Source organism: Chitinophaga chungangae, from assembly GCF_017742215.1.
Classification (GTDB): Bacteria; Bacteroidota; Bacteroidia; order Chitinophagales; family Chitinophagaceae; genus Chitinophaga; species Chitinophaga chungangae.
On record NZ_JAGHKP010000002.1, the window covers coordinates 57,672 to 173,014 of the forward strand.

At 53.6% G+C, this 115,343-nt stretch carries 86 protein-coding genes, 1 tRNA gene and 1 pseudogene (2 of these 88 cut by a window edge); 36 read left to right on the forward strand and 52 right to left on the reverse strand.

The genetic code is table 11. From position 1 onward, the window contains the following. The 5 genes in view from J7I43_RS08330 to J7I43_RS08350 are tightly spaced (at most 33 nt apart) and all read right to left on the reverse strand, a layout consistent with a single transcriptional unit that may run on beyond the window. Positions 1–24: the 5' end (the start) of a hypothetical protein gene (locus J7I43_RS08330; RefSeq protein ID WP_209145199.1), read on the reverse strand. Its footprint begins 381 nt before the window's first position; the window shows 24 of its 405 coding nt (coding positions 1–24); it begins with the start codon at positions 22–24; the stop codon falls past the left edge of the window. 18 nt (positions 25–42) lie between these two features. Beyond that, positions 43–1,893, reverse strand: a complete 1,851-nt coding sequence (locus tag J7I43_RS08335; protein ID WP_209145201.1) for a RagB/SusD family nutrient uptake outer membrane protein — start codon at positions 1,891–1,893, stop codon at positions 43–45. Between the two features lie 18 nt (positions 1,894–1,911). After that, on the reverse strand, positions 1,912–5,001 hold the full coding sequence (locus tag J7I43_RS08340; RefSeq protein ID WP_209145203.1) for a SusC/RagA family TonB-linked outer membrane protein: 3,090 nt from the start codon (positions 4,999–5,001) through the stop codon (positions 1,912–1,914). A 33-nt stretch (positions 5,002–5,034) separates the two neighbouring features. Continuing rightward, positions 5,035–6,831, reverse strand: a complete 1,797-nt coding sequence (locus J7I43_RS08345; protein WP_209145205.1) for a RagB/SusD family nutrient uptake outer membrane protein — start codon at positions 6,829–6,831, stop codon at positions 5,035–5,037. A gap of 24 nt (positions 6,832–6,855) precedes the next feature. Continuing rightward, the gene (locus J7I43_RS08350) at positions 6,856–9,783 is read right to left on the reverse strand and encodes a SusC/RagA family TonB-linked outer membrane protein (protein WP_209145207.1); all 2,928 of its coding nucleotides are present in this window, start codon (positions 9,781–9,783) and stop codon (positions 6,856–6,858) included. 393 nt (positions 9,784–10,176) lie between these two features. Here J7I43_RS08350 and J7I43_RS08355 point away from each other — a divergent pair, with 393 nt between their 5' ends. The 4 genes and pseudogenes from J7I43_RS08355 (at position 10,177) to J7I43_RS08365 (ending at position 12,999) form a co-directional block, all read left to right on the forward strand. After that, positions 10,177–11,193: a LacI family DNA-binding transcriptional regulator gene (locus J7I43_RS08355; protein WP_209145209.1), complete on the forward strand. Its 1,017-nt coding sequence runs from the start codon at positions 10,177–10,179 to the stop codon at positions 11,191–11,193. 52 nt (positions 11,194–11,245) lie between these two features. Then, positions 11,246–11,485 (forward strand): annotated as a pseudogene (locus J7I43_RS25000) (phospholipase domain-containing protein); the annotation flags it as partial. 118 nt (positions 11,486–11,603) lie between these two features. Beyond that, a complete protein-coding gene (locus J7I43_RS08360; protein ID WP_209145211.1) occupies positions 11,604–12,335 on the forward strand; it encodes a DNA-formamidopyrimidine glycosylase family protein in 732 nt (243 codons plus the stop codon). A gap of 190 nt (positions 12,336–12,525) precedes the next feature. Then, entirely contained in the window at positions 12,526–12,999 is a 474-nt protein-coding gene (locus J7I43_RS08365; RefSeq protein ID WP_209145213.1) for a hypothetical protein, read from the forward strand. A gap of 73 nt (positions 13,000–13,072) precedes the next feature. Here the strand turns inward: J7I43_RS08365 and J7I43_RS08370 are convergent, their stop codons facing one another. From J7I43_RS08370 to J7I43_RS08395, 6 genes are all read right to left on the reverse strand, one after another. Beyond that, complete coding sequence (locus J7I43_RS08370; protein WP_209145215.1) at positions 13,073–14,749, reverse strand: arylsulfatase; 1,677 nt, start codon at positions 14,747–14,749, stop codon at positions 13,073–13,075. Positions 14,750–14,811: 62 nt separating this feature from the next. Continuing rightward, positions 14,812–15,225 (reverse strand): DUF1801 domain-containing protein, encoded by a 414-nt coding sequence (locus J7I43_RS08375; protein WP_209145216.1) that lies wholly within the window; start codon positions 15,223–15,225, stop codon positions 14,812–14,814. 35 nt (positions 15,226–15,260) lie between these two features. Further along, entirely contained in the window at positions 15,261–15,725 is a 465-nt protein-coding gene (locus J7I43_RS08380; protein WP_209145218.1) for a DUF6644 family protein, read from the reverse strand. Beyond that, positions 15,725–16,078, reverse strand: a complete 354-nt coding sequence (locus J7I43_RS08385; protein WP_209145220.1) for a DUF6152 family protein — start codon at positions 16,076–16,078, stop codon at positions 15,725–15,727. Before J7I43_RS08385 ends, J7I43_RS08380 begins: the two co-directional genes overlap by 1 nt. A gap of 97 nt (positions 16,079–16,175) precedes the next feature. Continuing rightward, positions 16,176–16,502, reverse strand: a complete 327-nt coding sequence (locus J7I43_RS08390) for an ArsR/SmtB family transcription factor (protein WP_209145221.1) — start codon at positions 16,500–16,502, stop codon at positions 16,176–16,178. Then, positions 16,483–16,935 carry an SRPBCC family protein gene (locus J7I43_RS08395; RefSeq protein ID WP_209145223.1) on the reverse strand — a complete coding sequence of 151 codons (453 nt, stop codon included), beginning with the start codon at positions 16,933–16,935 and terminating at the stop codon, positions 16,483–16,485. Before J7I43_RS08395 ends, J7I43_RS08390 begins: the two co-directional genes overlap by 20 nt. A 116-nt stretch (positions 16,936–17,051) precedes the next feature. Here J7I43_RS08395 and J7I43_RS08400 point away from each other — a divergent pair, with 116 nt between their 5' ends. Continuing rightward, entirely contained in the window at positions 17,052–17,948 is an 897-nt protein-coding gene (locus J7I43_RS08400; RefSeq protein WP_209145225.1) for a hypothetical protein, read from the forward strand. 69 nt (positions 17,949–18,017) lie between these two features. Here the strand turns inward: J7I43_RS08400 and J7I43_RS08405 are convergent, their stop codons facing one another. Together J7I43_RS08405 and J7I43_RS08410 are read right to left on the reverse strand one after the other, a co-directional pair. Further along, positions 18,018–20,363, reverse strand: a complete 2,346-nt coding sequence (locus tag J7I43_RS08405; protein WP_209145227.1) for a TonB-dependent receptor — start codon at positions 20,361–20,363, stop codon at positions 18,018–18,020. 182 nt (positions 20,364–20,545) lie between these two features. Further along, positions 20,546–21,442, reverse strand: coding sequence for a class I SAM-dependent methyltransferase (locus J7I43_RS08410; protein ID WP_209145228.1), 897 nt, complete (start codon positions 21,440–21,442; stop codon positions 20,546–20,548). A 187-nt stretch (positions 21,443–21,629) separates the two neighbouring features. Between J7I43_RS08410 and J7I43_RS08415 the strand changes: the two genes are divergently transcribed. Together J7I43_RS08415 and J7I43_RS08420 are read left to right on the forward strand one after the other, a co-directional pair. Further along, entirely contained in the window at positions 21,630–23,129 is a 1,500-nt protein-coding gene (locus J7I43_RS08415; RefSeq protein ID WP_209145229.1) for a flavin-containing monooxygenase, read from the forward strand. 3 nt (positions 23,130–23,132) lie between these two features. Further along, positions 23,133–25,385 (forward strand): ATP-binding protein, encoded by a 2,253-nt coding sequence (locus J7I43_RS08420; protein WP_209145230.1) that lies wholly within the window; start codon positions 23,133–23,135, stop codon positions 25,383–25,385. Here J7I43_RS08420 and J7I43_RS08425 read toward each other — a convergent pair. The 3 genes from J7I43_RS08425 to J7I43_RS08435 all read right to left on the reverse strand — a co-directional run bounded on the left by J7I43_RS08425 (position 25,354) and on the right by J7I43_RS08435 (position 29,630). Continuing rightward, positions 25,354–26,115 carry a LytR/AlgR family response regulator transcription factor gene (locus J7I43_RS08425; RefSeq protein WP_209145231.1) on the reverse strand — a complete coding sequence of 254 codons (762 nt, stop codon included), beginning with the start codon at positions 26,113–26,115 and terminating at the stop codon, positions 25,354–25,356. The two genes, J7I43_RS08420 and J7I43_RS08425, sit on opposite strands and share 32 nt — an antisense overlap. A gap of 39 nt (positions 26,116–26,154) precedes the next feature. After that, a complete protein-coding gene (locus J7I43_RS08430; RefSeq protein WP_209145232.1) occupies positions 26,155–26,910 on the reverse strand; it encodes a histidine kinase in 756 nt (251 codons plus the stop codon). Positions 26,911–27,035: 125 nt separating this feature from the next. Beyond that, positions 27,036–29,630 (reverse strand): cation-translocating P-type ATPase, encoded by a 2,595-nt coding sequence (locus J7I43_RS08435; RefSeq protein ID WP_209145233.1) that lies wholly within the window; start codon positions 29,628–29,630, stop codon positions 27,036–27,038. A 116-nt stretch (positions 29,631–29,746) separates the two neighbouring features. On the opposite strand from J7I43_RS08435, the gene J7I43_RS08440 reads away from it, so the two are divergent. From J7I43_RS08440 to J7I43_RS08460, 5 genes are read left to right on the forward strand one after another with little or no spacing between them, the layout of a single operon-like run. Next, the gene (locus J7I43_RS08440) at positions 29,747–30,376 is read left to right on the forward strand and encodes a hypothetical protein (RefSeq protein ID WP_209145234.1); all 630 of its coding nucleotides are present in this window, start codon (positions 29,747–29,749) and stop codon (positions 30,374–30,376) included. Then, a complete protein-coding gene (locus J7I43_RS08445) occupies positions 30,322–31,074 on the forward strand; it encodes an Fpg/Nei family DNA glycosylase (protein WP_209145235.1) in 753 nt (250 codons plus the stop codon). The genes J7I43_RS08440 and J7I43_RS08445 overlap by 55 nt, the downstream gene beginning before the upstream one ends. Before the next feature lie 17 nt (positions 31,075–31,091). Beyond that, positions 31,092–31,298 (forward strand): hypothetical protein, encoded by a 207-nt coding sequence (locus J7I43_RS08450; RefSeq protein ID WP_209145236.1) that lies wholly within the window; start codon positions 31,092–31,094, stop codon positions 31,296–31,298. A 52-nt stretch (positions 31,299–31,350) separates the two neighbouring features. After that, positions 31,351–31,659 (forward strand): GNAT family N-acetyltransferase, encoded by a 309-nt coding sequence (locus J7I43_RS08455; RefSeq protein ID WP_209145237.1) that lies wholly within the window; start codon positions 31,351–31,353, stop codon positions 31,657–31,659. Positions 31,660–31,668: 9 nt separating this feature from the next. Continuing rightward, entirely contained in the window at positions 31,669–31,974 is a 306-nt protein-coding gene (locus tag J7I43_RS08460; RefSeq protein WP_209145238.1) for a GNAT family N-acetyltransferase, read from the forward strand. A gap of 69 nt (positions 31,975–32,043) precedes the next feature. Here the strand turns inward: J7I43_RS08460 and J7I43_RS08465 are convergent, their stop codons facing one another. The 5 genes from J7I43_RS08465 to J7I43_RS08485 form a co-directional block, all read right to left on the reverse strand. Beyond that, the gene (locus tag J7I43_RS08465; protein ID WP_209145239.1) at positions 32,044–33,678 is read right to left on the reverse strand and encodes a SusD/RagB family nutrient-binding outer membrane lipoprotein; all 1,635 of its coding nucleotides are present in this window, start codon (positions 33,676–33,678) and stop codon (positions 32,044–32,046) included. Between the two features lie 18 nt (positions 33,679–33,696). Further along, positions 33,697–37,479 carry a SusC/RagA family TonB-linked outer membrane protein gene (locus tag J7I43_RS08470; RefSeq protein ID WP_209145240.1) on the reverse strand — a complete coding sequence of 1,261 codons (3,783 nt, stop codon included), beginning with the start codon at positions 37,477–37,479 and terminating at the stop codon, positions 33,697–33,699. 119 nt (positions 37,480–37,598) lie between these two features. After that, a complete protein-coding gene (locus tag J7I43_RS08475) occupies positions 37,599–38,660 on the reverse strand; it encodes a FecR family protein (RefSeq protein WP_209145241.1) in 1,062 nt (353 codons plus the stop codon). Between the two features lie 71 nt (positions 38,661–38,731). Then, positions 38,732–39,295, reverse strand: a complete 564-nt coding sequence (locus J7I43_RS08480; protein WP_262898668.1) for an RNA polymerase sigma factor — start codon at positions 39,293–39,295, stop codon at positions 38,732–38,734. A gap of 79 nt (positions 39,296–39,374) precedes the next feature. After that, entirely contained in the window at positions 39,375–40,022 is a 648-nt protein-coding gene (locus J7I43_RS08485) for a class I SAM-dependent methyltransferase (RefSeq protein ID WP_209145243.1), read from the reverse strand. Positions 40,023–40,160: 138 nt separating this feature from the next. Here J7I43_RS08485 and J7I43_RS08490 point away from each other — a divergent pair, with 138 nt between their 5' ends. Next, positions 40,161–42,566: an ABC transporter permease gene (locus J7I43_RS08490; RefSeq protein WP_209145244.1), complete on the forward strand. Its 2,406-nt coding sequence runs from the start codon at positions 40,161–40,163 to the stop codon at positions 42,564–42,566. An 88-nt stretch (positions 42,567–42,654) separates the two neighbouring features. Here the strand turns inward: J7I43_RS08490 and J7I43_RS08495 are convergent, their stop codons facing one another. The 5 genes from J7I43_RS08495 to J7I43_RS08515 form a co-directional block, all read right to left on the reverse strand. Beyond that, positions 42,655–44,445 carry a redoxin family protein gene (locus tag J7I43_RS08495; RefSeq protein WP_209145245.1) on the reverse strand — a complete coding sequence of 597 codons (1,791 nt, stop codon included), beginning with the start codon at positions 44,443–44,445 and terminating at the stop codon, positions 42,655–42,657. Next, entirely contained in the window at positions 44,429–45,817 is a 1,389-nt protein-coding gene (locus J7I43_RS08500; protein ID WP_209145246.1) for a RagB/SusD family nutrient uptake outer membrane protein, read from the reverse strand. The genes J7I43_RS08495 and J7I43_RS08500 overlap by 17 nt, the downstream gene beginning before the upstream one ends. A 20-nt stretch (positions 45,818–45,837) precedes the next feature. Beyond that, positions 45,838–49,038, reverse strand: coding sequence for a SusC/RagA family TonB-linked outer membrane protein (locus J7I43_RS08505; RefSeq protein ID WP_209145247.1), 3,201 nt, complete (start codon positions 49,036–49,038; stop codon positions 45,838–45,840). Positions 49,039–49,202: 164 nt separating this feature from the next. Next, positions 49,203–50,393 carry a FecR family protein gene (locus tag J7I43_RS08510; RefSeq protein ID WP_209145248.1) on the reverse strand — a complete coding sequence of 397 codons (1,191 nt, stop codon included), beginning with the start codon at positions 50,391–50,393 and terminating at the stop codon, positions 49,203–49,205. A 106-nt stretch (positions 50,394–50,499) separates the two neighbouring features. After that, the gene (locus J7I43_RS08515; RefSeq protein ID WP_209145249.1) at positions 50,500–51,102 is read right to left on the reverse strand and encodes an RNA polymerase sigma-70 factor; all 603 of its coding nucleotides are present in this window, start codon (positions 51,100–51,102) and stop codon (positions 50,500–50,502) included. Positions 51,103–51,449: 347 nt separating this feature from the next. On the opposite strand from J7I43_RS08515, the gene J7I43_RS08520 reads away from it, so the two are divergent. The 3 genes from J7I43_RS08520 (at position 51,450) to J7I43_RS08530 (ending at position 53,284) form a co-directional block, all read left to right on the forward strand. Beyond that, the gene (locus J7I43_RS08520; RefSeq protein WP_209145250.1) at positions 51,450–51,884 is read left to right on the forward strand and encodes a hypothetical protein; all 435 of its coding nucleotides are present in this window, start codon (positions 51,450–51,452) and stop codon (positions 51,882–51,884) included. A 208-nt stretch (positions 51,885–52,092) separates the two neighbouring features. After that, the gene (locus tag J7I43_RS08525) at positions 52,093–52,524 is read left to right on the forward strand and encodes a hypothetical protein (RefSeq protein ID WP_209145251.1); all 432 of its coding nucleotides are present in this window, start codon (positions 52,093–52,095) and stop codon (positions 52,522–52,524) included. A 79-nt stretch (positions 52,525–52,603) separates the two neighbouring features. Further along, entirely contained in the window at positions 52,604–53,284 is a 681-nt protein-coding gene (locus J7I43_RS08530; RefSeq protein WP_209145252.1) for a DUF1345 domain-containing protein, read from the forward strand. A 53-nt stretch (positions 53,285–53,337) separates the two neighbouring features. On the opposite strand, the gene J7I43_RS08535 is transcribed toward J7I43_RS08530, so the two are convergent. Then, the gene (locus J7I43_RS08535; protein ID WP_209145253.1) at positions 53,338–55,185 is read right to left on the reverse strand and encodes a M1 family metallopeptidase; all 1,848 of its coding nucleotides are present in this window, start codon (positions 55,183–55,185) and stop codon (positions 53,338–53,340) included. A 128-nt stretch (positions 55,186–55,313) separates the two neighbouring features. Further along, positions 55,314–56,888, reverse strand: a complete 1,575-nt coding sequence (locus J7I43_RS08540) for a beta-N-acetylhexosaminidase (RefSeq protein WP_209145254.1) — start codon at positions 56,886–56,888, stop codon at positions 55,314–55,316. 72 nt (positions 56,889–56,960) lie between these two features. Here J7I43_RS08540 and J7I43_RS08545 point away from each other — a divergent pair, with 72 nt between their 5' ends. Next, positions 56,961–58,001, forward strand: coding sequence for an aminotransferase class I/II-fold pyridoxal phosphate-dependent enzyme (locus J7I43_RS08545; protein ID WP_209145255.1), 1,041 nt, complete (start codon positions 56,961–56,963; stop codon positions 57,999–58,001). Between the two features lies 1 nt (position 58,002). Here the strand turns inward: J7I43_RS08545 and J7I43_RS08550 are convergent, their stop codons facing one another. The 3 genes from J7I43_RS08550 to J7I43_RS08560 all read right to left on the reverse strand — a co-directional run bounded on the left by J7I43_RS08550 (position 58,003) and on the right by J7I43_RS08560 (position 61,084). Beyond that, the gene (locus J7I43_RS08550) at positions 58,003–58,827 is read right to left on the reverse strand and encodes an RteC domain-containing protein (protein WP_209145256.1); all 825 of its coding nucleotides are present in this window, start codon (positions 58,825–58,827) and stop codon (positions 58,003–58,005) included. 35 nt (positions 58,828–58,862) lie between these two features. Further along, positions 58,863–60,062, reverse strand: coding sequence for a hypothetical protein (locus J7I43_RS08555; protein WP_209145257.1), 1,200 nt, complete (start codon positions 60,060–60,062; stop codon positions 58,863–58,865). Positions 60,063–60,235: 173 nt separating this feature from the next. Continuing rightward, positions 60,236–61,084 carry a hypothetical protein gene (locus J7I43_RS08560; protein ID WP_209145258.1) on the reverse strand — a complete coding sequence of 283 codons (849 nt, stop codon included), beginning with the start codon at positions 61,082–61,084 and terminating at the stop codon, positions 60,236–60,238. 339 nt (positions 61,085–61,423) lie between these two features. On the opposite strand from J7I43_RS08560, the gene J7I43_RS08565 reads away from it, so the two are divergent. After that, a complete protein-coding gene (locus J7I43_RS08565; protein ID WP_209145259.1) occupies positions 61,424–62,551 on the forward strand; it encodes a FecR family protein in 1,128 nt (375 codons plus the stop codon). A gap of 178 nt (positions 62,552–62,729) precedes the next feature. Here the strand turns inward: J7I43_RS08565 and J7I43_RS08570 are convergent, their stop codons facing one another. Both J7I43_RS08570 and J7I43_RS08575 read right to left on the reverse strand, forming a co-directional pair. Further along, on the reverse strand, positions 62,730–63,824 hold the full coding sequence (locus J7I43_RS08570) for a fatty acid desaturase family protein (RefSeq protein ID WP_209145260.1): 1,095 nt from the start codon (positions 63,822–63,824) through the stop codon (positions 62,730–62,732). Positions 63,825–63,957: 133 nt separating this feature from the next. Further along, the gene (locus J7I43_RS08575) at positions 63,958–64,698 is read right to left on the reverse strand and encodes an SDR family NAD(P)-dependent oxidoreductase (RefSeq protein ID WP_209145261.1); all 741 of its coding nucleotides are present in this window, start codon (positions 64,696–64,698) and stop codon (positions 63,958–63,960) included. 74 nt (positions 64,699–64,772) lie between these two features. On the opposite strand from J7I43_RS08575, the gene J7I43_RS08580 reads away from it, so the two are divergent. Beyond that, complete coding sequence (locus tag J7I43_RS08580; protein ID WP_236023341.1) at positions 64,773–65,141, forward strand: winged helix-turn-helix transcriptional regulator; 369 nt, start codon at positions 64,773–64,775, stop codon at positions 65,139–65,141. A 68-nt stretch (positions 65,142–65,209) separates the two neighbouring features. Then, positions 65,210–65,281, forward strand: a tRNA-Glu gene (locus J7I43_RS08585). A 111-nt stretch (positions 65,282–65,392) separates the two neighbouring features. Here the strand turns inward: J7I43_RS08585 and J7I43_RS08590 are convergent. The 5 genes from J7I43_RS08590 to J7I43_RS08610 form a co-directional block, all read right to left on the reverse strand. After that, complete coding sequence (locus J7I43_RS08590; RefSeq protein ID WP_209145262.1) at positions 65,393–67,534, reverse strand: hypothetical protein; 2,142 nt, start codon at positions 67,532–67,534, stop codon at positions 65,393–65,395. 201 nt (positions 67,535–67,735) lie between these two features. After that, positions 67,736–69,478 carry a RagB/SusD family nutrient uptake outer membrane protein gene (locus J7I43_RS08595; protein WP_209145263.1) on the reverse strand — a complete coding sequence of 581 codons (1,743 nt, stop codon included), beginning with the start codon at positions 69,476–69,478 and terminating at the stop codon, positions 67,736–67,738. Positions 69,479–69,533: 55 nt separating this feature from the next. After that, positions 69,534–72,644, reverse strand: coding sequence for a SusC/RagA family TonB-linked outer membrane protein (locus tag J7I43_RS08600; RefSeq protein ID WP_209145264.1), 3,111 nt, complete (start codon positions 72,642–72,644; stop codon positions 69,534–69,536). Positions 72,645–72,895: 251 nt separating this feature from the next. Next, positions 72,896–73,393 carry a DUF4199 domain-containing protein gene (locus tag J7I43_RS08605; RefSeq protein ID WP_209145265.1) on the reverse strand — a complete coding sequence of 166 codons (498 nt, stop codon included), beginning with the start codon at positions 73,391–73,393 and terminating at the stop codon, positions 72,896–72,898. Positions 73,394–73,468: 75 nt separating this feature from the next. Continuing rightward, positions 73,469–74,044 carry a Crp/Fnr family transcriptional regulator gene (locus tag J7I43_RS08610; RefSeq protein WP_209145266.1) on the reverse strand — a complete coding sequence of 192 codons (576 nt, stop codon included), beginning with the start codon at positions 74,042–74,044 and terminating at the stop codon, positions 73,469–73,471. Between the two features lie 629 nt (positions 74,045–74,673). On the opposite strand from J7I43_RS08610, the gene J7I43_RS08615 reads away from it, so the two are divergent. The 9 genes from J7I43_RS08615 (at position 74,674) to J7I43_RS08655 (ending at position 89,601) form a co-directional block, all read left to right on the forward strand. Further along, positions 74,674–77,838, forward strand: coding sequence for a SusC/RagA family TonB-linked outer membrane protein (locus J7I43_RS08615; RefSeq protein ID WP_209145267.1), 3,165 nt, complete (start codon positions 74,674–74,676; stop codon positions 77,836–77,838). A gap of 12 nt (positions 77,839–77,850) precedes the next feature. After that, positions 77,851–79,431: a RagB/SusD family nutrient uptake outer membrane protein gene (locus J7I43_RS08620; protein WP_209145268.1), complete on the forward strand. Its 1,581-nt coding sequence runs from the start codon at positions 77,851–77,853 to the stop codon at positions 79,429–79,431. Positions 79,432–79,459: 28 nt separating this feature from the next. Further along, on the forward strand, positions 79,460–80,158 hold the full coding sequence (locus J7I43_RS08625; RefSeq protein WP_209145269.1) for a fasciclin domain-containing protein: 699 nt from the start codon (positions 79,460–79,462) through the stop codon (positions 80,156–80,158). Positions 80,159–80,166: 8 nt separating this feature from the next. Then, positions 80,167–81,261: a hypothetical protein gene (locus J7I43_RS08630; protein ID WP_209145270.1), complete on the forward strand. Its 1,095-nt coding sequence runs from the start codon at positions 80,167–80,169 to the stop codon at positions 81,259–81,261. A gap of 158 nt (positions 81,262–81,419) precedes the next feature. Further along, complete coding sequence (locus J7I43_RS08635) at positions 81,420–82,016, forward strand: RNA polymerase sigma factor (RefSeq protein ID WP_209145271.1); 597 nt, start codon at positions 81,420–81,422, stop codon at positions 82,014–82,016. A gap of 54 nt (positions 82,017–82,070) precedes the next feature. Continuing rightward, positions 82,071–83,207, forward strand: a complete 1,137-nt coding sequence (locus J7I43_RS08640) for a FecR family protein (RefSeq protein WP_209145272.1) — start codon at positions 82,071–82,073, stop codon at positions 83,205–83,207. A gap of 225 nt (positions 83,208–83,432) precedes the next feature. Next, positions 83,433–86,918 (forward strand): SusC/RagA family TonB-linked outer membrane protein, encoded by a 3,486-nt coding sequence (locus J7I43_RS08645; protein ID WP_209145273.1) that lies wholly within the window; start codon positions 83,433–83,435, stop codon positions 86,916–86,918. Between the two features lie 12 nt (positions 86,919–86,930). After that, on the forward strand, positions 86,931–88,460 hold the full coding sequence (locus J7I43_RS08650) for a RagB/SusD family nutrient uptake outer membrane protein (RefSeq protein ID WP_209145274.1): 1,530 nt from the start codon (positions 86,931–86,933) through the stop codon (positions 88,458–88,460). Between the two features lie 22 nt (positions 88,461–88,482). Then, the gene (locus J7I43_RS08655) at positions 88,483–89,601 is read left to right on the forward strand and encodes a TlpA disulfide reductase family protein (protein WP_209145275.1); all 1,119 of its coding nucleotides are present in this window, start codon (positions 88,483–88,485) and stop codon (positions 89,599–89,601) included. A gap of 94 nt (positions 89,602–89,695) precedes the next feature. On the opposite strand, the gene J7I43_RS08660 is transcribed toward J7I43_RS08655, so the two are convergent. Together J7I43_RS08660 and J7I43_RS08665 are read right to left on the reverse strand one after the other, a co-directional pair. Continuing rightward, positions 89,696–90,187, reverse strand: a complete 492-nt coding sequence (locus J7I43_RS08660; RefSeq protein WP_209145276.1) for a hypothetical protein — start codon at positions 90,185–90,187, stop codon at positions 89,696–89,698. Between the two features lie 11 nt (positions 90,188–90,198). Next, entirely contained in the window at positions 90,199–90,663 is a 465-nt protein-coding gene (locus tag J7I43_RS08665; protein WP_209145277.1) for a MarR family winged helix-turn-helix transcriptional regulator, read from the reverse strand. Between the two features lie 117 nt (positions 90,664–90,780). On the opposite strand from J7I43_RS08665, the gene J7I43_RS08670 reads away from it, so the two are divergent. From J7I43_RS08670 to J7I43_RS08690, 5 genes are all read left to right on the forward strand, one after another. Beyond that, positions 90,781–91,926: an NAD(P)/FAD-dependent oxidoreductase gene (locus J7I43_RS08670; RefSeq protein WP_209145278.1), complete on the forward strand. Its 1,146-nt coding sequence runs from the start codon at positions 90,781–90,783 to the stop codon at positions 91,924–91,926. 83 nt (positions 91,927–92,009) lie between these two features. Continuing rightward, the gene (locus J7I43_RS08675) at positions 92,010–92,588 is read left to right on the forward strand and encodes a TetR/AcrR family transcriptional regulator (RefSeq protein ID WP_209145279.1); all 579 of its coding nucleotides are present in this window, start codon (positions 92,010–92,012) and stop codon (positions 92,586–92,588) included. A 51-nt stretch (positions 92,589–92,639) separates the two neighbouring features. Beyond that, complete coding sequence (locus J7I43_RS08680) at positions 92,640–93,869, forward strand: MFS transporter (protein WP_209145280.1); 1,230 nt, start codon at positions 92,640–92,642, stop codon at positions 93,867–93,869. Between the two features lie 50 nt (positions 93,870–93,919). Then, positions 93,920–94,249, forward strand: a complete 330-nt coding sequence (locus tag J7I43_RS08685) for a hypothetical protein (RefSeq protein WP_209145281.1) — start codon at positions 93,920–93,922, stop codon at positions 94,247–94,249. 61 nt (positions 94,250–94,310) lie between these two features. Then, positions 94,311–95,207, forward strand: a complete 897-nt coding sequence (locus tag J7I43_RS08690; RefSeq protein ID WP_209145282.1) for a DMT family transporter — start codon at positions 94,311–94,313, stop codon at positions 95,205–95,207. Here J7I43_RS08690 and J7I43_RS08695 read toward each other — a convergent pair. After that, a complete protein-coding gene (locus J7I43_RS08695; RefSeq protein ID WP_209145283.1) occupies positions 95,197–96,786 on the reverse strand; it encodes an ArnT family glycosyltransferase in 1,590 nt (529 codons plus the stop codon). The two genes, J7I43_RS08690 and J7I43_RS08695, sit on opposite strands and share 11 nt — an antisense overlap. Before the next feature lie 4 nt (positions 96,787–96,790). After that, a complete protein-coding gene (locus J7I43_RS08700) occupies positions 96,791–97,402 on the reverse strand; it encodes a phosphatase PAP2 family protein (protein ID WP_209145284.1) in 612 nt (203 codons plus the stop codon). Between the two features lie 229 nt (positions 97,403–97,631). Here J7I43_RS08700 and J7I43_RS08705 point away from each other — a divergent pair, with 229 nt between their 5' ends. Next, complete coding sequence (locus tag J7I43_RS08705) at positions 97,632–100,019, forward strand: ABC transporter permease (protein ID WP_209145285.1); 2,388 nt, start codon at positions 97,632–97,634, stop codon at positions 100,017–100,019. Positions 100,020–100,070: 51 nt separating this feature from the next. On the opposite strand, the gene J7I43_RS08710 is transcribed toward J7I43_RS08705, so the two are convergent. The 4 genes from J7I43_RS08710 to J7I43_RS08725 all read right to left on the reverse strand — a co-directional run bounded on the left by J7I43_RS08710 (position 100,071) and on the right by J7I43_RS08725 (position 104,478). Next, the gene (locus J7I43_RS08710; protein WP_209145286.1) at positions 100,071–100,646 is read right to left on the reverse strand and encodes a YdeI/OmpD-associated family protein; all 576 of its coding nucleotides are present in this window, start codon (positions 100,644–100,646) and stop codon (positions 100,071–100,073) included. Positions 100,647–100,702: 56 nt separating this feature from the next. Next, a complete protein-coding gene (locus J7I43_RS08715) occupies positions 100,703–101,779 on the reverse strand; it encodes a glycoside hydrolase family 10 protein (RefSeq protein ID WP_209145287.1) in 1,077 nt (358 codons plus the stop codon). Further along, entirely contained in the window at positions 101,772–102,851 is a 1,080-nt protein-coding gene (locus J7I43_RS08720; protein ID WP_209145288.1) for a carbohydrate-binding family 9-like protein, read from the reverse strand. The genes J7I43_RS08715 and J7I43_RS08720 overlap by 8 nt, the downstream gene beginning before the upstream one ends. A gap of 103 nt (positions 102,852–102,954) precedes the next feature. Next, a complete protein-coding gene (locus J7I43_RS08725) occupies positions 102,955–104,478 on the reverse strand; it encodes a hypothetical protein (protein ID WP_209145289.1) in 1,524 nt (507 codons plus the stop codon). A 124-nt stretch (positions 104,479–104,602) separates the two neighbouring features. Here J7I43_RS08725 and J7I43_RS08730 point away from each other — a divergent pair, with 124 nt between their 5' ends. Beyond that, positions 104,603–106,669, forward strand: a complete 2,067-nt coding sequence (locus tag J7I43_RS08730; protein ID WP_209145290.1) for a glucosidase family protein — start codon at positions 104,603–104,605, stop codon at positions 106,667–106,669. 65 nt (positions 106,670–106,734) lie between these two features. Here J7I43_RS08730 and J7I43_RS08735 read toward each other — a convergent pair whose 3' ends face one another. The 6 genes from J7I43_RS08735 to J7I43_RS08760 all read right to left on the reverse strand — a co-directional run. After that, positions 106,735–108,333, reverse strand: a complete 1,599-nt coding sequence (locus tag J7I43_RS08735) for a RagB/SusD family nutrient uptake outer membrane protein (protein ID WP_209145291.1) — start codon at positions 108,331–108,333, stop codon at positions 106,735–106,737. 130 nt (positions 108,334–108,463) lie between these two features. Further along, entirely contained in the window at positions 108,464–111,781 is a 3,318-nt protein-coding gene (locus tag J7I43_RS08740) for a TonB-dependent receptor (protein ID WP_209145292.1), read from the reverse strand. A 189-nt stretch (positions 111,782–111,970) separates the two neighbouring features. Continuing rightward, positions 111,971–113,137: a FecR family protein gene (locus tag J7I43_RS08745; RefSeq protein ID WP_209145293.1), complete on the reverse strand. Its 1,167-nt coding sequence runs from the start codon at positions 113,135–113,137 to the stop codon at positions 111,971–111,973. A 92-nt stretch (positions 113,138–113,229) separates the two neighbouring features. Continuing rightward, on the reverse strand, positions 113,230–113,826 hold the full coding sequence (locus tag J7I43_RS08750) for an RNA polymerase sigma factor (RefSeq protein ID WP_209145294.1): 597 nt from the start codon (positions 113,824–113,826) through the stop codon (positions 113,230–113,232). Positions 113,827–113,931: 105 nt separating this feature from the next. Then, a complete protein-coding gene (locus J7I43_RS08755) occupies positions 113,932–115,053 on the reverse strand; it encodes a hypothetical protein (RefSeq protein WP_209145295.1) in 1,122 nt (373 codons plus the stop codon). Further along, a protein-coding gene (locus tag J7I43_RS08760; RefSeq protein WP_209145296.1) for an ABC transporter ATP-binding protein crosses the window boundary here: on the reverse strand, positions 115,050–115,343 show its final stretch. 345 nt of this gene lie beyond the right edge of the window; 294 of the gene's 639 nt are visible here — the last part of the coding sequence; its start codon lies beyond the right edge, outside the window; the stop codon is at positions 115,050–115,052. Before J7I43_RS08760 ends, J7I43_RS08755 begins: the two co-directional genes overlap by 4 nt.

Sequence of the window (115,343 nt, forward strand, 5' to 3'; positions counted from 1 at the left end):
CAGTAAAACCAGTATTTTTTTCATGTCAGTTCTTTTTTAATGTTACCAACCCGGGTTTTGCACCATGTTCGGGTTATTGTTCACTTCAGACTGCGGGATCGGCAGCAGGTTGTGTTTCGATTGAAACACTCTTCTCTCCCACACTTTAATGCTGTAGGTAAACGAACCGTCCGGGTTTTTCAGCACGTCGTGCTCGTAGACCACTTTCTGCGTCTGCTCCCCTATCAGCCAGCGGCGGATGTCAAAAAAGCGGTGCTCTTCGAATGCCAGCTCGATCCTGCGTTCGTTGCGGATGAATTTGCGCATGTCCTGCTGGCTGGCGATGTTCCAGCCGTTCTGGCCAAACGTGGTGGCTACGTCCGGCATGTCCGCACGCAGCCTGATGAGGTCCAGCATTTGTATCACTTCGGTGCGCGCCGCGCCGTCCGGCAGAAATTCGTTCATCGCTTCGGCATAGCCCAGCAGGAATTCCACGTAACGGTAAAGCGGGAAGCTGTGATTCGTTTGCCCCGTTACGCCGTTGTTCAGCGAAACGTTTTTAGGGTCCATGAACTTGCGGAGGAAAAGACCGGTGTGAGCGTAGCCGTTCAGGTATTCCTGGCCCATGGAACCGTCTGCCGCACGCCAGGTGTTAAACGTAGTGCCGCCGAACTTGGAGCCGTTGTACCAGAGGGAATGATAAAACCGGGAATCGCGGTTGTCGTACGGATGCTGCGGATCGAAGCCGGACGCGGGGTTTACGACGAACTCGCCGTTGTTCATCAGCGGCACGCCGTATTCGTCTGTCTGGTAAACCGGGTAACCGTCTTTCGTCTCGAAACAGGCGGCGTAATTGTAAGTGGGCAATGTATAAGAAGCGTCTCCCGCTTTCTGCATCGCGCCGGGCAGCTGCCATTTGTCTATTTCGTTGGTCAGGCCTTTTTTCCCGTAGCCGAGGATCATTTCGGTATTCACGCGGGTGATGAACACATCGTACCAGCCGATCGCTTTTAAAGAACCGGGATAGGTCACCTTGCTGCCGAAGAAGTTGTTGGCGCCGGTTTTTTGCACGAGCTGATACACCGGGGCGCCATTCTCGTCCTGGTGATCGATAACGGCTTTCGCCGCATCGGCCGCATCTTTCCAGCGGTTGGCGTCGTAACCTCCCCAGGACCATGGGCTGGCCGGGCCGGACGTTGCGCCGTTCAGCAAGGGGCTCGCCAGGTGCAGCAACAGGCGCGCTTTTATGGACTTAGCCACGCCGCTGGTCACACGCATATAATCCACACCGGTTTGCCGCGCGGGAAGATGCGCCGCCGCCATATCGCAATCCGCCACGATAAAGTCCTTCATTTCCTGGAGGCTGGCGCGGGATGCCATCAGTTCGGGATCGTCGCGCTCCAGCACTTTGGTAATGATGGGCACGCCACCGTACCAGCGCACCAGCTCCGTGTAATACAACGCTCTCAGGCAAAGCGCTTCATATTTCATGCGCTCCCTGATCTCTTCCGTGGACATATATTGTTCGGGGTCCAGCGGCACATTGTCGATCTTGCTCAGGAAAAGATTACAGGCGCGGATAGCCGCATAATAATTCGCCCAGCGTTTGAATTTATCGGGCAGGCTGGTGGGATTGTACGCGCCCACGTGAATGGTATTCACCCAACCCCACCAGGGACGGGCCTCGCCGTCGTCGGTGGCAGCGTCGAGGTAAACGTTGTCGTCCCAGCCGTAAGGAATACGGCGGTAGATGTCCGTGAGGAATTCTTTGGTGTATTTCGCGCTGGAAAATACCCTTTCCTCGTTCAGCTCGCCGGATTCCGCCTTATCCAGCAGCCCCGCCCCGTCTTTTGTGCAGGACGCGAGCGTTGCGCAGGCGGCAAATATGAACAGTATATATTTTAGTCGTTTCATGTTATGATCTTTTAAAACTTACAGGGTTACTCTTACGCCAAAGTTCCAGGTTCTCAGCTGGGGATAGGAATTGCCGGTTTCACTGGCGGATTCCGGGTCCCAGTTCAGCATTTTATCCCAGGTGATGAGGTTCGTGCCGTTGACGAATACCCTTACGCTCTGGATCTTCACCCTGGACAATAATGCTTTGGACATATTGTAACCGACTTCCAGGTTCTTCAGGCGGACGTAGTTCCGGGAATACAGCCAGTAAGTGGATTTACGGTGATTGTTGGTATTTTCCGTGGGGTGCAGCCTCGGGTAGGTGGCATTTTCCCAGGACGAAGGATCGTCCGGGTTGTAACGGCCGAGGTGATGTTTCATCACTTTGCCCAGCTGGTTGAATTCCCACACCGCGTCCTGCTGGAAATACATGTCCGCGCCGCCTGCGCCCTGGAACAGCACGTTGATGTCGAAGCTCCGGTAGCTGGCGCCAACCGTGATGCCGTAGATGTATTCGGGCACGCGGCCTTTGCCGATCGCTCCTACGTCGTAGCTGTCGATCAGGCCGTCTCCGTTGAGGTCTTTGTAACGGATATCGCCGGGGTATACCACGCCGAAAGACGGGATGGGCACTTCTTTGCGCAACACGGGGAAACCGCCTTCCAGCAACAGGTCGCCGTTGCCGTCTTTTTCGAAATCGTTGTTGGAATAAAGGCCTACGGCGGTAAGACCGAAATGCTGCCCGATCTGTTTGCCTTCGATTTTCTGCCAGTCGTACCGTTTGCCTTCTTCGTCTATTTTTTCGATAACGTTGCGCGCAAAGGTGAAGTTGCCTTTGATGAAGTATTTCACCGCACCGATCTTGTCGTTGTAACCCAATTCCATATCGATCCCTTTATTCGTCACCTGGCCGATGTTTTCAGGCGGAAGGCCCTGTCCGTCGTCGCGCTCTGTTCCCTGCGGGTTGTTCATGCCGAAAAGCAGCGGCACGGAATAAGGAATGGCAAGAATATCGCGGCGTTTTTCATAGAACACGTCTACCGTTGCGTTGATCTTGTTTTTCCACATCCGCGCATCGAATCCGATGTTGGATTTCTGCGCCCTTTCCCAGGTTACCAGCAGGTTGCCCGGCTGCCCTTCGATGATGCCTCTTTCCGCGGAAGGGTTTTCGCCCCACACGTACCGCCAGCCGTCTTCGTTTCTCGCATAGAGGTAACGCTGTTCGTAGAGGTAGTTGAAGTCGCCGATCTTGTCGTTGCCGATCTCGCCGTAAGAGCCTCTTATTTTCAGGTAATCCACAAACCCGATGTTGTCTTTCCAGAAACGTTCTTCGGAAGGCACCCAGCCGGCGGACATTGCCGGGAAAAATCCGTATCTCCTGCTCGCCTCGAATTGTTTGGAACCGTTGTATCCCGCGTTCACTTCAAACAGGTATTTGTTCCTGTAAGCGTACGTGGCGCGGCCCACCCAGCCGAGGTAACCCGTGGGAATGGAGGCCTGGTCGTAATACTGGCTTTGCTGGTAGAGCACCATCGCGGTCACCGCATGATCGCCGTCGCCGAAGGTGCGGGTATAATTCAATGCGCCTTCGAAAGATTCCCTGCGCCTGCCCGGGCCTTTGCCGGTGGAGATGGATATTTCAGTGGGGCTTTTATTCAGGCTGTACATGCCGAAGCGGTTATATTCGTACAGCTCCGGTTTCTCCACGATATCGCGGCGGGATTCGTAGCTGCTGTTGAAACCGATCAGCGTTCTGAACGAAAGGCCCGGCAATATTTTACCAAGGTCCTGGTTGAGTTTGAAAGCGCCTTCCAGCACGTTCGTATTGCGCTCCCGGTTCCCGAACTGCGACAATAACGCATAAGGGGAAAGCCTGGTTTCGTCGGAACGGCCGCCGATCGTGCCATCCGGGTTGATGTAAGACTGCCAGTTGGGCGGGAGCCTTCTCAGTTTGTCGTACAGGTCGTCGCCGAAGTTCGGCTGTTTTCTCACCTCGAATCTTCCTGTAAGGTCTACGCCCACTTTCAGGGACGGGTTCACGGTGAAGTCCAGGTTGGAGCGGAAACTATAACGCTCGAAATTCGAGTTGGTTTCGTATTCCGCGTTCGGGAATTCCCGGTACAGGCCTTCCTGGTGGAGGTGGTTGGCGGAAATAAAATAACCCAGCACGTCGTTGCCGCCTCTTACGTTGATATTGCTCATCTGCTGCCACGAGGCGTCGCGCACGAAGTCGTTGTAATAATCATTGTCCGGGTGCGTGTAAGGTGAATTTTTCAGGCGGTAATGCTCCAGGTCGCTGGCGGTATATTCGGCAGGCTTGCCTTCATTTTTCAACGCTTCGTTCGTCAGCACCGCAAAGTCGTACGACCCGAGGTATTCCGGTTTGCGGATGGATTGCTGCACGGCGCCCTGCGTGGCGATGCTCAGCACCGGCCTTCCTTTAACGCCGCGTTTGGTGGTGATCAGGATCACGCCGTTCGCGCCGCGCACGCCATAAGCCGCGGTGGCGGAGGCGTCTTTTAACACGGAGAACGTTTCGATGTCCACCGGGTCTATCTGCCGCCATTCCCTTTCGATACCGTCTACCAGCACCAGCGGGGCGGTGGAGTTGGTGGTGGCCATGCCGCGCACGTATATCTCCGCATTGTCTGCGCCAGGTTTGCCCGCGCCCATGATGGTCACCACACCGGAAACCCTGCCCGCGATGGCGTTGGTAAGGTTGGGGGTGGAAGATTGCTGCAGCTCTTCGGCTTTTACCTGCGAAATAGCGCCCACCACGCTGGCTTTCTTTTGCGTGCCGTAACCTACGATCACGGTTTCGCCGAGTTTCGTGGCGTCGGAGGTAAGGGTAAGGCGGAGGATGGACTGGTTTTTCACTGCCACCTCCAGCGGGTTATACCCGATAAAAGATACCAGCAGCACGGCGTTGGGGCCGGCCACATTCATTTTAAATTCCCCCTTGGGGTCTGTGATGGCGCGGTTGGTGCCGCCCTTTTCGATAATGGTGGCGCCGATGAGCACTTCCCCGTCGCTGTCCGTCACCTTCCCGGTGATGGGCCGCACCTGCGCATACAATTGCGGCAGCGACAAGAGGAGGATTATAAGAACTGATAATATTTTTTTCATCCTGTTGGATTTAGATTGTAAGCATTGAACAGTTTACCATTGCGGGTTCTGCTTCATATTGGGGTTCCGGTTCACCTCCGTTTGCGGGATGGGGAAGAAATAATGTTTGGTCTCAAATACTTTGTTCTCCACCTGCACGTCCGGGTCGTAACTGAACGTGCCGTCGGGATTTTTGGTGATCACGCAGCCGCGGATAAACTTCGGCAGCTGTTCTATGATCATCCAGCGGCGCACATCGTAATACCGGTGATCTTCAAAGGCCAGTTCCACGCGGCGTTCGTTGCGGATGAACTCGCGCAGGTTATCCTGGTTCAGCGGTATGCCCCTTCTCGAAAAAGTGGTGGCTACATCCGGCATCCCGGCGCGGTCGCGCACCAGGTCGAGGGCGGCCACGGCGCTGAGCGGATTGCCGGCGCCAGGCGCGGTATAGGCCGGCCCGCCTGCTTCGTTGGCGGCTTCGGCCAGGTTCAGCAGCACTTCCGCATACCGGAAATAATGCCAGTTGTGGTAAGCCGTGCCAGTGCCCTGCGCGGGGTTTACGTTGGTATAATCCATGAACTTGTACAGGTAATAGGATGTTTCGGTTTTGGCGTTGCCCGTGGCATTGTCGCCGCCTGTATAGGTCTGGAAGGTGTAGTTGCTCTTGTTGGCGAACTTCGCATACTTCGCGCCGTTGTAAATGATGCTGGCGTAGAAGCGCGGGTCTCTTTTCAGATACGGGTCTTTCGCCTGATCGGGATTGGCCCAGCTGAAAACGGTGCCGTCTTCCATTTCATACGCATCCACCATATCCTGCGACGGACAGGTGCCGCCTTTGGCGTTCGTAAACCCTGCGGGGAAGTTGTCGTTTTCCGTATCGCGGTTGGGCCCTCTCAAACGGCCGAAGATAAATTCGCGGTTGGTGGTGCCTGCGCCCCATGCGTTGAAAAATTCCTTGTAGTTACGCTGACCGTTGGTGGAGGGCTTGTACAGCGCATACCAGTTGAGGTCCACTACGTCCTGTGCGGCTTTGGCCGCCAGCGCCCAACGGTTGGGGTCCGCGTTCATCATCGACGTGAGGGAATCGGTACCGGCCCTGTTGTAAAGCGGGCTGGCGGCGTATAACAGTACTTTCGCCTTCAGCGCCATACATGCGCCACGGTCCGCACGGCCTACTTCCGTGGGCTCCGTGTAAGGCTCTTCCGGTAGCAGCGCAATGGCTTCGTCGCATTGCTGCACGATGAAATTCACCACCGACTGCACGGAATTGCGCGGCAGCAGCACGTTGTCGCTGGCTTCGAAAGACCTGTCCACGATCGGTATCCCGCCCCATTTCTGGAAAAGGAACCAGTGCTGAAGGGCGCGGATGAAAAGCGCTTCGCCGCGCATTCTTTTCCTGAACCTTTCGCTGGAAGTGGTGGGCAGTTTATGAAGATTGGTCAGCGCGGTATTGGCTTTCCTGTTGCCGTGATAACCGCCCCATTTCAGCCAGGAGCCTATTTCCCCGGCGCCGTCGCTGGCGCGGTAATAACGCATGTTGGATGGGTTCCAGTTGCCCGCGCTCATGCGCTGGGCGGCGGAAGGAGACGTTTTATTGGTAGACACGTGAGTGGCTTCGTCCGATGCGGAAGCGAGCATGGCGTTCCCGTCCAGCCAGTTGTAACTGCTCGAAACGTCCGCCGGGAGGTCGGTGTAGGCGTTGTTGATGAAGAGCTCCGCGCGCGCGGAATCCGTAAACACGTCGTCCGCAGACTTGAACTCCACCGGCACTACGTTCAACGGCTTCATACAGCCGGCTATCGCGCCCGCGGCAAGGGCCGCCATGATATATTTTGAAGTAGATCTTTTCATGATTTGTGGTTTCAGTTGACAGGATTAAAAAGTAACGCTGAGGCCGGCGTTGAGTATCCGCTGGATAGGATACAGCACGTAATGCGTCGATCTCGCTTCCAGGTCCATCAGGTCTGAGCTGGACCAGGTGAAGAGGTTATAACCGTTCACGTACACCCTTACTTTTTCCATCCTGATCTTTTTACTGAGATGCCCGGGCAGCGTATATCCCAGTTCCATCGTCTTCAGCCTTACCATGGCCGCGTCTTTGAGCCAGTAGGTGGAAGTGCGCTGGTTGTTGGCTTTGTTGGAAAGAGACAGGCGGGGATAGGTGGCATTGTTCCAGCTGCCGGGATCGTTCGGGTTGTAACGGCCCAGGTGATGCTCGCGCACGGTGCCGTTGTCGTGGAACTCGTACATCGCTTCGCCGTTCATGAGTTGTTGGGTACCAGACTGGCCGGTGAACAATACGTTGAGGTCAAAACCGCTGTAACGCAGGCCCAGCCCCGCTCCGTACTGGATGGAAGGAAAATTGCCCTGGCCGAGATACACCTCGTCATAAGCGTCTATCACATCGTCGCCGTTCTGGTCTTTATATTTGATGTCGCCGGGGTTCACCACGCCGAAAGATTGCCGGGGGCTTGCGTCGATCTCGTCCTGGTCGCGGAACAGGCCCAGCGCTTCCAGGCCAAAGATGGCGTCCAGCGAGCGGCCGGTGCGGGCCTGGTATTCGAAACGCTGTTTTTCCTCACCCCTGTCCAGCACTTTATTTTTTGCGTGGGTAACGGTGCCGCTAAGCGTCAGTTCCACTTTGCCGATCTGCTGGGTGTAAGCGAGCGCCGCGTCAAAACCTTTGTTCTCTATCACGCCGATCGGGAAGTCCGGGAAGCGGATGCCCATGATGTTTGGAAGCGCGGGCTGTATCATGATGTCTGTGTTCTTTTCATAGAACCAGTCGAAACTGAAGCGCAGCTTATTGTTCAGCACCACCGCGTCGATGCCTACGTCGGTCTTTCTCACTTTTTCCCAGGTCACGTTGTTCAGCGCGAACGCGGATTCGTTCCAGCCGTTATAACCGAGGGAAGTATAACCGAAGTTCACGCCGCCGGAAGTCGCGTATTTCTGGTACCATACAAAGTATCCGCCGATATCGTCGTTGCCCGTCAGCCCGTGGGATGCGCGCAGCTTGAGGAAGTTGACCCATTTATTGTCCTTCAGGAAATTCTCTTCGGAAGCCACCCACGCCACAGACGCAGCGGGGAAAAACCCGAACTTATTTCCCGGGAGAAACTGCTCGGAGCCCTGGTAACCGAAGTTGAACTCGGCGATGTACCGTTTGTTGTACACGTAAGTCGCCTTGCCGTAAGCCCCGAGGTAAGCGCGGGGAATATTGCCGTTGTTTTCGTTGGAAATGATCCGCTGCGCCATGCCTGCATAAGCCGATACGGCGTGGCGGCCGAACTCACGGTCGTAATTGAGGGACGCGTCTGTGTTGAAGATCCTTTGCGTGGTAGGATATTCCACGCCGGTAGACATCTGTGTATTCGAACCCGTCTCCACGTATCTGATGCTGCCGTCGGGCTTATATTCCACGTCGCCGTTAGCCTGGCGCAGGTCAAACACTTTAAAGCTTTTGCTGCGGTTGGTGATCATGTCGTACCAGCTGTCGAACGCCACGTTGGCTTTGATGGAAAGACCTTTGGTGATAAAATCCAGCTCATGTTTCGCGCGGAAGGTGGCGAACATGCTGCGAACGTAATACAGGGAATAACCCTGGTTGTTCAGCAAACCGTAAGGATTGCCCGTGAAGTCTTTGGTGCCGCCCAGCGTGCCGTCCGGCGTAAATACCGGGAAGGCGTTGGGCGGTGTTTTATACAGCGAACGGAACACGCGCAGCGAAGCGTCTGTACGCGAACCGGGCGTGGTACTTTGTTCCTGCCGGCCGGCAATGTCCAGCGTCATGGAAAAACGTTTGTTCACCTGGATGTCTACGTTCGAACGCAGCGTGAACATGCTGAAATCCGCGTTCGTGTTGTAGGTGTTCGCGTTTTTGTCCACTTTGTACAGGCCGCTGTTGCGGGTGTAACCGGCAGATACGAAATACCTGGCCACTTTGTTACCCCCGTCGATGTTCACGCTGTAACGCTGCTGCCAGGTGGATTTGTTGACATACTGATCGTACCAGTTGATGTTCGGGTAAAGGTAACGGTCGAGTTCGCTTTCATAAATGCCGCGGGACGCCTTTTCGTATTTGTCCAGCTCTTCGTCGCTGTACTTCGGCGCGTTGCCGTCGTTGGTGAGGGCCTCGTTGTACAGCGTGGCATACTGGTAAGAGTTCAGCAGCTTCGGCGTGGTGGTGGGCGTTTTTACGCCGGTGCGCGCGTTGAAGGTGATGCGGATGCGGCCTTCCTGCCCTCTTTTGGTGGTAACGAGAATGATGCCGTTCCCGCCGCGGAGGCCGTATTGGGCTGTAGCCGCCGCGTCTTTCAGCACGGTGATGGATTCGATCTCGTTGGGGTCGAGAAAGTCCATGCTTCTTTCGTAACCGTCTACCAAAATCATCGGGCCGTTGGAGCGAAAGGTCCTTTTACCGCGCATCAGCACGCCGGCGGATTCATCTCCCGGCTCTCCATTGTCCTGCATGATAAATACACCCGGCAGCAGGCCCTGCATTTTGTTCAGGTTGTTGATCACCGGAACATTTTCCACGGCGGCGCCGTACATGGTAGAAAATGCGCCGCTGGCGTTGTGCCGCGGCTGAAAATGATTGTAGACCTGCGGCACGGGGTCTTTTTTGGTTTCGGGCACACTGTCTGCCCGTTGCGCCTGGTAAGGCGGCGGGACTGCTGCGGCGCTTGTGCCGGACAGTAAAAGGCACAGGCAGCAGAACACTCCGGCGGCGCCCTTCAGGTATGGCTGGTACCTGCGGCCGCGCGCGGAATGAAGCGGTTTTCTGGTTCGTGTTTTCTTCATAGCGTAGATTTCAGTAAATAAATAGTAACGGGTTGGATCAGGCACAAACACGCCCGCTCTGCGCGGCATGCACAAAGTTTTGCGGAACCCCACAGGCATAGTTTTGCCTTATCCTTCTCCGGAAAGGACGTACGGGTGGTTCCCTGACCCTGTCGACGATTTAAAAAGCAGAGCGACTATACGATTGGCTGTACTTTTGGTTTCATAATTGGTTGTTTTTTTAGACCTGGGAAAACTAAACGTGGAAACTGTGGGCCGTTAACTTATAAAAAGAATACGGGTTTTCTGCATAAATGCGCTGATATTTACGGAAACGTTTCCGTGAATTTGGGAAACAGTAGTTGTTTTTATGATCTAATAATCCTAATATTAGCAGGTGACTGGGAGAGTTTTATGAACAAGATAGACATCAAATACCTGGCTAAAGAGCTGAATCTTGCCATTTCTACAGTATCACGCGCATTAAGGGATAGTCATGAAATAAGTGCCGCAACCAAAGCTAAAGTGTTCGCCCTGGCAGAACAGTTAAATTATGAACCTAACCCCAATGCCAGTGGCCTTCGCGGACAAAAAACCAAGATGATCGCAGTAGTGATACCTGATATGGTGAATGACTTTTTTTCCCTTGTCATCAGCGGCATCGAAAAAATCACCCAAAGCAAAGGCTATCACATCCTGCTTTATTTTACCCACGGCGATCACGAGCTGGAGGTTTCTTTCATTAAAACGCTTGCCAGCGGCCGGGTAGACGGCGTATTATTGTCTATGTCCAGCGAAAACAATAACCGCCATTACCTGGGAGAGCTGGAAAAAAAAGGCATCCCCCTCGTAATGTTCGACCGGGTGTGCGATACGCTGCAACACGGGGTAAAGGTCACTTCCGATAATTATGAAAGCGCCATCATCGCCACGCGGCACCTGGTCGATGCAGGTTGCAAAAAGATCGCTTACCTGCAGGTGCCAAAAAATATTTCGGTCGGTAAAGTCCGCATGCAGGGTTATCTCGATGCGCTAAAGAAACATTCCTTCCAAACCGCGCCGCTCGTACTGGAATCCACCAATGATAACGAAGAAACTTTCGAAGCCCTGAAACAAATGCTGCTCAGGGAAAAACCGGACGGCATTTTTGCATCCATCGAAAAACTCGCCGTGATCTGTTACCGCGTATGCGAAAAGATCCGGCTGAAGATCCCGGAAGACATCAAAGTGATCAGTTTCTCCAACCTCCAGACCGCTTCCCTGCTCAACCCTTCCCTCACCACCATTACCCAGCCCGCGTTCGACATCGGCGAAACCGCCGCCAACGAGCTGTTCAATCTCATCAACAAAAAAGATAAATCCCTGGCGGTGGAAAGGAACGTGGTGCTGAAATCGAGGCTCGTTAAGGGGCGCTCCACCGCGCGGTATTGAAGAATTTTCATTTTGATAATAAATCCATTTCCATAAGTTCAACGGCAACATCCTGCAGCAGGAGCCCCAAACCGCGGTCACATTCGATCATAAAAAAAGCGCCATCGCCGTTCAACTCGAAAATCCCGGCGACAGCCCGTTACAGTTGAAAACATCTTCCAACGCCTACGGCTATGCGGAACAAACCGTTGACCTCGCACCCGGGAAAAAAACGAAGAAAACCTGGGAGCTGGCCGGCAGCGGCAACTGGCACGACTTCTCCGTTACCGCGGGAAACGTTTACCTGCACCGGTTTGCGGGCCGTGTGGAACCGGGAAACACGGCATCAGCGATCCCGCCATGGCTGCTGAAACCGGTGCATAACCCCGGTGCGGTTCTTGCTCCTTTAAAGGAAACAACACCGCAGGATCATGCCAGAAGGCCCCTCACTCGTTATATTAAAAGAAGCGCTTGCCCCTTTTACGGGCAAAAAAGTAACAGGCGTGGAAGGCAATACACGCGTTCCGCTCCCGGCCATCAAAGGCAAAAAAATAACGGCCATTAAAACCTGGGGAAAAGAATTGTTGATCTGTTTCCCGGAATTCACCATCCGCGTACATTTCCTGCTGTTCGGCACTTACCGCATCAACGAAAGGAAAGACATGGCGCCGCGGTTGCGGCTCTCGTTCGGGAAACAGGAAATAAACTTCTACACCAGCGCCATCCGCATTCTCTACGAACCGCTGAACGAAATATACGACTGGAGCGCCGATGTAATGAGCCCCGATTGGTCGCACCGGAAAGCGATGGCAAAGCTCCGCAACATCCCCGGCACGCTGGTTTGCGACGCCATTCTCGACCAGCGCATTTTCGCGGGCGCGGGAAACATCATCAAAAACGAAGTATTGTTCCGCATCCGCGTGCATCCCGCCACGCCCGTCGGCAAGCTGCCCGCCAGGAAAAGAAGCCAGCTGGTGAAAGACGTGGTGGATTACAGCTTCCTGTTCCTGGAATGGAAAAAAGCATACGTATTAAAAAAACACTGGCTCATCCATACCAAAAAGATCTGCCCCCGCTGCAATATCCCCGCCCACAAAGCGTACCTCGGCAAAACGAACCGCCGCACTTTTTTTTGCGATAACTGCCAGGTGTTTTACGATTGATATACAACAACTTAGTCCTTACAAGACAAGTTAATTCGACAAAAAGTAAAGCATACTTTACATTTTGGAATATTTGTTTTACATTTATCCCATCAAAAAGCCCCCCGTGACTGCGGGAGGCTTTGCCGGCCCGCGTATCAGTTTGCAGATAAACAGACCTCAATTTTCAAATCAAATTAAACTCAAAAAAATGACACACGAAAATTCGAAAATATGGCGGAAATGGCTTCCCGGTCCGGCCTTCATCGTTCTGACGGCCATATTCCTTTTTGCCTGTAAAAAAAATAACGACACGCCCGCTTCCGGTACAGATCCGAACATCGCCGCGGCAATCAAAGCGGTTTACGGGAATGTATTGAAGGGAAAGGTTACGGTTACGTCCGATGCGGAAGGGCTCTGGCTCTCCGTAGATCGTCACACGATATTGGTTTCGCAATTGCCGGGCTTTGACCTGGACGCTTTGTCAGACATCTCAAGCGCAACGGTCGTGACCTCGCAGCACGGCCTGATCCTGAAAGACCTGGATACCGGGAAAATTTATCTCCTGGTAAACGCCGACCCGGAAAGCGCCCGGCGATTCGACCAGGTGGCCGCGCTTTTTCCGCAAGGCGCCTGGAAAAATCTAGTATACGGCATCACGGTCGTACGACCGGCTGACAGTTAACATCACCCCTCTGCAAACTGATCGCGCGGCCTTTCCCGGGCCGTTTTTTTATTCCGCAATTGCGGGGTACGCGTTACCGCTTCGGCAGCACCCTGTTTTCCGCCGCCCATTGGCGCCACCTGGCCTGCAGGTCTTTCACCACTTCGGGATATTGCGCGGCCAGGTCGTTCAGTTCCGTTTCGTCTTCCGTGATGCGGTACAACCGCCAGGTAGTATCTTTCGTGAGCGAAACCAGCTTCCACTCGCGGGAGCGGGCATAACGCGCGTTGAAATGTTCGTTGAAAAGATATTCGTGCCCGCCGGATTTTCCGCCTTTGAACGCCGTCACAAGACTTCTCCCCTGCTGCGGTAATATTTTGTTCCCGTTGTATTCAGCAGGATATGTCGCGCCCGCAAGCTCGATGAAAGTCGCCATAAAGTCCATTACATGGCCGGTTTGCTGCGCGATCTTCCCTTTGTTTTTGATACCGGCCGGCCAATACGCGATCATCGGCGTGCGCACGCCGCCTTCGTAAGATTCCATCTTGGCGTATTGATACGGCGTGTTGGCAACGTTGGCCCATCGCTCGCCGATGGAAGCGAATGTGGTCTGCGGGCCGGGCATTGTTTTTTTATCTTTCGGGTATACGATCTCTTTGCCGTCGCGCGTTTCGCCGGGGCGGTCGAAACCTTTGCCGTAGCGGGAACAATCTTCAGGGCTGGCGCCGTTGTCGCTGAGGAAAACGATCAGCGTATTATCCAGCTCCCCGGTTTCTTTCAGCGCAGCCACGATCCTGCCGATGCCCTGGTCCATACAGTCCACCATGGCGGCATGCACGGCCATTGCGCGGGCGTCCCATGCTTTGTCCGGGTTATTTTCCCATGAAAGATCGTTTTTCACGCGCGGGGAAAGCGGCGCTTTTTTCGGATCGATGAGGCCGTATTGAACAAGTTTCGCGTACCGCGCTTCCCGGATCGCATCCCAGCCTTGTGTGTACGTATTTTTATATTTTTCAATGTCCGCCGGTTTTGCCTGAAGCGGCCAGTGCGGGGCGTTCTGGGCTACATAGATGAAAAACGGCTGCTTCCCTTTGCTGAATTCCCGCACATATTTCGCGGCGGTATCGTTGATGGCGTCTGTATGATAATATCCGTCCGGTACCTGTTTCACCGGCTCGGTTCCGCTCACCAGGCTGAAAGGATCAAAAAAATCGACCACGCCCCAGATCGTGCCGAAATATTTTTCAAAACCGCGGTTCAACGGGTATTGATCAATAGGTGAGAACAGCGGCCGGTCGGTTTTATGGTTCAGCCAGTCCAGCTGCGCCTGCGGCGTGGGCTCTTCGATCGTGTTGGACACATGCCATTTGCCGGACATGGCCGTGCGATACCCGGCTTCTTTCAGCACTTCGGCGATCGTTACCACATCGCGCCCCAATGCGCCGCGGTAGCCCGGGCGATGGCGGTCGGTCGTCATTTCGCCGATGCCCGCGTTGTGATTGTATTGACCGGTGAGCAAAGCCGCCCTGGTGGGGCAACAACGCGAAGTGTTGTAAAACCTGCTGAAACGCAGGCCGCCCGCAGCCAGTTTGTCCAGGTTCGGCGTCCTGATCTCCCCGCCGTAACAACCAATGTCCGAATAACCGAGATCGTCCGCCATGATGAGAATAATATTGGGCCGGGCGGAGGAAGTCCGGGTTTGGGAAAATGCTGCGGAGCAAACGAGCAGCAATCCGCCCAAAAAGACGTGGATCAGTATGGATCTGTGCATAACAGGGTCTTGGGTTCGTGAACAAACTCCAATATAATCAAATGCCGTTGAAAATATAAACGCTACTTCTCCACCTGCCGCAGCCACGCCTGCAACACGGATTGCAGATCTTTTTCTTTCTCTTTTACTTCTCCAATCGAAGAAAATTTCGCCATCCTTCTTCCGTCCGGGTAATTGCCTTCGAGGAGGCCGGCAGTATCGTTTATGGCCGCCCCGGTGGGGAAAACGAGCAGCACGTATTCTTGTTTATTGAGGTTAAACACCACGATGTCGCGTTTATATTCCTTCGCGTCGAATGTTTTCATTTCGCCGTTGTAATAAAACGCCGCGGACTTCCATTTCACCTGTTCGGCAATTTCAGGACTGGCGGCCAGCACCACTTTCCGCAGCGCTTCTACGACATTTTTCAGGGGATGATCAAGTTGAGCGAGATATTCTGCGACCTGCGCTTCCGGGGACAATTTACTTTTTGCCATTGAACAAGGTTGTTCCGACAAAATAAGCAACAATTTTAATATGCCAGCAAACGCCCGCAGGCAATGATGGCCGTCCATAATACGATTGAAAATATTGCGATGAGTTTTGTAACCGCCGGAAAGGCCGTGCCGTCTTTTCCCCGCTTCATCAACACCCGGAACCACAATGCGTTTGCTGCCGCGAGCGCCAGGAGGCTCATTTTTGTCCAGAAAACCGGGTCATAGCCGAGCGTGCCGGCATTCGTGACAAAAAGCAATATGCCCGAAGGGATCACGAGCCATAAACCTCTCACGGACCAGGTGAGCAAATGACTTCCCAGGCCCGCTACAGGCAGGTGTTTTGAAGATCCCAGCAAACGAAGGTCAAACATCAGCGCGGGCCCCACCAGCAAAACGATTCCCGTAATGTGAACGATCTCGAGGACCGGGTACAGCCACAGCGACTGCCGGATAAACGCCGCAACAGCGGAATGTTCCAGGAACTGCAGCCATTCTGCCATCAACGCAGCTCATATTTTTTCCCGTCGATGAAGATGCGTTCGGCACGCATTTCATCTTTCACTTCTTTATGCGGGTAACCCACCACGCGCAGCGAAGCGCCTTTTTTGATCATCTCGGCGGAAACGCCACGGGCCTGCATCCTGCTCATGGGCGCGAGTATCACCGTCCAGTTTTTTTTATCCTGGTTGATTTTAATGACGGAATGCGGGTTTTCGTAAACAGACGATTGAACGGTGCCCGTGTAATCGAGCGTTTTGGTCTGGTCGTAATTGGCCCAGCCATGATGGAAAGGCGCGAAGGAAACGCAGGCGAAGAAGAGCAGGAGGGCGAAGATGTTTTTTAGCAAAGTCATACATGGAAGTATTAAAGGTTACTAATCAATTCCCGTCTTCCTGAAGATACGACATTTTACGCCGCGAAACCCGCCGCCACTGCTGTTTTACAGCGTTTTATTTTTTCGGCTCCCTGCTGTCGAGCAAGGCTTCGAGTTTTTTCAGCTTCGACGCCCAGAAGCTGTCGAAATAACCGATCCATTGCTGGAGGTCGTTGAACCCCTCCTGCCGGAGCATACAATACCGCTCGCGCCCGATGTTGCGGATGGAAATAAAACCGCCGTCGTTCAGTATTTTAACGTGTTTCGACACCGCGGGCCGGCTCATGTCGAAGTTTTCGGCGAGCGAGCTGATCGTAAGGCTGTTTTTCGTCAGCAGCTGCAGGATCTGCCGCCGGCTGGGGTCCGCGATCACCTGGAACACGTCAAGCGCCGGTTGGGACATGAGCGGATTGATTTAAGTTCTTCAAAAAACGTTTTGCAATTTTCAGCCAGCCCTGGTTCATAATGATGTAGGACATGAAGTTTCTGAACCCTTTAAACCCGCTGTGCACCAGCTGCAGCTCCGTGCCGCCGTTTTTGGCCGCGAGCGTCCAGGTTACGAGGGAATCGAGGGAGACCTCCCCTTTGCCGTTGCCGCCTTTCCAGCTGTACACCAGCTTTTTATTCGGCTCCAGTTCCAGCACCTGGCAGTAAATGTTCCCGTCGAAGTTGAACTTCACGATGGGTTTTGTGTGAAACTGGAACCGGTGACCCACTTCCGGCCGGAAATTACTTTCCATCAGCCATTGCGCCAGCAGCTCGGGTTTGGTGAGGTACTCCCACACCCTTTCGGGCGAATGCGGGAAAAACCAGGTATGCCTGATCGCTCTTTCCATAATACGTAACTTTTAAGTTACACAAACTTAACGCGTAACTTTTAAGTTACCTAATTTTTAAAAAAGAAATTGAGCCGGATTGATTACATTTGTTTTAATACAATATATAAATACCTATGAAATACTTTATCCGTGTTAGTTATTTCCTCCTGCCGATTTTGCTGCTAGTCATGCACACGCAGGCCTCCGCTTATTACGACCGGCTGGAAACCGTCAAAAAAAGAACGCTGCTTATCCTGCTGCCCGACCGGGAAGAAGCCTTTATCGAAGATTACCAAAAACTGGTGCCCGAAGCCTGGACGCTCACGCCCGTTAAAGTCATCAGCGCCCGCGCCCTTCCCGATTACAGTTCAGACACCGCGCAGAAATACGCCTACCTCACCGTAGGCGGAGAAAGGTATGAACGCGTCGACTTCAGCACCGGTCAGCGAAAACAAAGCAACACACATCTTTACCTCGGCCTGTTCATGGAAGTGACCAAAAAAGGCCAGCCCGTGCGCGACCTGTTCAGGATAGAACTGTACCCGGACATGGAAACCCTCTGGGACATGGGCCGCGACCAGGCTTCCGCCAATTACCGGAACTTCAGGCTGCCTCACATCATGGCCTATCTCCGCTGGATGCAGAAAAACCTGGAAGAAGATAAACGCCCTAAACTATACGACGAAATAACCGACACGAAAATGCTGAGCCAGCTGCGGAAAGAAACGCTGTTCGTACCGGACAGCATGATCTATACCCGCAATAAATTCACCGGGAAAGAAAAACTCGTGGAAAAGGAATTTTTCAAAGCCTACAAAGGCAAACACCAATACGCCACCAACGCAGAAATGATCGAAATGCTGAAAACCCGCGACAGGTCGAAACCTTTTTTTATTTTCGAATACGTACTCAGCAGCACCAATAAATTCGTGACCGTGCTGGAATTGAACTCCGGCACGATCGCCTACCGTCGCTACCAGGCGATGAGCTACAATCTCAAATCAAAAGACGTGGAACGTTTGCTGGACTAACGTTCTCCCATAAACGAATCCGGCCCGCTCATGATTGAACAGGCCGGATTTTTTTTATCGGAAACCATGCTAAAAACGGAAGGTAACGGAGCCCGTCAGCCTGCGGGGCATCTGCGGCGTGCCGTAAATGTTCCAGTAACGTTTGTCGGTGATGTTGTCCATGCTCAGGGCTATCCTGCATTTGGGCAGGTTGTAGAACAAATTAGCGTTGAATACCGCGAAACCGGGGATCACGATGTCGTTGTCGTCCGTTCCGAAATACTCGTCGCTGTACACCGCGCCCGCACCAATGCCCAGGCCTTTTACAGCGGATTGTTGTACGGTGTAGCTCACCCAGATATTGCCTGAATTGAGCGGCGTACCGTAGGGGCGTTTGCCTTCCTTGCCTGCCGCGTCTTTCTTGAATTTGCTGTCGTTGTAAGCGTAACCCGCCACGATGTTCAGCCCTGCAACGGGGCTGGCGATGATGTCTACGTCTACGCCCTTGCTTTCCTGTGTGCCGTCCTGCACGGAAATGTTCGGATTGCCGGGGCTGGGGCGTACTTTATCCCTTACTTCGATGTCGTAATAACTGATGGTGGAGCTGAGCTTGCCGCTAATAAGGTCGATCTTTACGCCGCCTTCCAGCTGGCTGGCCCTCTCGGGTTTGAATACGTTGCCCATCAGGTCGGGCGCAACGTATTTGATGCCTTGCATGTAGTTGGCGAAAAGCGTCATTTTATCTTTCAGCACCTGGTAGGCAACGCCCAGTTTCGGCGCAAAAGCCCCGTCGCTAGGGCCGGTAGGGCCGGCCGGCGCGCCGCGGTATTGATAACCGCCGTCTTCATAACGGTCGTACCGCAGGCTCAGCAGCAGGTTCAGGCGGCCGGTAAAACTGATCACGTCTGAAATGTACGCTGCGTATGCCTTCTGTTTGAAGTCCGCTTCGTAATATACATCGCTGTACGCCTGCGATGCGCGAACGGTTTTCACCGGGAACAGCGGGTCGGAATCGGTGAAGTTGAATTTGTCCACCCCGCCAAGGTAATAACCGGTGGCCACGGTTTTGATGTTCTGGTAATCCAAACCCGCCAGCACCCTGTTTTTTACGCTGCCGATATGGAATTCGCCGGTAAGATTGGGCTGTATCTCGAAGCTGCTGTAATCCCAGTAAAAATCATACAGGTCGCGCACGAGCGTGTCCGGCGCGGCGAATGCCAGCCCGATAGTGCCGCTGTTGAACCCGAAATCCGCGTAAGCGATATTGGTGCTGAGCGTCCAGTTTTTGCCGAGCTTGTAGTTGAGCTGGCCGAAAACGTTGGCGGTAATGCTGGGCGGATAGTCGGCGCGGTTGGTGCCGTATGATTTGAAATAATCCAGCGGAATTTTGTCGTACCGGTCGTAACCCATGGCCGACGCGCCATACACGGGGTACGACGTCAGCGCGGGGCGGTTGATGCTGCTCACTTCAACGTCCAGCAGGATCTCGAAGCGGTCGTTTGCCTGGTAGCTGAGACTGGGCGCCAGCATGAAGGAACGGAGAAAACCCGCGTCCTGGAAACTGCCCTGGCGGCTGGCCGCGGCGTTTACGCGCAGCAATGCGCTCTGGTCTTCATTCAAAGGTGTGTTCACATCGGCCGTGAGCCTGCTGAAAGCGTATGAGCCGATGCTCAGCCCAACTTCTCCCATATGGCGTTTGAGCGGTTTTTTGGTCACTTTGTTGACCAGCCCGCCGTAGCTCACGCCCTGCGAGCCGTACAACGTGCCTGCGGGGCCTTTCACGGCTTCCAGGCGCTCCACGTTCACCGGGTCGGCGGATATGAGGTTCATAAAATAAATTCCATTACGGATGTAAGGAGTGGAAGTGAACCCGCGCATGGTTACTTCCGCGATGCCCTGGTAACTTTCCGTGCTCAGCGCGATGCCGGGGATGGAACGAACGGCGGTCTGGTAGTCCTGCACGTTTTTCTCCAGCAGCAATTCCTTGGTAGCCACGGAGTACGACTGCGGGTTTTCCAGGTTTTCCAGGTCCATGCGCGCCACATAAGCGGAGTTTTTATCGGCGATGCGGTTACGCTGGCCCAGCACGATCACTTCTTTCAGCTGTGTTTGCGACACTTCCAGCTGTATGTTCACGGTGGCGGTGGCGCCGTCTTCCACGGTCACTTCGCGGATCACGGTTTCGTATCCCAGCAGGGAAATACGCACGCGGCGGGGGCCGGATGGAACGTTTTTGATGAGGAAGTGGCCTTTGTCGTTGGAGATCGCGTTTTTCCGAAGCCCTTCCACTTCAACGGCCACGGATACGGCCGGCTGCCCGTCTGACGTGGTGATGACGCCGGAAATGACGCCTGTGCCCGCGCTGCCGTCTTCGGCTACTACAGCCATGTTCAGCATGCCCAGCAGGCAAACCAGGAGTATAAAATGTTTTTTCATATAGGTGAGTTTAGCGAACCGCGGCCTGAAAAAGGCTTTATTTCGGAGCGCTAAATTCGGGAACAATACAGGCGGGCATTTACGGAAGCGGGAAAAATATTTACGCGATGCGGAAAAACCAGCTCACACAAAAAAGGTTGCGGGCATTACCCCGCAACCTCCGCCATTCACACGATCTCCCCTCAGGCCCGCACATGCAAAAACAGGTTCACGCCTTCCTCTTCCTGCCTCACGGTTATTGCTTCGCGGCGGGCGCCGGCTTCAAGGGCCATGGTCGTAAGTTCTTCAGCCGAACGGTGGTGCAGGTACCAGTCGCCGATCAGCTCCATATAATTGCGGGTGGGATTATGATCTCCGAAATTCCCGATGATCACTTCCCCGCCGGGCTTCGTCCAGCCCAGGAACTTTTGCAGCAGGCGGATGAACACCTTGTCTTCGAAATAATCGAACAATCCCGCGCTCCATACCATATCGAACTGTTCGTCCGTATTAAAACGGAAAATATTCTTATGTACAAAACTGATCTGTGCGGCATGGCGCTCGTTCAGCTCTTTCGCGTAATTGATGGCATGTCCGTCTGCCTCCACGCATACCGTTTGCAGCAGCGAAGGTTCGATGCAGGCGTACGCCTCGGCAAGGTCCCTCGCGGGGCCGCTGGCCACGTTCAGCAGGCGCACCGGCGTTTTGCGCTTCAGCATTTCACGGATGGTGCGGATAAAATAACTTTTGCGGTTGCGCACGGCTTTGCAGGCCGGCTGTTCGTGCCAGAACTGGTCCCATTTCTCAAAACGCTCGTCTGCCGTTACCTGCTGGCGGTATATTTTATCGATGATAAGAAAATCGCCGGCGTAACCGAACGGTTTGCTGCGGCTGTGGCCGAGAATGGTTTTCATGCTGCCGTCTTCTTCGCAGAAGCCCGACTGCAGCACGGCGAGCTCTTCGCCACTGAGGCTGCCGGACCTGTAAGCGGTGGTAATGTCTTCGAATACCTGGTGAAGCGTTTCGTACTGGCGCGTTTCAGGGCCGCCGGCGGCGATCACTTCCTGTAAAAATGCGATGGGCGCTTTACTGCGTGTCATTGGGGTTATGTTTTTAATTGTTCGCGGAATTGTGTTTTGACGATGTAAAGTTGCGGCGGAAAGCGGGTGCGGGGAATACGCAATTAACGGAAACCGGAATTGGGTTAACCAAAATGCCGCATACATTAATTCAGCATGCGGAGGCGTGGGCCGGGGAAGTAATTTCACGGCATAAACCCCACCCACTATGAAACATGTAGGTATCATCGGCGCGGGCCTGAGCGGCCTGGCCACGGCGAAAGCCTTTATCCGTGAAGGATTTCACGTTACCGTGATCGAAAAGGCCGCTTCGGTAGGCGGCGTCTGGGAAAAAAGCAGGAGCTATCATGGCGTGGCCACACAAACCACCCGGGACGAATACGCTTTTTCCGATTTCCCCATGCCTTCGCATTATCCTTTATGGCCTTCGGGCGAACAGGTACAGCAATACCTGGAAGACTATGCGCGGCATTTCGGCATCCTGTCTGTCATCCGTTTTAACACCGCCGTTACCGGGCTGCGTTATGAAAACAATAACTGGGAAATGGACATTTACGATGCCGGCGAAGATTATACAGACACGCTGCGGTTCCATTTCGTAGCCATTTGCACCGGTACTTTCCACAAACCGCACATCCCTGCGTTCAAAGGCATGGAAACGTTCACCGGCCAGGTGTTGCACACCAGCCAGGTAGCCGATGCCAGCCTGCTGAAAAACAAATCGGTGGCCGTTGTAGGTTTCGCCAAATCCGCGACGGACATTGCCACGCTTGCGGCAGACACTGCGAAAGAATGCCAGCTGCTTTTCCGCAAAGCGCAATGGAAAGTGCCGCGTTATTTCGGCAATCTCATCAATATGCGTTACCTGCTGTTCTCCCGTTTTTCCGAAGCGTTTTTTAACGCGCCTTATAAAACCGGTTTCCAGAAATTCCTGCACAGCGCGGGCAAACCGATGGTATGGGCGCAATGGCGCGGCCTGGAGCTGCTGCTGAAAAAACAGTTCAACCTGAAAGCCTGCGGCATGGTGCCGCAACACCGCATCGAAGACCAGATCAGCTGCAGCCTCGGCGTGGCCCCGGAAGGTTTTTACGAAAAAGTACGCTCCGGCGCCATCAGGGCGAGGCAAACAGAGATCAGCCATTTTGAGGGCGAAAAAGTTTTCCTGCAAAACGGCACGGTGATCACGCCGGAGGTGGTGGTGTGCGGCACGGGCTTCACCCAGTCCATGCCTTTCCTCGAAGAGCCGTATAAAAGCAAAATTGTAGGGGAAGATGGCGGTTTCCGGCTGTTCCGCAACATCGTAAATCCCGATGTGCCGCAGCTGGGCTTTGTCGGTTTTAATTCCAGCCTTTTCACCACCCTTACTTCCGAAATTGCCGCGAACTGGCTGGTGAAATACGCGCAGGGAACCCTGCAATTGCCAGCAAAAGAAACGATTCAAAAAGATGTCGATTATATGGCCCAATGGCGCAAAACCGCCCGGCCTATCTCGTCCGAGTTCAGCGGCACCTGCATCGCGCCGTTTAATTTTATGCATCTCGATATGCTGATGAAGGACATGGGGTTGAAAACGAAGGCCACCCGCTGGCTGCCGTATGAATTTTTCAAGCCCATTAACCCGAAAGATTATCGTATTTTGCTGAATGCCTCCATCCGGAAGGCACCCCAACCGATGCCGGTATATCAACCGGCGGAAATCATCCAGTAACCAATGAAACAACCAAAAAAACCGGCAGCATCCGTCACTCAGAAGCCTTCCGTAAAAGTGCCCCGTGAAATGGAAAGCCTTTTTATGAAGGCGGAGGAAAACGTCCGCGAATATTTTTCAAACATGCGGCTCAACCCGTCTGAAGGCACAATCGAGATCAACAACGAAAGATATGTGCTGATAAGGGCTTCCGCGTTGTCGAAAGATTTTTTGGACAGTATTCTCAGCCTGTATGCAGACCGTGGGGAAGACGAGGCTTTCAGCATCGGCCGCAATTTCCTGTTCGATATTTCCCATGCCATCGGCATGAACGACGCCAAGGCTTTTCATGCCAAAATGGGCGTTACCGATCCCTTGTCCAAACTCTCAGCCGGCCCCGTGCACTTTGCATACACCGGCTGGGCGTTCGTGGACATTCTCCCTGAGAGCAACCCCACGCCCGACGATGATTATTACCTGATATATCATCATCCTTTTTCCTTTGAAGCAGACGCCTGGGTACGCTCGGGCGCTGCCTCCCGTTTTCCCGTGTGTATCATGAATACGGGGTATTCTTCCGGCTGGTGCGAAGAAAGTTTCGGCATCCCGCTTACCGCCGTGGAAGTAAGCTGCCGCGCCCAGGGCGACGAACAATGCACCTTCATCATGAGCCCGCCTCACCGCATCGAAGAGCATATTCAGCATTTCGCGAAAACGCACCGCAAACAGCATATCAAAAAAGCGCCGCCCGAGATCCCCACGTTTTTCCTGCGCAAAACGGTGGAAGAACAAATGGAAAAAGCGCGGCTGCTGGCGGAAGAATCGTCCCGCGCGAAGTCTGACTTCGTGGCAAACATGAGCCATGAGCTGCGAACCCCGCTCACGGCCATTCTCGGCTTCACGGAACTGATGAAAAAAACGAAATTGTCTGCCCGGCAAACCGAATACCTCGAAGCCATTTGCGCCAGCGGCAGCAACCTGCTGAGCACCATCAACGACATCATGGACCTCAGCAAGCTCGATGCGCGCAAGATCAGTTTCGAATCCATGCCGGTGGTGCTGCCCGAGCTGCTGCAGTCCATCGAGCTGATGCTCGCTTCCAAACTGCGGCATAAACAATTAATGTATTCCTGCGATACGGATAAAGCGCTGCAGAAACCGCTGCTGGCAGACAGTGCGCGGCTCACGCAGATATTGCTCAACATCATCGGCAACGCCATCAAGTTCACCGAAAAAGGCGGTATTACCGTAACGGCGGAAGCGGAAGAAGAAACCGCGCAGGGTATGATGGTAAAGCTTAGCATCCGCGATACCGGCATCGGCATAGCGCCGGCCAAACAACAAACCATCTTTGAAAGGTTCACGCAGGCCGATTCGGCCATCAGCCGCAAATACGGCGGTTCCGGCCTGGGGCTGGCCATCACGCGGGAACTGGTGGAACTGATGGGCGGCACCATTTCCATTTCCAGCAAAGTGAACAAAGGAAGCGAGTTCACGGTGCGGCTGCCTTTCGCGAAAACCGCCAGGCGAGGCAAAGCCAAAATGGCCGCGACGCCGGCCGTGCACGGCAACGGCATGCATGTGCTGGTGGTGGAAGACAATGTGCTGAACCAGAAAATGACGCGCATCATGCTGGCCAACAACGGCTTCACCGTAAGCGGCGCCGGCAGCGGTACCAAAGCCATCGCGGCATTGCGGAAAGAAAAGGCGGACCTTGTGCTGATGGACCTGCAGATACCCGGCATGGACGGCTACCTTACCACGCGCAAGATCAGGGAAGAACTGAAGATGGATATGCCGATCATCGCCATTACCGCGCATGCTTTTAACGGCGAAAAGGAAAAATGCATCGCGGCGGGCATGAACGATTACCTGCCCAAACCCTTCAGGGAACAGGAATTGCTGGCAGTGATCGCCCAATACCAGCGGAAGGCCGCTGTGGTAGACCTTGGTTTTTTAAAGGAACAGACGCGCAACAATGTCGCGTTTATCAAAGACATGATCCGCACGTTCATACGCCAGGCGCCCAAAGACCTGGAAGCGCTGCAAAAAGCCGCGAAACAGCAGAAAAGCGAACAGGTGTACAAAATCGCGCACACGCTCAGCACATCGGTGAGTTTCTTCGGGTTGAAAAAACATATCGGGGAGGAACTGTCGCAGATGCAGAAAACAAAACACGCGGAGCCGGAGCAACTGGAAAAAGTAAAACGTATTTGCCAGCAGGCGATCAGGGAATTACGGGAACTTACACCGTCCGCTTTGTCATCAACGCCATAAATTCATCTTTCTTTTTCGGGGAAATGGCCACCATAGCGCCGTCGCTCATCACGGCGTAACCACCGTCCGTACGCACCCAGCGTTTCACGTCTTTCAGGTTGATCATATTGGAGTTGTGGATGCGGAAAAATCCGTGTTCCTGCAACGACATTTCGTATTCCTTCAGGTTTTTGCTGACCATGATCTGGCGGCCGTCTTTCAGGTAAAAAATGGTGTAAGGGCCTTTGGCTTCGAGGCGGATAATGCCGGACAACGGGATAAAGTCCACCCCCTCGGAAGTGGACAGGCTGATGCAAAAATCTTCGCCCGCGGGCCTGTTGAGATTTTTGAGCAGCAGTTCCAGCCGGTTGTTTTCCGCGGACGGGCCTTCCATTTGTTTAACGGCCTTGTTCACGGCGGTTTCCAGCTCGTCGAGGTTGATCGGTTTGAGCAGGTAGTCCACCGCGCTGAACTTGATGGCCTGGATGGCGTAATGATCGAATGCGGTGGTGAAGATCACGTGGAAGTTATGGTGACCGGCGCGTTGCAGCACGTCGAAGCCGGTGCCGGTCTGCATTTCGATATCGAGGAAGATCAATTGCGGCGAATGGCTGCTGATGCGTTGAAGGGCTTCTTCCACATTGGACGCTACCGCCACCAGCTCCAGCTGCGGGCAGTATTCGCGCACCATGTTCGATAAAAAATCCCTGCTCAGCTTTTCATCCTCCACAATTAAAGCCTTGATTTTCATGTTAGGGTTTTGAGGTGAGAACAATATAAGAAAATTTCATCAGCGTATAGTGATCATGGCGCGGTTCAGGCGGCCGTTGCCGGTGTGCACGGCGCTGCGCTGCTCCAGTTGTATCTGCCGGTGGTTCAGCGCGTTGAACTGCGCGATGCGGTGATTGAACAGCACGGCGCGCTCGCCTTCGTCCATGCCCGGCGAAAACTCGCCGCTCATTCCGTTGTCCGTCACTTCCAGCTCCAGCGTTTCGCCTTTTGCGCGCAAGGTCACGGAGATCTTCCCCTTTTCTTCTTTTCCAAGATGCAGCACGCCTTTATACAATGCTTCCTCGAGCAGGCCGTGCGTGAGGAACGGCGGAATATCTTCCAGGCAAAGCGCTTCCGGCAGGTCGATGTCGTATTCGAAACGGTCGGGGAAGCGGAATTGCTCCAGCACCAGGTAATCCCTGATCAGCTCAGCCTCGTCCTGCAAATGGATGGAGATCTCGTCGCCATAATGCACCATTTTGCGGAGGAACGCGGAAAAACGGCTGACATACTGCAGGGATGTCTTCCGGTCGTCCGCACTGATAAAGTACTGAATCGCATTCAGGGAATTGAACAGGAAGTGCGGGTTAAGCCTTGCCTGCAATATCTTCATTTTCAACAGGCTGTTCAATTGGGATAGCTGTTCCTGCTGGTGTTGCACCTCCCGTTCCTGCGCCGCCAGCCGGGCGGCCAGCTGCTCTTTTTGGCGGTATAGGCGGTAGCCCCATATGGCAACAACGATCCCTGTGATTCCTGTTATCCATCCTAAGATCATAAACCTCTCCTCTGCTTTGGGGGTAAAGTTGGTAAAATAACGGCAGTAAAGCCGGGTTGAATTAACGGTTGCCGGGTTTCGCTTAATGGAAACGGCTTTTTACTGCATGGAAAATGACGGTCTTTTTAATCGCGCCGCCCGAAGACCGCCGCGCCCAGCCTGATCACGAGCATGCCCGCCACGCTGAAGCCAGCCACCAGCAGCCAATCCAGCCGCGGCATCATTTCAAGCCGCAGCGCTTCTTTTACCGGCGGAATAAACAGGCACAACAACGTAACCGCCGCGCTCAGCACGATCGACCCGACCAGGTAAGGATTGCGCATCAGCGGGCCGCCGAGGAACTTTTCCTTTCCTTCGTTCATATTCAGCGCGTGCAGCAGCTGGGAAAGAATGAGCGTGTAAAACATCACGTTGTTCGCCGCATGTACGTCCACTTCGCCCTCCCGGAAATGTTCCGCCGTAAAAGCCGCACCCAGGGCGCTTCCGCCGATCACCGCCGCATAGAACCAGATCATGCCCCAGGCTTTTTTGCCGATGATAGGTTTGCGCGGGTCCAGCGGTTTTTGCTGCATCACGGTGTCGTCTCCTTCCGTAAAACCTAGCGCCATGGCCGGGAACACGTCTGTAATGAGGTTGATGAACAGGATCTGGATGGCCGCCAGCTGGAACGGCAGCCCCGCCGTGGCTACCAGCCCGATCACGAGCAATTCGCTGAGGTTGCACGACAGCAGGAAAACGATGAACCGTTTGATATTCGTAAAGATCACCCGGCCCTGGCGCACCGCCGTTACAATGGATTCGAAAGCATCGTCTTTCAGCACCATATCCGCCACTTCCTGGGATACCTGCGTGCCGCGGATGCCCATGGCAATGCCGATGTCCGCCTTTTTCAGCGCGGGCGCGTCGTTCACGCCGTCGCCGGTCATGGCTACGATCTGGTGATCGCTTTGCAGCGCATTCACGAGATCGAGTTTCTGCTTCGGGCTTACGCGCGCAAACACGGAGCGTGTTGCCCAGGCATCGTTTTCCCCTTCCAGCTGTTTGCCGGTGATCACGTCCTGTTCGTTTTCGCTGATGCCCAGCTCGTAAGCGATATGCGCGGCGGTGGCGGGATGGTCGCCCGTGAGCATGATCACCCGGATGCCTGCGCCGTGGCATTCGTCGATCACTTCCTGCACGCCCTGGCGGGGCGGGTCCATCAGGCCGGCGATGCCGAGGAAAACGAGGTTTTCCATGAACTCGGCCGTTTCGCCGTTCAACTCACGGTAAGCGAAGCCGAGTGTTTTAAGGCCGGAGGAAGCGAGTTTTTCGGTTTCCTGCATCCATCTATCGCGTTCTTCCTGCGCCAGCTCTTTGGTTTCGCCTTCGTGGAGGGAATGGGAGCAGATGTCCAGCAGGTTTTCGATGGCGCCTTTGGCGGAAACGAGGTGTTTTTCTTCGCCTTTATGCAAAGTGCCCATTACGCGGGTATCGGAATTGAAGGGGGCTTCTTTCAGCTTGTGGAATTTTTCCCTTATCTGCGCAACATCCGCCCCGGTTTCCTGTACAAAGTTCAGCAGGCTCACTTCGATGGGGTCGCCGATGCCTTTTTCGCCGTCGAGGGAGGCGTTGTTGCAGAGCACGGCCACACGCTGCAGGTTGTGAAAACTTTCTTCTTCTGGTTTTTCCTCCTTTTTACGCCATTCCACCGCGGGCAGCAGCGCGTTGGTCACTTCCATCCTGTTTTCCGTAAGAGTGCCCGTTTTGTCTGTACAGATCACCGTGGTGGCGCCGAGCGTTTCCACGGCGGAGAGTTTTTTCACGATCACGTTCTGCCGCGCCATACGGATCATGCCGCGCGCCAGGGCCAGCGTGGCCACTACCGGCAGCCCTTCCGGGATCGCCGCCACCGCCAGCGCGATGGAGGTTTTCAGCATTTCCAGCACCGGTTCCTTATTCAACAGCCCCGCGCCGAATATCAGCACCACGATCACGACGGTGATGCCGATGAGGCGTTTGCTGAAACTTTCGAGTTTCTTTTCCAGCGGCGTGGCGGCCTTTTTTGCGCCGGCCACCATATGCGCGATGTGCCCCAGCTCGGTTTTCATGCCGGTGGCGGTACACAGCACCTTTCCGTTGCCATTGCGCACGAAAGTGCCTTTATAAACCATGTTCGTTCTTTCCGCCAGCTGCGTGTCTGCCGGCAACTCTCCCGGCGATTTGTCCACCGGCAGAGATTCCCCGGTAAGCGCCGATTCGTCTGCCTGCAGGTCGGTGGATTCGAGGATGCGCCCGTCTGCCTGCACCATATCGCCCGCGTCCAGCAGCATAATGTCTCCGGGAACGATCCCGGCCGACGGGATTTCCTGCATGCGGCCGCCGCGCAGCACGCGGGCGGATTGGGAGGTCATTTTCTGCAGGGCTTCCATCGACCTTTCCGCCTGGAACTCCATAATAAAACCGATCACGGCATTCAGCAGTATCACCACGGCAATGGCCGTTGCGTCCAGCCATTCCTTAAAGAACATGGAAAGGCCCATGGCGAGCAGCAGCAGGTATACCACGGGGCTTTTGAACTGGTGCAGCAGGATCATCAGCGGCGAAACGCGCCGGCTGCTGCTGATCTCGTTGGGGCCGTGTTCTTCCAGCCTACGTTGCGCGTCTTCGGCGGCGAGCCCTTTGCCGGGGTCGGTGGAAAATTGTTCCAGGATTTCCTGCTGTTTGAGTTGATATGCATCCATTCCGTGCGGTTTTTTGTCTTTTGAAGATTACAATCGGGATACCGGTTTTGTTGCTGCTTCCAAAACAGCTATGGCGCTGGCATGGTATGTGGGGCCGTTACCCTAAACGGAAACATATGGCATCCACTGCAACGCGGGCGAAACCTGCGCGGAAAAAAGCGGCGACGCCCCGGAAAAAGACGGCCGCTGCCCGCAAACCGGCGCCTAAAACGGCCGCCCGCCAGAAAAAAGAAGCGAAAAAGGACCTCGCCAAAACGTACAATGAATTTAAGGAATTTGAAGGGCAACATTACACCGGCATGCGCGTGGGCCGTTCGCATAAATGGAATTACGACGCTGGCGTGTGGAAAGAAACGAAGATCACGCCAGACCTCTGGGAATGCACTTACGCCGTTACCAAACGCCGCGCCGGAAAAGCGCCGGAAGGCTCCGGCGTGCCCGTGGGCACGGAATATCACTGGTACATCATGGCGCATCAGAACGTGCGAAAACTGAACGCCAACGATTACACCACTTCCCTCACCGGCCGGAAATACAAGCTGGCGCACAAACGCGCGGATAAAAACAAATGGAGCACCACCGCCAAAACGCAGCGCAAACGGCTCGTGAAAATGCTGCAGGAGCTGATCGCGCAGCTGGAAGCGGAACCGGTGGCGAAGAAATATTCCTTTGGTACGAATAAAGCCGTCATATGCCTGAATTACCCGATCTTGAAGTGTTCAGCAAACATCTTCAGCGAAAACTGAAAGGAAAAAAGCTGAAAGCCATTTCCAAAGCCGGCGCCTGGAAAAAGGATTTCCTGCGTCAACCGCTCCAAAAGGTGTACCGCGAAGGCAAGGAACTGCGGTTTCTCTTTAAAAACGGCCATAAGCTTGGCGTTCACCTGATGCTGCATGGCAAGCTCGTGCTGGCGGACACCGATGACCCGCCACCGCATACCGTGTTTTCCCTTCAGTTCGCGGACGGTTCGCTGCTGGCCGTGACCGACTGGCAGAAAAAAGCCCGCCTTACGCCCGACCCTGAACCGACAAACGTGCCCGACGCCCTGTCTGCGGACTTTTCGTCCGCCTACCTCAAACAACAACTGGAAGGCTCGCGCGCCGCGATCAAAAAACTGCTTACCGACCAACATAAAGTACGCGGCATCGGGAATGCGTACGCCGATGAGATCCTCTATGAAGCCCGCATATCGCCGTTTTCAAAAGCGGGGCAAATACCGCCCGACGCAGCTGCCAAACTGTTGCGCTCCGTTAAAAAAGTGCTGAAAGACGCGGTGAAAAAGATCAGTAAAGATCATCCGGATATTATTGCCGGGGAAGTGCGCGACTTTATGAAAGTGCACAAACACGGGAAAGAAAAAAGCCCCGGCGGCAAACGGATCGAACATGCGGAAATAAACGGGCGCACGACCTATTACACCAGCGAACAGGTAGAATACCAGTAACTTTTAAAATTTTAACGATGAAAAAGCCCATCGAACAACCGGACCCACAAAAAGCGCCGGTCAATAAACCGGGGCCGAAGCCTTCAACCACCGGCGACCGCATCAAAAAAGACAATCCCGAGGGAACCGACCAGGAAGGCGGGCTGACAAAAGAAGATCTTCCCGACAGCACCAATACTTCCACAGGCGTGCCGGGCACCGGCCAGCGGCAGGATTCGAACTGAGAATGACTGTATGGCCCGGTATCCTTATATTTGGTACAAAACCGGGATCAATATGAAAGAAGAATACCAGCCGCTGCCGCTCGTGAAAAATGAGGTCATTCATCACTTTGAGCTGACCGTAGACGGGCATACCGCCTTCATCGATTACAAGGAAAGCGGCAAAAAGATCTGGCTGATCCATACCGAAGCGCCCGCCGAATTGGAAGGAAGAGGCGTAGCCACGGCGCTCATCGAAAAAACGCTGGCCTGGCTGGAAGAAAACCAATACACGCTGGTACCGTTGTGCCCGCTCGTGCATGCGTACCTCAAACGCCATCCCGAATGGCAGCGCCTGCTGGACCCGTCTGTGAAACCATTTTAAATATTCCGTATGGGCGACATGACGTACGAAGTGGTGAATAACCGGGAGAACCAGCAATTCGAAGTGCATTTGAACGGGGAGATCGCGCAGCTGACGTACCGTTATTACAAAAAAGACATTGCATTCATGCATACCACGGTGCCGGAAACCATGGCGGGAAAAGGCGTAGCCTCCGCCCTGGCGCGGGCCGCGTTCGCATTTGCGGCGGAAGAGAAAAAACTGGTGATGGTGTATTGCCCCTTCGTGGCGAAATTTCTCCAGAGCCATCCCGAATACCGCCACCAGCTGGATCGGGCTTATTACGGGAAAAGTTAAGGCCTTCATAAAAAAAAGTTCCCGCCACGAAAGCGGGAACCTTCAACACAGGATAATCTGCTGCAGTTTTTACTGCATCCAGTACACTTTAACGGACACCTGGTCGGTGGCGGATTTGCCACCGGAAGCCTTTTGCCAGTTTTCGTGATTATTTACATTTTCATCGTCCGGGTAGGGCATGCGGTTGACAGACAGCGGCGGCAGGTTCGGGTCGCGCGGCGTCAGCTGCGTTCTGCGCACGATGGCCCAGGCTTCCCAGGGCTGGAACATGGTGGCCAGCCAGGCCTGCGTGGCGATCTTCCTTAATGCGTCCGCATCGTTCGCGCCGTTGTATATCACTTTTGGATTGATAAGCATAGCGGTCATCTGCGCGGGTGTTGGCGCGGTAGGCTTGGTCGTCCATACAGCAGACGTTTTGGTGTAATCATACCAGAAGTCCACAGACGACCGGATGCCTGCTTCATATTCTGTTTTCGCTTTAGTCACGTCTTTCGGCACGCCCATGCCGCGCTGGTAAATTTCAGCCAGCAGGAAATGCACGTCCGCTTCGGTGATCACCAGTATCGGGTAAAACAGCCTGTCGTACGCGATCCAGAAATTAAACGATGCGAATTTATTGCCGGCGTCGGTGCCGAAAGGTTTGCGCGCGGTGATCTCGGCGGCTCCCGGTGTGCCGTAAGGCGTGCCGCCTTCGGTCTGCGAACCGTCCTGCGGCTGCGGCACCCACAGATTGGCGTCGTTCGTCTGGAAAAACACGAAACATCTCGGGTCGAAAATGCCGGAGCCGTTGGTGGCGTTGGTGGAAGACATCTGGTTCCATACGTTGCTGCTCATCCGCATGTTGGAGATAGACAGTTCGCGGTAGGAGTTCCATTTGCTGTCCAGCGATTCTTTGGTGGTGCTGGTAGTGGTAACGAGATTGGGCCAGAAACCGAAATTGTTCTTTTGCATGCTGCCCGCCTGCTGGTTGTTGGGCAGCGGTTTGTTGCCGTTGATGATATCGGTGATGATGGCAGACGCGACGGCGTTTTCTTTATTGTATAACCTCACGGCGTAACGGAGGCGCAGAGCGTTGCCAAACTTTTTCCATGCCGTGATGTCTCCGCCGAGATAACTTTCGGATGCGCCGATGCTAACCTGGGAAGCGTCGTTGGAAAGCCCGTCTGCTGCTTCTTTCAGGTCTTCCAGCACACTTTTGTAGACATCCGGGGCGGCATCGTACGCGGGGCGGAAACTGGTGGCGCCTTCGTTGGCCTTGCCTGCCTGCGAGTACGGGATGTCGCCATAATAATCGAGCATACGCAGCGTTTTGGAGGCCAGCAGGATGGTGGCCATATATTTCACGTTGTTGAACGATGCGGGGTCCGTTTGTTCGGCGATCTTTTTCAACAACGAGCGGTAAGTAACCAGGTCAGGGTAATACTGGCTCCAGAAGCCGCCAGCGTAGTTGATGAACGGGGTGGAGATGTTCTGAAAGGCCTGCTGGTTGGCCGTCGGGTAAAGCACCCCTACATTCAGGATATCGTCGCCGTATTTGGCGAGGGAAGACACGAGCCCGTTGTACAGGCCGGGTATGGTAGCGGTTGCTTCGCCGGCCTGGTTGTACGGTTGGTTAAGCTCCTCGAAATCCTTCCTGCACGATACGGAACTGAGCAAAGCACCGAAAACGACGGAAGCGAATAATATGTTTGGTATGATTTTCATTGTCGGTCTTTTTAAAATTTAGAATGCGGCTTTTACGGTGAAACCAAATGAGCGGATGCGCGGCATGGAAGAATATTCGATGCCCTGCATGTTGCCGATACCGTTCACGCCCTCGGGGTTCAGGCCTTTGGGAATAGTGGTGAAGATGTAGAACAGGTCGCGGCCGATCAGCGACAGGCTCAGATTTTGAAAGACCTTCGTTTTACGCACCATATCCTGCGGCACCTGGTAAGTAAGCGCTACTTCGCGCAGTTTCATCCACGTATTCTCGAACACTGAAGCCGAGCGCGGCACGCCAACGTGGTTCCAGGAAGTGTAGGTGCCCAGGTATTTCCAGGGATAACTTACCACGTCCGTATTGGGTTTGCCGTCGGCGAACACGCCGTCGAACATCACGCCGGTGTTGTCTGTGGTACCGTCGGGATAAACGTAGGGAAGACCGCCGCCGTCTCTTTCTTTTGTCGTTTCATTCAGCAAACCGTTACCCATGGCGGCCGCGTAAGTGCCGAAATAAGTATCGCCGCCGAACTTGCCGTCTACCATGGCGTACAGGCTGAACGATTTATAACGGAAAGTATTTGCGATGCCGCCCGTGAGGAAAGGCTGCGAGTTGCCGATGGGCACTTCGCTGTCTGTAAGCACCCACTGCGTACCGCCCGCATAACGCGTGCCGTTCACGTCATAATACAATTCTTCCTTGGTATCAGGGTTGATGGCCCTTTTCACCACGCGTTTGCCGTTGAGGTAGGTATAATCCCTGCCGTAGATCGTGCCATAGTTCTCTCCCACTTTTACGCGCTGCGAAACGCCGCTGCCGCCGAAAAAGCTGCCCAGCGTAAGTTCTTCGGTGCCTTCATCCAGCGCCAGGATCTTGTTCTGCGCATGCGCGCCGTTCAATGCAATGCTCCAGCTGAAGTTTTTGGTGCTTACGGGAGTAGCGTTGATGATGAACTCGATGCCTTTGTTGCCCAGCTCTCCCCTGTTCAGCTGCACGCTGGTCCAGCCGGAAGACTGCGGCAACGCGTTGGTGAGTATCTGGTTGAACGTTTTCATGGTGTATGCCGTTACTTCCATATTCAGGCGGTTGTTGAACATACCGAGGCTAAGGCCCACTTCATACTGGCGGCTTCTTTGCGGCGCAATGCCGGCAAATTTCAGCTGTGCGGGATAAGTCTGTGCCGCCTGCCCGTTGAAGTTGATGGTGTTCAGCACGTTGAAGATGGAATACGGATCGGTGTCGCTGCCGGTTTCGGCGAAAGACACGCTCAGCTTACCGAAGTTCAGCCAGGGCAGCGCGTTCTGCATGCCCGTGATGCCGTCCGTAAATACGTAGCTCAGGTTAACAGAAGGATAAAAGTAGGAGTTGTTGTTTTTGGACAGGGTGGAAGACCAGTCGTTACGGCCGGTAACCTGCAGGAAAAGATAATTTTTATAGGACACATCCAGGAAACCGAAAGCGGAGTTGATCTTTTTTGTAAAACGCAGCTCCCTGGCCGGATCGGGCGTTTCGGCGCCATTGTCCAGCGCGAAAATGAAAGGTTTGATAAAGCTGCCTTTCGTGCTGTTGCTCACCGTATAGTCGTTGCGGTAGTAAGATTCCACGCCGCCGGTAAGACTGGCGTTGAAAGATTTACCCCAGAGATTGTCTTTATACACCCTCACCATGGCGCTCATGTTCCGGCTGAGGTTGCGGGCAATCGCTTCGCGGTACGCGCCGGTAGTGCCCTGGATATTTTTGGGGTATTCTTTTATCTCCGTTCCGTCTGACGAATTATCCAGGCTGGCCTGTGCGGTGGCGCTCAGCCAGTCCGTGATGTTTGCCGTCAATTTCAGGCCGCCGATCAGCTGGTTGCGGTTGAAGGTCGTATTGTTATTGTAAATGTTCCAGAAAGAATTGGCCATGTAGGAATAATACGGGTACCGCGGAGAACCGGCGGGAAAATTGTTCTGATCCGTCACGTTCTGCTGCGATCCGTCTGCGTTGAAGTTGTTGAGCATTTCCACGTCAGACCGGAAGTCGCGGGTAGCCGCGTAGGAAAAACCGGCCATAAATGCGCCGGCTCCCACGGGCGGGGTGTTCAGTCTTGTATAATTCACGTAGCTGGCTGTGATGTCAGCGGACAAAATTTTACTGATCTTGATGCTGGAACCGAGGTTGAACGTATTGTTCTTGAAGTTGCTGTTCGGAATGTTCGCCTTGCTGTCGTCTCTCGTATAAGAAAAACGGATAGTCCCGAAATCGCCGCCGCCGGACACGGATACGTTATGCTGGTTCACATAACCGTCCGGGAAATAGTCCTTCCAGTTGTCCGGCTGCGCGGAATAAGGCCGCTGCACGCCGTCGTACCAGAGTATCGGCTGGTTGTCGAAGCGCGGGCCCCAGGAAAGGCCGCTGGGGAAAGAAAAAAGGTTCCATGCGGCAGTGGGGTTGCCGTAGGGCAAATAACCCAGGGCATGACTTTTATAATCGCCGGGCACCGGGTTGCCGGGAGGATAGGTAGCGATCTGCATGCGCTGGCCGCTGCCGTTCACGGGGAACTGCTTCTGCTGGTCGGCCGTCCACATGGAGCCTACCAGGCCGGAGCCGTATGAGTTCTGGAAATCGAGAAATTCGTAAACCTTGGTTTTACGGTGGGAGAAAGAATAATCCACGCCCAGGCCTTTTCTTTTCTCGCCTTTTTTGCGGGTAACGAGTATCACCCCGTTGGCGCCGCGCGCGCCATACAATGCGGCAGCAGCAGGGCCTTTCAGCACCGTCACGTCTTCGATGTCTTCAGGATTGATGAAATTGAGGCCGGTGCCCCAGTCGTTGTAACCGCTCACGTCCGCACCGAGCTGCGTACCTACCGCGCCGCCGCCGCCATTGTTGGCGTTGTTGTTCACGGGGTCGTTGTTAATGGCCACGCCGTCTACGATCACAAGCGCGCGGTTGTCTCCGGTGAGCGAAGTGTTGCCGCGGATCACAAGACGGGAAGAACCGCCTTCCACGCCGCCGGAAGCCTGGCTGATGTTAAGCCCGGCCACTTTGCCCATAAGGCCCTGCGCGATGGTGGGCGCCTGTGCAACGTTGATGTCGTCTCCCGTCACTTTCTGCACGGAATAACCGAGCGAGCGCGGCGAGCGTTTCACGCCCATGGCCGTCACCACTACTTCGCCTAGCGCCTTTTCGTCTACTTCCATTGTTACGGCGTAAGATGTTTCGGCGGTGATATGCAGTGAAATGGTTTTATACCCGATGGCGGAAAGTTCGAGCACGCTGCCGTCTTCCGCGTCCAGTTCAAAACGGCCTTCGCCGTCGGTGCTGGCGCCTTTGCGCGTGCCTTTGATCACTACGCTGACGCCGGGGATGGGCACACCTCCCGCGTCTTTCACGGTGCCGGTCACTTTTTTGAAACGTACGGCTTCCATGGTCACGGCCATATCGTTCTCACTTTTCAGCAAAGCGAACAGGCGGTTGCGTTTGAGCACCACCTGGCTGCCGATGGCTTCGAACTGTATGTCGTAAGGTTGAAAAAGCTGGGTGAATACACGCGCGAGTGTTTCATCCTGCGCTTTGAGGCTCACCTTTTCCTTTTCGGGAAGCGTGTTGCGGGTGTAGGAAAATTTAACGCCGGCTTTGCGGCTGATCTTCTCCAGTACGGTCCTGAAGGCTTCATTTTCCACGGAAAGGGATATTTTCTTGTCTAGTATGCCTTGTCCGTTTGCAGGAGCGGCGGACGCTGCCACGGAAATAGCAAGTGTAAGAAAATAATGTACCAGGGCGGCCTTCATAAAAAACGAAGTGGAATAAATTTTCTTCATTGCTGAACGATTTAGTTGATAAAACATAGCTTGATCCAGGGCACGGGGATACCGTTGTCGTTTTTCGGCGTTTTCCTCAATTTTGGCGGTATGTGATTAGACTTATTGCTCTTAAACTATTACCTGCAGCCTTTGCCTTCTATTGTAATGCCATAGCTGCTCATGCTGTACGATGCATCGACCGTTCTGGTGATCACTTTCAGTATCTCTTCCAGGCTCTCGTCTCCTAACGAAATGGTGATAAAACAATTATTGAACGAATCTTCGTTGTATTTAACGGGAATTGCGTACATCTTTTCAAGGGTCGTCAATACGGTGGAAAGCGGCGCTTCTTCAAAATCGTAGCTTACCGGCTTTTGCAGCGCGGCCGCCGCGGGGTATTTTCCACTCCATTCGTTGGTGGTAAGCGCACGGCGGTCTTCCGTGAGCGACACCACCTGCTTCGGCAGCACGATCTGCGCGGCGGATTGCTCCAGGTCCTGCCCTTTGAGGTAAACAGATACTTTGCCGGTGCTTACCGCCACAGATTCCTTTCCGCCGGAGGCGTTCACCTTAAAGCTCGTGCCCAGCACCTTCACCACTACATGCTGCGTATAAATATAAAACGGCTTCTGGGCGTTGGGCGCCACGTCGAAGAATGCGTCGCCGGAAAGGGTGATCTCCCTTTTGCTGCCGTTCATTAATAAATTGTAGGATATGCGCGCGCCTTTGGACAAGATCACTTTGGAGCCGTCGGGGAGGAACAGCAGCTCGTCTTCCTTGTTACCGTTGTACCGCACTACGTCCGCCGCTTCCACCTGGCTGGCCGAGCCTTCCTGCCCGGGATGCGTTTTGGGAAGAAAAAATAAAGTGGACACTGCCATTGCGCCGGTTACGATGGCTGCCGCCAACCAGAGCAATTTTTTATGGCCGCCGCCCCTGCGCCCGGGGGCAATGCCGGTTTTTATGTTCGCCAGCATTTCGTCCAGCTTGTCTTCATGAACGTCTTCCGCTCCCTCCTGCTCCGCCCGGCGCATTTCGAGAATAAAACGTTTTGCTTCTTCCGCCAGCGCCGCATTTTCATTGTCCGCCGCGATCCATTGCAGCCAGTATTCCGCATACGGGCTCTGGGGGTTCACCACCCAGTCTATGAACCGGTTGTCCAGCAGTAAATGATGTATGTGCTCTTCGTATGGATGCATAACGTATATAAGGTAATGGACGGTTCCCTCCTTTTATACTCACTTCGGGGCTGATTTTTTTTAAAAAAAATTCAGGGCCGGTCCGGGCGGGCGGCGTAAGCTTTGCGCAGGGCTTTCAGGGCGCGTTGCATGAGGTTGAGCACAGACTGGTAGTTCATGCCCATCAGCTCCGCGATCTGCTCGTAAGGGAAATTGTGGTAAAAACGGAGGTGGATCACTTCCTGCTGGCGAAGGGGTAATTGTTCCAGCAAATGTTTGAGCGTATTGCGGGTCTGTACTTCCACTTCCCGCGCCATGATCTCCAGCTCCACGTATTCCACCTGCAGGCTGTCCGACGCCAGGCGCAGCTCCGATTCGCTCACGAAAGACTGGCGGGAATGGGCTTTGGCTAATTTATTGCGCAGCGCGCGGAAAAGATAATATTGCGGATGCGTGGTGTCTGAAAGGTTTTGGCGGTTCTTCCACAGTTCTATGAAAAGGTCCTGGATGCTGTCCTGTATCAGATCGAGGTTATGGGTGATCTTGCGGCCGTACCTGACCATGGATTTCACGTGGGCGCAATATATCTCCTCCAGGGCCTGCAGATCCCCATTCTTAAACCTTTCCCAGATAATATTGTGTTCCCCCGGAGGCAAGTAATAAGATATTAGTGCCGTTGCGGCATTTCATTGTTCACTGATACCAAGTTAGAAATTCCTCCAGGTATTTCCTAATTTATATTTCGGCCTTTATCTTCCCGCTCCATTCGAGCACGGAGCCCTGCAGGTATTTCATTTTCGTAAAAAAATCTGTTTCTTCAAACCCGGCGTCCAGCCAAAGTTGCCGGCAGCGCGGGTTTGCGTATAGAACTTTCAGCGGGCGGTTTTTCCTTTCCAGGCTCTCCTTCACCTTCCCGATAAAATCTTTCATCAACTTTTCATCAAAAGGATTGAACAGGAAGATCACGCCCGTGTGATCGGGAATATCATATTTTCTCGCATCGATGCAATGGATTATAAAACGCCCCGGCGGGATCGTGGCGAGCAATTTCGGTGAAATATCGATGCCTGTTACCGATCTGAACCCGTATGCCTCCGCAATGGCCAGCACCCGCCCCTTGCCGCATCCCACGTCGAGGAAACCGGTCTGTTTTTCCGCTTCGGTCACTTTGTCCATCAGCCACTCCGCGCTGAAATAATTTACCGGCTCGTACATCGTTACATGTGCGCGCTCCTCCACGGGGATCAACCCTTCCAGGTTGTCGGTCCCTATGGTATTGATGCGATACTTCCGCTCGCCGGCTATCTCCCGCTTCACGATAAAAAAAGCAAGGTTAACATCCCAATACCAGGCAACATACAGGAAATGAATGAGATACTTCACTTACCGAATGTACGAAGTGTCCGCATGCGGACAATCACCGGCCGGGATCGGACAAATGACGAATCAAAACAAATTGATTATCAATTCTATGCGTATCGGCATCAAATTCGCGGTCCAGGGGGCAATCAACGCAGCATTATGATATCTAACTACATCAGGATCGCATGGCGCAATTTCCGCAAAAGCCGGTTGTATGCTTTTGTAAATGTACTGGGGCTTTCCGCCGGCATCGGGTTCAGCCTGCTGGTGGCGGCTTTTGTGTGGAAGGAATTGAATGTGAACAAGGGGCTGAAGAACGCGGACCGTCAATATATTATCCAGAGCCGCTGGAAGGAAAGCAGCCAGGGTGGCGAGCTTACCACCGTGGGCATGCTGGCCCGCGCGATGAAGGAAGAATACCCGCACCTGGTGAAGAATTTTTACCGCTGGGACGGCGTTACCGCCAACGTGTCCAAAGGCGAAAAGGCTTTCAGGGAAGGACTGCAGCTGGGCGATTCCACCCTGCTCGAGATGTACGGCTTCGAACTGGCGCAGGGCGACCCTAAAACGGCACTTACCGGGCCGTACAGTTTGGTGATCACTGAAAACAAGGCCCGGAAATATTTCGGCAAAACAGACGTGCTCGGCGAAACCCTGGACATCGGCAACTTCGCGGGCGTTAAACAACCTTTTACCATCACCGGGGTGATGAAAGACCCGAAAGATAATTCCGTTACCAGTGTGGATGCAGACAATGCCAACCAGTTCTACATTTCCACGGGCAACATGCCTTATTTCAACCGCGACATCAATAACTGGTTCAACAAATACACCATCGCTTACGTGGAGCTGCAGCCCGGCGTTGCACCGGAAGCGCTGACCCGGCCGATGCAAAAATTATTGCAGCAGCATGCTCCTCCCAATATTTCGGCCAACCTCACGCCTTCGCTCGTGCCGCTTGGCATTTATCATCTCGACGCGAACAACGGCATCGTCAGGAAAATGCTGTACGCATTGTCTGCCGTGGCGCTGTTTATCCTCTTCATGGCGATCATCAACTTCGTGAACCTTTCCATCAGCAAATCTTCTTCGCGCATGAAAGAGATCGGCGTGCGGAAAGTGCTGGGCGGCCTGCGCAGGCAACTGATCCTGCAATTCCTCACGGAATCGACCCTCACCGTGGCCGTGGCTACGTTGCTGGCTTGCGGGCTGTATATCGCGGGGCAGGATTATTTCTCCAGGATGCTCGGCACCAGCATCCCGGGATTGTTCAGCTTTCCCCTGTATTTTTATATCTGCCCCGTTCTTTTTGTGCTGATCACGGGTTTCGTGGCGGGCATTTATCCCGCGTTCGTATTGTCTTCCCTTCAATCGGTGGATTCGTTGAAAGGCAAGCCGGGCACGGTGAAAGAAAACATCTGGATGCGCAAGGCGCTGATCACGTTCCAGTTCTTCACCGCGGCCGTGGTGCTGATCGGCGCGATCATCATCAGCCAGCAGATCGGCTTTTTGTTTAAAAAAGACCTGGGGTACGACCGTGAATTTGTGATCGCCGCGCAGCTGCCGCGCAACTGGACGCCGGAAGGACTGCAGCGCATGTACGGCGTGCGGGACCAGTTTGCGCGCATGCCCGAACTGGAGAACGTGAGCCTTTCCTACGAGATCCCCGACGGCAATTATTCCGGCAACCGGCCGGTGTTCAAAGCCGGCGCGGATTCCACTACGGCCATTTCCACCATGACCATCTATACCGATCTCAAATACGCGTCGCTGTACGACCTGCGGCTGAGCGCCGGGGATTATTTCACCAAATCAGCTTCCCTGGCTGATCCCCGGAAGGTGGTGATCAACGAAACGTTTGCGAGATCGATGGGCTGGGCGCCGCAGGAAGCGCTCAACCAGCAGCTGCGTTCCGACGGCGACCCGAATATTTACACCGTGGCCGGCGTGATCAAAGATTTTCATTTTAAAACGATGCATGAGAAGATCGACCCGATGATGATCATGTCTACCGACTTCGTGGTGATCTACCGGTATATGTCCTTCAAAATGAAACCAGGCTCTCCTTCCGCCAGAATAGAGGCCGTACGCGCAAAATGGGCGGAGCTGATGCCCGGCGCGCCCTTCGAATATTATTTCATCGACGACCGGTTGACGCGTTTGTATGCCGTGGAAATGCAGCTGCGGAGCGGCACTTACCTTGCCACCGGGCTTTCGCTGGTGATCGTGCTGCTGGGCATACTCGGCCTCGTATCGCTGAGCATTCACAAACGCACGAAAGAGATCGGCATCCGCAAAGTGCTGGGCGCTTCCGCGGGCGGTATCGCCGCGCTGTTCGTAAAAGATTTTCTCGGCCTGATCGTGATCGGCGGGGTGACCGCCATACCGGTTGCATATCTTATCATGAAGAAGTGGCTGGGGAATTACATGTACCGCGTGGATATTACGGCGCACCCGTTCGTGCTTACGATCGTGGTGCTGGGCGCAGTGTCTATGCTGCTGATCGTTTTGCAGACATTCAAGGCAGCGGTGGCCAACCCGGCAAAAAGCCTCAAGACCGAATAAAAAAAGAAACTGCATATCTCATCCATTGCAAAAAAAAGAAAAGCCCCGGCTTCGCGCCAGGGCTTTTTCCATGCAATAGGGGTTCCCATTAATCTTGTAAAACCTGTTCCAGCTGCAGGCGGAGCTTTGTTTCCACCTCCGGGCCTTCGAACCCGATATTGCCGAACTGGATATTTCCTTTTTTATCGATGATGTAAGTAGCGGGAATGATCGTGAATTTGAACTTGTCCCCTACTTCCGGATCGGTGTTGTAATACACCGGGAAGGAATATTTTTTGTTGCCGGACCATCCCTGCGCGTCGGCCAATGTGTTACGCGCGCCGCTGTTCACGATCATGAATGCCACGTCGGGATTGTTTTTGTACTGGTCGTACAGCCGCTGGATGTAAGGCATTTCCTGCATGCATGGAATGCACCAGGTGGCCCAGAAATCGATCAGCACCACTTTGTTTTTTAATGATTCAACATTCAACGGTTTCCCTTTCATGTCCACAAAAGCGGCCAGCGACGGGGCCGGGCGGTTCACCCGCTGCGCAGCGATCTTTGCGGCAAGCTCTTTTTCCCGCAGGGCGTTCAGCGCTTTCAACTCTTCCTGCATGCCAGCAAGCTGGTAAAACGTGCCCACATTGTCCAGCGTTTCCTTGTCGGTATTTGTTTGCAGCGCTTCTTTCATTTTCGCGGCGGCGTCTTGCGTGTCGCCGGCTTTCATGCTCAGCAGGCCGAGCATAGACAGCATGTTCGCCTTCGCTTTGGCCGTTACGGCGCGGCGCGTGCTGTCGTCCACAGCGGGATAGATATGCCCCGTTTCCGGGAAATGACGGATGATGCCCGCCGGGAAACGGTCTGCCATGGCCAGCGCCTTTTCCGCGTAACCGCGGGCCAGGTCGGGCGCCACGTTGTTGTCCAGCAGGGTTTGCGCCATGCTTTTGTACGTATTGGGCAGGTAAGGATTGGTAGTGTCCAGCGTGATCTTCGCCGCGTGATACCTTACTTTGGCTTCGTTTTTACGCGCGGCGTACAGGTCGAACAATTGCTCGTGCATGGCTGAGAATTCGCTGGTGTTCTGCGGCGTTTCCGCTTTCAGCGCGGCTTCGAGCAATGCGATGCGGCGTGTGGTATCCGGCTCCTGGGAGATCGCCGACGCACGGAGGTCCCGGCCGATCCCGGTATCCGGGTACCGCTCCCGAACCACTTTGTAAATGGAATCCACGCGGCTTCTTTCGCCGAGTATCAGGTAAGCCATGGTTACCTTATTGACGTTGCCCATCACGGTAGGCGCCTTATAAAAACGGTCGGCGATCACTTTGTGCGCCTGTTTGTAATACTTTTCCTTTTCCTTTCCTTCGCTGATGCTCATTTTATAATGCAGCAGCCGCACTTTCGCTTCGTAGTTATCCGGGTACAGCGCAAGCTCCTTTTCATACTGTGCAGCCTGCGAAGCGGCCAGTACCGGGCTTTTGCCGAGCTGCGCGCCGAGACTGTAACCTTTGTACAGGTTGCCGTTCTCCACCGGTTTCCCGTTTTCGTACACGGGCACTTCGTAATGTTTCCCGGGCCCGGGCTTCTCAACGGAATCGCCGCTGATCAGCGTAAAAGTGGCGAACGCCGCGAATTTCGCAAGTTTAAAAGAGGTCGTCCATTTGCCGTCTTTTTTATCCATTTTTATTTTCCAGGGCAGGTCGTAAAAATTGGAATAGGTAAAGTTCAGCGTTACCGAAGAAGCGTTTGCGGGAATGGGCGAGCCCGGCACGGACGGGTCGAACGTAACTGTAACGGTCTGCCCGCGCTCCGGCATGGCCGGCTGAATGGTAACCCGCTGCTGCGCCCCGGCAAAAAGGGGAAGCAGCAGCAGTACCAGTATCTTATTGATTGTAACCATCGTTCTGCGTGAGTTTTATGTTGGTTTTGCGGGCGTCTGAAGGAATGGGATACAGCGTATCCGTCTTTTGCCACTCGGCGCCTTTGATCGGCCCCAGCACGGCATCTGCACGATTCGTGCGTTTCAGGTCGAACCAGCGGTGGCCCCATTCGGTGAACAGCTCCACCTGGCGTTCCTTCTCCACTGCCAGCAGCAGCGCTGATTTGCCGAGATTGTCCGGTAATACGGGCAGGTTCGCTCTCAGGCGGATGGAATCGAGGTCGGAACGACCGTCGTTCAGCTTATCCTGCTGGATGCGCGCTTCCGCACGGATCAGGAATTGTTCGGCAAGACGCATTACCATGGAATATTCGGTGACTTCCGCAGCGCCGCTGCGCACTTTGTATTTCATCGGCCAGTAGATGTGCGCGCCGGTGGACAAATAGCGGTCATCCGTCCAGTCAACCAGCCGCGTGTCGCCGGTCTCGAATTTCGCGACCAGGTTGGTCGTATCGAGCCGGAAAGTAACGGTGGATGCGGCGGAAAAAGGCACTACGGTAAACCCTTCCCAGGTATTGCGGCCCCCCGCGATGTTCACCGGCTGCAGTTGCCAGATCGCTTCGCGGCTGTTGGCGAGGAACACGCTGTTCAGATCTTCCAGCAGGTCGTACTGGCTGTTGGTAAGCACCTCGGTGGCTGCGGCCTCAGCTTTGGCCCAATCTTTCGTATACAGGAAAACCCTTGCAAGCAAAGCGTTTGCAGCGGATTTATTCGGGCGTACGCGGTTGGAGGTCTGGTAATTATCCGCCATCAGCGATCTTGCCTGCTGGAGGTCGCTGATGATCTGGGTGTATACGCTCTGTACCGGGTCGCGCCCTTTGGCGCCATTTTCCACATAGTCGGTGGAAGTGATCAGCGGCACGTCGCCATACATATTGACGAGGTAAAAATAAAAGAACGCGCGCATGAAGTAGGATTCTCCCAGCAGCTGGTCCTTCACGGAAGGCGTAAGGTTCTGCGCCGCGGTAAGCCCCTCAATGCAGGAATTGGAGTGATATATGTAAGAATATAAGAACGTCCAGTACTGGTTCACGTAGTTGCTGTTTGGCAGCAGCCTCACTTCACGGAACACGTTGTAGTTCTCAAAAGTGCTGAAATAATACAGGTCGTCTGCCTGCATGGCGGTAAGAAAGTTAATGAGCGAGTTGGCGAACTGGTAATTGAACCCGTTCATGTTCACGTACAGGCCTACCACCGCAGCGGAAGCCGTTTGATCGTCCGTGAACACCAGCTGCGACACCAGCTCGGTTTTCGGCGTTGGCGTATCCACAAATTTGGAGCAGGATGCGAAAAGAACCGCGGCGCTTATGATCAGGAATTGTATGCTTTTCATCGTTTGTTGTTTAAGGTCCATTAAAAAGTAAGCTGAATGCCCGCGGTAATATTTTTCAGCGGCGGCATTCTGAAGCCCTGCGTTTCGGGATCAAGCCCTTCGTAATCGGTAAAGGTGAGCAGGTTCTGCGCATTGGCGTACACCACCAGCCGGCTCAATTTCAGCGCGCGGGCATAAGCGGTGAGGTCGTAACGCAATGAAACGTTCTTCAAACGGATGTAGGAGGCATCGCCCCAAACTGCGGTAGACAGGCGGTACAGGTCCCAGCCAACGTCTGCGCCGGTAGTGGTGGCACGGGGATAGTTGGTGATGTCGCCTTTCTTGCGCCAGCGGTTCAGCGCACTGCGGTCTTTGTTGGCCAGCACACCGTACGGGTTCGATTCATAACCGTAATTGATGCCCGGGCCTTCCTGGTTTACGAACTGGAACAGGAAGTCCAGCTCAAGGTTTTTATACCGCAGCGAGTTTTGCAGGCCGCCGTAATATTTCGGCATGTACTGGCCGAGTATCACGTAGTCGGTAAATTCGGAGATATCGCCGTCGCCGTCCAGGTCGCGGAACTCGGCCACGCCATCGTCCGGGTTCACGCGTAAAAATTCATACCCTTTCTGGATGGTCAGCGATTCGCCCACCACGTATTGATCTTTGTACGAGGAATTTTCGATACCATCGAATTTCTTCAGCTTGTTTTTGTTGATGGTAAGGTTGAAGGAGCTGTTCCAGGTGAAGTCCTTTTTCCGCACGTTCACCGTGTTCAACTCAAATTCCCACCCGCTGTTCTGCACCAGCGCGTCGAAGTTGGCGCGCAGCGCTTCGAAGCCCACTTGCGGCGTTAGCGCGAAGTCTATCAGCTGGTTGCCCGTGACATTGTAATAATAATTTGTATTGAAGAGAATGCGGTCCTGCAAGAAACCCAGTTCCAAAGCCACTTCAGACTTCCTCGATTCTTCCCACTTATAGTCGTTGTTCGCCAGGCGCGAAGGCGCGATGCCGGCGATGCCATCGTAGATGAAACCTACGGGGCTCCAGCTATCCAGGTAATCGTTCGTGCCGATGTTGTCGGAACCTACGGTGCCCCAGCTGCCTCTCAGTTTACCAAAGCTCAGCACGTTGTTGCCTTTAATGAAAGGTTCGTTGGAAAAGATCCAGGCTGCGCCGATGGCGCCGAAATTGCCAAAACGGTTGCCGGGGCCGAAACGGGTGGAACCGTCGCGGCGGAAGCTGCCGTTGATCACGTATTTTTCGTCCCAGTTGTAAGTAACGCGCCCGAAAGCGGAAGTATAACGGTACAGGCTGTAAATAGAAGTGCTTACAAGGTTGCCGGCCGCCTGCATGTTTTCAAGCAGCGCATCGCTGGAAAAGTTCGTGGCGTTGATGCGGTTGCCTTCGCGCAGGTTCTGCTGCCAGGTAGCGCCGGCCAGCACCTGCAATTCGCCTTTCGCGACGGTGCGGGTGTATTCCAGCTGCGGCTCCACCAGCCATGAGCTGGCGTCGGTATTGCCGAAGTAGGTCATGCTGCCGGGACTGGATTGCGGGTTGAACACAATGTTCGGGTATACCTGCACCTGGTCCAGGTTCGTGTTGGTGTAGCCGAGATTCACCTTGGCATTGAGGCCGGGCAGCACGGTATAACGGATCACGCTGTTGGCGATGAGGTTGTTGGTGCGGGCGTTGGATCTCCGAGGGATATAGGCGTACGGGTTCTGCATGGTATTGAACCAGTACAGCTTGCCGTCGTCCCCATATACGGGATAGTTGGGCACCATGTCATAATAATACGTGAGGTCGCTGGCAATAGAGCGGTCTTTAATGCTGGAATAGTTCACAGACGCGCTGATGTTGAATTTTTTATCGGCGCTGTTGTGATCGATATTGATATGCGAAGCACCGCGCGTATAGGCGGGATTGTTCGGCATCACCGTCGTTTGGCGGGTATAGGTGCCGCTGAGCAGAAAACGCGTTTGTTCCGTGCCGCCAGACACGGAGCCCTGCGCTTCCGTGATGTTCGCGGTGCCGCCGATCAGTTCCTTCTGCCAGTCGCGGCCTTTCTGCTGGTCCCACAGCAGCAGGTCGGGCGCGTTTTCTTCGGTAGGCGTTTCGCCGTCGTTGGCGAAGGCTTCCTTGCGCATTTCCAGGTATTCGCTGTTGCTGAGCATCGGCAACTTGTTCACCACTTTGCTGGCGCCGCTGAATACGTTGAAGTTCACGCGCGCTTTGCCGGCCTTTCCTTTTTTGGTGGTGATCAGTATTACGCCGTTGCCCGCGCGGGAACCGTAAATGGCGGTAGCGTCAGCGTCTTTCAGCACGTCGATCCTTTCAATGTCCGAAGGGTTGATGCTGGCCAGCGGGCTCAGCTCGCCGTTGGCGCTGTTGAAGGTATTGTCGTTGAGCGGTTCGTTGAAATAAGGGATGCCGTCTACCACGTACAGCGGCTGATTGCTTTGCAGCAGCGAGTTCTGGCCGCGCAGCGTTACGTTGAAACGCGCGCCGGGCAAACCGTTGCTGGATGAAATGAACACGCCGGCCAAACGCCCCTGCATAGCCGCAAAGGGGTCTACCACCGGGCTGTTCTCGATGTCTTTGCTTTTTACGGAAGACACGCTGCTGGTCAGGCTCCTCCTCGACGCGGAACCATAGCCGATCACCACGGTTTCGTCCAGCGAGCTTACGGCCGCTTTCAGCCGGATGGCGAGCGGGCCGTTGGCGGGCACCGTCACTTCGCGGGTTTCATATCCGATGAAAGACACTACCAGCACGCTTCCCGGCTCGGCGTTGATCGAAAAGCCGCCGTTCACGTCGGTGACCGTACCGGTGGAAGTGCCTTTGATCTTGATGCTTACGCCGATCAAAGCAAGACCATCTTCACCGGTCACGGAGCCTTTTATTTCCTGCAATACAACGCTGGCGGAAGGAGAAGCGGGCGCGGCCGGTTTAGGCCGGATGAAAATGGTTTTATCTTTGATGGAATAATCCAGCGGCTGTTCTTTGAACACTTCCGCGAGAAAAGTGCCGAGCGGCTGGTTTTGCGCGCTGATGGTCACGTTACGGGTGCTGCGCAGCAGGTCCCGGTCGTAAAAGAACAGGTAACCGGTCTGCTTTTTCACAGCGGTGAACACTTCTTCGAGCGGTGCGTTCCGCAGAGACAGGGATACGCTCTGTGCATAAGAGCCGGCGGAAACTTTCAGGCTCGCCACGATCATGAGAATGACAGTTAATCTCATAGTGCGTCTTAGTTTGGTTGAAAAAAGCCCAGGTAAGGAATGGGCCTTTGCATGATCATTCAATTGCATAGATTTGCATTGTTTGGATAATAGTAATAACTAGTTGGTTGCTATATTTCCTGACATTCACCGGGGGCGGGTCCAAGCGCCTCCGGTTCCTGTTTTTAAGGCATTACGACGATCTTTTTCCCTTCTATATTAAACCCGATGCCCGTGCTGCGAAGCCCCTCGAGCACATCGGAGAGTTTCAGGTTGCGTTGAATTTCGCCCTGGAAGCGGCGGGACGGAATCTGCCCGCGGTATTCCACTTCCACATCGTACCAGCGTTCCAGCTGCCGCATTACGGATTGAATGTCCGCGTCGCGGAAATAGAATATCTCGTTTTTCCAGCCCACCGCTTCTTCGGTATCCACGTTGCGCAGCACGGTGATCTGCCCGGAGCGGTTCACCCGCGCCTGCTGCCCGGGACTGAGCCGCCTGGAATCGTTGCCGGCCTTCACCTGCACGGCGCCTTCCAGCAAAGTGGCGCTGATGCCGGGTTCGTTGGTGTAAGCGTTTACGTTGAAATGCGTGCCCAGCACGGTTACTTCGGTTTGCGGCGTTACCTGCACCCTGAAAGGATGCGCGGCGTCCTGTTTTATTTCGAAATATGCTTCGCCGGTCATTTCCACCCTGCGCTCCGCTCCGCTGAAGGCTACCGGGAACCGCAGGGACGATTCGGCGTTGAGCCAAACGGCGCTGCCGTCCGGCAAAGTGATGCGGAACTGCCCGCCGCGCGGCGTTCTGAGGGTGTTAAAAACGGGCATGGCGCCGGCTTCCTGCGACTGGTATACCAGCAGGCCGCCGGTTTGTTTGATGGCGGCGCCCTGCTGGGCGATCACCTGGTTGCCGGCGCTGTCCAGCGAAACGGTGCTGCCGTCTGCCAGGGTGAGCGTGGCTTTATTGCCGCCGGGCAATGCGTCGTTCACCGGTTGCACGGCCACAGGCGGTTGCTGCGGTTGTTTCCCCGGCATCAGCATCCAGGTGCCGACAGCGGCCAAACCGGCCACCACGGCGGCAGCCAGCCACCAACGGCCACCGAAACGCAGGGTGCGGGCGGCAGGTTTTACCTGTTCTGTGGGAAAATGTTTTTCTGCAAAACGCCGCCAGCCCTGTTCCTCGTCGGTAACGGCATAGGCGGCCAGTTTATCGTGAAGGGACGCATCGGCCGTAAGGGATTCAAAAAAAGCCCTGTTCCCGGGCGAAGCGGCCACCCAGGCGTCCAGCTCTTCCCGCTCCTGCGCGCTCAGCTCCCCTCTCAGGTAACCGAGCACCAGGTAAGCGGCCCTTTGCATTAACGGTTGATCTGGTTCCAATTTTTTGTGGTTTTACTATAGAAACAACGATCCCTTCGTTTCGATGAAAGGAAATAGAAACTTTTTTCGGAAATTTTAAGAAAAATGAAGCGGATGAGGAAAATATTTAATTTATCCCCTTCAAAAAAGCCAGGTAAGCCATGAGCGCGGGCAAGAGGTTTTTCTTCAAAAGGCCGCTCCTGATCAGCTTCAGGGCGCGTAATTTTTGTGTGCGCACGGTATTGTAGGAAATGCCCAGCGAGCCGGCGATCTCTTCGTTTTTCCGGCCTTCCAGGTAACTGAGTGTAAATACCCGGCGGCATTGCGCGGGCAGGTTCTCTATCTCGCGGTACAATTCGCCGATGATCTCGGTTTCCGCCAGCACGGGGTCGAATGCGGCACCCGCTTCGTGCTCGTGCAGGTAAACGAATGCCTGCTCTCTTTCGTTGCGGCGTTCCCGTAGTTTAAGATAATTCAGGCAGGCGTTTTTGGTGGAGATATATAAAAAAGCCTTCACCGCGGATGCGGTCGGAAAGTCGCCCCGTTTGTCCCAAAACCGGGAAAACACGTCCTGCACAATGTCTTCCGCCTCCTGCCTGTCGGTAATGATAGACGTGGCAAAGAAACAAAGCGACCGGTAATGCTGGCCGAATATAGCCCTGAAAGCCTCCTGGTCTCCCCGGGCCACCCTCTGCAGCAGCTCCTGCTCGTTATTTAGATTCTCGGACATTCCACGGAATAACAGCCTCGCCTGTGTTTTAAGTTCATTTGAAGCCCTAAAAATACCAAAAATCGTCCGTTTTCGGGATAAAGTGTCCGCTTTTGAAAATCATCGTTTTTCCACAACCGGTCGTCCCTGTTCACCTTCGCCACCCTTCCCGGGGCGCATAACATCAAACCGCCTTCAAACCCGCCAGGAATGCCGGTGTCCGCATAAATCCCAATTCCGGACAACCCTCTTTTCAGCCTCCCATTAATACCTATTCGCTTGCCGTCCGTCTTTCACGGAAGTAATTTTACGTCATCGAACAACACAAAAACAAAACCACATTCCGAATCCTTAAAAACATTATAATCATGAAAAAGCTCCTCCTCCTCGCCGCCATCGTTCTCACCGCCGCCGCATCTTTCGGCAGGGACGTTCACAACCGCAAAGTGCAGTTTGCTTTCGATCGCGCCTTCGCAGGGGCGAACAACGTTAGCTGGTACGAACTGAGCGATAACTATATGGCCAAGTTCACGCTCAATTCCCGCAAGATCACCGCACACTTCGACCGCGCCGGCAACCTGCTCGCCACTTCCCGCATCATCTCCGACGCAGAGCTGCCCACACAGGTGATCAACAAGCTCATCCGCAAATACCCGAACCAGAAGATCCACACCATCGTGGAATACGCGGTGGAAGGCAGTACTTATTACGCCCTCACGATCGAAAGCGGCACGCACTGGACCACCCTGCGCGCAGACAGCTTCGGCGAGATCACCATGCTCACGAAATTAACGAAAGCATAATCTCCATTGCCTCCGCCGGCAAAATCACCAACGTGCGCCCGATCGGGTGCACGTTTTTTTATGTCCTGCGCACATTTTCAGAATAACGGTATCCTATACACGTTATCTAGTGCCATTTTTTCTTGCAGTTACGGCTTCGGGGAAGTACATTTACGGGTCTATCCCAAAAGATCAAGACAACTTTTATTATCCCTAAACACTATCAGACATGAGAATGCTCGCCCTTCTTGCGGCTATGTTCCTTACTGCCACCGCTTTCGGCAGGGACGTTAACAACCGGAAAGTACAGATCGCTTTTGAACGCGCCTTCGCCGGGGCGGACAATGTTACCTGGTTCGAAGTGAAAGATCACTACATGGCGAAGTTCACGCTCAATGCCCGAAAGATCACCGCGCATTTCGACAGATCGGGCACCTTGATCGCCCTGTCCCGCATGATCGACGGCAACGAATTGCCCACGCAGGTAATGACCCGGCTCGTCCGCAAATACCAGCACCAGCGCATCCACTGCGTGATGGAATACGTGGTGGACGGCCGTACGAATTACGCGATCACGCTGGAAGGCGATACCCACTGGACGGTGCTTCATTCCAATCCCACCGGCGAGTTCAGGCAGCTGCAGAAATTGCAGAAATCATAACGCCTTCGCAGGGAAAATTTTTAACACAAACGGGGCTGTACACCGACTGTACGGCCCCGTTTTTTATGTAACTTTAAAAATGCCCCTCAATCAATTTTCCGGCCTGCTGCTGCGCCTGCACCCGTTCCACAAAGTGCTTGCGGGACTGATCGTTTCCCTCCTGGTGTACCTGCTGGTGCGCAACGCGCATCTCAACAGCCTGGTACTGTACATGCTGCTCTGGGAAACCTTCGGCCTTACCTACATCCTCATCACCTGGTGTTTCTTTTTTACCCGCCCGGTGGAAGAGATACGAAAAGTAGCGCGGATAGACGATGGCGGGCGGACCTTCGTATACGGTTTTATTCTCGTGGCCTCCTTTGCCAGCATGGTAACGGTGCTGCTGCTGATCCTGTCCAAAGAAGCGGGAGACACGTCCATGGCTGTTTACCTGCCGGTGGCCATCGGCGGCATCCTCATATCGTGGTGGCTAATTCATACCACGCTTTCCATCCATTACGCCAATCTTTATTACGACGATGACGAGACCGACCGGACCAAATACGCCGGGGGATTGAGTTTCCCGCACACGAAAACGCCGGATTACCTCGATTTCGCTTATTTCGCTTTTGTTATCGGCATGACCTTCCAGGTGTCTGACGTGCAGATCTCCTCACGCAAAGTTCGCCGGGTAGCGTTGGTGCACGGATTGCTTTCGTTTTTCCTCAATACGTTCGCCGTGGCGCTTACCGTCAATCTCATCGCCGGCATCCGCGGATAAAAAAAATCCCGGCCGCCAGCGGCAACCGGGATTTCCATAAAATTATCGGCGGATCATTTCACCAGCTTGTTCAGCGATTCCTGCGCCAACGGGTGATAGTTCTGTTTGTATTTGCTGTAGATGCGAACGGCCATTTCCTTGCCCTTCGGCGTTTTCATCATTTCAGCGTATAACGGCGTGAGAAATTTGCGACGGCCCACTTCGCTGAGGAATTTTTCCATCGCGGGATATGCAGGCTCGTAATCTGCCGCCACGGCCATCACGAACCACTGGTCCGCCATTTCGCTGTTGCCGGTTTCGGTGAAGCCGAAAGCCGCGTCCAGCTCTTTCATTTTTTCCTTGTCAGCGCCGGTGAGCGCACGCAGGAAATACAGCCACTCGTGCGAGCTCCAGCCGGTGGTTTGTAATGTTTTCGCAGCCGTTCCTTCTTTGAAACGTTTCACTTCGTCGCTCACTTTGGCAAACCGTTTCTGCGGCGCCCTCGGGCAATTGCCGGGGATGCCGGGGCCGTACACCCAGTCTTTGATCCGGATTGCCGACGCCATGGCGGTATCGCCTTTGATGAGGTTCGCGTCGAGGTATTGGAGGAATTGGGCGGTGTTCATGGTTTTGAACGCGTGGCTGTCGAAATACGTGCGCAGGAAAGTATCCAGTTTTGCGCGGCCGGCGTTTTTTTCGATCAGGCGGAGGAAGTGCGCGCCTTTTTCATAAGCGATGTCCGTAAGCCCGTCGTCCGGGTTACGGTCGTGCAGGTCGAGTTTGAGCCAGGTGTCTTTGCTGTCTTTTCCCAGTTCGTCCACGGTGCCCTGCAGGTCCTGGTAGCCGAGCTCCCAGAGCATGTCCGCATAATTTTCGCCCTGCATGGCTTCCATGATGCGGCGCTCGAAATACACGGTAAAACCTTCGTTCAGCCAGAAATCTTCCCAGGTCGCGTTCGTCACCAGGTTCCCGCTCCAGCTGTGCGCCAGCTCATGCGCAATGAGCGACACGAGCGACCGGTCTCCCGCGATGATGGTAGGCGTGGCGAACGTCAGGCGCGGGTTTTCCATGCCTCCCAGCGGGAAGCCCGGCGGCAGCACCAGCACATCGTAACGGCCCCAGCGGTAAGGACCGTAAAGCTGTGCGGCGGTAGTCACCATTTTGCCCATATCCGCCAGTTCCCATGCGGCTTTTTCGAGCATGGCCGGTTCGGTGTATACGCCGGTGATGCTGTCTATCGCCTTGAATGAAATATCGCCCACGGCCAGCGCCATCAGGTAAGCGGGCACGGGCTGCTCCATGGAAAAATGATAAATGCCGCTGTCGTTGCGCTGCTGCACGTTCTCCGCGCTCATCAGCGCCATCAGGCCGGCGGGCACTTTTACGGTGGCGGTGTAAGGGAAACGGATGCCGGGGCCGTCCGGACAAGGGATCCATGTGCGGGCATAAATGGATTCGGATTGCGTATACAGGAAAGGCTGTTTTTTGCCCATGGTTTGCGAAGGCTCCAGCCATTGCAGCGCGGTGGCTTCGGGAGAGGTTTTGTACCAGATCTGCACCAGTTCGGCGGACTGGTCCACGGGGATGTTCAGCCTGCTGCCGAGCACGGGCAAAGCCGCGTCCAGCGAATGCTGCACTTTCCGGCCGTTTACCGAAACGCTGTCGATGGTGAGGCCGTAAGTGTCGAGCTTCAGCAGCGGGATGTTCTGCGGATTGGCCACATGCCAGGCGGCCACGCCGCTGATCTGTTTATGTTCGAAGTCCACGCCGATGTTGAGATCGAGTTTGCGGATGTCGATGCTGTCTGCATTCGAAAGGGTATGCTGGTCTTTCACGGGCAAGGTTTCCGCCTCCTGCTTTGGCGCGGGTTGTTGACAGGCGGCTGCAAGCAGCAGCGCTCCCGCGAGCATTGCGTATTTCATGAAACAGGTTTTGATAAAGCTCCGAAGATATCACAAAATCCGGGAGAACGCGGCGGGAGCGCCGTTGCACTTAAACAGGAAGGCCGCCCGACGGCAGCCTTCCTTGAAGATATTTGTCCGCAAAATGCTTACCTGATCGGCTCGGGCGTGCTTTTCGGCGATTCCATGTAATAGATGCCCTGTTGTTTCAGCAAAGGCAGGTGCTGTTTGAGGCGCTGCTCGAACTGCGCGAAATCGCGCTGCTCCGGCGCCGTCCATGCCGCTTCGGCCAATGCCAGCAGTCGGGGGAAGGTCATGTAATACATGCGCTCGGTGGTTCTTACCGTTTCCGTCCAAAGGTTCGCCTGGATACCTTCTATCTGCGCCGCGCGGTTGCCGACGGGCACGGGTAAAGTGGCGAGGGAAAAATCGTACACGCGTTTGAGCGGGTTAAAACCGCCCGCCCATCTGCGGCCCACGGTATTGGAACTGTCCTGCACGAAATCGAAATAATACGGCAGTCGCGGGCAAAGCACCACGTTATAACCTTTATCCAGCGCGCCTTTCAGCTGATCGGCCTTGTCGTGGCGCCACCAGAACACGATGGTTTCCTTGGCGGGCAGCTGCGCGGCGGTCACTTCGTCCCAGCCGAGCACTTTGCTGTTCAGTTTCAGCAGCGTATCGGCCATCCGTTTGATAAAATAATGCTCCACTTCCAGCAGGCTGTTCAATCCTTTGGTCTGCATCAGCTGTTGTACGGCCGGGTCTGTCTTCCACTTTTCGGAGCCGAAGCTCACTTCGTCGCCCCCGATATGGATCATCTGCGAAGGGAACAGCACGTTCACTTCCCTGAGAATGTTCGTAAGATATTGATACGTTTCTTCCTTACCGGGATTAAACGTGAATTCCGGGTATTTGGCGGAACCGCCGCCGCTGAACTGCGGATAGGCTTTGTTGGCCGCGGTGGCGTGGCCGGGCATGTCTATCTCGGGTATCACGGTAATGTGGCGTTCTTTGGCGTAAGCTACGATCTCTTTGATCTCGTCCTGCGTATAATATTGCGCGGGAGCGGTGGAATCGCCGTGTACGCCGATGCCGCCCACGAGGGAAAGGCGCGGGTATTGTTTGATCTCCAGCCTCCAGCCCGGCTCGTCCGTAAGGTGCCAGTGGAAACGGTTGAGCTTGTAAGATGCCATTTCGTCGAGCAGTTTTTTCACGACGGCTTTGCCGAAGAACTGGCGCGATTCGTCCAGCATAAAACCTCTCCAGCCAAACAACGGCTTGTCGGCAATATTCCAGCAGGGCACCTGCGCGGCCGCCGCTTTGGGTTTGGCGGTGCGCACCAGCTGCATCAGCGACATCATGCCGTAAAAAATGCCTTCGTCGCCGGAAGCGCTGATGGTTACCTGCGTGCCGGTCATTTCCAGCGAATAGGCGGCGGGGTTATCCCCTTTCACTTTTTTCAGCAGGATGCCATAGCCGGGCGCCTTGGGCGCAATCACCAGCCTGATGCCGGCGTATTGCAGCAACTGTTGCTGCAGCATATTGGCGGACGCGAGCAGGGCGGGCTCCGAAACCGCCAGCGGCGTGTGATCGTTCAGCGGGAAAACCGCCTTTACGGGCGTGCTTTGCGAGGGAAGCGGAATAACCGGGCAGCTTTGCTGCGCCTGGGATAACAGGCTGACGCATACGAGCGCCATCACCGAAAAAAAGGACCTTATCATACAGATTTCTACGTTTATGAAGTTTTAAAGATAATAATCCTCGCGGAAGGTTCATATTTCCTAACTTTCGGCATGCTTAACCTGAATATGAACTACCCTTCCGTGCCCCGGGAAATGAAAGTGTTCCTCGATTTTTGCCGGCAGTTGCCCGCAGGCCAGCAATACGACCTGCTGCATCCGCCGTACCAGCCGCTCAGCCGGCCCGATCAGGAAACGCTCGGCCAATGGCTGCATTTTTCCCCGGAAGATCATCACATCACGCTTACGCCCAGCGCCAACGGCGGGCTTTCGGCGGTGCTCACCGCGCTGCGCGGAAAAATGGAGGAAATTGCCGTGGAGCCCTTTACCTTCCCGGGTTTCAGGCAAAATGCGCTGTATGAAGGTTATAGGTTGAGAGTGATCCGGTCAGATGAAGAAGGGATGTTGCCGGAAGCACTGGAAGACACGCTGAAAAAATACCCGGCCAAACTGATCTATATGCAGCCCACGGTGCACAATCCCACCTGCGCCGTGATGTCTGAAGAAAGAAGAAAAAAGATCGTAGATATCGTGCGGTCTTTTGAAGACGTGTATATCCTGGAAGACGATGCCTACCGTTTCCTTCATCCTTCCCCGCCCCCGTCGTTCCTGGCCTTGATGCCCGAACGCACCATTCATCTCTACAGCCTGTCGAAGGTGCACAATCCCATGCTGAAATCGGGTTACGCGATCCATCCGCGCAACCTGCTGCCTGACCTGATCAATATCGTGAGAATGCAAAGCAGCGGCGCATCGCTCCTGTTCGTGCGTTTCGGGCTGCATTTGATCAACAGCGGGCTGCTTACGCAGATCATGGAGGAAAAACGCGCCGTGGCGATCCGCTGCGCGGAAACATTCAAAGAAATTTTCAAAGACGTGCCCTACCGTACCTTCCCCGGCAGTTTTCATTATTGGCTTCCGTGCAAAAATCCCGGTGCTACCGTGCAAAAACTGCTTCAGGGAAACATCGATATTTCCAACGGGGAACTGTTCAGTTTAACAGAAGACAATCATTACGTGCGCGTGGCGCTCGGCACCTGTTGGGATAAAAAAGAGCTGCCCGGCGCGTTGCGGCGTATTGCGGCGGAACTGTAGCTCATTCCAGTTCCTCTATCCTTTTCAATAAGCCGTCTTTTAACCGTGTGAGAAAAGACGCCGTTTCCTTTTTCCGCATCCTGATGTCGCGGAAATTGCTGTATACATTGCCGAAGTCGATCTCCAGGGAATTTTCCAGCCATTCGAATATCTGTTTCAACTCGGCCGCGCCGTCGTTGAAGCTGCCATTGACATGAAGGGCGTACACCAGTTCCACGAGATCGGTTTTTGAATGCGTCCACCGCAGGCGCGGCTTGTAGTGCAGGTTTCGCGGCAGCGCATGGATCTGTTCGAGTTTGCCGATGAGATATTTGCTGACATCTTCCAGCGCGATCAGCTCCGCCAGCCGGAAAGACGTTACGGTGCAATACCGTGTGTCCAGCACGCCATCCAGGCCGGTGGGATATTCGTTGTTGTATTGACTGCCGCGCAGGAAATACTGCGCATCTTTATCCGTTGCGCCGCCGCGGTAATAAAGGTACAGCGCGTTATGCACCTCGAAGAACATCGTAATGCGGCAAAGCTCCTGGTCGAGGAATTTTTTGTAATCGTCGCGGATACTTTTAGGCCTGTCCGCCTCTATCCTGAAAAGCTGGCTGTAATAAATTTTCCTGCTGAGCACATAGGGCTGAATATGTTTGAAAAAATATATTTCGATGGCCGTGCCTCCGAAATGCTCAGGCACCGCGTCTTTCAGCCTGGCGGCGGCCCGGTCCGCCAGCAGCGCGCCGGCTTTGTATCTTTCCAGCAGGTTGGGTATGCGCGTTTCGGTCTCCGCCAGGTCCTGTTCCAGGTTCGCCAGTATTTGCGTAAAATGACTTTTCATGTGCAGGGTGATTTTTCCAGGATTTGAATGTTGACTTAATAGCCGGTATGCGCGCGCATCTGGTCTTCATAATCGTTCAACCTGTCCAGCACCCGGCTCAGCCAGTTTTTACAGGTCGTTACGGTAGCGAGGCTGGGATTGAAAAATTTCAGCCTGAAAACATCTTCCATTCCCGCGTCCGTTTTTTTCAGCTGCAGCATGTTGGCCACGGCGGCGAACAATTGCTGGACAGACGTGGAGCGGATGATCCCTTCTTCCATGTACACTCTCGCCATCAGCGCCGCCTGCGGAATGGCGAGGAAAGCGGTCATCTTTTCTTCTTCCGGGTTTGCGGCGGCAGGCGGCTGTGCGATGGTGGTCATCAGCGTGCGGATGAAGATGCGTTCTTCTTCCAGCCATGCAGCCAATTGATCTTTGATGTGAAAACCGTTGGCCTGGAAACCTTTCCCGTCGCGGAACGGCGGGATGTTCCTGATCTCCCGGATGCACCAGGTGAGGGTATTGACGCGGCCCTGCATGTCGCTGAACTGGCGGAGCCACCTGCGCATGCGGCTGGTGCAGTAAAGGAAATATTCCGCCGAATTGAAGTTGAGGTGCACGAGCAGGAAATGCGCTTCCAGGTTGAACTGGTCCGCGGGCACGGATTCGAAGCTGGCGGCGGTCACCAGTTGGCCGAGCAGGTCGCGGTAATACGCGAGCTCCTGGAAACTGATCCGCACGTCTGCATCTCCGGTGAAACGTTTTACCGGCGCCAGCACCAGTTCCAGCAGGTCCGGGTCGAGGCCGCTTTTTTTCAGTTCGCGTTCCGCCGCTTTGAGCCTGGGCTGCAGCTGTTGCCGCGCTCTTGCGGCGTAGCTGAGCGGCAGGTGCAGGCCTGGCAGCAGGAGTTTACTGAAATGCTGTTCCATCGCTACCAGCACGGCCTGCAGCATTTCTTCCACGGAACCGTAAAATATATCGGTCTCGTCTGGCGCGGCGGATGCGGGCAAAGTGGCGCGATGGCCGAAACGGAAACGGTGAATGGTGTCCAGCAGTTCCACGCACATGTTTTGCCACTGGCGGATCATGGCGGCGTGCGCGGGATCTTCCGGCGATGAGGACAGCTCCAGCAGCTGGCCGGTGATACGGAGTTTTTCTTCCTGCACGCGGCTGAGGTAAGCGGGCAGGCTGCCGGTATTTTTCACCAGCATTTCCGGGCTGAGTTGTACCGTTACAAATTGGTTAAATGTTCTCATATCTCGGGGATGTTATAATTCCATCAATATTCCGGGCGAGCGCGCACATATCGCTGTAAAAGTCCGGCTATAATTTTGAAAGAATTAACATCATCGTCACAGGTGTGAGATATTTTTTTCATAACCGGAAAGGTCAGGCATTTCTGGGGTCAACTGCACGTTTGTGGCGTTCTTCAGGAGCTCCAGGTGGTGAACAGCGTGTGCAGGAACAGTTTTTCTTCTTTGATCCATTCCTGCAGTTGGCCGCGGATGGAACCTTTACCGTGATGCAATGCGTATTCATTAGCCGGCATATTCTTCAGTTCTTTCCCGTACCAGATCAGCAGGGCTTTTTTCTCCTGAAGGGTGCGGAGCTGCGATACTTTCCGCCGCAGCATCCTGGTGGTATACCGGAACAGTTCCGGCGAATTAAAATTGTATGCATATAAAATGTGATGAATCCGCTCGTTGACGGTCATATGCCGCAGGGGCTGCTGTGTTTGCAGGTCCTGCACAAGGCGGCGGTAATACATGATGGTGCCGAACGTAAGCTGGCCGGCGGGTTGGCGCAGCGGCGCGAAGATGAGGCGTACCAGCTCACGGTCCGCCTTTTTATCGAGCAGCTGTTTTTCCAGGGCGCGGACGCGCGGTTCCAGCTGTGTTACGACGTGGCGGGCGTATGCTTCGGGCATGTAAATATCGCGGGCCAGGTATTCCGGGAAATGTTGTTCGAGCGCGATCAGGATGTCGAGCAATACGCAGGACACTTCCCCGTAAAAAACGTGCAGCGACTTCGCCGCCTGCTGGCGGAACAGCTGCAGCACATCGAGCATGGCTACGGTTTGCATCTGGTATTGGCGCAGGGCGCGGGCGTTGGCGTCCCAGCTGGCGGAAGCCGATTGCTGGTCTATATTCCGCAGGTCTGCCGTAATCCTGAACTTTTCATTCCTGATCTCATCCAGGTAAACCGGCATCTGTCCTTCTTCACAGATCAGATCGCCGGGAGCGAATCGTACGTACACCAATTGGTTTAACCTGTTCATTATTCACGCTGAATTTCCTATTTAAAAGACAAGATTTGGAGAAAAAAGGGTGAAAATGTGACACGCAATTTTATAATGCGATCAGCATTCAACCCTATAACACAAACATGATTGTGTATAGGGCGGCATGAAAAACTGCGGCATAGGAATGCCGTAGCTTATCACCGGCTCAACAAAATCGCGCGGGGCGCGTTGTATATGTTGTGTGTGCTGTATTAACAAAAAGCCGCCCGCCCAGGCGGGTAAAAGGCCAGGGAAAAGGTTTCCATTAACAAAAAAGAAATTATTTTTCCACCTGGTTCACCCTGATGCCTGTGATAACCTCTCTATATATTCAGAATGGAAAACGAATTTCAAATACGCATTCTTCTCGTGAAGGAAATTTTCGGCACCATTACCGCCGAGGAGCAGGAGAAGCTGGACAAGATCCTCGCTACCAGCGAGGAAGCCCGGGCCTTGCGTATTGAAGTCAAAAACAACACCATTACCGCCGGCCGCAAGGAATTTTATACGCGGGACATGGAAGCGGATTTCCAGGAAGTGCTGCGCCGGCATCATCTAATAAAAATGCGGCGTTTACGCAACAGGCTGCTGGCCGGCGCGATGATCGCGGGCGTGCTTGCGGCCGCTTACTGGGCCTGGCCGCGGCTGCCCGAGGCTGTATCGCCGAGGCCGGTGATGCCTGCAAGAAGCCATGCCGTTGTATTGGAGTTCGCCAACGGCGAAACCGTGGCCATGCAGGATAAAGGGCTGCAGAGTTATCGCATCGGCGGTACCAGTGTGTATAAAGACAGCCGTTTTCTGCGCTTCGCCCCCGCTGCCGCCGACGCCGCCGGTTGGAACACGCTCAGCGTGCCGCCGCGGAAAGAACAGCGGCTGCTGCTGGGAGACGGTACCGAAGTGTATCTCAACAGCGCCACCAAACTGCGGTTCCCGTTCTCCTTTCCCGAAGGGAAAAGGGAAGTGTACCTGGACGGGGAAGCATATTTTATCGTACGCAACGATCCCGCGCGGCCGTTTATCGTGCACGCAGGGCAGGCGGATATTCAAGTGAACGGTTCGGAAGAATTTAACGTAGACGCCTATACGGCTACGAGGGTTACAACATCGCTGATAAGCGGGCAGCTGACGGTTGCCGCCGCGGGCCGGGAAGCACGGCTCATGCCGATGGAACAGGCACTGGTGGCTACCCATCAGCCCATCATGAAAAAAAAGTACGACCCGGCTTATACCACGCAGTGGGTAAACGGAGAAGTGTATTTCGACAACATGACCATCAGGGACCTGGGGAACCTGACCAGCCGCTGGTTCAATACCACGCTGCATATCGATTCCCGGGAGGCGGGCGAAAAACTGGTGACGGGAAAAACGTTCCGCAACCAGCCGCTCGACGATCTGATCGACCAGATCAATGAATTGAAAACAGCGGAGCTTTACTGGAAGAATGGTATGCTCCACGCAAAATAGCAACATTCCAATCTGTGTATTTATGACAGCAATCCAGGCTTAAGCAAATTAGTACGCTCCATGCAAATAAGTGATGTGTAGATTAATGATAGCGAACTCCATCACGCTGAGACATTAAAAAAAGCCGCTCCCGTAAGAGCGGCTTTTTGATTATTCCGTTGTATAACGTCTGAATGTTTTATGCGGCGGGAATCGCTATGGCAGCGGGCTTCATGCCCAGCATACGCATAAACCTGAAATGCGAGCGCACCGCGCTCATCATGGTAGGCATGCTGTTGTACTGGATGCCGAACTCCTTGCATTTGGCCTCCACGATCTTGCTGATGGCCGGGTAATGCACGTGGCTGATGCGGGGGAAAAGATGGTGCTCCACCTGGTAGTTCAGCCCGCCCACGAACCATGACACTACTTTATCGCCGGGTGAAAAGTTCGCGGTGGTTTTGATCTGGTGTATCGCCCATTCGTTTTCGATCAGCTTATCGTCTTCGCCCACGGCTTCAAACTCCGTTTCTTCCACCACATGCGCCAGCTGGAACACGATGGCGAGCGTAAAGCCCATCACCAGGTGCATGGCGATGAAACCCACTACCCAGGCTTGTGCGCCTACGACGAGTATCGGCAGCACGATGTAGAAAAACACGTAGAGCACTTTACTGCCCCAGAACACGAGATGGTCTTGCAGTTTCATTTTCTGCAACGGCGTTCTGTACACTTTGCTTGAAAAATATTTCACAAAATCCATGATGAACACCCATGCGAAAGAAGAGATGCCGTATACGAGCACCACGTAAAAATGCTGCACACGATGCATAGGCACCCATTGCTGCGAGCTGCACTGACGCATCAGCGGGCTTTTGGCGATATCGTCGTCCACCCCGTCCACATTCGTATAGGTGTGGTGAATGATGTTGTGTTTCTGTTTCCAGATGAAGGCGTTTCCGCCGAGTGCGTTGAGCGTAAGGCCCAGTGTGTCGTTCACCCAGTTTTTATTGGAATAGCTGCCGTGGCAGGCGTCGTGCATAACGTTGAAGCCGATACATGCCAGGGTAAATCCCAGCAGGCAGCACATGATGATACCCGCGGCCGCGTGTACCGGGAAAACCAGCAGGCTTACGTACAGCACAACTGCGACCGGTATCAGCACGATGGTTTTCAGGTACAGGTGCAGGTTGCCCGTTTTCTGTACATTGTTGGTTTTAAAATATTCTTCTACCGACGCTTTCAGGGAAGGGAAGAACAAGGCATTTTTGTTGTTGAAAGAAACTTTTGGCATTTTGTTGCAGGTATTACCGCCGACGTGGATAGAAATGATGAATTTGGTTCGTCACCTGATAAACACAGTTGGCATTCTGTGTAATACTAGACAAAATATCCCGGTAAATGAAATATATTATGCATTGAAAATGTTAAATATTCGTTCCGCCGTCTACTACAAAACCAGCGCCGGTAACGTAACTGCTCTCGGGACCAGCGAGATAGGCCACCATGGCGGCGATATCTTCCCCGGTACCAAATTCGGGAATTGCCATGATAGAACGTTCATAATCAGCGTGCGGGCCGTTGGCCGGGTTCATATCGGTATCGATCGGGCCGGGGTGAACTGCGTTGACGGTGATGCCTTTGGGGCCGAGGTCGCGGGCCATTCCTTTTGTAAGCCCTACCAGCGCGCTTTTGCTCATGGCGTAGAGCGATCCGCCGGGGGTGGGCATTCTTTCCGCCTGGCAGCTGCCGATGTTGATGATGCGGCCTCCCCTGCCCATGTAGGCCAGCGCTGCTTTGGAGCCGGCGAATACGGCGCGCACGTTTACGGCGGATACGAGATCGAAGTCTTCGATGGTGAACTCGGTAATGTCTTTGTACAGGCCGATGCCGGCATTGTTGACGATGATATCCAGCCCGCCGAGCTCCCGGGCCGTACGGTCTACCGCGGCGGTAACCGCATGCGGGTCTGCACTGTCTGCCTGGATGGCGAGCCCTTTCACGCCTAATGCTTCTATTTCTTTTACGACGGCGGCCGCTTTTTCTGCGGAGGCCTGGTAAGTGATGGCAACGTTTGCGCCTTCTTTGGCCAGTCTTTTGGCGATGGCCGCGCCGATGCCGCGGCTGCCGCCCGTAACGAGGGCGGTTTTATGCTGTAATGTTTTCATACCTCAAAAGTAAACCGGAAGCACTAACTTTGCAGGTACAGCTAAAATTGTTAAGTACTAACAAAAAAGTAAGTATGCGAAAACAGGATTCTACAAACGCCCGCAACGAGGAATTGATCCTCCGGAATTGCGGGATGGCTTATACCCTGCATGTGATCGGCGGCCGGTGGAAAGCGTCGATTTTGTATAACCTGCTGGAGGGCCGGATGCGTTACAACGAATTGCGCAGGGCGATCCCGGGGGTTTCGGAGCGGATGCTGGTGGCGCAGCTGCGGGAGCTGGAGGAGCACGGGCTGGTGAAAAGGAACGTGTTCCCGGAGGTACCGCCGCGGGTGGAATATGAGCTGACGGAGCTGGGGAAATCGACGGAGGCGATGCTGCAGTGTATGTCTGCCTGGGGGAATATGCACCGGCAGAAAGAGCAAGTGGTTGCAGCTCAATAAAATTCTCCGGGGATTTTTTTGGATTTGTGAATGAAACACCTACCTTTGCCATCCCAAAAATGACCAATGCCGCGTTGGTCAATCGGCTAAGACGCCTCCCTTTCACGGAGGAATGACGGGTTCGACTCCCGTACGCGGTACAATACGATATAAATAAGCCGCTAACATGTTAACATGTTAGCGGCTTATTTGGTTTTTCGTCCGTATGATTGAATCCTATGCTAAGATTCTTTCCCACATTGACGTTGCAGCTAATACCCCTGCGCTCTTTTTAATACAATGGGCCGGGGGCTGCTTCCGTCAACCATTTGAAAAAGGGCCCAGGTATTTTGATCTTTCGCCTCCAGCCTCCAGCTTTTGGCAGGATCAGACAGCATATTTTTCACCCAGCGTGGAAAAGCATTGGCAGCCCGGGCATCTTCCCAGGTGCGGATTACGCTAAAGATGGCTTCCTTCTGCGGACAACTCTCCACATCTTTCTGGTTCAGCCGCAGGCTGTAGGTAGTACCCAAACCCACTGAAATGGCCTGTATGTGTTCGTATTCCGCTACCGTTGATTTTGCGGTGATGGGGAAATTCCCGCCCATGCCTACCGGGAAAAAATTAGCATAGGTAACATCCCGGAGGTCTTTGCCCTGGCTGGTGGTACTGCCCCATTCCCGGGTATTCACATCATAAAGGTTGCTGCCGCCGCCAACATTCCAGATACTCTGGTAATGCCAGGAGCCTTCCGACAAGGTGGCCCCGGTAAAACGGATATAGGGCACACCCAGCTTTTTTGCCCGCTCAAACATCTTCCGGAAAAACCGTTTGACGGAATAGTATCCATGCCCGTTGTTGAAGAGAAACTCCTGCCCGTCGAAATCATAGTAGGCCAGCCCGTTTATTTTGCAAACATCGGCGTAGTACTTTGCAATTTCATCCTGCAGCTGCATATTGGGGATAACACCGTCGTAGCCGTAGTTCACCGTTACCTGGAGCTTATAGATCGTATCGCCTGCCGCATGACCGGCGGGCGTTGTTTTCCAGTAACCACGCTTTACATTGAGCAACCGGTACGGCCGACGGTCAGACACTCCCAGGTAATGGATCAGTTCCTTTCCGATCTTTACCATGTTTAAGTCGGCGCAATGCCCCTCCCAGCTGGCAATTTCTTCAAGATACCTGGGATCATCCACTACAATGATGGTATCCGTTTCACTGATGTTTTTTGCAAGCAGCCGTTTTTGCTGGTAACAGAGGCTATCGCTCGGCACCGGGCTGGCATCTTTGGTGCCCGGCGCCAGTGCATTCGTGATGGGGGTTCTGCCGATCATGATCCCATACTTCGCCGCCATTGCTGACAACTCTTTGTGGCTTTGGTTGCCGGCAGTCATTTTGATGGGCTTCCGTTCAAAATGTTTTCCATCAATATAACCTTCATTTCCGCGGTCAGGCCTTAAAAATCCCTGGTCGTACAAACTAATGGCCTTGAAACCCAGGCGGCTGGCATATGATACGATGCTGTCGTTCAGGTTTCCCGCGGCCAGCGCATCCGGAACAAATGCCGCCGGGTCTTTTACCCATTTACCATTAATGGTGGGATAGGGCAATTTTTCCGACAGAACGATTTCCCGGATCACACCCATCAGCGCCGTACTGTCCGGACTGCCCCATAAAGCTACCGAAGAGCCGATGTAATCTACGCCCGGCAAGGGCTGTACATCAATATGATTGGGAATGTTCGCCGCCATATGGGGGATCAGCGAGAAAAATATCTCCCGCTTGACGGAGCGGTTTCTCGATTGATAGGAGATGGAGATCCGCCCTGCTTTATCTACCTGCGCTGCATCACCATACACCATCCGGTACCAGGGCTCTTTATGCGCATAGAACGCCACATCGCTGATGCCATTACCCCCCAGGCTGAACACCTGGCCTTCGTGCAAAGTATCCGGAAGGGGAAAACGTTTTGCGTCCGGCGTATGAACGATGTACTGAAAGGGAGCGGCATCGCCAACCGTGGCAGCCTTGCCTCCCAGCGTATTGTCGTTTAACGCCAGCATACCAATGGCATAGTTTACCGCGGCGCTGGTATCCCGCGCCACGCCGATGATCTCCCCCATCAGGTTGGAGATATTGGTATGATAGGCCCCCCACTGTACCGCCTCAATTTCCGCCCGGTTTGAGAGTGACTGCAGCTGCAGTTTAAAATATTTCTTCTGCGGTTCGATCCGGATATGCGCCACCGATCCATTCGAAAAAGTCAGCTCCAGCAATTTTCCCTTTGCATGATATGCAGCTTTAACCGGCGCATAATAGATCTTCTTTCGCCCGTCGTAAATCTGCATCAGCGGAGAAGGCTTGTCTGCAGGACTGAACTCCCTTTGGGGCGTTACCGTGGTATTTTTCATACTGGTGATGAACCCGCTGCTGTTAATGTGTATTTTAAAGCATGCCGTATTAAATGTCCATTGCGCGGAAACCATACCGGCAGTGCACAAAACGGCAAGCAACAAACATGCTTTTTTAAACATTCGGAACTTATTTAAAAACCGGCAACCTCATTTCATTTTCAGTAAAAAACTAAAGTCTGCCTGTTTATTTTGATACGTTTACTGAAGAGGATCAAAATCGCCGCCCCAGTTATTATTTTGTTTTAACAGGGGATTGCGGTCCAGTATCGCTTTGGGGATACCGTAGATGTAATACTGATCCTTCAATGCGATATCCACCGCATCGGTTTCTACAACAGTTGTCGTAAACCGGTCCCATACCACATTAATATCATCCAGCGGCGAAACATTCGGCTGGCCTGGTTTTAATAAAAGGGCAATGCCATGCCGCTGTTTTAATGCATTCACCATTCCGAATAATTTCCACCGGCGCAGGTCGGACCAGCGTTTGCCTTCGAAACAAAATTCTACGAAACGTTCTTTCTGGTAAACCGCCCTGAGATCCGGCTGCGAGGTCGCCTTAATACCGTAATTCCCGTCCGCTCCGGCGGTAATGCCCGCCCTGTTGCGGATCAGCTTCAGCACGTCTATCGCTTCGGTTGTTTTCCCCAGCTCATTAGCGCATTCACCCAGGTTCATCAATACTTCCGCATAACGGATCTCCGGCCAGTCGACGGCCGCATTGTAAACCGTTCCCTTGTCCAGGTTTTTGTCAATTGCCTTGATCCGGTAAAAACTGGAGTTCGACCAAAGCGGATCTGTGGTTACCTGGTTATGCGCCCCCTCAATACCGGTAGCCCCGGAATAGTTGGTAATAGCGGTAAAATAGGTCCACAGATAACTTTTGTCGTCCCGCATTCCTTTTAAATACTGGTTGGGCGCCCCATTATAGTAAATATTTGCATAAAACCGGTCGTCCCGGTTACGGAACAACGTGTCGTAGCTTCTTGCCTGGTCCTTCCAGCCGGAGCCGTCTTTCATTGGAAAGGCATCTACCAGGTCAAGCGAAGGCCGGTCATAACCCACGTCGTCTTTAGACCAGTTCAGCGGCATTAACCCGCCCTGAAAGTAAGTAGCCTGCGGGTAATTGTACCGGCGCACCATGATCACCTCTTTGTTCAGTTCATCTTCCCAGATCTTGCTGTAGGGAGCATAAAGCCCTTTGCCTCTTTCGTCCAGGAAGTTCCTGGCTGCCAGGTTGGCGTCGTACGCTTTTTGCCAGGATGCAACCCCGCCCAACCCGTTAAACAACGGGCTGGCATAAAACAGCAGCACCCGTCCTTTAAATGCCAGTGCGGCGCCTTTATCGATCCGGCCCACGTCGTTCCCGGTAAAGGCGTCTGGCAGCAAGCCGATGGCGTCATCCAGGTCTTTCAAAATTTGTGTAACACATTCAGATGTTTTGTTCCTTGGCATTTGAAGCTGTGTTAAATCGGAAGTGGGCGCCTGTGCGTTCAGGATCAGCGGTACGCCTCCGTAGCTGCTTACCAGGTTGTGATAAGCCCAGGCTCTCCAAAAAAGCCCCTCGCCTTTCAGCTTATCTTTATCTGCCTGCGTAAAAGACGATCGATCAATGTTATCCAGCAGGATGTTGACGGACCTGATGTTGTTATATTGCCCGAAATTATTGTAAGAATCAAAAGTGGCGGTCCCTCTGAACCAGGCATTGGTCTGTTTCTGATAGGCCACTCCCTCATCGGTCCCGTTTGCGGACCCGCTCGGGTTGCCGGGCATCATCGCGGCATAGATCCCATTCAGATAAGCCGTTGCTATATTCGGGTCTGACCATACCTGCCCGGGGTCAACCGCGGCCAGGTTCTTTTTGTCCAGCACTTTGCTGCAACCTGCCAATACCAGCAGTGCCGCAACAACCGGTACTTTCAGTTTTATAATATCTCTCATTTTCTTTGATTTAAAAATTGGAAATTTAATAACTATGCGTGCTTCGGCTCACATCTTAAAATTTCAGGTCCAGCCCGATCGAAAAAGTCTTCATGGTAGGATAACTCATAAACTGGTAAAGCTCCGGATCATAGTATTTAAATTTAGAAATATAGAACAGGTTGGTTGCGGCCGCAAAAACCCTCAGGTCTTTTGCATTGATCTTCCTGATTACAGCGGCGGGCAACTGGTAATTCAGGTTTAAATATTTCATGCGCAGGAAATCTCCTTTATATACATTGAATGTTGAGGTCCAGGTATACCCATAGGAATGCGCATCGCCCCAGGGATAAATTTTGGGGGTAGTTCCATCCGGGTTATCCGCGGTCCAGGAATCGGCGTGATATACAGGCACTTTACCGCCGCCGCCAAAATTCCTGCCCCAGGCGTCGTTATAGCTGACCTTGAAACCGGAAAGGCCGGAAAGGAGGGTTTCAATGCCAAAGCCTTTATAGGATAAGGAAAGATTCAGACCAAAAGTTACCGGGGCATTGTTGGCGCCAAAGTAGTCGCCTAACACAACCTGGTCGTAGCCGTCTACCATATTGTCCGGCTTTCCTTCCGGCCCGCTAAGGTCTGCCATCAACATATCGCCCAGTGCCGGCTTCACACCATTAATGGTAAACCCGGCGGGCAATTTGTCCAGGTCTTCCTGGGTACGTATAATGCCTTGCGCCTGGTACCCGAACCCGTATGCGCTTGTTTTGCCATTGGGATTTTCGAAGGGCCGTGCATTTGCCGCAACGTCTTTTTTTATGACCTTATTGGTGGCATAGCTGAAAATACCTTTTACTTCATAGTGAAAGTCGTTGCCAATGGTATTCTCGTATCCCAGTTCCAATTCGAACCCATTGGAGTTCATTGCCCCATAATTTTCAGCGGGCAATGCGCCTCCAAATTCCGCGGGGATCGCCAATATCCTGCTTCCCAGGATATCGTAGGTATGGCGTTTCCAATAATCGGCCACCAGCCGTACGTGGTTGAAGGCCGTAAGTTCCAGCCCCAGGTCTATGGAATTTGAAGCTTCCCAGGTTAGCGCCGTATTCGGGATTCCGCCATAATTAAGCCTTGGAGCGGCAACACCGGGGTTACCCAGGTAATACGTACTTGACTGGATGTTATATTGGTCCAGCCACTGCCAGCCACCAATCGCATCATTACCCGTAGTTGCAAACGATCCTCTTATCTTTAAAAAGTTCAAAGATGACGCGATAGCTGTTTTCCGAAAGAAAGGTTCTTTAGATAACACCCAGCCCACAGAGACGGAAGGGAACCAGCCCCAGCGTTTATCAGGCGCAAACTTTACGGAACCATCCCTTCTTACCGATGCGGTGAGCAGGTATTTTCCATCATAATCATAGCTCAAACGCCCTATATAAGACAACCTGCCATCCTGCGACTCATTACCTCCCGTTGACCAATCGGCGTTATTGGCGCTGGCGGCAAAGAACTGGTCCGTAGGAAACAGCGGAAAGTTGTAACGGTACATCGACGTATAATTGTAGGCCCCCTCAAACTGCTCGTAAGCAGCCAGTACATCTACACTATGCTTCCCAAAACTCCGGGTGTAATTCAACTGCGTATTCAACTGATAATTATCCGTTCTCCCATATTCGTTCCCAAGATATTCGGTGCCCGGGTCGCCGCTTTTTATCGTTCCAATTATTGTATCGGTATAAATAAGACTGTTGGCGCCAGCCTTTTTAAACTGATACAAGGGCTGCTTTTTTGCAAATGTCTTGATATAGTTATTGGCAAAATTCCTGCTGTACGCCGCTTTTACGCTTAGCCCTTCCACAAAAGGCACTTTGTATTCCACGGTCACCAGGCCATCCATGAGCTGGTTCCTGTTTCTGTAGTAGCCGCCGTTCCGCATCATCTCCACCGGGTTCCCCAGCCAGCCGGGATCAACCGGCTTACCGTTGATGTAGGGAGGTGCAAACACATCCCAATACAGCAACTTTCCCCAAAGGTTATTCAGGTCCGAAGATCCGTAATCGTATGTAAAATTGAACCGGTTAAAGGTGCCGAAACTGGAGCTTAAATTCAGCCCTAACGTAAGGTTCTTAACCGGCGTAGCCTGGATGTTCCCTCTAAGATTGTATTTCTTATACCATACATTGGGCAAAAACCCATTTTCATTAAAATAAGAGCCGCCCATATAATAGGTAATTTTATCGTTGCCGCCAGACAACCCCAGAACATGCCGCTGACTATTGGGATTTGTATATGCCGCATCGTAATAATTTTCCCCTTTAGGATTTGTTTTCAGCACCCAGTCAATTTCCTCGTCACTCATCCCGCCATTAACCGACCTGGAAAGCTCCAATCCGTCTTTCAGCGGCATATATTCAGGGAGCTTGCCGGTACGTTGGGTATTGAATGTAGTGGTGAACTGAAATACCGGCCGGCCGCTTTTGCCTGTTTTTGTTTTAACCAGCACAACCCCGTTTGACGACCGTGATCCGTAAATGGCGGCGGAAGCAGCATCTTTCAATATGGTGATGTCGGATACTTCATTGGGGTCCAGGGCGTCGAAACTCGTCTTATCCCTCACTACGCCGTCGATAACAAATACCGGGACCGTATTTCCGCTAAACGAAGAGGCTGCCCGGATCTTAATGTTGGACCCGGCGCCGGGTGTTCCCGTCTGGCTGCTTACAAACGTACCGGATAACCTTCCGGCCAAAACATTGGATAAGTTGGAGGTAGGGATCATCTGCACATCATCGGAATTAATAGATGAAACCGCGGAAGTCATTTTGGCTTTAGACTGGTTTCCGTATCCCACTACAACCACCTCATCCATATTTGACGTGGAAGTTTTCAGTTCCGCCAAAACTTCAGATGAGGATACCGTTATGGTTAATGGCTGGTACCCTACCATTGTGATCGTGATCCGGCTTCCGCGCGTTACCTGAACTTCAAAATTCCCCTCTGCGTCCGAAACGGTGTTTTGATTGCCTTTTTCTGACCTGATAGTAGCACCGGGCAAGGCGATCCGCTCCACCGCTGCAATTACCTTTCCTTTAACCTTCAGGGCATCCTGGGCATACAATAAAGTAGCTGGTAGCACCAGGCAGACGGGGCCCAGTACCTTCAATAGTAATTTAGTTAGTTTACGCATAAAAAAGAATTAAAATAGTCCATCGAAAACCTACCGGTTCCCGGAAAATCGTTGTTATAAAGTTGACGATGCTACCGCGGTTCTACAACAGCAGATTTGACCAGATATGATACTATTTTTGCCGGCAAAAGCACCTCGCTATAGCCTGTCCATTTCCTGTTTTCGTTCGAAAAATTCCGCGCTCCCGGACGAAAAATAAAAGAGGCTTCCGTAAAGAAGCCTCTTTTATTTTATTCCCTTCGATCCCTCCATCATGAAGACACCACCGAAACCTTCCTGCTTCTGATAAACAGCGAAACGATAACCGAGAAAACCGCACCCGTGATCAGCCCGCCCACAACGCTTTGCACGATAAAAGCCCCGGTGTTCAGCCGTGATTCCGCTTCCTGCGCCGACATCTGCCGCCGGGACACCGCAAATTCCCGCATATTTTCAAAATACTCCGGGGAAATGAGCCCGGTGGTGATGAGCTGGCTCAACGGGCTGAGCAAGACCATGAACAGGGTCAGCAGCATGCCGCTTTTAAAGGCCTGGCGGAAGGTGATCGTTCCGCGGAAAACTTTCATTTTCTTTTCGCGTAAAGCGAGCACATAGATCAATAACGAGGGCAAAAGGATAAACGCCGATACCAGCTGCTGATATTGGATATGGCGGCCGTGCAGCCCGCATACATGTTCTGTAAACATCCAGGCCAGATACACCAGGAAGTGGATACCCGCCCATTTGAGCTCGGTTTGATAGTTTTTCATGCGTTATGATTTGACAATACGAAATTCGCCAACCGGTACCGGAAAAAAATTTACAAATGTTGAGAAACGGAAAAATTATTTGCCGCTGATGATGCGGCTCAGCTGGGTAGGCGTAATGCCAAGGTAAGAAGCAATGTGGTATTTTTTAAGGCGCGGCAGGATCGGGCCATGAGACAGCAGGAACTGCTGGTAACGCGTGGCCGCCGTTTCCGAACGAAAGGCGATTTCGAGCGGTTCTTTTTCGATCACCCAATGTTTCTCCAGGTAATTGATGTAAAACAGGGCGATATCCTGGTGCGTGTCCACCAGTTTTCTGAACGAACTGAAATCATATTCCAGCACCGTTGTGTCTTCAATGGCCGTAATGGCAAATTTGCTCGGCGTGCCGGTCATGGTTGCGGTGACAGACGCCGCCAGGCGGTTTTCAGGGAAAAAGTATTTAATGATCATCTCGCCTTCCGGCGGCAAATAAGACTGATAGGCCAGTCCCTGGCAGATAAAAGCGAATTTCCGGGGCACCTGGCCTTCCATTACCAGCAGCTCGCCCCTGCGGTACGTTTTTTCCTTTAAGAGGTCTGCCCAGGCCTGCCCGGATGCTTCCGTAACCGGGTAATACCTGCGGATCTGCTGGAAAAATTGTGTTTTGCTCATGTGCCTGATTGAGAAACTAAACTAAAAAATTATTCCTTTTAATAATACCGCCAGATCTTGTGACCGGGTTTCCCTTCCCGGTCGTATAGAATTGTTAAAAACTGATACTATTTTCAACTTTTCCCTGCTACCTTCTAAATACAGCACTTGCTCCTGCGCTGGCATGCGCAAAATCTGCGGCCCGAGGCCTATGGCAAAAAAATACCACTAATAGAGAATAAAGGACAAGGAATTTCAGGCGAATTAGAAGAGCTTTGAATAAAGAACATTGGACGCGTTATGAATTCAACAACAAACTAACCAAAATTGGCTGGTGGAATTGTTTATCCGGTCTTGCCTACTTAGATCAAACATTTTTTTTCACTACGAACAGATTCATGTTAAATCAACAGGTCAGCAAAAAAATTTTATCGTTCAAAAAAAAGTAACCGACGTTGGCCGCTATTTTTTTGTCCCGTTATGCAAACGATTGCATCAAACGATTGCATAAAAAGCGGCATTTCGGAAAACGATTTTATCCGTACCTCATCGCTGGGTCAACAGCTTGTTACACAGGAATCAATCGATCAAATATCAATTCACAATCACTTGTATCTATTTTTTTAAAACTCTACTTAACGAATTCCCGTATGAGAAAACGCATGAGTGCAAAGACCTGCATCTTCTACGCCAGGAAGCTGCTTCTACCTGTCACTTTCCTGCTATTGCTGCAAGCCTGGACCGGCGCAGCTTTCGCACAATCAACAAAAGTGCAGGGCGCCATCAGAGACGAAAAAGGTAATCCCCTCCCGGGCGTTACCGTATTGGTAAAAGGTACCAAACAAGGCGTGGCCGCCGACATGGAAGGCCGGTACACGATCTCCGTGGCTTCCGGCGCCACATTGGTATTTACCATGACGGGCTTTATCAGCAAAGAAGAGCCGGTGGGAGATCGTACTACCATCAACGTTACCCTGCTCGAAAACATCTCTACCCTCAACGATGTGGTGGTAGTAGGTTACGGCACCCAGAAAAAACGGGACGTAACGGCCGCCATCAGTTCTATCGGCGAAAAGGCCATCCAGGAAAAACAGCCCGTCAGCATCTTCGACGCTATCCAGGGCGCGGCCCCCGGCGTAAGGGTGATGAGCAACTCCGGCGCGCCCGGAGACGAGCAGGACATCACCATCCGCGGCCTCTCCACCCTCTCCGACGCCGGCGTTAAACCGCTGTATATCGTAGACGGGGTGACCATGAACAACATCAACAGCATCAACCCGAAAGACATCCAGTCGATCGAGATCCTGAAAGACGCAGCCTCCGCCGCCATCTACGGCTCCCGTTCCGCCAACGGCGTTATCCTCATCACCACCAAACGCGGTGAAGAAGGCAAACCGCAGGTAACGCTGGATTATTTCAGCAGCTGGAGCACACTGGCCCACCGCGTGCCGCAGGCTAACCGCCTGGAAAGGCAGATCTTCGACCGCCGTTCCAACATCGGCCTCGATCCCAAACCGGACGATTCCACTTCGTTCGCCCGCAATGCTGACAATGACTACCAGGACCTCATCACCCAAACGGCCCGGCGCAACCAGTTCGACCTTGGCGTGAGAGGCGGCACCAAACAGCTCAGCTATTACACCGGCCTGCAATATCTCGACGAAGAAGGCATTGTGCGGAACAGCCAGAACCAAAGATTTTCTTTCCGTACCAATATCGAATACAGGCCCAGCAACAAACTGACGATGGCCACCCGTTTTTTTGCGGGGTACCAGGACCGGAATAATATCGACGAAGGCAACGTGATCCGCCAGGCGCTGCAACGCCCTGCCGGCATGGCGCTATACCTGCCTGACGGAAGTTTTATTTTCAACAACGGCGGTCGCAGGAACCCTCTCGCGGAATCTATCTACCGGAAAAACAATTCGCACATCTACCGCGGAACCGTTTACCAGTCGTTCGACTACGCATTGCTTCCTTCCCTCAACCTGCACCTCGACGGGTCTGCGGACGTTGCGCTGAGCAAAACCAAAACGTTCAATTCCAAAGTGCTCGACACCAACTCCGATCCCGTTGCAACAGGTTCCGAACGTTCCGTTTTGCCCGTCAGAACGCAGACCAACGCGTATCTCAGCTACAAAAGAACTTTCAACGAAGATCACAACCTGTCTGCCACCGCGGGCCTGAACTATGAAAAGAATACGGAAGAAGTGACCAATCTCGCCGGTCGCAGGTTTGTAACCGAAACCGTGGAGACGTTGAACGCCGCTTCGGAATTTTCTCCTTCCGATATTTACAACGACGGCGTTAATTCTTCCCTGCTGGGCTTCTTCGGCCGCATAGGTTATGACTACAAAGGCAGGTACCTGGTCAACGGCGTCATCCGCCGCGACGGTTCTTCCCGCTTCGGCCGCGACACGCGCTGGGGCAACTTCCCCTCCGTGTCTGCAGGCTGGCGCTTCAGCGACGAGCCTTTCATGCGTTGGGCCAGCAGGATACTGACGGACGGTAAGATCCGCGGCAGCTGGGGCGTAACCGGCAACCAGGCCATCGGCGAATACGATGCCCTCACGCAGTTCATTTTCGGGGATTCCCGTTACGACGGCGTTAGCGGCGTAACCACCAACAACCGTCTCGGCAATCCCAGCCTGAAATGGGAACAAACCGTACAGTCGGATATCGGGCTGGACCTCACCTTCCTCAACGGCCGCATCGTGTTCGTAGGCGATTATTTCGTGAAAAACACCTCCGACCTGCTGTACGACGCGCCGCTTCCCCTGGAAGCCGGCTACCCGGGTAAAGTGCGTACCAACGCAGGCACCCTCCGCAACAGCGGCATCGAGCTGGGCATCACCGCATACCCCGTTCATACCAAAAACTTCCAGTGGATGACCTCCGTGAACTGGACCCGCATCCGCAACAAGATCACCGATCTGCCCGGCGGCGATTATATAGACGGCATCTGGTATGTAGGCGAAGGCCTCGAAGCCGGCAACTTCTACGGTTATGAGTACATGGGCGTTTACCAGTTCGACCAAAGCAACGCCTGGACGCCCGATTACACCACCATGCTGATCCCGGAATTTGCAAAAGACGGTCATGGCAACATCGTCATCGAAAAAAACATGCAGCCCGTACTGGTGGGTTATCATACCCCAGACGGACAGAAATATACCGGCGAAGTGAAACAGATGACCACCGGCGGCGTTGTATCTAAAGGCGGCGACATCATCTGGCGCAACATGCCGGATAAAGACGGCGCTTACAACAGCAGCATCGACAACGAAGACAGGAAGATTATCGGTTACGGCCAGCCGCGCTGGAGCCTGGGCTGGAGCAACAGCTTCACCTATAAAACGTTCACGCTGTCTTTCAACTTCTACGGCAACTTCGGCAACGACATCTACAACGAGAACAGGCGCAACACCGCTTCCTTCTCCAACAGCAACACCACGCCCGAACCGTATTTCATTTACAACATGTGGAAATATCCCGGGCAGAATACAGACGTATACCGCGGGGGCGACAAAGCGGCGGATAACATGCGCCGCGGCGGCAGCTACTTCCTGGAAGACGGCTCCTTCATCAGGCTGCAAACCGCGAGGTTAGGTTATTCCCTGCCCGGCGAAATATCCAGGAAAGCCCGTATGCAGATGGTGAACATCTATGTATATGGCAACAACCTTTTAACATGGACCAAATACACCGGCTTCGATCCGGAAGTAGCGCAGCGCAGCGTATTGAAACCGGGAGACGATCCGGGTAAATATCCCCGCAGGCGTGAAATCGGTGCAGGTTTGAATGTCACATTTTAATAAGAACAGTGTATGAAAAGATTTAACTATCTAACGATCATATTTACAGCGCTGCTACTGGTATCCAGCCTGCAGTGCAATAAAATGCTGGATGAAAGCCCCGTATCCACCGCGGACCCCGCAACATTCTGGCAGGACAAAAACGACGCCAAAGCCTGGATGGCTGGCATCTACAACCAATTGCAGACCGTGCTGCGCACGAACTGGTTCGATTGGGGCGAAGTACGTTCAGACAACATGACCGTAGCCGGTACCGGTAACGCACAAACGAAAATGCTGAACAACAACCTTTCCGCCAACGACGCCGACATCAACGGCGTTACCCGCTGGACGGACCTTTACACCGGCATTTCCCTCTGCAACTTCGGCATTAAATATTTACCGGTAATGATCGCCGAAAACCGCGATCAGGGCGAGGCCATCTATAAGGATTACCTCGGCCAGTGTTACGCGCTGCGCGCCCTGCTGTACTTCTACGGCCTGCGCGTATGGGGTGAATTGCCGATGCCGCTGGAGCCCGTGGAAGACCTCGGCCAGCAGGTGCAGTACCCCCGCTCCCCGATCGCCGTGGTAAAAAAACAGATCCAGGACGACATCAAGGCCTCCCTCGAGCTCGTTGGCAACGACCTCACTTCCCTCGGCATCAAATACCGCATCCAGAAAGCAGCGGTATACGCTTTGCAAACAGACGTACACATGTGGTTCCAGGAGTACGACGAAGCGCTGATCGCTTCGGAGAACTGCGCCAACACCAGCAAATGCACCTGGGTAAGCAACCCGATGCAGTGGAAAGACATGTTCGTGAATCCTGAAGCATCTTCCGAAACCATCTTCAACCTTTTCTGGAGCGATGTGGAAAGAGGCAATACCGGCGTAGGCGTATGCCAGAAGCTGGGCTCCGGCTCCAACACCCACCAGTATAAAGTGCGCCCGGAACTGTGGCAGGAAATGAAAAACCACACCGTGGACGATGTGACCACAGACGGCCGTTTTTACCTTTGCTGGGATACTGTCACTTATAACCTCCAGGCGGATTATGCCGCCAACGTGGTGCAGTTCGGTAAGTTCTCCATATGGGAAGCGGCGCCCGGCGGCGACTTCATTTTCGAAGGCAACAACCAGTGCAACGTGAAGATCCCCATTTACCGTTTTGCCGACGTGATGCTGCTGCGCGCCGAAGCCCTTACCCACAGGAACCGCTTCGCCGAAGCGCTGGAGATCCTCAACACCGTTCGCCAGCGCGTTGGCTGGACGGAAACCGTGGAGGAATCAGACGTTCCGGTTGGCGCGGACAAGGTGAAATACATCGAGCGCCTCATCCTGAAAGAAAGGCAATATGAATTTATCGGCGAAGGCAAACGCTGGTTCGACCTCTGCCGCATCGACAAGATGTACGACTTCAGCAACAACGGTTATGCATACCTGCGGGAAATGATGAACCCGATCCTCACTTCCAGGACCGGCGCCATACCGTTCGACAACAGCGCCAACGTTCCGAAAGGCATGTACAGGATCCTTTACCCGATCAACTCCGACGCGTTCAACGCCAATCCGCTGCTGAAAGATCACCAGAACGAGCCTTATGATGAATAATTGCTTAAACCGTCAATCTGAAATGTGTATGAAAAACATTCGTCAATATATCTTCCCGGTGCTGTTGTGCGGCGTGGCGTTCTCCGCTTGCAAAAAGCTGCCGCTGCAACCGAAGTTTGAGTATGAACAGTCCTTTTACGACAATAAACTGAACATGACGGCCATGGAGTTCATGCAATCCCGGCCTGAACTGTTCTCCAGCATGCTGGAAGCGATCGATTATGTAGACAGCGACCCGGCTTACAAAGACATCAAGCCTTTGTATTCCGCCGAAGGTTACACCTACCTGCTGCTGCACAACACTGCGCTCAGCAACCTGGAAGACGCCAACAGCTTCTTTTCCAAGAACACCTTTCCCAATCCCGATCCAACCCTGCCGCCCATCAAAGGCTCCAGCTGGACGCAATACGACAAAAAAGTGGTGGCAGACCTGCTGAGATATCACATCCTGAAAGGCCGCCAGGATTATACCAATCTCAATTCCACGCCCAGGTGGGTAGACACTTATCTCACCAGCGAAACGAACCCGCGCGCCAAAATATATATCTATATGCAGGCCACACGCGAGGGGTATATTTTCTTCAACAACTATCTTGTATTCCCGGATGCGGCCTACAAGGAAGTACGCCCGCGCACGCCTGACCTCCAGGCCACCAACGGCCCTATCCAGGTGATGAACCGGTACCTGGTGCAGCCCACGCAGGAGCAATTCGATAACAACAAATAACCGCGATCATGATAAACAAAAAATATAATCCCATATTGGCCCTGGCCCTGTGCGCATCGATGGCCGCCTGCAAAAAAGGCGACCCCGTAGAGATCACTACGCTGAGCAAAGCCGGCAGGGAATTTTATTTCGGAGAGAGAGTGTCTGTATGGGCAGGCGTTGAAGGGGAAAGAAAAGACATCACCTATTCCTGGAGCGCCACCGGCGGTACCTTCGACGGCTGGAGAACGCAGGACCTTTTCGAGAATCTCTGGATAGCGCCCGCAGTGCCCGGGGAATACACCGTGACCGCTACCGCGAAAGACGGCAAATACACTTCCACCCGTTCCACCACCATGACCGTGTCCCGGTATTTCTTCGACGAGTTCCAGGACAACTTTACCACTACCGGTTCCGGCTGGTCTGAAAGTAATACGGACAGATCGGTGAAAGCCGACACGGACCCGGCGAAGTCCACCATCGAAATATCCAATAAAAGCACCAGCAGCCCCAACCTGCGGCGCTCGCTCAACCTCGCGGAACTGAAAATCCCGTTCTCCGTGAGCGCGCAGTTCGGATGGAAGAAATATTTCAGGCCCAATTCCGCCATCACTTTCTCCATGTATTTCGTACAGCCCACGGCGCATCCCAACTATCCCTTCCTGAAGGAGATACGCTGGGAAATTTTCCCGACCGTAGACCCCGCTACCACAGACAACTACCAGGTAAGGCTGGTAACGAACGTACCGTCCAACACCTCCGGCGACCAGTTCAGCGCCAACAGCAATACTACCGCCACGCTGCCGAAACCGCTGCCGCTCATCAACCCGGTGAAAGGCCGCGTGCCGGCATTGTCCATCGCCAAAGACGTGGAAAAGAAGATCACTTTTTCCGTAGACGCCGGTCATGTGTTCCACGCGTACATCGACGGTCAGCTGTGGTTTACCAGCAACGGTCTTAAAGAATGGCTGGACTACTGCAAAACCACCTACTCCGGCTTCGAAGACCCGATCGCCAAGGAGTTCAGGGTGGCTTTCCCCGCCAAAGCCAATAACAACGAAACCGTGAGCACGATTTTCCTGAACAGCGTATACATCGTCAACGACGGAAGTATCCTGAAATAAAAGAACATGTAAACAGGGGGGCGACCAAAAAGTACTCATCTACTTTTTTGGTCGCCCTTTATTTTTTAGGGTAAATATGTTACAGGAATATTGCGGATTTCCGGCATTTTTATCAAATTTTATTATAGTTTGCATCCGGGGCATAAATGGTGAATACTTTGACAGTCAACCGGTCATACGAAGACAGAGAATTGCTTTCGCGCATCGCGGAAGGTGATGAAAATGCCTTTAACCAGCTCTTCGACCGGCTATGGGGCCATGTGTACAGCGCCACTTTACGGCTCACCAAATCCCCCGAGCTGTCCAAGGATCTTTCACAGGAAGTTTTTCTCCGCTTGTGGCAGCACCGCGACCGGCTCCCCGGCATCACTAATATTCACGCGTTCCTGTATACCATCACGAAAAATTTGGTCACGGATTTTCTGCGAACAAAGGTGTTCCGGGAAAACAACCAGTCCTTCCTCACCAGCTATTTCGCGCACGACGATACGGACATCCTGAAAGCCCTGGAAACGAAAGAAAAAAAGGAATGGCTCCGCGAGGCCGTCGGGCAGCTTCCTTCTCAGCTGCGGCAGGTGGTGGAGCTGGCCTATTTTGAAGGAAAAAATCACAAAGAGATCGCCGCTGTTTTGCAGATCACTCCTGCTTCTTCGAGGATATACCTTGTCCGGGCGATCGCTTCTTTGCGCAAAAATGTTACCCCCGGGCGGAGCGGGCTCTCCATGAAGCTGCTCTTGCTGGCCATACTTCCCTAAAAAAATTTCCGCCGTTATGTTAACATATCGTTATCCCACCCGTCATGGTTGTATATGGCGAAACATCTACGATCCCTTTTCAGGAAATACCTGGACGATTCCCTATCGGCTGAGGAAGCCGCCGCTTTGTTCGATGCCGTACAGAAGGGCGAACTGGACAGCGATGCGATACCTGAGGACCTGTATGCCCGGGACCCGCTATACAACAGCGATACGGAGATCGATAAACGCCTGGTATACGAATCCTTACGACAACGGCTGAACGGCCATCGCGTCCCTTCCCGCCTGCTATGGTGGTGGGCCGCCGCGGCTTCCGTGTTGCTGTTAGTGAGCGTCGGGGCCTACTTCCTGGCAAACCGCCAACAGCCCCAACCTCCCGTTGCTCAAAAGACCGATGTGCTACCCGGCGGCAACAAGGCGGTCCTCACCCTGGCCGACGGCTCCACCATCACTTTGGACAGCACGGGCAACCAGGTCATCCAACAAGGCGCCACCGCCGTAAAACAACAGGGCGGCCAGTTGTTATATGATGCCGGGGAAGATGAATTCACCATCAGCTACAACACCCTTACCACTCCCCGCGGCGGCCAGTTCCGTATCCAATTGCCGGACGGCACCCTCGTATGGTTAAACGCCGCCAGCGCGATTACATATCCCACTGCTTTTACCGGGAAAGAAAGGAAAGTGGAAGTAACCGGGGAAGCCTATTTCGAAGTGACGAAAGATCCGCAAAAACCTTTCCTGGTGGACGTTGCGGGCCAGTCTGAAATCGAAGTGCTGGGAACGCATTTTAACGTAAACGCATATCACGATGAAAGCAGCATCAAAACGGTGCTGCTGGAAGGCGCCATCTCCGTAAAAAAAGGAACAGAAAAAACTATGCTGCGTCCCGGCCAGCAGGCGCAGACAGGAAACGAAGCGGCGATCCGTGTCACCGAGGTTGCGGATGTAGAAACAGTGGTAGCCTGGAAAAACGGCCGGTTCTCTTTTAACGGCGCGGACCTGGAACAGGTGATGCGCCAGTTGAGCCGCTGGTACGATGTGGAGATCCGGTATACCGGCCCAGTGAAAAAAAGGCTGTTTGTGGGAAACATTTCCCGCAGCTACAAACTCCAGGAAGTACTCGCCATCCTCGAAGCCAGCGATGTGCATTTCAGGATCGAAGACAGAGAAATCGTAGTAACACAATAAAGAATAAAAACCAACCGATGAGACGCCCATAAAAAAACCGGATTTCGTTCGCGGCGAAACCCGGTGGTTGGGCGCTTTAAAGGCGGTCCCTGTAGAGACTTATTTAATCACCCAAAATCAAAAGTAATGATTTTCGCAGTTTCCTGCCGGAATAAGGCCGGCACTATGCCATTATCAACCAACATCAGCAGACATGATGCAACCTTGCCAAAAATTTACAGAATCATGAGGATGCTTGCTTTTATAATGCTGGCGGGCATCTTACAGGTAAGCGCCAAAGGCTACTCCCAGCAGATCAGCTTATCGGAAAAGAAAACGCCGCTGGAAAAGGTGTTCTCCAGGATCGAGCGGCAAAGCGGGTACCAGTTCTGGTACGATAAAAATATCCTGAAGGCCGATGCGCGAGTAAGCGTAAGCCTCCGGGAAGCCACGCTGCAAGAGGCGCTGGAAGAGGTCCTGAAAGACCAGGACCTCAGCTGGAAGATCATCCGCAACACCATCGTGCTTTCCCGCAGGATACCCTGGATGCCGGAGATGAAAACCAAAGAAGAAGCGGTTCCCGAGCCGCCCGTTACCGGCCGCGTGACCGACGAACGGGGCGCCCCGCTGCACCGCATTACCGTAACGGTGAAAGGCACCGGCAAAGGCACGTTCACCAATGAAAACGGGGAATTCGAATTAAAAGATGTGCCCGGGGACGCCGTGCTGATATTCAGCGGCGTGAACGTGGAAAAGATGGAGATACCGGTGAACGGGCAATCCGCACTCGGCGCCATCCGCCTGAAAAAAAGCATTACGACCATAGACGAAATAAATGTGACCGTACATACCGGTTACCAGAGCATTTCCCGGGAAAGGATGACCGGTTCCTATTCCACCGTGCAAACCAAACGGCTGGACAGCAAGCTGCAACCAAGCCTGCTCACCGCGCTGGAAGGACAGGCCGCGGGTGTGGTAGTCACCAAAGGAGGCAAGCTGGAGATCCGCGGCAGGTCCACTTTCCTGGCCAATGCGGAACCGCTGATCGTGGTGGATGGATTCCCCATCTCCGGCGGCCTCGAAACGGTCAATATCGATAACGTGGAATCCATCACCGTATTAAAAGACGCGGTAGCCGCTTCCATTTACGGCGCCCGCTCCTCTAACGGCGTAGTGGTGATCACTACCAAAAACGCTAAAAAGGGAAAAGTGCAGATCGGTTACAAAGGCAGTACCGGCGTTACTTTGCGGCCGGACCTTTCTTACCTGGACAAAGCCGGTGCTTCGGATTACGTGGAGGCGGAGATGGAAATTTTTAACCTCAACCCCACCCAGGCCAAAAACAGCTACGACATATCCGCCGCCCGTTCAAGGGTTTACCAGCTGATGGTGGCCAAAGACGCCGGCCAGGTATCGCAGGCACAGTTCGACGTGGAGATCGCGCAGCTGAAACAAAACAACGGGCAGGATCAGCTTGAACAATATCTTTTCAGGCCCAAATTCACCCAACAGCATAACATTTCTTTCTCCGGCGGCAACGACAAATCTTCGACGAACGCCGCCGTGCGATATATCGCCAACCAGAACAACATGATCCGCAACCGGGACGACCGGGTGATCTTCGATATAAAAAATGACTGGAAACCGGTGAACAACGTGACCGTGCGCCTGTTCTCCAACATCAATTTCAGCAGCAGCAGCGCGCCCGCAAGGTCCGCCGATGAGTTCGCCTCTTACGAATCCTCCACGATGTCAAGACCGTATTACAACGTCGTGGACCCCACTACAGGACAGCCGCAGGACGTAGCCGCCATCCGTACGGACATCCGGCAATATGCCGGTGTAAGAGGGCTGAAACCCATGAACTACAACCCGCTGAACGACCTCGCGCTGGAAACCGTCAAAGGCCAGAACTTCCAGGCAAGACTCGGCGCAAACATCACCGTGAACATTCTCGACGGGCTTACCGCGGATGTAGGCGGCTCCTGGACAAAAGGCAGCTCTATGAGCCGCACCATTTACGATGTGAATGCCTATCGCGTACGGGCATTGTACAATCTCACCACTTCCATCAAAGACAAAACCAAACACTACATCCCCGACGGTTCCATCGTGGACGAAGCGCGGAATATCAACGAAGCCTACACCTTCCGCGGACAGCTCAACTTCAACAGGACCTTCAATTCCAGGCACCGCATCACCGCGATCGCCGGTTCGGAGATCAATAAAGATGTGCTCGACAATAACACCTACCCCACCCGGTACGGCTACAACGAGCAGGCAGGCACCTTCTCACAGATGGACTACCTCGCCTTCAATAATCTCATCAACTACAGCGATTACCTGCTCCCCGGCGGCGGGCTTTTCATCGCCAATAACGGGAGCTTCACGCTGCGTGATAACCGCTTCGTATCCCTCTATGCCAATGGCTCCTACGAATACGACAACCGCTTCATCCTCAGTGGTAGCGCCCGTATAGATCAGACCAACTTCTTCGGCACCAACCCGAAATACCGATACAAACCAAACTGGTCCGTGGGCGGTACCTATAAACTCGGGAATGAAAAATTCTTCCAGGTATCGTGGATCGACAGGCTTAACCTCCGCGCATCCTACGGCCTGAACGGCAACATCTCCTTGAAACAAGGCCCGTACCTCCTGGTTACGCCCAATCCGTATTCCCCGACTACCGGCGGCATCGGTTACGGCCTGTCATCACCTCCCAACAACGACCTCCGCTGGGAACGCACGCAAATCGTGAACTTCGGCACGGACATCAGCCTTTTCAACGGAAGATTGAATGCCACCGTCGATTATTATAACAAACTCAGTAAAGACCTTTTCGCACCCGATGTCATCGATCCCACTTATGGCCGCCTCAGCATTACCAAAAATGCGGGCACCGCCAGGAATACAGGGATCGAACTGTCGCTTGAATCCGATGTGATCAGGACGAATAAATTTACCTGGAATGTTTATTTCAACGGAAGTTATAACCGCAGCAAAGTGCTGAACTATAATTATAACTACGTTTACACCAGCTCCCTCACACTCAATTCCGCCGCGTCGCTGAACGGAGCAACAGGCGGCGCTTCGCTCAGGAAAGACTATCCGCTGGATGCGCTCTTCAGCTATCGTTTCGCAACGCTGGACAATACCGGCACCCCTACTTTTTACACCGCGGATAATAAAACAAATGTATTAGGCGGCGCCATCACCGTAAACGATCTCGTGTATTCCGGCACCATCCGCCCGCCCTATGTGCTCAACCTGACCAACACCTTCAGCTACCAGCGTTTCGACCTTTCTTTTATGGTCATTTCGCAATTGGGCAGTGTGTTCAGGAGAGACACCTACAACGGCTACAACTTCAACAACAATAATGTCGCGAAAAGATGGCGCAAACCGGGAGATGAGGCGAATACGATCTATCCCGCGCTCACCTTGTTCAACAGCGCCGAATGGTATTTCCCTTATTCCGATATCATGATCCAGAACGGGAATTACATAAAGCTGCGGGACCTCACACTCGGCTACACCATCAACGACAAAGTTTGGCGCAATACCGGCTTCAATAACGTAAAAGTATATTTCCAGGGAAGGAACCTCGCCATGATCACCGCCAACGAGGACCGCATCGACCCGGAAACGGCCATCAACGACGACGGGGAAGTCAGCAGGGCCCTGCCGCTGCGGCCGGAATTTTACCTTGGCCTGTCCATCAACTTTTAAACCGAACGACACATGAAAGCACGATATCTCTCCATATACATCCTTGCCGGCATGATATTTACATCCTGCCACAAATACCTCGACGTTAAACCAAAAGGCACCCTGATCCCCACGACGGTATCGGATTTCGATCACATGCTGGACAATGCGGGTACGGTGGAATTTTATTTCCAGGACAATAACCGCGGCAGCCTGATCTCCTACCTCAGCGATAACATGGAAGTGACCGAAGGCCAGGCAAAAGCGGGGTTTGTGATCGCCAACAACCCGAATATAGGCCGCTATTACGCACATATTTTCCGGCAGCCATATACTGATCCCAACAGCAATGATTACTTCTGGGCAACGGGCTCTCAGGGCGTTTATTCCCAAATGATGTATTTCAACAACGTCATCAAAGGGATCAATAACGTCGCGAATAAAAGCGCCGCCGACCAGGACCTTGCCGCCAGCGCTATCGCGCAGGCACGGGCAGCCAGGGGCTGGGCTTATTTCAGCCTCAACCTGTTGTACGGTCCTGTTTATAAACCCGGCGGCAATAACGGCACGCCTACCATCCCTTACGTGACCAGTCCCGACCTGAGCGAGCCGATGCCCCAGCTCTCCACGTCTGAACAGGTAATGCAGCTCGTTGCCGGCGACCTGCACGCCGCATTGCCGGACCTTCCTCCCAGCGCCAGCTGGCCCTCCCGCACCAGCAAAGCCGCAGGGCAAACGATGATGGCTTATTATCACCTGTTCACCCAGAAATACGACAGCGTGGTATATTATGCAAATCTCGCCTGGACCAGCTCCGCCGGCGCCGATCCGTCCAAAGTGCTGTACGATTACAATCTCTTCGACTGGACCAATCCCGCCAACCTGGTATCCAGTCTTATCACATCGCCGCAGGACCTTTTCGTGAACACCGTGAATAACCGTGAAATGCTGCTCTACCGCGGCATTGACATGCTGGCCGGCCAGGCAACGCAGCTCTCCTATCCTTCCGCCGAACTGATCGCTTTATTTGATCAAACCAACGATCTCCGTTTTAAATATTATTTCATTAGCGCGCCGGGCTACAAAACCACGCTGGGCGGTGGGTACGATGACGGCACCCGCATCAGCAACTACCGCTACAACAAAATGCGCCCCACAGACGGTTTCACCTATCCCGAACTGCTGCTGATGCGCGCCGAAGGCTACGCCCGTACCAACCAGCTCACCCTGGCCATTGCGGACCTGAATACACTGCGTCAATACCGTTACAAAACCGGCACACCCCAGCTGGCCGCAGGCACGCAGGACCAGGTGATCCAGGCAGTGCTGGATGAAAGAAGGCGCGAATTGCCCGTAGGCGGCATCAAACGTTTCATGGACCTGAAGCGGTTCGTGCTGGAAACCGGCAAACCCTGGAGCAAACAGGCGATCACACACCACGTAGGCGGCGAAACCTTCACCGGCCGTATCGATTCAAAGGATTTTATTCTGAATATTCCCAACACGGTGCTAAAATATAATCCCGCCTGGAATATCCCTCTTGATACCAGGCCTTTTCAATAACTTGAACTAACAATACCGTCATATGTCAAAACAAATTTTGTCCCTGCTGTTGCCTCTCTTCGCGGCAACAGCAGGATTCGCCCAGGAAACGGTTACCATTGAAGGTAACGTGAACGGTGATACGAAAGGATATAACAAAGTGTATCTCTACGGCCAGAACATAAACCGCGATTCTGCGGTGATCGCCAACGGCAAATTTTCCTTGAGCTTTCCTTATGTGAAAGAAGCCGTGCCCCTGCTGTATACGGAATACGACGCAAAAGTGAAAGGCGGCGTCAGCCCCTTCCCCGCCGTCATCGGCCAGCCCGGCCACCTTTACCTCCGCGATGTGGACATCGCCAAAGGTTTGGCCTCCGGCACCTGGGAAGGCGATGCTTCCGCCGCGAGCCACCAGGCATTCGGCAAACAGCTCCGCCCCCTCTCCGACAGCATCAATAAAATATTAAAGCAGAAATTCCCCGGCGGTACCACCAAAGACGAAGCATACCGTCGCGATTACGATTCGTTGATGAAAGCGGGCACCGGTACCTTGCTGAAAAACTTCGTGAAAGCCCATCCCGATCTTTACGCCTCCGCCGTACTGCTCCGCTCCAACCGCAGCTGGATCAGCGTAAACGACGTAAAAAGCATTTACGCGATGTTGTCCGGCAAACAAAAAGCAACAACGCAAGGCAAGGATATCGGCGACTACCTCCAGGGCCTCAAAAATTCCACCATTGGCAGCAAAGTAAAAGACTTCGTATTGCCGACGCCGGAAGAAAAAAAGATCAGCTTCGCCAGCCTGAAAGGCAAATATGTGCTGATCGATTTTTGGGCCAGCTGGTGCGGTCCTTGCAAGGCCTCTTTCCCGCACATGAAGGAAGTGTATGCAAAATATAAAGGCGATCAATTCGAGATCTACAGCATTTCCATCGATAAAGACAAAGAAGCCTGGCTGAAGGAACTGAAAAAACAAGACCTTCCCTGGCTGCAGTCCCTCGATGATCAGAACATCTCCCAAAGCGGTTTTGCGATCAATGCAGTGCCTACTACTTATCTCATCGGTCCGGATGGGAAAATTATTATGAAGTCGATCGGCTTTGATTCGAGCGGGAATGGGGAATTGGAGAAGAAGTTGGATGAGTTGTTTGCGAAGAAATAGGTAGATTGAACTTCTATTGGGGGCGACTAAAAAGTATTCATTTACTTTATTGGTCGCCCTTTAAAAATCTACCTGGACGAAGCGAAGTAAGGGATCAATGGCCATTCAGCGCCAAAAGCTTTCCCAGTAAAGGCAACAGCCCTACCGAGATCGCGATGTAAATGGCGACGCGCACATAATTCAGCATTTGCCACAACTGCGTTTTCGAAACCAGTCCCTCCGCAAATTGTTTTGTTTCATACATCTCCTGGAAACGGATGATATTGGGGGCGAAAAATGCCAGCGTCCATACGCGAACGCCCATGTGCAGCACGAACAACAGCAGCATCCAGTTCCTCACGGGCGCCACTTTCCAGCAGAAAATAAGGGCCAGTATAAAAGCTACTTCGTGAACCGAGTGCATCACGATCCAAAAAACTTTTAAGCTCACGCCGTTCCTATCCGCCAGCAAACCGAAATTCTCCGGCGGGGCCGTTGTCCATTTGGGCACCAGCACCGCGGTTTCGAACACCTGTGCCCCGTTCATCAGGAAATACAGCAGGACCGTAATGCCCAGCCATATTTCCGCGCGTGTCAAATATTGCATATGTTAGGTTTTTATTGATCTTCGTTCAGTTCGCCCGTCACCTCCGCCATCACCTTCGCCGCTTCCGTAAAGTAGCGATGGATCGCGGCCAGCTCTTTGGCTGAAAAAGTTTCCATCAGCTCCGCCGTTTTTGCAGAGAGGCTTGTAAATAAAGGGCTCAGCAGCTTCAGCGCGTTTTTCGTTTCCGGCACGATGATCACCTTGCGGCGATCGTTTTCCACGTATTGCCGCTTCACCAGTTTTTTCTGCTCGAGCCGGTCGATCAGCCCGGTTACCGCGCCGGTAGTGAGACCGGTGAGCCGGGCCAGGTCGCCCGCCGTCAGTTCGCCATGCTGCATGATCAGCCCCAGGTGTTTATGGTCCGTCCCCGAAAGCCCGGCCTTTCTCGCAATCGCCTCATGCATCAGGACGGAAGCGTCGGAATATCGCCTGCTGGCGGCCCTGAACTGTTCCGCCTGTTCCGTTGAATGAGCCATGATGTTTATCTTAGTATAAAAGTATCTTAGTTACAAAGATATATTCTTTTCCCGATATTGCCAACTATCGCATCCTCCTGGAAAATGTATATATTTAACGCCTCAATCAACCGCCGGATGGATTCCACCCCCTTACCTGTACATTTCGACGTGATCATCATCGGCGCAGGCCCCGCGGGCAGCGCTAGTGCCTTGGCTTTGAGAAATTCCGGCCTCCGCATCGCCATTATCGATAAACATGTTTTTCCCCGCGACAAGGTTTGCGGAGACGCGATCCCCGGACGCGCCATCAAATTCCTCAACGAGATCGATCCGTCGTTTGCCGCCAGCCTGGCTGCTTTCGGCGAAAAACTGGTTACCCGGCGAACGCTTTGTTATTACAACAACAAAGTGCTCGATTTTTCCTGGAGCCTTGAAGCCTATACCGCCGCCCGCCAGCATTTCGACGACTTCCTTTTTTCCCGCGTCAAACAGCTGGATGCGATACAAACGTTCGAAAACACCGCCGTGCAGGATATTTCCCGCAACGGCAGCGGTTATGCCATCACCACCAAAAACGGGCGCCGTTTCACCTGCACGCTGCTGATCGGCGCCGACGGGGTGAACGGCATCACCGCCAAAAAACTGACGGACCGGCAGATCGACCGCAAACATCATGTGGCGGGCGTGAGGGCATATTATTCCGGCGTTTCGGATATGGACGCGTCTTGCACCGAAGTGTATTTCGACCGGAAATACCTGCCGGGCTATTTCTGGGTGTTCCCGCTGAAAGACGGAACGGTGAACGCAGGCATGGGCATTTTGTCCGACGAAGTGGTAAAAAACAGGATCAACGTCAAACAGGCGTTTTACGATTTTATCGAGCGCTCCGACGTGCTGAAACATAAATTCCGGAACGCCACGCCGCTGGAAACACTGCAGGGATGCGGTCTCCCGATGGGCTCGCGTTGGGTGCCCATGAGCGGCGACCATTTTTTGCTGGCGGGAGACGCTGCTTCGCTGATAGACCCCGTGAGCGGAGACGGCATCGGCAACGCCGTGCTGAGCGGCAAACTGGCGGCTGAGCAGGCCCTCCGTTGTTTCGCCTCCGGCGATTTCAGCGTGGCCTTCGTAAAAACCTATGAACAGCAACTGTTCCGCGCCGCGGGAGCCGATATGCGGAAAAAAACAAAGATCCTCAAAACCATGGCCCGTATGCCCTTTCTCTTCAATGCCGCTTTTGTGATCGGGAAAAACAAGGTGGTACGGCATTTCATGAAATAAAGCCCCATCCCCGGTTCCAGTTAAACTTTTTTTGGCAAATAAGACCGAACGGTCTAATTTTGCTTTTGAAAATTCATTTGAACATGACAAAAGCGGAACGTACCAGGCAGTTCATTATCGAACAATCGGCCGTGCTCATGAACAAAAAGACCATGGCCGGCACTTCCATGAGCGACATCATGGAGGCCACCAAACTGGCAAAAGGCGGCATTTACGGGAATTTCGAAAGCAAGGAGGAGATCTGCCTCGAAGCATTCAACTATCTCGCCGGTAAACTCGCCGACCGGCTGGACGCGCCTGTGACGGCTGGAAAAACGGCAAAAGAAAAATTTTTCAACCTGCTGGATACCTATAGAGTCCCGCGTAACGAAGGCGGCTGCCCCCTGCTCAACTTCGGCATGGAAGCAGACGATACCAACCCTGAAATAAAAGAACGCGTGAGAAAAGCGATACTCTCCGCGCAAAAACGTATTTCGCGTATCGTTACAAACGGCATCGCCAAAGGAGAATTGTCCCCTTCTTTCGACGCTAAACGTTTCGGCATCAAAGCTTTCGCGATGATCGAAGGGGCCGTGCTGTGCAGGAAGGTGACGGGAAACATGGACGCAACCAACATCGTACTGGAAGATCTGAAAAAAGAATTTGAAACATACCTGCTGTAAAAAAAATTTGCTTATTAATAGACCGATCGGTCTATTTAAACACACACTGTAATGAGAATTTTAAAAGAAAACCACCAGGGCTTCAGCACGACACTGGCTTTCGCGCTGATACCGCTATCGGGGTTCGCCACGGATATCTACCTGCCTTCTCTACCGGCCATGGCCCGTGACCTGCAGATCTCCGCCGCGGAAGCGCAGCTGTCGCTGGTATTGTTTATGTTCAGCCTGGGCGTCAGCCAGGCGTTCATCGGCAGCATACTGGACAGCTTCGGCCGTTACAGGATCGGCGTTGCCGCGCTCGCCGTGTTTTCGCTCACCAGCTTCGTGATCGCGCTGGTACCGGATATACATGTTATTTACATCATGCGCGTGATCCAGGGGTTGATGATTTCGCTGGTGGTGGTGGGGAAACGCGCGTATTTCGTGGACCTGTTTTCGGGTGAAAAACTGAAACACTATATCAGCCTGTTTTCCATTATCTGGGCCTGCGCACCCATTATGGCGCCGTTTCTTGGCGGATACCTGCAAAGCCTGTTCGGCTGGCGCTCGAATTTCTATTTTCTCGGTTTTTTCTCGCTGATGTTTATGGTACTGGAACTGATCTACAGCGGCGAATCACTGAAACATCCCCATCCTTTCAAAACAAAAGCCATCACGCAGGTGTACGGCAACATGCTCAGAACGGCGGATTTCACACTGGGCGTGATCATTATCGGCATCTGTTTCGGGCAGGTGGTGATCTACAGCTTGTCAAGCCCATTCATTATCCAGCGCGTGTTCGGCCATTCGCCGGTGGTATCCGGGTACAGTTCTTTGCTGGCGGGCATTTCTGTGATGACGGGCGGCATTATCGCAAAATCGCTGATCAAATTGCCGCTGGCGCGGAAAGTGACCGCGGCGCTTACCATACAGCTCAGTCTTTCCCTGCTGATGACGCTTACATCGACTTTCAGCAGCAACATTTATACGCTGGTGGGTTTTACCATGGGCATCCACATTGCCGGCGGTTTTATTTTTAATATTATCTACGGTTATTGCCTGAGCCGTTTTTCGAAGAACGCGGCCACGGCCAGCGGTCTTACCGGCGGCGTGATGTACGTGGTCAGCTCCATGTTCAGCTATGGCCTCGCAAACCTGCTCGCGGTAAAAAGCCAGGCGTTGCTGGGCGCCGCCAATATAACCATGGTATTGGCCGTTATTGTTCTTTTTATCGCGTTTAACCGGTATTCGCTGGCAAGGCAGCCGCAGCCCGTGTTACGCCCCGAGCCTGCCGTTTCGTAAACAACATTGGCAGTGGCACCATTTTTGGATTTTCCATTTCAAAAAAAGTCATGAACAAGTTCAGCATTTCACTCATCGCAGCTGCCACGGGCATGACCATACTGCTGGGCAGTGTGGATGTCAAGGCGCAAAACAAAATCGACACCACCGCGAAAAAAGTAGGCAAAAAGATAGACACGACGGCGAAGAAGGTTGGCAACAAAGCCGCGTCTACTGCGGTGAAAGGCGTTGCTACCGTCAAAGATAAAGTGTATAAGGGAAAAGAAGCGCCAGACGGGTCGCCGGTGTACATCGACAAAAACGACCGGAAATACTACGTGGATGAAAAAGGGAAAAAGATCTTCCTGAAACCGTCCCAGATCAGGGATAAAAAAGATTGATGCAACCGGGTTCGGCCGGGCTTTCTTATCTTTAACAATACCATTCAACCGGTCGACCCGTATGCCGAAACTCCATATTAATGAGCACACCAAAGGGCTCATCAGCATTATATTTGTCATGCTCATCTGGGGCAGTTCTTTTACCGTTACCAAAACCGTGGTATCGGAAGTTCCTCCTTTCATATTCGCCGGCATCCGCAACCTGATCGGCTGCGCGGCTTTGCTGCCTTTTTACCTGGCACGACGGCGGAAGGCCACGCAACCGCTGCCGTATGGAAAACTTGTATTGATGGGGCTTGCGGGCACTACCTTCTATTATTTTGTGTTCAACACCGGCATGAAATACGTATCTGCCTCCAGCGGCGCGCTGATCGAAGGGCTGGTGCCGGTGGCCATCGCTATTCCCGCTGCTTTTATCCTCAAAGAACATTTGGCCAAACGCACCATTGCGGGCATCGTGCTTTCCGTGGCCGGCGTGATACTCGTGGGGTTCATCGGTGCGTCTGACAAATCGGCGAACGCATTGCTGGGCAGCTCCCTGATCGTGGGGGCCGTGTTGTTGTGGAGCGCATATACGCTGCTGTCGCGGAGTGTGAAGGAATACGACACGGTGCTGGTAACCACCGTGAGCACTTTTATCGGCACCGCATTATCGCTGCCGCTGCCGGCTTACGAGATCATCACGCAGGGCATGCCGGACATTTCGTGGAAGGCCTGGGCGGGGATGGTTTATCTCGGCGTATTTGCTTCGGCCGTAGCGTATTCGTTATACAACAGGGCGCTGGAAAATCTGCCGGCCGCGCAGGTGGGCAACTTCCTCAACCTGAACCCGGTGATCGGGGCGCTGATCGCCTTTATCTTCCTGAAAGAAAAATTGACCGCGCTGCAGCTTGCCGGCGGCATCCTGGTGCTGGCTGGCATCTGGCTCAGCAGCAAAAAAACAAAAACTAATCCCTGATACGCAGCACCCATACACTGTCCAGCTCGCGGGCGCGCGTGGCGCGGTTCACGAATTTCCCATCCAGCCGGGTAACGCGGTAGTTGGGGAATACCGCTTCGGTTTTATAAGGAACATTATTTTCTTCCAGCGAAGCCAGGCCTTCACGGCCGGTATACACCAGGCCCGAAGCGCTGTCAACCCGCTGCACGGGCGCATCGCTGTAGAATTCGAAAGAATAGGAATTGATCCTGTAAAAATTCACTTTTTCGCCGGGGAACTTTTTGTTTTTCCATCCGGCCGTGGTGGAACCGCCCTGGTACGTGACCAGTGCGGGATAAAAAAACACGTTCAGGAAAATACCCGCGCAAACGCCCGCCAGCACACTCACCCGCACCACGTCTTCCCGCTTCTTCAACCTGCTCCAAACCACCACCGCGATGGCGCTGATCACCATGTAAACCCACCAGAACGGCGGCCTGAACAGCACCGTAATAACCGCCAGCAGGATCACCACGATCAGGCTGATAACGCGTTGCGTGATGAATATCTTTTTCGTCCCCGCCAGTTCAAACAGCCAAGCGGCCAGCAATACGCTGAAATAAGGGAACAGGATGTTCAGGTAATGCGGCAGCTGGAAACGCGACAACGAAAACACCAACAGCGTGAAAATGCCCGCGCCCAATGTGATCCATTCCACGCCGGCGCGCAACCTGCGGAAGCGCTGAAAAATCGCGGCGTATAACAGCAGGCTCCATGGCAGGAATGCCCAAAGCAAAGTATGCAAAAAGAAAAACAGGTCGCCTTTGCCTTTGATGGGCCCGGTGTTGAAGAAACGGCCGAACTGGCTGTCCCACAGGAAAAACCGGATGCCTGAAACGCCCTGCCGGTCGAATATCGTTTTATCCGGCCGCGCGTCGAATTGAAGATACAGGCACCAGATCTCCGGCAGCACAAACACCGCGCTCAGTACGAGATACGCATACCAGCGCCATTGTACCAGCTGCTTCCAGTCTTTCCGCATCGCCCAGTGCAGCAGCATGCCGCTGCCGATAGGGATCAGCACGAACGGACCTTTCGTCATCATGGCCAGCCCCGTGAAAAAGGCCGCCGGCACAATATTCCAGACATTGCCCATCGCTTTCGCCAGGTACCACGATGCCGCGATCAAAAAACAGGTGAGATAAGGTTCCGCCCGCACATCGTTGCTGCTGATGATGGCGTGCAGCGCGGTGAGATACACAAGCGCCGCGATCTGCGCCGTTCCTTCCCCATAAAAATGACGGGCAAAAAGATACGTAAACCTCGCCCCCAGCAACCAGCAAAGGAACGCGGGCAGCTTGTAGGCAAACGTGTTGACGCCAAATATTTTGAAACTAAGGGCGCCGGCCCAGAAAGGAAAATGCGGTTTGTCCAGCCAGTCTTTACCATCGGCAAAAAGGTTCACCCAATCGTTGCGCCACACGATCTGTTTGGCGATACCCGCGTACAATGCGGCATCAGGCTCCATGAGCGTGGTAAAAAGACCTGGAATAAGGGAAAGTATGATAATGCCGACGCACCACCGGAACATGGCCGTTGCGGGATAGGTTTTCATCATGTCTCTAAGTTAAGGCATCCAGCTGACGGTTGGGCCTGATAAGCCGGAAGCCCGACTGGTTCCACCAGATAAAAAGCCGTGACACGGCCCAGCCCACGAGGAAGCCGTAGATGGCGCCGCCCAGGATGTCCAGCGGGTAATGTTTGCCTACGTAAACCTGCGCGTAGCCTATCAATAACGCCCACACCCATACCCACCACCATTTGCGGATGCCGATGGAGCGCAGGCTCAGGAACCAGAAGGCCGCGAGCGCGAAATGATTGGAAGCATGAGAAGAAGGGAAACCGTAACGCCCGCCGCATTCGATCAGGTTGCGCAAATGCGCCTGCAGGTCTTCGTTAAAACAGGGCCGCAGCCGCTGGAACAGCGGCTTCAGAATGCTGGCGCTGCCGTAATCCGCAATGGCAAAGGTGATCAGCGTACAAACGAGAAATATCAGCGCTTTGTTTTTCCGGTAACGGATAATGTATATGAGCACAAAAGCGTACAAAGGCACCCATGTAAGCGCATTGCGCATCAGCAACATCAGCGTGTCGAGAAATTCGTGCGCGCCGGCGTTATGGATACTGATGAATAAGGATTCATCAAGCTGTTGCATCCAGTCTTTCCAATTCATGTGCGAAATTTCTTGAAAGTATGTTTCCTTATTGTTACGGGATCATGATGAAATCATTTCCTTTCGGCGGTAAACAGTTCCGGGTTTTTCGGCTGTGGGTCAATCCATCATGTTTCGAATCGGACAACTATTGTACCAAAACCGAACATATTATAAATCACAATAACCTGTAAACTACTCTTACAAATGCATGTGTTACTCTGGCATTGTTCTGGCGGCCTTCGGAACTATGATAAAGAACTACCTCAAGATCGCCTGGAGAAACCTCCGGAAGAACAAAATGTTCTCGCTGATCAATATCGCGGGCTTGTCTACCGGCATGGCCGTGGCGCTGCTGATCGGCTTGTGGATATGGGATGAAGTCACATTCAGCAAACAGCATGCAAACTACGATCGCATTGTGCAGGTCATGCAGCATCAGACCTTCAACAACGAAAAAAATTCGCAGAACGCCATGCCTTATTTGATGGGCGAAAAGCTCCGGGAAGAATACGGCGGCGATTTCAAATATGTGGTGATGGCCGGCTGGACGTACGAGCACGTACTGGCTTACAACGGGAAATCTCTCCTCAAAACGGGGAATCACTTCGAGCAGGCCTTCCCCGAAATGATCACCCTCAATATGCTCAAAGGCTCCCGCAACGGCCTGCGGGACGCCAATTCCATTCTCCTCTCCGCCAGCACGGCCAAAGCCATCTTCGGCGATGCGGACCCGATGGACAAGATCGTGCGGCTGGACGACCAGTCGGACGTAAAGGTGACCGGCGTGTATGAAGACCTGGCCTACAACTCCGCTTTCCGCGATCTTAAGTTCATCGCGCCCTGGCAGTTGTACCTCAATACTTCTCCCTGGATCAAAGAACTGGAAAATCCCTGGCGCTCCAACTTCACGCAGACCTATGCGCAGCTGGCAGACAATGCGGACCTGGCAACGGTTTCCGCGAAAATAAAAGACATCAGGCTGCGGAACGTACGGCCGGCGGAAAGGGTACAGAAACCCGAAGTGTTCCTGCACCCGATGAGCAAATGGCATCTTTATGCCGACTGGAAAGACGGGGTCAATACGGGCGGGAGAATCCAGTTCGTATGGCTGTTTGGCATTATCGGCGTGTTTGTGCTGTTGCTGGCCTGTATTAATTTTATGAACCTGAGCACCGCGCGGTCTGAAAAACGCGCGAAGGAAGTAGGCATCCGTAAGGCGGTCGGTTCCGTACGCGGGCAGCTGGTGGCGCAGTTTTACAGCGAATCATTGATGCTGGCCGGAATCGGTTTCGTATTGTCGTTATTGTTAGTACAGGTCGCATTGCCGCTGTTCAACGAAGTGGCCGATAAAAAGGTAAGCCTTCCGCTGACCAATCCAGTGTTCTGGACGCTGGGCCTCAGTTTCACGTTTATCACCGGTTTGCTGGCGGGCAGTTACCCGGCCCTGTACCTTTCTTCGTTCCAGCCGGTGAAAGTGCTGAAAGGCACGTTCCGCGCGGGCCGCTTTGCGGCGATGCCGAGAAAGGTGCTGGTGGTGCTGCAATTCGCCATTTCGGTAGTGCTCATCATCGGCACGATCGTCGTGTTCCGGCAGATACGCCATGCGCAGGACAGGCCTATCGCGTACGATCAACAGGGCCTGCTGCACATCCCGCTTACCACGCTCACCCAGCTTGCAAAATTCGACCTGATCAGTAAAGACATGACCGATGCGGGCGCCATTACCTCCGCATCGCTTTCCAACAGCGGGACGGCAGGCATCAATGAGGTCAACAACGGTTTCACCTGGCCGGGCATGCAGCCGGATGCGCAGGGAAACTTTGCGCAGGTAGACGTTTCATATGATTTCGGGAAAACGGTGAAATGGGAACTGGTGGCAGGCCGCGATTTTTCCCGCGACTTCGCATCCGATTCCAGCGCGATGATACTGAACGAAACCGCCGTGAAATTCATGGGGCTGAAAGATCCTGTCGGTACGGTGATCGGGAAAGACGGTAAATTTTCCTACACCGTGATCGGCGTGGTGAAAGATATGGTGATGCAATCGCCCTACCAACCCGTATTCCGCACGATCTTCACATTCAACCCCGGCAACGGCTCCGTGATCAATGCACGGCTGAACCCGGCCAAACCGGTGGGCGAATCGCTGGCGAAGATCGAAGCGGTGTTCAAAAAATATAACCCGAACGCTCCTTTCGAATACAAATTCGTAGATGATATTTACGCCGCCAAGTTCGACAACGAACAACGTATCGGCAAGCTGGCGGGCTTTTTTGCGGTGCTCGCGATCTTTATCAGCTGCCTCGGCCTGTTCGGCATGGCGTCTTTTATGGCGGAGCAAAGAGTGAAAGAGATCGGCGTGCGCAAGGTACTGGGCGCTTCGGTGTTCGCTTTGTGGCGGCTGATGTCGAAAGATTTTGTGATACTGGTGGCTATCGCGCTGGTGATCGCCGTGCCGGCGGGGTATTTTTTCATGCGGAACTGGCTGCTGCGGTACGACTATCACACTGAAATTTCCGGCTGGGTGGTTGCGGCAACCTGCATTGGCGCGCTGGGCATTACGCTGCTCACGGTGAGCTTGCAAAGCATCCGGGCGGCCACCATGAACCCTGTGAAAAGTTTGCGCTCGGAATAATTTTTTTCCTTCCCTGATAACGAAGGGGTTGTTCGAAAGAGCAGCCCTTTTTTATTTTGCGCGGATGTTCTTCGCCGCCTTTTCCACCGTTTCTTCGATCCGCTTCAGCCTTGTTTCCGGGCGTTTGGCCAGCGCGATCCATGAAAAGATCAGCCGTTTGGTGGAAGGCGGGAACGCTTCGAAATATTGTTTTGCGGGTTTGTTTTTGGCCAACCGTTTTTTAAGATCGGGCGGCAATATATAATCTTCCGCTTCGGCCAGTACGTTCCAGGTGCCGGTTTGTTTTGCCAGGTCGATCATGTCCTGGCCGCGTTTCGTCATCTGGCCCTGTTCCGTCATTTTTACCACGCGCTCGCGGTTGGATTTGCTCCAGCTGCCTGCGGCCTTGCGCGGCGAAAACCGGATGTAGCGAGATTCTTCGTCGCGGCGGTTGGCCTGCCCGTCTATCCATCCGAAACATAGCGCCTGTTCAACGGCTTCTTCATATCCCACTCCTTTTTTTCCGCTGCCTTTCCGGTAAAAGACGAGGTGTACGGCGGTTTCTTTTTCGCCGTTTTTGCTGAGCCAGTTGCGCCATTCCTTTACGGACCTGGCGTAAAATGCGGGAACGCCTTTGAATATTTCCATGTTTCGCCTGTTTTGAACAAAAGTAAAACAGCGGCCTGACAGCCTTATGTCAGCAGTTAAACGGCCGATTCGCGCAATATGGCCAGCAGTTCCGGAGACAAAGCCCCGAAGATGGAAACGCCCGCCGCGCCGTTTGTAATGGCCAGCCGGATGCCTTCGCGGATATCGGCTTCGTTGCCTTTGAAATCGGGCAGGAAAAGGCCCGCATACAGCGGGAATTTGCCCTTCAGCGCCTGTACGCCTTCCGCCACCGCGTCGCCGATCCACTTAACGCCTTCGCTGTAAAACCCGTGGTAGATCATGGGACAAACAGCGTCCAGCGGCCAGTTCACCCAATCCTGCCGCACGATCCTTTTTGCGATCTCGGGCGTGGGGAACACTGCGGCGGTGACCGGTTTTTTATGACTGTGAGCCACGCCCGCCATATTGCTCACCACGTTCGTGATGCTGTCGTATCGAAACTTGCGCCACGACGGGCTTTGATCGGGATGCGCCATCGTGAGCGGGTCTGTGCTGTATTGCTGCCGGTATTTTTCGCGGCAGGTTTTGCAATAACAAAAATCATATTCCGGCAATTCGCTGCTTTGATCGATGCCGTATTTCGCCCAAAGATTCACCGGCAAGATCACGTCCACGAAGCGGATGTAATCGAGGTGAAGACCGTCCACATAACTTTTTGAAAGGATCTGTTCGGCCTGGTTTTTCAGGTAATCCACCACGCCGGGTTTGTTCGGGCACACGAAGCGGTAATAATCCACATACGGCGGTTTCTCCGCGCAGCTTTCCCCTTTCCGGTTCTCCGAAAAAAATTCGGGATGCTCCGCCAGCAATTTTTTATCCGGCCGGTTCATCGTCCAGAACCAGCGATGGGCGGCAATTCCCGCGTCTTTTGCGGCTTTGAAGTGCAGCTCGCTGTCTTCTTCGAAATAGATCACGCCAATGCCCGCTTCTTTGTACGAAGCGTAACGCTGCTTCAGATCGGCAGCCGTGTCTTTATGATTGGGATTGATCCAGACGCGGTGCTGCACTTTGGCGGCCGGCCTAAGCACGCCGGCGGCTTTCGACGCAATGCCGGGCTCTATCATGGCGAGGCTTCCCAGCCCGAGGGATTTGATGAAGTTTCTTTTATTCATGACGGGACGTGATTTTTCCTTCGTGGTTGATGATCGTTTCATAACCCGCGTGTTTCACAACGGCGGTGAACTGCGTGCTGGTGGCTTCGATAACGGGCGTGAGGGGAAGCTCCATCAAATCCAGTGCCCCCAGGTCTTTCGCGTATTGCCTGTGCTCGCGGCGGTATTGCTGCTGGCGGTAATACACTTCCCAAAGCGCGTTACGTGCGGCTAAGGTAGCGGGCTCATTGAAAGTAACAGGCCCTGATGGCGATGTGCTGAACTGCAAATATCCCCACCTTTCCGGCGCGTGCATGTTGATGATGCCCTGCGGCGACCAGACCCAGTTGTATTCCGGCGTTCGCGGTATTTTGACGTATTGGTTTTCCTTCACTTCGGTTTGCCATTGCACGCGGGAGAAATTGATGCGCCACTGGCTGCCGTCCTGCGGTGTGAAGCGGCCGCGGTAAAAACTGAGCGCGCTGAAGGGGACGGCCATTTCCACCGTCCAGGAACGGTCTTTGTCGCCGGGTTTGTTGAGCGTGCCGTTGACGTGGATGGCCGTGCGCAGGCCCTTCGTGTCCCAGTTGAGCATGGCGGCGGCGCCGTTGCGGTAAGGTTTGAGCATGAAGAGGTCCATCACCGTGTTCAGCGCATTGATCTCGATCTCGAAATAATTGTGCGTGTCGCCGTCGGGGTCGATGAATACCTCGAAGTCATTGTCCTGGAAAATGATCGTATCATGCTGGCGCAACCTGCCCCAAACGTCCGGCTCTTCCAGCTCCGCGAGAATGTAAAGATTCCGTTCGTCCCACAACATTTTTACGCGCGTGCGGTGCAGCGGCGCAGGTTTGTTTTCACCTTCGATGTCCATAAAATCTTCCGACCATGGCGCGTTCCGCCAGGCGGCTTCATCCGGTCTTCCATCGATCGTTAAAACATATTTTGTTTCAAAACAAATGTAATGACGGGGCTTTTCTCTAAAAGGCTTAAAGTTTGCAGAAAAGGTTTGCGCTGCAGAAATGGAAACAGCCGCCAGCAATACAGCCAACGTTGCGCTGAAACGAATGATAATTCCCCGGTAGGCTCGCATAGGTTTAAATATAACGATTCGGGGGCATCCACGGTTGTTAATCTGGATAAGCGGAAAGGCCGCCCCTGTGCAGAGACGGCCCTTCCATTATTTTCTCATTTCCTTATTTTTTCTTCGCCTGCCGTTGCTTCAGCTGTGCAAAATACAACGACCGCGGCATCAGCCCGTCCTGGTTCTGGCCTTCCCATATGCCGTCCGGCCTGCCTTTCAGCCGGCCTTGTACTTTTTCGCCTTTGAGGCCGATCGCGTAGTTGTTGCCGGAAGCCCAGGGGTTCTGGATGGCGGCGGATTTCACGGTGCAGTTCCAGATCACCTGTGTAACGCCTGCCCAGCCATGGCCGCTCCCCCAGTTGCCGCGGTCCTGCACGTTGATCTCGCCGTCGGTCACGATGTTGTCGTACAACGTGCCGCTGGCCCAGCGGTGATGCGGGCCGATGTCTGCATGCGTGCGTTTGGCGGTGCAGTTCACGAACACGTTCGGGCCGCAGGTGATGGCGCCGGTAACGAAGTCGTGGCGGCCGTCTGTAGCGTGGCAGTCCACGAACAGGTTGAGCTGGCCGTCGTTGTTGAAAGAATAACGGCGGCTGCCGGTGATGATCGATTTATGATCGAAGCAGTTGCTGCCGGTAACCGTCACATTTTTCGCGCCGCGCCGGAGGTTTACGCAGCTGTAACCGAAATACCGCGCTGTTACCTGTTTCACCCAGCAATGTTCCGCCTTGTCTATTGAAATCGCGTCCCAGCCGTGGTTTTCGGCGGTATCCGATTCAAAAACCGATTCGCAGGTAAGATTTTCGATGCCGCATTCTGAAATCCGGCCTTCGAAAGTGTATTTGTACAAAGCCCCGCCGCCGTATTTCGTTTCCATTGCCATTACCACCGGGATGTTGAGGAATACTTTATTGCCTTCCACTTTTACGACGGTCCTTTCATAACGGAGATCGTAAGCGGAGGGCTGCCATTGTTTCGTGCCGCTCCGCGCCTCGATCTGGTCCATTTTGATATCGGTGATCCATTGCGCTGTGCCGGGCCGGAAAAGGATCACTTTATCCCCCGCTTTAAACGGCGAAGCATTTTTCACTTCGAAAGAAAAGGCTCCTACCGGAACGTACGCATCGATAATGTCGGTTCGCGTGCCGGGTACTTCTTTGATCTCTCCCTGCCCGGAAACCCGTATGAGCGAGACCTGCCTGTTCGCCGTAGCGATCAGTTTCGTTCCTTCTTCGCCGCGAAGCACAATGCCGCCGGCGTTGATGTTGATGTGATCGGGAATCTTGTAATCGCCTTTACGAAGCAGTATCGCACCGCGGAACCCGTTCTTATCCGGCGTTCGTTTCGACACTTCGTCTATCGCCTGCTGGATGACGGTCTGGTCGTTGTCCGTTCCGGTGGGATTCACTTCTTTTACAACCGGGAGCACCGGGAGTTTGTTCCCTCCGTAACGATACCCCACCATACTGAAGTCCGGGATAACATTCCCTTTTTCGTCGGGAACGTACTCCAGTTTTTCTCCTTTTAATTTAATGAATTTGCTTTCCCATTCCTTCGGTTTGGGCGCAAAAAAAGTGAAAGCCGCGGCGCTGAGCATGATAGCCGGCACGAAGGCTTTTTTCGCAAAATTGTTCATAACATGGATTTCTTGTTGATTATTTCTATATTGTCCGTAGCCACAGACCTGAAACGGTCGAAATATAGTCATTTTCCACGTCAGCAGCAGTTCATTTTATTTAAACGAAAATAAAAACACACGCATGAAATTGCTGTCTGCAAAGCACGCCTTTTTTTCCGCCGCTTTTCTTCTCTTTGCGACTTTTACTTTTGCACAAACCGTTTTACCTGTCCAGCAGGACCGCTGGACGATCCAGCCAGACGGCAGCATCCGCTGGGATGTGAACGGCCGGCTGCCGCATACCGATCATATTGAAATGAGCGGCGAAAAAGTGTCGCTCTGGGTGCGTTACGGGCTGGACAGCAGCGGCCGTTCCGATGTTTTCCGCACCGTCGTGTTCCCCACTTTCCGCATGCTGCCCGACGCTACGCGCTCGCACATCAGTTCGTCTTTCACGGACGCCGATCTTCCCAAATTTTATGTGAACAACCGCCTGGTGAACATGGAGCTGATCAAAAACGGGCCGGGGCGAAACGGAGAGCTTTCGTACAACGTAAAAAATTATGGGCAGTCCGGCATCATGCGCATCGGCGCGCAGGCGGGCACGCCCGCGCTGGTAAACATCGGGCGGAGCCTATACCCTTCTGTGGACAAACCCATGGCGCTGGAAACCTTCACGTTCAAAAACGTTACGGACCAACCGGTGACCGTGAGCATGGAATACCTGCGTAAAGAAACCAGGACCGATGCGAAACGCAGTAAAACGGCGCAGCATTCGATCATCACGGGTTCGGTGAACGACGGCAGCCAGACCCTGGCGCCGGGGCAAACCGCCAGCTTCAGCGTGTTTTATCTTGCAACAGACACGCCCGGCAATCTTCCGCCTATCGATCCGCAAGCGGAAGAAAACGCCCGCGCACAGCGGGTTGCGGGCATTAAAGAAAAATTGCGGCTGGAAACGCCCGACCAAATCCTGAACACCGCATTCGCATTCGCCAAACTGCGCGCAACGGAAAGCATTTTCAAAACAAAAGGCGGCTACATGCACGGACCCGGCGGACTGGCATACTACGCGGCCATCTGGGCGAACGACCAGGCCGAATACATCAACCCGTTTTTCGCTTTCCTCGGCGACCGCACCGGCAATCTCTCCGCGATGAACGCTTACCGGCATTTCGCGCGATTCATGAACGATAACTACAAGCCTATTCCCAGCTCCATCGTAGCGGAAGGCGACGCCACATGGCACGGCGCGAAAGACCGCGGCGACCAGGCCATGATCGCTTACGGCGCATCGCGATATGCGCTGACGTTCGGCAATGCGGATTCCGCAAAAGTGCTGTGGCCGCTGATCGAATGGTGCCTGGAATACAGCCGCCGCAAACTCAACGACCGGGGCGTGGTGAATTCGGACAGCGATGAGCTGGAAAACCGTTTTTCCGCGGGCAAGGCCAATCTTTCCACCAACATTCTTTATTACGACGCGCTACGGTCCGCCGCCATGCTGGGCCAACAGCTGGGCAAACCGTCCGCGCAAACCGCGGGTTACGTGAAGCAGGCGGCCGCTTTGCGCGCGAACATCGAAAAATATTTCGGCGCGAACGTGGAAGGATTTGAAACGTACCGTTATCACGAAGGGCTGGAAAAACTCCGCGCCTGGATCTGCCTGCCGCTCACCGTCGGCATCATGGACCGGAAAGAAGGAACCATAGCGGCGCTCTTCTCCCCGCGTTTATGGACGGCGGACGGACTTGCCACCGAAGCGGGCAAAGGCACATTCTGGGACCGTTCCACGCTATATGCCCTGCGCGGCGTGCTGCAATCCGGCGAAACGGAAAAAGCGATGGACTTCATCCGTTATTATTCGCGCCGCAGGCTGCTGGGCGAACATGTACCTTATCCCGTGGAAGCATATCCTGAAGGCAACCAGCGGCATTTGTCCGCCGAAAGCGGGCTGTATTGCCGCATTTACACGGAAGGCCTTTTCGGCATGAGGCCCACCGGCTTCACTTCGTTCGACTGCACGCCGCGCCTGCCCAAAGACTGGAACAACATGGCGTTGCGCAGCATCAGCGCTTTCGGTCAGGTGTTCGATCTTGAAGTAACGAGGGGCGCCAAAGGCAAACTGGACGTTGTGGTGAAAAAAGAGAATGGTGCCGTAAAAAAATATTCGGTGAAAGATGGCGGAACACTGGCGGTTAAATTATAAGGAACAACAGATTAAAAAAAGGCCGGCCGGCCGGCCAGCCCTTTATCTATCGCTGTAGTACGTGATCAGTAGTTCGGGTTCTGCGACAATTTCCCGTTGATGTCGATCTCTTTCTGCGGAACTGGCCAAACGTAGTGAATGGTCGCGTCGAAGAGGCGGCTTTCCACCAGCTGGTGATCCGCGGTGAAAGTAACTTTGCCGGTATTGGCGTCTACTTTCCCTTGTCTTGCGCCGTACACGTTTCCTTTTCTTACTTCATCGCCGATCTTCCAGCGTTTGATGTCGTACCAGCGGAGGCCTTCCAGCGCCAGTTCTACCCTTCTTTCCCTGCGCACCAGCGTTCTCAGGGTTGGCTGACTGTTGTAAACGAGGCGGTCTACCACGGGCATGCCGGCGCGGGCCCTGATCTTGTCGAGCGCGTCGTACACGGTGGCATCTATCGAGCCGGTCTCGATCTTCGATTCGGCGTACATCAGCAGCACGTCCGCATACCGGATGATGATCATGTTCAGACCGGTGTTCCACATATCCGTGTAGTCGGAAAGGTTAGAGATGAATTTCTTCGGGAGATAGCCGGTCTTGGAGTTATTGTCTCCCAGCATAAAATCTCCCGAAGCGGGATCGATCGGGTTGTAATATTTCCCGTCGTACATCTGCCCCGGGTAAACAATGCTGGCTGAAAGGCGCGGGTCGCGGTTGGCGTACGGATCGTTTGCATTGTAGCCGGACGTGGGGTCCGTGATCAGCTTGCCGTTCTTCATTTCATAAGCGTCCACCAAAGCCTGCGTGGGGTCCACGCTGCTCCAGCCGCCTGAAGACGAAGTAGGCATGATGCCGATGTTGCCGTTCGGGTAATCGTTTTCCTTGTACTGCATGTCAAGGATCACTTCGGTGTTATTTTCATTCTGGATACGGAAAAGATCCTGGTAGCTGGCCGCCGGGCTGGAAGTGTTCCGGAAAAGATCGTAGCCGAGGCCCATCACTTTCTGGCAATCTTCGATACAACCGGCGTAATTGCCCATGTACAGCTCCAGCCTGGCGCGCAGCGCGTATGCGGCGCCGCGGGTGATGCGGCCCACGTCCGCGCCGGAATACGAAGGTTCCAGCTGCGGCGCGATGGCGGCAAGCTCGTCGAGCACATATTTCTGCACTTCGGCAACGGGCGTGCGGGTTACGGCGTTGGCCTCCGTAGGCGTCAGCGTGTTGGTCACCAGCGGCACGTCGCCGTACAGCTGCGTAAGCGTGTAATATTGATACGCTCTCAGGAAACGCGCTTCAGCCTTAAAACGGGTCTTGAGCGTTTCGTCCATTGGCGTTTTGTCCACGTTCTCGAGGAACCAGTTGCATTTCTGGATGGTTTTGAAATTCCAGCGGTTGGTCACGTTGCCGTCTGAAGGTGTGAGCGATCCGTTGCCGATGTTCATGTACCCTTCCCAGAGAAACTGGCTGTAAGCGTTGTCAGACGCGCAATCCATGTAAATCACGTTGTAGCTGTCTTCCCAGTCGCGGTAACATCCGTTGAGCGCGGCGCGGGCGTCGGCTTCGGAGGTCCAGAGGGATTCGTTGCTGTAAGCGTCTTCCGGCGTACGGTCCAGGAAGTCTTTGTTACATGCGGTCAATAACGTGCCTGAAATGGCTATGAGATAAAATAATTTCCTTTTCATCCGTTAATATTTTTCTTTTAATTGTCTCGCTCACAAAGTCTTTTTAGTCTCTGTGAACGCATTCGCCTGTTTGGCGGATGGAACCCCGCATTGGCATGCCCGGTTTCATCGTGTTCGTTTTTTGCTGGCCTTAAAAAGTTACGTTTAAGCCTACAGTGTTCACTTTCACCTGCGGATAATAATAAATGCTGCTGGTGGAAGGCGCTTCCGGGTCTATCCAGTTGTAAAGACCGCTGAAAGTGAGAATGTTCTGGCCGCTGTAATACACCCGCGCTTTTTTGATCCCGATCCTGTCGAGCAGGCCCTGCGGAAGCGTATAACCGATCTGCAGGTTTTTCAGGCGCAGGTACGACGCATCTTTCACCCAGAAGGAAGAAGGCATGCTGGAAGGATCGTTCTGCTGCTGCGTAGAAAGCACTCTCGGCAGGGAAGCGCCGGTATTCGCATCGGTCCAGGTGTCGAGCATCGCGGAAGTAGGTTTGCCTGAGCTTGTGCTGATCGTTCCCACCTTGCCCGCATCGATGTAGGTTTTTACGCCGGCCGCGCCCTGGAAGAAGATGGTCATGTCCACGCTTTTCCAGGAACCGCCAAGGTTCAGGCCGTAAGTGATCTTGGGGTAATAGTTGCCCAGAAATTCCTTGTCTTTCGTATCGATCACTTTATCGCCGTTCAGGTCTTTATATTTCAGGTCGCCGGGTTGTGTGTTGGCGGATTGTTTGGCGTGGCCGGCGATCTCTTCTTTCGACTGGAAGATGCCTTCGGCCACATAACCCCACAGCGCGTTGATGGGCAGCCCTTCCTGTTTGATGGTGTAGCCGCTGGGCCCTTCGGAAACGTAGTCAACAATTTTGTTGTCGATGAAAGAAGCGTTGGCGGTGGCGTTCCAGGAGAAGTCGCCTTTGCTGTCGTTATAGCCTGCGGTGAACTCCCAGCCTTTGTTCTGCACCTTGCCCGCGTTCTGCGTAGGCGCTTCGAGGCCGTAAGTAGCGCCGATAGGCAGTTTGATGAGGATGCCGCGGGTGTCTTTTTTGAACCAGTCCGCCGTCAGCGTAAATTTTCCGCCGAGGAAAGCCGCGTCGATGCCAACGTTGGTCTCCGCCGTGGTTTCCCACATCACCATCGGGTTAGCCCCGTTCACCGGCGCAATGCCGTTGGCGATGATGGCGGCGGTGCCGCCGAAGGTGTAGTTCTGCCCTGCGTTAAACGTGGGCAGGTACGGGTAAAACGGCGTGGAGGGATAATCCGTATTGTCTGACAATATCTGGTTGCCCAGCTCGCCCCACGAAGCCCTGAGCTTCAGCGCGCTCACCGTTTGTTTCAGCGGCGTGAAGAAGTTTTCCCGGTCGATGTTCCAGCCGGCGGAGAAAGAAGGGAAATTGCTCCAGCGGTTGTCCGGCGAAAAACGGGAAGAACCGTCGCGGCGGATGTTCGCTTCAAAAAGATATTTGCCGTCGAAGTCGTAGTTGATACGCCCGAAATAAGAACGCAGCGCGGCTTCGTAAGCATACCCTTCCGCGCGCTGACCGTCCTGCGAGCCGAGGTTTACCTGGCCCAGCTGGTTGTTGAGCAGGTTTTTACGGTAACCTTCGTTGAAGGTGTATTTCGTGTATTCCTGGAAATAACCGGCCATGGCTTTCAGGTTATGTTTGCCGAAAGTGCGCGTGTAGTCCAGCAGGTGCTGGAAGGTCACCACGTTGCTGGTCGTATTGCCGTCTGTAACGGAGTTGGGGCCCTGGTAGAAAGTAGGGGCGCCCTGTGCGTTGAAATATTGAATGTCTGCCACGAACGATTTTGTTTGCCCGGTACGCATGGTGTAGGCAACGGAAGGTTTGAAATGCAGCCCTTCCAGGATCTCCAGGTCCGCGCCCACATTGCCGAGCAGGTCCGCATAGTTTTCGCGGCCGTAGCTGGGCGATTCCAGCCATGCGGCCGGGTTGCCGTCGCCGATGCTGCCGTAGTGGCCGTTCGCATATTTGTACGGAACGATGGGCGAAATGCGGTTGAACTGGCGGATGATCTGCGTAAAGTCCGGCACGCCGGGATAACTTGCCTGCGGTTCTTTGGTGATGGAATACGTGTACGCCAGGTTGCCGTATACTTTCAGCCGGTCGGTCAGGTTCTGGCTGATGTTGAAACGCGTGGTATAACGTTTGGCGTTGGTTTCTTTCATGATCCCGTTCTGGTCGTACATGCCGAGGGAAAACGAATACTGGCTTTTATCGGAACCTCCGCTTACGCCGAGGTAATAGTTCTGCTGGATGCCGTTGCCTTTGTAGGCGAGGTCCAGCCAGTCCGTGTTCGGGTAATTAAACGGATCGGAGCCGTCGCGGAATTTGCTGATCTCCGCATCGGTGTAACGCACCGGTTTGCCTTCGTTTTTCAGCGCCTGGTTGTACAAAGTGGCGGCCTGCCACGAAGGAAGGAAGTCCGGCAGCGCGGTGGCGTTCTGTTTGCCGACATAGGTGTTGAACGTGATCTGCGGCGCGCCTTTTTTTCCTTTTTTGGTGGTGATGAGTATCACGCCGTTAGCGGCGCGGGAACCGTAGATGGCGGCGGATGCCGCGTCTTTCAGTACGGAAATGGTTTCAATATCGTCCGGGTTCACATTGTTCATGGATGAAATAACACCATCCACCATTACCATGGCGTTGCTGTTATTGAGGGTGCCGATGCCGCGCACGCGGATGGTGCCGCCGTCTTTACCGGGCTGGCCGCTGCTGGCCGCGGTTACCGCCACGCCGGCCATGGTGCCCTGCAATGCGTTGGAAACGCTGGTCACGGGCCTGTTTTCCAGCTGTTTGGAATTGACGGTGGCCACGGAACCTGTCAGGTTCACTTTTTTCTGCACGCCGTAACCCACAACCACCACCTGTTCCAGTTCACTCTGTTTGGTTTGCAGCACTACGGAAATTTCTTCCCGGGTAACGGCGATCTCCTTGCTTTCGAAACCCAGCAGGGAAACGATGAGCACGGAATTGAGGTCCGCTTCGAGCTGGAAAGCGCCGTTGGCATCGGTAAGGCTCCCTTTCTGGGTGCCTTTGATCATTACCGCCGCACCGATCAAAGGTGCGCCGGTCTCGTCTTTCACAGTTCCCCGCACTTTCATGGGCGGTTTGGCGGCGGTTTCAGTTGCCATCGCGATGGCGGCGGATACGGCTTTTTCTTTTACGATCACCATATCGTCCATCAGCGTGTAAATGAGCGGCTGGTTACGGAAGCAGATGTCCAGCACCTCGCGGATGTTGCTGTTTTTCACCGTAAGCGTTACGGGCGTGGCTTTCGCCAGTTGCCTGGCCGTGTAAACGAATGAGTACCCTGTTTGTTTTTTGATCTCGCGGAATACTTTGTCGAGCGGAGCATTTTTTTCAGACAGCGTAACCGTCTGGCTGACTGTTTTTGCGCTTACGCACATACAAACGGATAAGAGTAGCAAAGCGGTGAGTTTCATAACCCGCATTTTTTTGTTAATTCCCTCCGGCAAGGAGGCACAAAGGAGCTTTAAATGCATAGATTTGCATAGTTTGAGTGAACCAATAAAACTGTGTGTCAATAACGGGAAAGTTGGATAAGCTCGGACGTTTTCAACGCCCTGCGGACCAGGCAGGGCGTTTTTTGATTCCTTGCTTTCCGGTTGCTTTTATTTCAGTATCATAATCGTTTTTCCTTCTATTCTGAATTTAACCTTGCCTGTCAGTTCCAGCGCTTTCAGCACATCCGATATTTTTTTATTTCTCGGCACGTCCACAAAAAAGAGATCGTCCACATTTTCCAGCGCTTTCACTTCCACGTCGTACCACCGGCTGAGCTGCCGCATCACCGTTTCGATGGAAGCGCCTTCGAATACGAAGCGGCCGTTTTTCCAGGCCATCGTTTCCGCGATGTTCACGTTCGCATCTACCGTCATTTTCCCGCCCTGCGCCACTTTCGCCTGCTGCCCGGGCGTTATCACGCGGCTGTTGCCGGCGGCGTTCACTTTCACGCTGCCTTCCAGCAAGGTGGTGCTCACCGTTTTATCGTCGCCGTAGGCGTTTACGTTGAAATGCGTGCCGAGCACTTCCAGCTGCACATCGCCAGCCTGTACGCGGAAAGGTTTGTCTTTATTTTTCGCCACTTCCAGGTATACTTCGCCGCTCACCCGCACGATCCTTTCCCGGCCCGCGAACGCGGTGGGATAAGTGATGGACGATGCGGCGTTGAGCCAGGCCTTCGTGCCGTCCGGCAATGTAAGCTGGTACTCTCCGCCTTTCGGCGTGCTCATGGTATTGTACAATATTTCCCGCGAAGCATCGCCCGAGGCGTCGTACACGATCTGCCCGCCCGCCTGTTTGCTGATGCTGGTGCCGCCCTGCTGCGCCAGCACACCGTCCGCCGCATCGTCCAGCACGATCTGCTGACCGTTAGACAATGTGAGCACGGCTTTGGCGCCGCCGGGCATTACGTCGTTGGCAATATTTGCTGCGGCAACAGGCTGATGGCCGCCGGAGGGCTTGTACAAATAATAAATGCCCGCGCCCGCCACCAGCGCAACCGCCGCGGCCGCGGCAAATCGTTTGATAAAACGGAAACGCGGCTTTGGCTCTTCCGGCAAAAACAGGTTGCCGATGATCCTGTTCAGCGCGGGATCGGCGTCTTGCCGCAGCTCCGCGTCCGGCTCGTAATGATCCCAGGCTTCTTCCAGCACTTTTTTCAACGCGTCGTCATCTCCAGCCTGTTCCACCCAGGCGGCCAGCTCTTCTTTTTCCATCGAAGTGATGGAACCATCAAAAAAGCGCGTAACGAGATAACGGACCCTGGCGTCAGACATATGGTTGAATGTTTTAATAACGAGGAGTATTGCCTTGTCGGGAAGTAAGACAAACGGGAAAACAAATAGGCATAGTGCGGGGGAAAATTTTTTTACGTCCCCCACACCATTATCAACACCATTACAAAGTAGATGGCGTCCAGCGAGTTGGGATAATGCCGCATTTGTTTGCGCAGGGTGCGCAGTGCCTGGATCATGTGATTTTTGACAGTGCCGGTGGTGATCTGCAGCCTCCTGGCAATCTCTTCGTGTTTCACGCCCTGTTCGCGGCTGAGCAGGAATACGATCTTTTGCTGCGGCGGCAGTTGTTGGATAGCGTTGCGCAGGCGCTCCTGCGTTTCTTTCAGCGCCAGGCTGCCCTGCGGGGTGATGGAGGAAGGAACGGCGGGCGCGTCGGCCAGCTGTTTGAGGATGGTCACTTCACGGGCCATTCGTTTGAACCCGTTGATGGCATGGTTTTGCGCCATGCGGAAAATATAACTCTGAAAGCTGTCTATCTGCAAAAGCGTTTCACGGTCTTTCCACAACTTCTCGAAAATATCCTGCACTATGTCTTCCGCCGAAACATGCGTACCGGTCAGCCTGAAAACAAAGCCGTACAATTTATATTTATATCCGTGGAAAAGCCTTGTAAACGCCAATTCGTTCCCACCCGCTGCCAATTGCAGCAACTCCTTCTCTGATTGCATACCCTGCGACAATGGAATATAAATGAATACCGTTGGTCTGCAACAAAATTATCAAGAAAATGCATTCATGCCGGTTTTTTTTGACACACATATAAACCGGTCGTGCTATGACCGCGGTTCAACATATGTTTCGTAACGGGGGAAGAGGAAGAAAAACAAACCCGCTGAAGCCGGAACCATCACACTGGCCGCCAGCCATTCGTACCCGGCCAGCACCATGAACAGCGTTACAAAGGAGACGAGCAGTACGTACCGCATGTGGACCTCGGCATTCATTTTCGGGAAATAAAGCAGGCTGCGGAAAAGCAGCAGCATGGCCGCCGCCAGCACGAAACAGCCGGTCAGCGAAGACAGGGGCGTTTTGTTGGCGGCCATCATAACTATTTCGGGAAGGAAAAGCAGCAGGTAAATGCCCGCCAAACGCAGGTAATGCCGCCACAGCGGCTGCGGCAGCCCGCGCAGGAAACCGAGGTATGTATCGTCGAACGCCCGGTGCTGCATCATCAGCTGCCCGTGCGCGATCACGCAAAGCATTCCGCCCAGCATCAGCCCCCGCGCGTCGAAGCCGCCGGTCTGGCGCAGCAGGTAAAACGTGAGCCACAGGATGCCCGCGCACGCCAGTTTTACGCTGAGAATGCGGCGCGGGTAATTGGTAAAGAGCTCATAGAAAAAATAAAGACCGGGCAATTTCACGAACCGGCGGTTGAGCCAGCGTTGCAAATAACCCGTGAAAAAAGTAACGTCCGGCCGGTGGAGCTTGCGCTCGTACAGTGCCAGCGGCAGGAAACACGCCAGGAGGTTAAAAACGGCCACCAGCAAGCCCGCCAGCCAAAAGCCCCGCGTGATGCCCACTGCTACCGCGATGCCGGCATACACCAGCACCGGCATGTAAATCCCGGTGTGGATCAGCAGCCAGAGCCGCCGGCGCGCCGGTTTTTCCACGCTGCCGAGGGTGGGGTATAAAAATTCGAAGCCCTGCGTCTGGAAAGTTTTCAGCACAAAACCGGCACATTTCATCCCGTACAAAGCCCACAGGGCCAGCACGAGCAGCAGGAAATACAGGTTGCCCATAAAACCGAGCATGAGCGAACGGTGGTAGCTGATGAGGCTGCCGCCGTCTACCACGCCGAAAAGCAGGTAAAAAAGCACGAGGAAAAACAGCGTGTTCTGAATGTAGAACCGGCGCACGAAGATCTTCTGCAATATGGCCGTCACATTTCCCATCACACCAATGCAATATTTTTTGCCGCCACGCGCAAAGTGCCGCTCACCGGCAGCTCGCGCTGGTCGAGGGGTTGATGCGAAGTGATGCAGAATGAAACGCCGTTGGCGCTGTAAGCCCTGATAAGGTCGTACAACACCGCCAGCGCCTGTTTGTCGATGGTGATCAGCGGCTCGTCCAGCAAAATGAGCAAAGGATTGCCCGTAAACGCCAGCAGCAGCGATAATTTTTTCAACATCCCGCTGGAATAGGTGCTCACCGGGTTTTGCATGTAGCCGGTCACGCCCAGCCGCTC

Bases quoted from the DNA above. Each gene is read 5' to 3' on its own strand.
- J7I43_RS08380 (WP_209145218.1), bottom strand. From the start codon at position 15,725: ATGGCAGAATGGCTGCAGTTCCTGGAACATTCCGCTGTTGCGGCGTTT.
- J7I43_RS08345 (WP_209145205.1), bottom strand. From the start codon at position 6,831: ATGAAAAGATCTACTTCAAAATATATCATGGCGGCCCTTGCCGCGGGC.
- J7I43_RS08540 (WP_209145254.1), bottom strand. From the start codon at position 56,888: ATGATAAGGTCCTTTTTTTCGGTGATGGCGCTCGTATGCGTCAGCCTG.
- J7I43_RS08660 (WP_209145276.1), bottom strand. From the start codon at position 90,187: ATGCAATATTTGACACGCGCGGAAATATGGCTGGGCATTACGGTCCTG.
- J7I43_RS08610 (WP_209145266.1), bottom strand. From the start codon at position 74,044: ATGAGCAAAACACAATTTTTCCAGCAGATCCGCAGGTATTACCCGGTT.
- J7I43_RS08495 (WP_209145245.1), bottom strand. From the start codon at position 44,445: ATGGTTACAATCAATAAGATACTGGTACTGCTGCTGCTTCCCCTTTTT.
- J7I43_RS08425 (WP_209145231.1), bottom strand. From the start codon at position 26,115: ATGAAAATCAAGGCTTTAATTGTGGAGGATGAAAAGCTGAGCAGGGAT.
- J7I43_RS08435 (WP_209145233.1), bottom strand. From the start codon at position 29,630: ATGGATGCATATCAACTCAAACAGCAGGAAATCCTGGAACAATTTTCC.
- J7I43_RS08745 (WP_209145293.1), bottom strand. From the start codon at position 113,137: ATGTCTGACGCCAGGGTCCGTTATCTCGTTACGCGCTTTTTTGATGGT.
- J7I43_RS08595 (WP_209145263.1), bottom strand. From the start codon at position 69,478: ATGAGAGATATTATAAAACTGAAAGTACCGGTTGTTGCGGCACTGCTG.
- J7I43_RS08415 (WP_209145229.1), top strand. From the start codon at position 21,630: ATGAAACATGTAGGTATCATCGGCGCGGGCCTGAGCGGCCTGGCCACG.
- J7I43_RS08640 (WP_209145272.1), top strand. From the start codon at position 82,071: ATGGCGAAACATCTACGATCCCTTTTCAGGAAATACCTGGACGATTCC.
- J7I43_RS08405 (WP_209145227.1), bottom strand. From the start codon at position 20,363: ATGAAAAAACATTTTATACTCCTGGTTTGCCTGCTGGGCATGCTGAAC.
- J7I43_RS08730 (WP_209145290.1), top strand. From the start codon at position 104,603: ATGAAATTGCTGTCTGCAAAGCACGCCTTTTTTTCCGCCGCTTTTCTT.
- J7I43_RS08430 (WP_209145232.1), bottom strand. From the start codon at position 26,910: ATGATCTTAGGATGGATAACAGGAATCACAGGGATCGTTGTTGCCATA.
- J7I43_RS08465 (WP_209145239.1), bottom strand. From the start codon at position 33,678: ATGAAAATCATACCAAACATATTATTCGCTTCCGTCGTTTTCGGTGCT.
- J7I43_RS08695 (WP_209145283.1), bottom strand. From the start codon at position 96,786: ATGATGAAAACCTATCCCGCAACGGCCATGTTCCGGTGGTGCGTCGGC.
- J7I43_RS08675 (WP_209145279.1), top strand. From the start codon at position 92,010: ATGACAAAAGCGGAACGTACCAGGCAGTTCATTATCGAACAATCGGCC.
- J7I43_RS08455 (WP_209145237.1), top strand. From the start codon at position 31,351: ATGAAAGAAGAATACCAGCCGCTGCCGCTCGTGAAAAATGAGGTCATT.
- J7I43_RS08555 (WP_209145257.1), bottom strand. From the start codon at position 60,062: ATGAGAACATTTAACCAATTTGTAACGGTACAACTCAGCCCGGAAATG.
- J7I43_RS08500 (WP_209145246.1), bottom strand. From the start codon at position 45,817: ATGAAAAGCATACAATTCCTGATCATAAGCGCCGCGGTTCTTTTCGCA.
- J7I43_RS08590 (WP_209145262.1), bottom strand. From the start codon at position 67,534: ATGAAAAATACCACGGTAACGCCCCAAAGGGAGTTCAGTCCTGCAGAC.
- J7I43_RS08450 (WP_209145236.1), top strand. From the start codon at position 31,092: ATGAAAAAGCCCATCGAACAACCGGACCCACAAAAAGCGCCGGTCAAT.
- J7I43_RS08400 (WP_209145225.1), top strand. From the start codon at position 17,052: ATGAAATACTTTATCCGTGTTAGTTATTTCCTCCTGCCGATTTTGCTG.
- J7I43_RS08685 (WP_209145281.1), top strand. From the start codon at position 93,920: ATGAACAAGTTCAGCATTTCACTCATCGCAGCTGCCACGGGCATGACC.
- J7I43_RS08515 (WP_209145249.1), bottom strand. From the start codon at position 51,102: ATGTCCGAGAATCTAAATAACGAGCAGGAGCTGCTGCAGAGGGTGGCC.
- J7I43_RS08350 (WP_209145207.1), bottom strand. From the start codon at position 9,783: ATGAAGAAAACACGAACCAGAAAACCGCTTCATTCCGCGCGCGGCCGC.
- J7I43_RS08740 (WP_209145292.1), bottom strand. From the start codon at position 111,781: ATGAAACTCACCGCTTTGCTACTCTTATCCGTTTGTATGTGCGTAAGC.
- J7I43_RS08470 (WP_209145240.1), bottom strand. From the start codon at position 37,479: ATGAAGAAAATTTATTCCACTTCGTTTTTTATGAAGGCCGCCCTGGTA.
- J7I43_RS08710 (WP_209145286.1), bottom strand. From the start codon at position 100,646: ATGGAAATATTCAAAGGCGTTCCCGCATTTTACGCCAGGTCCGTAAAG.
- J7I43_RS08645 (WP_209145273.1), top strand. From the start codon at position 83,433: ATGAGGATGCTTGCTTTTATAATGCTGGCGGGCATCTTACAGGTAAGC.
- J7I43_RS08505 (WP_209145247.1), bottom strand. From the start codon at position 49,038: ATGAGATTAACTGTCATTCTCATGATCGTGGCGAGCCTGAAAGTTTCC.
- J7I43_RS08620 (WP_209145268.1), top strand. From the start codon at position 77,851: ATGAAAAGATTTAACTATCTAACGATCATATTTACAGCGCTGCTACTG.
- J7I43_RS08605 (WP_209145265.1), bottom strand. From the start codon at position 73,393: ATGAAAAACTATCAAACCGAGCTCAAATGGGCGGGTATCCACTTCCTG.
- J7I43_RS08460 (WP_209145238.1), top strand. From the start codon at position 31,669: ATGGGCGACATGACGTACGAAGTGGTGAATAACCGGGAGAACCAGCAA.
- J7I43_RS08390 (WP_209145221.1), bottom strand. From the start codon at position 16,502: ATGTCCCAACCGGCGCTTGACGTGTTCCAGGTGATCGCGGACCCCAGC.
- J7I43_RS08650 (WP_209145274.1), top strand. From the start codon at position 86,931: ATGAAAGCACGATATCTCTCCATATACATCCTTGCCGGCATGATATTT.
- J7I43_RS08560 (WP_209145258.1), bottom strand. From the start codon at position 61,084: ATGAACAGGTTAAACCAATTGGTGTACGTACGATTCGCTCCCGGCGAT.
- J7I43_RS08545 (WP_209145255.1), top strand. From the start codon at position 56,961: ATGCTTAACCTGAATATGAACTACCCTTCCGTGCCCCGGGAAATGAAA.
- J7I43_RS08365 (WP_209145213.1), top strand. From the start codon at position 12,526: ATGACACACGAAAATTCGAAAATATGGCGGAAATGGCTTCCCGGTCCG.
- J7I43_RS08720 (WP_209145288.1), bottom strand. From the start codon at position 102,851: ATGCGAGCCTACCGGGGAATTATCATTCGTTTCAGCGCAACGTTGGCT.
- J7I43_RS08565 (WP_209145259.1), top strand. From the start codon at position 61,424: ATGGAAAACGAATTTCAAATACGCATTCTTCTCGTGAAGGAAATTTTC.
- J7I43_RS08360 (WP_209145211.1), top strand. From the start codon at position 11,604: ATGCCAGAAGGCCCCTCACTCGTTATATTAAAAGAAGCGCTTGCCCCT.
- J7I43_RS08715 (WP_209145287.1), bottom strand. From the start codon at position 101,779: ATGAATAAAAGAAACTTCATCAAATCCCTCGGGCTGGGAAGCCTCGCC.
- J7I43_RS08445 (WP_209145235.1), top strand. From the start codon at position 30,322: ATGCCTGAATTACCCGATCTTGAAGTGTTCAGCAAACATCTTCAGCGA.
- J7I43_RS08530 (WP_209145252.1), top strand. From the start codon at position 52,604: ATGCCCCTCAATCAATTTTCCGGCCTGCTGCTGCGCCTGCACCCGTTC.
- J7I43_RS08630 (WP_209145270.1), top strand. From the start codon at position 80,167: ATGATAAACAAAAAATATAATCCCATATTGGCCCTGGCCCTGTGCGCA.
- J7I43_RS08655 (WP_209145275.1), top strand. From the start codon at position 88,483: ATGTCAAAACAAATTTTGTCCCTGCTGTTGCCTCTCTTCGCGGCAACA.
- J7I43_RS08420 (WP_209145230.1), top strand. From the start codon at position 23,133: ATGAAACAACCAAAAAAACCGGCAGCATCCGTCACTCAGAAGCCTTCC.
- J7I43_RS08705 (WP_209145285.1), top strand. From the start codon at position 97,632: ATGATAAAGAACTACCTCAAGATCGCCTGGAGAAACCTCCGGAAGAAC.
- J7I43_RS08385 (WP_209145220.1), bottom strand. From the start codon at position 16,078: ATGACTTTGCTAAAAAACATCTTCGCCCTCCTGCTCTTCTTCGCCTGC.
- J7I43_RS08735 (WP_209145291.1), bottom strand. From the start codon at position 108,333: ATGAAAAGGAAATTATTTTATCTCATAGCCATTTCAGGCACGTTATTG.
- J7I43_RS08335 (WP_209145201.1), bottom strand. From the start codon at position 1,893: ATGAAACGACTAAAATATATACTGTTCATATTTGCCGCCTGCGCAACG.
- J7I43_RS08575 (WP_209145261.1), bottom strand. From the start codon at position 64,698: ATGAAAACATTACAGCATAAAACCGCCCTCGTTACGGGCGGCAGCCGC.
- J7I43_RS08580 (WP_236023341.1), top strand. From the start codon at position 64,773: ATGCGAAAACAGGATTCTACAAACGCCCGCAACGAGGAATTGATCCTC.
- J7I43_RS08375 (WP_209145216.1), bottom strand. From the start codon at position 15,225: ATGGCAAAAAGTAAATTGTCCCCGGAAGCGCAGGTCGCAGAATATCTC.
- J7I43_RS08410 (WP_209145228.1), bottom strand. From the start codon at position 21,442: ATGACACGCAGTAAAGCGCCCATCGCATTTTTACAGGAAGTGATCGCC.
- J7I43_RS08475 (WP_209145241.1), bottom strand. From the start codon at position 38,660: ATGCATCCATACGAAGAGCACATACATCATTTACTGCTGGACAACCGG.
- J7I43_RS08340 (WP_209145203.1), bottom strand. From the start codon at position 5,001: ATGAAAAAAATATTATCAGTTCTTATAATCCTCCTCTTGTCGCTGCCG.
- J7I43_RS08520 (WP_209145250.1), top strand. From the start codon at position 51,450: ATGAAAAAGCTCCTCCTCCTCGCCGCCATCGTTCTCACCGCCGCCGCA.
- J7I43_RS08535 (WP_209145253.1), bottom strand. From the start codon at position 55,185: ATGAAATACGCAATGCTCGCGGGAGCGCTGCTGCTTGCAGCCGCCTGT.
- J7I43_RS08665 (WP_209145277.1), bottom strand. From the start codon at position 90,663: ATGGCTCATTCAACGGAACAGGCGGAACAGTTCAGGGCCGCCAGCAGG.
- J7I43_RS08600 (WP_209145264.1), bottom strand. From the start codon at position 72,644: ATGCGTAAACTAACTAAATTACTATTGAAGGTACTGGGCCCCGTCTGC.
- J7I43_RS08750 (WP_209145294.1), bottom strand. From the start codon at position 113,826: ATGCAATCAGAGAAGGAGTTGCTGCAATTGGCAGCGGGTGGGAACGAA.
- J7I43_RS08670 (WP_209145278.1), top strand. From the start codon at position 90,781: ATGGATTCCACCCCCTTACCTGTACATTTCGACGTGATCATCATCGGC.
- J7I43_RS08440 (WP_209145234.1), top strand. From the start codon at position 29,747: ATGGCATCCACTGCAACGCGGGCGAAACCTGCGCGGAAAAAAGCGGCG.
- J7I43_RS08570 (WP_209145260.1), bottom strand. From the start codon at position 63,824: ATGCCAAAAGTTTCTTTCAACAACAAAAATGCCTTGTTCTTCCCTTCC.
- J7I43_RS08395 (WP_209145223.1), bottom strand. From the start codon at position 16,935: ATGGAAAGAGCGATCAGGCATACCTGGTTTTTCCCGCATTCGCCCGAA.
- J7I43_RS08700 (WP_209145284.1), bottom strand. From the start codon at position 97,402: ATGAATTGGAAAGACTGGATGCAACAGCTTGATGAATCCTTATTCATC.
- J7I43_RS08525 (WP_209145251.1), top strand. From the start codon at position 52,093: ATGAGAATGCTCGCCCTTCTTGCGGCTATGTTCCTTACTGCCACCGCT.
- J7I43_RS08680 (WP_209145280.1), top strand. From the start codon at position 92,640: ATGAGAATTTTAAAAGAAAACCACCAGGGCTTCAGCACGACACTGGCT.
- J7I43_RS08550 (WP_209145256.1), bottom strand. From the start codon at position 58,827: ATGAAAAGTCATTTTACGCAAATACTGGCGAACCTGGAACAGGACCTG.
- J7I43_RS08625 (WP_209145269.1), top strand. From the start codon at position 79,460: ATGAAAAACATTCGTCAATATATCTTCCCGGTGCTGTTGTGCGGCGTG.
- J7I43_RS08490 (WP_209145244.1), top strand. From the start codon at position 40,161: ATGATATCTAACTACATCAGGATCGCATGGCGCAATTTCCGCAAAAGC.
- J7I43_RS08355 (WP_209145209.1), top strand. From the start codon at position 10,177: ATGAACAAGATAGACATCAAATACCTGGCTAAAGAGCTGAATCTTGCC.
- J7I43_RS08725 (WP_209145289.1), bottom strand. From the start codon at position 104,478: ATGAACAATTTTGCGAAAAAAGCCTTCGTGCCGGCTATCATGCTCAGC.
- J7I43_RS08615 (WP_209145267.1), top strand. From the start codon at position 74,674: ATGAGAAAACGCATGAGTGCAAAGACCTGCATCTTCTACGCCAGGAAG.
- J7I43_RS08690 (WP_209145282.1), top strand. From the start codon at position 94,311: ATGCCGAAACTCCATATTAATGAGCACACCAAAGGGCTCATCAGCATT.
- J7I43_RS08370 (WP_209145215.1), bottom strand. From the start codon at position 14,749: ATGCACAGATCCATACTGATCCACGTCTTTTTGGGCGGATTGCTGCTC.